The following is a 109,148-nucleotide window of genomic DNA, read 5'->3' as shown; positions in this document are numbered from 1 at the left end:
GATCTATATGCGCAACCGGCCCGAATACATGATTGCGCTGGCGGCTGCCTTCAAGGCTCGCCTGACGCACGTGAACGTCAACTACAGATACACCCCCGACGAGGTCTGGTACATCTTCGACAACTCCGACGCGCAGACCGTGGTCTATGCCTCGGAATTCCGCGACGCCGTTGCGCAGATCCGCCACAAGCTGCCCGGCGTCACGACCTGGATCGAGGTTTCCGAGGATGGCAGGACCGCCGAGTTTGCGGAGCCCTTCGAGGCCCTGACCGCGGAGGGCGACGGCGCCCCGCTCTCCATCAAGCGCGCGGGCGATGATCTGCTGTTCATATACACCGGCGGCACGACGGGGATGCCGAAAGGTGTGATGTGGCCGCATCACGACCTGCGCGAGATCACGCTGCAGGCGGCGCGGAAGCTGGGGCCGGTCCCGGAAACGCTGGAGGCGCTACGCGAGCATACCCGCAAGGCGGGGCCCGCACCCGCCGCGCTGATCGCGCCGCCCCTGATGCACGGCACCGGCCTTCTCACGGCCATGGGGGTGCACCTCGCCGGTGGCTGCATCGTTACGCTGACGGGTGAGGCGTTCGACCCGGTGGAAATGCTCGATGCGATCGAGCGCCGACGCCCGCAGTCGCTCACAATCGTCGGCGACAGCTTCGCGCGCCCCATCCTCGAAGCGTTGGACGCTCAACCCGGTCGCTGGGATGTTTCCTCGGTCGCCGCGATCGTGTCCTCCGGCGTCATGTGGAGCCTGGAGGTGAAGCGTGGACTCCTGCGTCACATGCCCCAGGCGGTGCTGAACGACGCCTTCTCGTCCTCGGAAGCCCTGGGCATGGGGACGTCAGTCATGACCCGCGCGGGCGAGGTCCAGACCGCGAAATTCGCGCTGACCGACCGTTGCCGCGTCTTCGACGAGGACGACCGCGCCGTCCTCCCGGGATCGGGCGTGCAGGGCGTGGTCGCGCTCGGCCCGCCCAACCCCATCGGCTACTACAAGGACGTGGAGAAGACCGCGCGCACGTTCAGGGTCATCGACGGCGTACGCTACTCGATGCCCGGCGACTGGTGCCTGGTCGAGGCCGATGGCAGCCTGACACTGCTCGGGCGCGGCAATGCCTGCATCAACACCGCCGGGGAGAAGGTCTTCCCCGAGGAGGTCGAAGAAGCCCTGAAAACCCATCCCTCCGTCGCCGATGCCCTGGTCGTGGGCTTGCCGGACCCGAAGTGGGGTCAAGCCGTGACCGCGGTCATCGAGCTCGCGGCCGGGCAGACGCTCGACGAGGCGGTGGTGCGGGCGCACGTCCGCACGACCCTGGCGGCCTACAAGGCCCCAAAGCGGATTTTCGTCGCCGACCGGCCGCTGCGCGTCAGCAATGGCAAGGCGGACTACCCCGCCGCCAAAGCGTGCGCCGAGACCGCTGCCCTGTCGGCCACGACGCCCCCGCACTGAGACTGAAGTCGCTCGCCGGGCGGCGGCCGACACATTCAGGAGGATCGCGATGCCAGATGATACCGAGACGGCCGGTGCGGGCGAACCGCAATGGAACATTATCCAGACCACCGCTCTGGATCCCGCCGCGCGCGACGACCCGCACAGCCGATTGAAGGCCTTGCGCCAGCGGTGCCCGGTCATGCGCGACGAGCCGGTCAAGAGCTGGTTCCTGACGCGTTACGCCGACGTCCGGCAAACCGTCAACGATGCGTCCATCTGGCGGGCCTCGAGCCACGCCGAGGACGGCGCGCTGCTCAAGCGCCCTCCCGAACAGATGCTGGGCCGTCAGGAGAGCATCCTCACCCTCGACAACCCTGACCACGCTCGGGTCAGACCGCCGCTGGCCCAGGCGTTCTACGGGCGCATCAACCGCATGAAGCTGCGCCTCGAAGAGGTCATCGACGAGGTGATCGACGCACTGCCGAGCGGCCAGCCCTTCGACCTGATGAGTGACGTGGCCATCCCCGTGCCGATCCTGGTGATCGCCCATGTGCTGGGGGTCGAGCCGGATCGGCGCAGGGAGTTCCGCGACTGGTCGGAGGCCGTGATCCTGAGCCTCAACCCGTTCCGCTCTCCTGAGCAGGCCGCTCGCGCCGAATGGGGCTCGGCGCAACTCACGGCCTATTTCACCGACCTGATGGCTATGAGGCGGGCGTCGCCCCAGGAAGACCTCATCAGCGACATGGTGAAGCTCCAAGCGGACGGGGCGGCGCTGTCCGACGATGAGGTCCGCGTGAACCTGTCCGCGCTGTTGGTCGGCGGCAACCTCACCACCACGGACCTGATCGGCAACGGCGTCTGGCTGCTGCTGACCCATCCGGAGGAATGGCGCAAGCTCACGGCCGACCCGGCGGCGCTCTCGGGTTCCGCGGTCGAGGAGATCCTCCGCTTCGAGGGGCCGGTCGCCATCACCAGCCGCGTCACCGAGGCGCCCCGCCAGGTCTGCGGGCGCGAAATCCCCGCCGGCCAGTTGCTCATCACCTCGTTGCATGGCGCGAACCGGGACCCCGAGGTGTTCGAGGAACCGGACCATTTCGACATCACCCGCAAGCGGGCGCCGCATGTGGCCTTTGGCGGCGGCGCCCATATCTGCATTGGCGCCCCCTTGGCGCGCCTCGAAGCCAAGCGCGCGCTCCAACGCCTGGCCGAGCGCTTCCCCGCCCTGCGACTGACCCAAACGGATCCGCCGAAATGGCGCACTTTGCCCTTCTTCCGCGGCATCGAATCCCTGACGGTGGTGGGCGAGCCCAGTCGGTCCGACTCCGAGGCCGGATCGCGGCTTGACGCCCCCGCGTGACCGGACGCCGCATCCGCGTCGGCGCTGCGGATGCCGGACGACAGAATGGGCGAAGGGCGCCGGCGCAGATGCCGCCTGCGGCTAGGCGATCGAGAGACCGTAGAGTTCGACGACGTTGTCGTGGCATATGCGGTCGCGGGTGGCCGTGGACAGACCTCGGGTGTGTTCTTGGAGAACCGCTTGGGAGTTGGGCCAAGTGGAGTCCGAGTGAGGGAAATCGCTGGCCCACATCCAGCCGGCGCTCGTTCATCAGCTCCGTGGTGCTGAACGCGACCCAATCGTCCTGAAACGTGATGTAGATGTGCTCCTTGAAATAGTCGCTCGGCATGTGCGCGAGCGGCGGGGCCTTCATCCAGTAGCGATGGCGCTTGTAGGCGTGATCCATGCGGTACATGTAGTGCGGCGCCCACCCGGCGTCGGCCTCCACGCAGACGATCTTCAGCTTAGGATGGCGGTCAAACACGCCGCCGAAGATCAGCGTGCCGATGATGTCCTGATTGCCGCGGATGATGGACAGGAAACTGTTGATCCGCGGTCCGCGAGGGTTCTGAGCGAGCGACCCCGATTTCGTCGTCAGGATGTGGAACGAGAGCGGCATGTCCAGTCCTCCGCCGTTCGGAAGACGGGCACCCAGATCGGGTCGTCATAGTCGGCCTCGCCCGGATCTCCGGGCATCATCACGCCCTTGAACCCCGCGACGTGCGCTTGCCGCAGTTCGTCGACGCCGACCGCTTGCGTCTTCATCGAGACCTGGGCTAGCCCATAGAGGCGCTGCGGCGCGCTTCCGCACAATACCCTGCCAGCCATCGATTGTAGGCCTCGAAGCAGGCCTTCTTGAAATCGAAGTCGGGGTGGTTGCAGAGAAGCATCCCGACGGTGGGATAGATCAGCTCGGCCGCAACCCCGTCCAGGTCCTGATCGGCCAGGCGATGTTTCGGATCCCACCCGCTTCGCCACAGCTCCGCAAACGCACGCCGGCCGTCGTTATGTCCTTCGGGTCCTTGCCGGCCGCCGCGAGGAGCCCGAGGGGAACAGGGGTCGCCATCCCCTCGATGACGAAGGCGTCGCCGATGTTCGGGAGGCTGTGGATCCGTGGCGCGCCGTCGCGATATGCCGGATCGATGTGATCGACGTACCAGTTCGGCGGTCGGTGATATGCGAGTCTGCCGAAATCGGCTTGCGGAGCATGTCCCTATCCTTCCTGAAATCCTAGCTTACCGCCTCATGACTTCACAGTCAGAACGCCGAGCGGCGGCGGCGTTGCGGGTCGCCGGAGGGGGCGGCGTCGTGCCGCCGCGCCTCAGTGAGCGTGAAGCTTCACGGGCAAGGCGGTGAAGCCCCGGATGATGTTGGAGTAGGTGCGTTGGGGCTCGCCGACGAGTTCTACCTGCCGAAACCGTTTTGCGATCTCCTCCCAGACGATCCGCAACTGGAGCTCGGCGAGGCGGTTGCCCATGCAGCGGTGAATTCCGAATCCAAACGACAGGTGATGGCGCGGGTTCGGCCGATCGATGATGAACTCGTCCGGTTGCGGAATGACCTCGTCGTCGCGATTGCCGGACAGGTACCACATCACGACCTTGTCGCCCTTTGCGATGGTCTTGCCGCCGATTTCGACGTCCTGGAGCGCCGTGCGCCGCATGTGTGTGATGGGCGTCTGCCAGCGGATGATTTCCGACACCATGCCTGGAATGCGCGCCAACGGGTCACTCATCAGCTTGCGGTACTCGTCCGGCGCCTGGTTGAGCGCCACGACGCCGCCGCTGATCGAGTTGCGGGTCGTGTCGTTGCCGCCGACGATGAGGAGCAGCAGGTTCCCCATGAACTCGACGAACGGCATATCCCGCGTCGCCGGGGCATGCGCCATCATCGAGATGAGGTCGGGTTGCGGGGGCGCTTTGGCCCGCTCGTCCCAGAGCGCCTTGAAGTACATTGCACATTCCAACAGTTCGTCGCGGCGCTGCTCGAAGGACGCGACGATGCCCGTCTCAGGTGAGGCGGTGGTGACGTCGGACCACCGGGTCAGCTTGCGCCGTTCGGCCCAAGGGAAGTCGAAGAGCGTAGCCAGGGTCATGGTCGTCAGCTCGATCGCGACGAGATCGACCCAATCGATCTCCTCGCCGACCGGAAGCGCGTCGAGGATCTCGCCGGCGCGGGCGCGGATGATCGGCTCGAGGAGCTTCAGGTTGCCCGGCGCAACTGCGGGGCTGACGGCGCGTCGCTGCTGATCGTGCTTGGGCGGATCCATCGCGATGAACATCTCGATGGGAACCGCGGCCTCGATGCTGTTGAGATCCTGGATCGCGATCCCACCCCACTTCGAGTCGGACGACAGCGCCTGATGGTTGGTGTCAGCCTGCACGATGTGGTCGAATTTGGTGAGTGACCAATAGGCCCCATTTGCGCTTTCCGCGCAGTAGTGGACGGGATCCTCACGCCGCAGGCGGGCGAAGTAGTCGCCCACCACATCGGTCTGAAAGAGGATGGGTTTGCTGACATCGATTTGTGCAAGCGGAATCTCGTGGGCGCTGGGCCGCCGGGTTGGCGCGTCCAAGGAGAATGCGGTCATCTTGCTGGGCTCCTACAGGGGGCGGTCCCCCGCTCGGTGATCGGTGTCGAGGCTCTGATCCCTGGGCCTCATCGAGACAGGTCAAATCCGTCGTAGCCGGCTGCGGCCGACGCTTCGCAGGCCTGCAGATAGAGGGGCAGGCCGCCCGGATAGTTGAGAAACTGCCGCGGCTTGCCGGGGATGTTCGCGCCGAGGTACCAGGAGTCCGCATAGGGAAAGAGCGTCATCGCTCCAGCGTCCTCGACATGCTGCGACCACGCCGCCTGGGCGGACGCTTTGGCCTCGAGGCGGTGGTAGCCGCCGGCGCGCAGATGCGCGAGCAGCCTGACGACGTGCTCGCCCTGCAGTTCGGCGCAGCTCGGCCCGTTGCAGAACCCTGAAGGACTTTGCGGACCATAGAGAAAGAGCAGATTCGGGAACCCTTTGGTTGCCATGCCCAGGTAGGTGGCGGCGCCGGCGGCCCAGGTCTCAGCAAGGCTCGCGCCGCTCGGTCCGCGGATATCGATCTGTGTCAGACCGCCGGTGACCGCATCGAAGCCTGTGGCGAGGACCAGGAGGTCGAGGTCGTGCCCGCGTTGCGCGGTCCGGACACCCGTGGCGGTCACGTCCCGTATTGGATCGGCCCTCAAGTCCACCAGCGTGACGTTCGGCTGATTGAAGACGTCGTAGTAGGTCTGTTCCAGGGACGGCCGCTTGACGCCGAACGGGTGCGGGGGTTCCGAGGGCGCGAGCGTCTCGGCGACGACCGGATCCTCGACCCGTTCGTGCACCTTCTCCCGCCAGAAATCATAGGCCGTCCGGTTTGACGCCATATTGGTCAGGATGTCGCCGAAGGTGGCGGACCAGAAAGCGAAGCCCCCCGCGGCCCAGCACGTTTCGTAGACGCGTCGCCGCTCCTCTTCCGACGCCGCCAGCGCCGACTCGCCGCCGATCCGCTTGAAATCGAAGCCGCCGAAGTTGAGCGGCCGGCTCGCGAAGCGCGCGGGATACTCCTGCTTCAGCGCCGCCTGGTCTTCCCGGCTCAGCCGTCGCTGGCGCATGGGCAAGGCGATTATGGGTGTCCGCTGAAAGACGACGACCTCGCGTGCGACGGCGGCTGCCTCCTGGACGACCTGGACCCCGCTGGCGCCCGTCCCCAGGACGCCGACCCGCTTGCCGGCCATGTCGAGGCCGTCCTGCGGCCAGAGGGCGGTGTGGTGGGCAAGACCCTCAAAGCGGTCGAGGCCGGGGAGATCGGGCGTGTACGGCTTGGCGGCGAACCCGGTGCACATCAGCAGGAAGCGCGTTTCGAGGGTTTGGCCCGTGTTGGTGCGGACCTGCCAGGTATGCCGCGTGTCGTCGAAGCGGGCGCCTTCGACGCGACAGCCGAACTGGATGTCCTTCTGCAGATCGAGTTTGCGGTCCACATACTCGAAGTACCGGCGAAGTTCCGCCCAGGCCGGGAAGCGCTCGCTCCAGCACCAGTCCCGCCACAACTCGGGGTCCGAGTACTCGTAGAGCGGCACATGGCTGTCGACCCGTGCGCCGGGATAGCAGTTCCAGTACCAGATCCCGCCCAGGTCCGGAGCGGCCTCGAGCAGGCGGACCCGGAACCCAAGCTCCCGCAACCGCCGGAGCTGATAGAGGCCGCTGAAGCCTGCGCCTACGACGATGACCTCGAACGGTTCGGCCGATGGTGATGGGGCGGCGGCGTCCGTCATTGTCCGTCCGTCCTGTCGGCTGTCGGTTCGACGAGTTCGAACCAGGGCGCCATGACGCCATCGCCGAGATCGTGGAAGGCCAGCCGCACCGGGAGCCCCAACCGCAGTTCGTCCGGCGCACAGCGCGTCAGGCGGGTTGCGAGCCGCACCCCCTCCTCCAGTTCCACGACGGCCGCGACGTAGGGGACGTCCTTAGCGAATGCCGGGTGCATCGCCTGGTGGATGACGGTCCACGTGTAGAGAACCCCACGCCCGCTCGACTCGGACCATGTGAAGTCGGGCGAGCCGCAGTGTGCGCACATGTAGCGTGGCAGGAACCGCCATGCGCCACAGCCGCCGCAGCGCTGGAACCGCAGCTCGCGCTGTCGGCAATAGGACCAGAAGGCCTCGTCGAGGGGATCCTGGGTGCGGGGCGTCGGGGTCATATGTCGTTCCGAAGGATGGCGAGGCTGCCGTCGCCGAGATCGCCCCAACCCGTGACGAGACCCATGCGAGCGCCCCGGACCTGACGCTCGCCAGCGTCGCCTCGGAGTTGGCGCACCGCCTCGACGACATGGTTCAGACCCCAGACGTGCGCCTCGCTCAGGAGCCCCCCGTGCGTGTTGAGCGGACGTCGGCCTCCGAGGCGGAGCTGGCCGTCCTTGACGACATCGTAGACACCGCCTGGCTCGCACAATCCGAGCGCCTCGAGCTGCAGCAGGACCACGTAGGTGAAGCAGTCGTACACCTGGAGGAAGTCCATCTCGTCGATCGACACGCCCGCCATCCCCAGGGCGCGCGGCGCGGCGTAGCTCAGCCCGATCTTGAACATGTCGGGGCGCGACGGGATGTCGTCGGCGGGATAGGGATGCCCTTCGGCGGCTCCCGCGATGTAGACGGGCCGATGCGGCAAGTCCTTCGCCCGCTCGGCGCTGGTCACGACCACGGCGCACGCGCCGTCGGTCTCGAGACAGCAGTCGTAGAGCCGGAAGGGCTCCGCGATCCAGCGCGCGTCGAAATAGGTCTCCACGTCCAGCGGCCGCCCATAGGTGAGGGCCCGCGGGTTGAGCTGCGCATGTTCGCGACAAGCGAGCGCGACTTCCGCCATCGCCTGGCCCGGAACGCGGTACAGCTGCTTGTGCCGCATCGCCAGCCACGCGTACATCTGCACAGGCAGGGTCACGCCGTGGGGCAGATAGAAGCCCTGGATCGTCCGCGTCAGCGTGTTCATGTTCATCGGCCGCTGCGGCGGCGCGCCCGCCTTCGGTCGTAGCGCTGAAAAGCCGTTCCAGCCGAGCACGACGAGCACGTTGTCGGCGATCCCCGCAGCGACCGCCATCGCCGCGTTCTGAAGGGCCGTGGTCGGGCTGGCGCCCCCCATGTGTACGGTTGAGGCGTAGCGCAGTACGTCGACGCCCAGGTTTGCGGCGAGTTCCTCGGACGTCGTGTAGATGGGGGGCGGAACCATGCCGTCGATGTCGCGCGGCGCAAGACCCGCATCGGCGATGGCCCGCCGGGACGCCTCCAACATCAGGTCCACGGCCGTGCGTTCGGATCCCTTGACGTAGGGCGTCTCGCCGATCCCGACGATCGCGGCCTTGTCGGCGAAATGGAATTGTTCGCGGCTCATCATCTGTCAGACCGGTGGAATGAGGCAGGAATGAATGGACTCCTCGCCCTCGACCTGGCGCGCCAGCGTCCGGATGGCCCGCTCGGCCTGCTCGAGGGGAAAATCGTGCGTGTGCATGATCTCGAGCGGCGTTGTGCGGGCGTGGATCAGATCGATCGCCTTGCGGTAGCCGGACGACGTCACGCCGATGACGCCCCTGATGGTGATTTCGTTCAGGACGATCAGATCGGACACGAAGTCATCGACGGGCTTGAAGCCCTTGACGCCCGCGAGCACGATCGTTCCGCCGGGCCGGACATAGCCCAGGGCGTCGCGCACGGGTTCGGTCGCGTAGGAGGTGACCTCCACCACCACGTCGGCGCCGCGGCCACCGGTGTAACTCTTGATCCGCTCCAGCGCCGGCTCGTTGTCGACGTCGATCGTGTGGTCGGCGCCGAGCCGCCGCGCGATCTCCAGCTTGCGAGCGTCGGCGGACCGGCCGGTCACGATGATCTTTCCGGCGCCAGCATGGCGCGCGGCGACCACGCTCGCCAGGCCTCGCTGTCCCGGGCCCAGGATCAGGACCGTGTCCCCGACCTGTGTCTGGGGCACCTCGACCGCCCACCGGAACCCGGCGCCGAGCGGATTGAACATCACCGCGAGTTCGGGCGGGAGGGCAGGATCCATCCTGTGCAGGATCGCATTCGGCGCAAGCCACATGTACTGGGCGTAGGCGCCCCAAAGCCCCGGCTCCGAGCTCAGGGGAATGTACGAGTAGATCTGCCGGTGGCTGCAGAGGTGGTAGCGCCCGCCCAGGCAGGTGTCGCAGCAGTGGCAAGCCAGCATGGTTTCGACCGCAACGCGGTCGCCGACATCGACACCCCAACGCCGCGCCGCGCGGTCGCCGATGGCCGCGATCACCCCGAGCGGCTCATGGCCCGGCACGACGGGCGTCGGGACGCGCAGGACACCCTCGAACTGCTCGTAGTCGCTCCCGCAGATACCACAGGCTTCAACCCGGAGAATGGCGCTGTCGTCGTCGATCGCCGGCATCGGCAGCTCGCGGGCCTCGAGGCGCCGCGGACCGGTCTGCACCATGGCGAGCGTGGTTTTCGGCAACATCCAAGAACCCGATCAAGGCTAGACGTCCATAACATGCTTGTGTCACACCTAACGCATATCCGTGTGATGACGCAAGAGACCCAAGATGCGCGTGGAACCCCGGGTGCCGATGCTGGATCTGCCCGATGCGCGCGACGCGGCGCGCCGGCATGGGCTGCCCGAAGCCTTCGCCGAGCTGAGCGTGTTCCGCATCCTGTTACGCCACCCGACGGTGGCGCAGCGCCTCGGCGACCTGTTGCAGACGCTCCTGTTCACCGGGAACGCGCTCGACCCGCGGCTCCGCGAGTTGCTCATCCTCCGGATCGGTTGGCGGACGGGCGCAGTCTACGAATGGACCCAGCACTGGCGGGTCGCACGCGGCCTGGATATCCCCGAAGCCGATCTCCTGGCGGTGCGGCGTTGGCGCGAGGCGGCGGAACTCAGCGAGGCTGATCGGGCCGTCCTGCAGGCGACCGACGACACCCTCGACAAAGGAGCCATCGGCGACGAGGCGTGGGCGGCCTGCTGCCGCCACCTCCGCTCGGATCAGGAGCGGATCGAGCTGGTCATCGCCTTGGGAAACTGGACCATGTTCTCGCAGCTGCTGCGAAGCCTGCAGGCGCCGCTCGAAGACGGGGTCGCGGCCTGGCCGCCGGATGGTGAAGTCCCTTTCGTCGGAGCCCAACCCTGATGCCGCGCAAACCGATCTCGGCCGATCTCGTCGGTCTCACGCTCCCTGCCGTGACGCGCACCTGGTCCCCGCGCGACGCGATCCTCTATGCGCTCGGCGTCGGCGCGAGACCCGCCGAGGATCTCGAGTACGTCTACGAAGGCCGAGGCCCCAAGGTGCTGCCGACCTTCGCCGTGATCGCGGGCGGCGGGGCCATGAGCGCCGTCATGCGAGACGTCGACATGCGTCTGGAGATGCTGCTGCACGGAGAGCAGTCCGTTGAGCTTTTCCGACCCCTTCCTCCGCAGGCCGAGGTGACGGTGACGGGGCGGATCACCGAGGTTTGGGACAAGGGCAAGGCCGCCGTCATCGGCATCGAAAGTCACGGGTTCGACAGCGACGGCGAGCTGTTCCGGACCCACGCCACCCTGTTCGTGCGGGGCGGCGGAGGCTTCGGCGGCGAGAGAGGCCCAGCCTCCGCCGACGCGGCGCCACCGGCGCGCGCGGCGGACATCACCGTGGCGTTTGAGACACGCCCGGAACAGGGCGCCATCTACCGCCTCTCCGGCGACCTGAACCCGATTCACATCGATCCGGATTTCGCGCTGAAGGGCGGCTTTCCGGCGCCCTTCATGCACGGCCTCTGCACCTATGGCGTCGTCGGCCGTGCGATCCTGCGGGAACTATGCCATGACGACCCCGCAGCGTTTCGCGCCATGCGGGGCCGCTTCGCAGATCGTGTGGGCTTTGGCGACACCATCACGACGCGCATCTGGCGGGACGGGCCCGGTCGGGCCCTCGTGCAGGCCGAGACTCAGGACGGCCGGATCGTGCTGTCCAACGCCGAGGCGAGGTTCACGGAGTAGGTTCGTCCATGCGCAGTCCCGACGCTTCCATCGTCAAGTCCGCCGCTCGGACGCTTGAGATCTTCGAGTATTTCGACGCCGTGCGGCGTCCGGCGCCCATCCACGACGTCGCGCAGGCGCTGGGCTATCCGCATTCGAGCACCGCGGCGCTGCTGCGCAGCCTAGCGGACCTCGGCTACCTCGAATACTCGATCACGGACAAGACGTTCTTTCCTTCCATCCGCGTGTCGCTGCTGGGCCACTGGGTCGGCGAGGAAATCCTCTCGCTCCGAGGCATCCAGCACCAGATGCGCGCGATCGCAGATGCGACCGGCATGACCGTTGTGCTCGGGTCGATCAGCGACGGCTACTGCCAGTACGTGCGTGTGCTCGAGGCGGAAACGCCGATCCGATATCACGTGAAGGCCGGCGACCGGCGGTGCCTGGCTCGCTCCACGCTGGGCCACGTCCTGCTTGGACAAGAGCCTGAGGAACGCCGACGCATTCTGATCCTCCGGGCCCTGGCGACGTGGGATGGACCCGAGGCCGCGCCGGCCGCGGAGGTCATCGAGAAGCAAGCCGGCCAGGCTGCCGCCCGGGGCTTCGCGTTCAACGTCGGGCTGGTGACGCCGCACGCCGCCATGCTCGCCGTCCCGCTGCGCGCGGGCTACGCCAACCGGCCGCTCGCCCTCGCGGTGGCGGCCGCCGAGCCCTTCTTCCAGGGGCGCAGGACGGAAATCCTCGACATTCTCCGAAGCGCCCTTACCGACCTCGCGCCTGCTGAACGGGCCTCGGCCTAGGTTTGCCCGCCCTCAGCGCAGGGCGCTCAGGGGCTGCGACACGTCACCGTAGCCGGCGTCGGGCGGGATCACGAGCACACGCGCTCCATCCCGCACCGTGACTTCGGGCAGCACCGTGACCAACGTCCGGGCCTGGGCGCGGTCCAGGCATTCGCGCGCAGTCTGGGCCTCCGCGAGGAGTCGCAGGTTCATAAGGGTCGGGAAGATGATGGTGCGCTCGCCCGACGCGGCCATTCGTACGGCCTCTGCGGGCGCAATCCATTCCGCGTCGACGGTTTCGCGCCCGTCGCAGGCCGCCACTTGTCCCGGCGGAGCGTGCAAGACGTAGAACCATGTATCGAAACGCTTCGGCATCATGGTGGGCGTGATCCAGCGGGCGAAGACGGCCAGATCGTCGAGCCGAAGTTTGACGCCGAGATCGCGCACCACGTCGATGAAAGCGAGCTCACCGGCGTCCACTGCGCTGCGGACCGACGCGTCGCACGGCGCCTCGAACGGCGCGCCGTCCGAAGACTGCGCGAGCAGAATGCCCGCCTCCTCGAAGGCCTCTCGGATTGCTCCAATGCGCAAGGTCCGCTGCACGGCATCCAGCTTGTCCCACCCCAACGCATGCTGTGCCCAACCTTGATCGCTGTCGCCCGCGTGGGTCTTGCCGCCCGGAAACACCAGGGCACCGGAAGCGAAATCGATCTGATGGTGACGCTTTACCATCAGGACCTGAAACTCCGGCTGATCGCGCAGCAGCAGCACCGTCGCGGCCGGCTTCGGTTCGGGCGCTTGTGGCGCGTCGGGCATCCTGGCTCTCCCTGAAAACCCGCATGGCGGGCGCTGTGTACACTGTGCCGGCGGGCGGCGACGCTAGCCCTTTGGCCGGGGGTTCTGGATCAGTACGGTTCCCTGGGCCGAGCCGCATAGCCGGCCCTCGTTCTCCATCTCGATCCGCACGACGGCCGTCTGTTTGCTCATCGAGAGAATCTCGGCGTGCGCGCGCACCGCCCCCGTGGAGACCGGCGCCAGCAGGTTGATCTTGAACTCTGTCGTCGCGGCCCACTGCCCCTTCTCCATGTGCGGGTAACACACGCATCCCAGCACATGGTCGCAAAGCGCCGAGAGGACACCCCCGTGCATGTTGCCGAAGCTCGTCAACAGTTTTGGATCGACAGTCATCTCCGCCGTGAGGCGTCCAGCCTCGATGTTGGTCACTCGGATACCGAGGAACTCGGGCAGGCCCGTCATCCGGTTGCTACTGGCGATGAAGCCGTCGACCATCTCGGGATGGAAGTCGGGCATGCGGCGCGCGATCATCGTAACCTCCCGATCAGGAATAGGTCTGCGCGCGGGCCAGTGCAGCCTCCGCGCCGGACACGAGATCGGCAAACACATCGCGGGCGGGGCGGATCGCCTTGATGAGTCCCATGCCCTGGCCGGCAAACCCCGGCACGATGTCCTTGCGCTCGGCGCGCGAAGCCGCCGACATGACCGGGCCGGCCACCATGGATTGGTAGGGCATGGGCAGCGGGTCCCGGCCAGCATCGACCCAGGCCTGGGCCCACTTGTTTCGGATCACGCGCGCCGGCTTCCCCGTCACGGACTTGGACACCATGGTGTCGCCATCACCGCCTTCCACGAGGGCTTCCTTCTGGAACGGAAGAAGCCCTGCCTCCTCGGTCGCCAGGAAGGCCGTCCCCACCCAGGCCCCCTCCGCGCCCAGCATGAAAGCCGCGGCGACGCCGCGACCGTCCGCGATGCCGCCCGCGCCGAGGACCGGCAGGCGACCGCCCACGGCGTCCACCACCTGCGGGATCAGCGCCATGGTGCCGATCGGGGAGTTGTGGCCGCCTCCATCATGGCCCTGGGCCACGACCACGTCGATGCCCGAGGAGGCGACCTGCAGTGCGTGCTTCACCGAGCCGATCACCGCCATCACCTTCGTGCCGTTCTCGCGGAAACGATCCATCCACGGCGCTGGATTGCCGAGGCCGGCGGCGTAGACCGGGACCTTCTCTTCGACCACGACTTCCATCTGCGCCTCGAAGAAGTCCTTCGAGAACATCGCCAATCCCTCGACGGCGCTTCCGTCATCCGCTGCGCGTGGCGGTCGCGACGAGGCCTCCAGGCCTTCGCGCCGCATGAAGTCGCCAGCAAACGCACGGGCCTCTTCCAGGCGGTCGACGGGCGAGAGGCCCCCTGAGGCCTCGCCAGCCGCAGGTCCGCCGCTGCGTCGCACCGACGCCGGCAGTAGGGTGTCCACGCCAAACGGCTTGTCCGTGAGCGTGCGGACTTCGCGGATCCAGGCGCGCAGCTGCTCCGGGGGGCATGCGGCCGCCCCCAAGACGCCCAGGCCCCCGGCGTTGGACACCGCGGCCGCCAGGCGCGGCACGCTCGCCCCGCCCATGCCCGCCAGAACGATCGGGTACTGGATGTTGAGGATCTCACAAATTCGGCTGTGCAGCGGCATGGCGACCTTTCTCGCTGACGTTTCCCTGGCGCCTCAGCGCCCGTAAAATACCGGTGTGCGTTTTTCCATGAAGGCGCGCGGCCCCTCGCGCGCATCCTCGCTCCGGAACACCGGAGCGGAGAACTTCGCCTCCAGGGACATCGCTTCTTCCTCCGGCCGGCCAAGGCAGGCGCGTGCGGACCGGCGGATCGCCTGGACGGCGATCGGCCCGTTGGCGGCGATGCGCTGGGCCAACTCAAGGGCCGCTTCCAGAACGTCACCCGGCGGTACGACGCGGTTCAGGAAGCCCCATGTGAGCGCCTCGTCCGCGGAGATCAGATCCCCCGTAAGCAGCAGTTCCATCGCCCGCGCATAGGGGAGTTGCCGCGGCAGGCGCACGGTCGATCCCCCGCCCGGAAAGATCGCCCACTTGACTTCCTGCACGCCGAGCTTGGCGGCGTCTGACGCCACGCGAAGGTCCGTTCCTTGCGCCAACTCCATGCCGCCGGCGATGGCGTGGCCGTTGATCGCCGCGACCACCGGCTTGACTGCATCAAACGTCCGCAGCAGCGCCGTCCCCAGAATCTCCCGGTCTTCGACGACCTGACGATCCCAGTCGTCCTCAGGCTCGCGGCTGCGGCTGATCAGCGGGATCAGACGGCCGAGGTCCGCCCCGGAACAGAACGCCTTGTCCCCGACGCCCGTCACGACGGCGGCGCGGATGTCCGGATCGTCGCGCACCGTCCGCCATGCGGCGGCGAGGCGCACGATCATCTCGGGGTTGAGGGCGTTGCGCGCCTCAGGGCGGTTGAGTGTCACGATGGCCACGTGGCCGATGCGCTCCAAGCCAACGACCTCGTGCATCTTCACCCTCGCTCATATGTGTCGTGCTATATCACGAATGTGTCGCGCATGTCCTTGGGTAAGCCAAGGCACGAATGCGCATCTTCAGCAGAGGCGCTCGGCGGCGCCCGCCCCTTCGTCCGGCCCCCCAGCGACGAGGGGTGGCGGACCATTTGCGCCGGCCCTTAGGAACCTTGGGTTCGCAAAGGCCGAAGGGACCCGAGTTGGTCCGGCCTGAGGGCGCGAAGGCGAGAGATGAGTTTCGAGCGCGCCCATCGCGTCGGCGGAGCGGCCAGAGATGGCCTGGCCCTGAGGCGCACAGAGTCGACCGCGCCCATGGAACCTGGCCAGTAACGATGAGGCGGCGGATGCCGCCGACCGCAAAATGGCGACAAGCGGCCAGTGCAAGGCAGGGTGACGGCGGCCTCGGAACTTTCGGGGAGCAATGACACTTTTTGTATCATGGCTTACAAATTTTCCAGCGTGGCGGTGATCGTTGCTCTAGCTGTGACGTGGCCTTCGGGGACCTTGGCGCAGCCCAAGGACGAGGCCTCCAGCGCGGTGCGCCTCGACGGCGCGAGAGCGGTGGTGACCCAGCCGGCTCGCGACCTCGGCGTCGTTTCGCCTAGGATTCCGGAGGTCATCTCTCACGCTGCCGCAGCGCCTTACAGCACTCGAGGCCTTGGAAGCTGCCGCGCGCTGGCCGCGTCCGTTCGCGAGCTCGACGTCGCCTTGGGACCGGATTTCGATGCGCCGCCGCTGCCGAAGGACAACCGGGCAACACGTATCGTTGAAGCCGGGGGACGGTCCCTCGTTAATTCCGTGGTGCCGTTCCGAAGTGTCGTGCGGGAACTGACGGGCGCGGCCGCCGCCAAGCGGGAAGCGGAACTCGCGTTGGACGCTGCGCTTGCCAGGCGAGGCTTTCTACGCGGCCTGCAAGCCGCTCGCAGATGCAAGGTGCTGCGTTGAGGGCCGTCGTCGTTCGCCGGCGTTCGCTCGAGCGTACGGCCCGCGATGAACAGCGGAAGGCAGGTGGACCCGGGGCGCTCAGGTCGGAGAACGCACGTTGCCGCTCACCCGCTCGAGCAGCCGCTTCATCACCTTCTTTTCTGCGGGCGTGAGGCCAGCCCAAAGCGAATGGTGCGTAAGGTCCGCAGGGGCAATCTCGGCGCATCGAAAGCGCCAACGCCGAGGCCGCGGCCCTGGTCGCGACCGTTGACGACGCGAAAGGCAGCTCACCGCGGAAGTCGCGCGCGCATACATCAGCCTCCGCGAGGCGCAGCTCCGGCTCGAGCTCGCGCGTCGGGAGCAGGATCTGCAGCAGCAGACCCTGGAGCTGACGTATCAGCGCTATTCGGCCGGCGCCCTGCCCCTCTTTCCGGTCGGCGCCGCGAATGCCGAGCTCGAGCTCTTGAGGTCGCAGATCGCCGAAGCGGAGGCCGACATTGCGGTCTTCAAGGACCGCTCTCGGTCCTCATCGGGAGTGCGCCGGGCGGCTTGGACGATCTGCTGGCGGCGCCGGCGCCTATTCCCCTGCCGCCTGCCTCCATCGCCGTAAGCGACCCGGCCGAGCTGATCGCACGTCGACCGGATATCCGCGCCGCCGAGCGCCGGCTCGCCGCCGCGAACGCGCGGGTTGGCGTGGCGGAGGCTGCACGCTTTCCGCGGTTGTCCTTCATGGGCATCCTGGGACTCGGGGGAACCGACCCCGAAGACGTCTTCGACGTGGCGAACCTCTCGACGATCGCGCTGCCGCGCCTGCAATGGAGTCTCTTGGACTTCGGGCGGACCGCAGCCGCGATCGACCAGGCCCAGGCCGCGCGTGGCGAGGCGGACGCGCGGTACCGCGATGTCGTGCTCCGCGCGCTTCAGGACGCCGAACAGTCGCTCCAAAGGTTTGGCCAGCATCGCATCAACGTCGCGGCGCTCACGCAGATCAGCCGCCAGGCGGACACGGCGGCCGAGCTCAACCAACAGCGCTTCACCGCAGGCGCGATCGGGCGGAGCGACCTCAACCTGGCACTCCGCCAGCGTGCCCAGGCCAGAGCGAACCTCAGCCGCGCGGTTGCGGCGATGACCACCAGCTGGGTGGCGATCCAGAGGTCGCTGGGATTGGGCTGGCGCGCCGGGGCGACGACCCTGCCCGAGGACTCGCCTGATCGCGGGTAGTGGATGCACAGGTCATTCGCTGCCGATCTCAACCCGCGGCGCTTCGGCCCGCTACCGCGCCGAGCGCGACCGGAGCCCGCGGAGGCGCCGGCCAGTGCGTGGCGCACCACGGAGTGGACGACCCAGATATCCGGCCCGTCGGTCGGGGTTGCCACGGATCCACGTCGAGGAAGACCCGGCCCCGACCGCCGCGCGGCTCCACGGACATCCGCGGATCTCGGATCAGTCGGGCGACTCCCTCGTGGCGGCATATTGTGGGCTGTCCACATCTGGCTGCGCTAGGATGGAAACCTTGAGCCTGGTCCGCCGCTGTGGCGCCTCGGCTCTCGCGGCGCCGCCCGAATCCCTGGGCGACGGGCGTGCCGCCGCGGGGGGGCACCAAAAAAGGCTCTGGTCCGGAAGACTCGAAGGGCGCGGCTCGCCCGCCCAGACTTGCCCCCCGATGATGCATCGACGGTGCGACCGTCCCGTCGTTCGCAGGCGTCAGAAGTCGAACAACATCTGCTGAGCGATCGCCTTCGCGTGCTGGCAACGGCGTCGCGCGGCCGCTCCCCGCCGGGTCGCGGCGCGAACCCGCTCCACGCTGGCGACCACCTGCGGCGCCTTCGCCTCGCAGTTGTCGGCGCCTTCGGCCATCGGCTCGTCCAACCGGGGCCCTTGCGACGCTAAGCGGTCACGTGAGGTCGCGCACCTATCCGGGCCGCCAGGGGTCGCCGAGCCTCTCGCGCTCGCCCGCCCGACGCTGTGGCCCCGCGAGACGCGCCACGCCTCGATTTCAGCCTCGCGATAGCCGACGCGGCCGGGGGAGATGGCATATGGAGACGGGAAGTCACCGCGCTTCTGGAGGCGCCACGCCGTCGTTCGGCTGAGCCCCGTGGACACCGCCACTTCCCGCCAGGGAAGGAAACGGCCGCCCGAGGTTTCCGCGTCGAGGAAGGTGCGCCAGTTGGCCAACGCTTCAGCTCCAGACGCGTGGATCGAGCTTCTGCTCGCGCCGGTTCCGGCGCAGGCCTGTGCGTTGCGCCCGCGCCCATTCGCGCAGTGCGCCGCGAGGGTACCAGGGCTTTCCACGAATGTGCTCGCAGGGGGGGCCATCGCCCCCCACCGACCAAATCCTCGCGAGCGTCGCCGGCTTGAGTCGAACGTTGAACCGGACGAGATAGGCCGACGCCTCTGTCCGCGTCAGCAGGTCCTGGTCGCTTTCGTCGCCGGGAGGATCCGGGCGCGCGGTCGAAGTGGTCATGGCGCCCTCCGGCAGTCGCTGGCCGAGCGGATAGACCGCCTGGCCGAGACCGCCAGGTAGCACTCGACCACGGTGGCGACATAGGCCTCGGTCTCGGGGATCCTCGGAACCCGCCCGAGACGGGCGACCCGCTCCGGTCCGGCGTTGTACGCCGCTAGGGCCAGGCGCAGGTCGGCGAAGCGCAGCAGCTGGCGGGCGAGGTAGTCGGCGCCGCCGGCCAGGCTGTCGTGCGGGTCGCGACGGTCGCGCACGCCGAGTTCGCGGGCCGTCGCCGGCATGAGCTGCGTGAGGCCGACCGCGCCCGCCGGCGAGACGGCGGTCGGGCGGTAGGCGCTCTCGGCGACCACGAGCGCGTGCAGCAACTTGGGGTCGAGGCCGTGCCGACTGGCGGCCGCGGCAACCGCAGCGTCGAACGGCTGGACCGGCGGCGTAAGGCGAACGGCCGCTGCAGACCCGAGATCGCGCGGGCGCTCGGCCGGCGCCGGCAGGGCGGGAAAGAGGCCCCCGCCGGCCGCGCTCCAGTCGGCCTGGGCCCCGGCCGGGCTTGCGGTGGCGGCCAGGAGCGCCCCGGCCAGGATTCCGCGTATCACCATGTCAGCACCTCCGCGTAGACCGCATCGATCTCGGTGTCGGGCACCGGCCCGAAGTAGCGGCTGTCGAAGCTGGCGGGCGTGTCGCCCAGCAGGAGCAGTTCACCGGGCGCGAGCCTGCGGCACCCGCGCCAGCGCGGCAGCGGGCGGCCCTGCCGGTCGCGGAGCAGGATCCGGACGGCGCCCTGCGGCCAGGTCAGCCGCCGGTCCGAGACGCAGACGGCCGTTCCGCCCGTGGCCGCAACCCGCTTCAGCAGCCGCGCCCGCGGGGTCGCACCGAGGCGGGCGAGGTAGGCCTGCGACGCGGCGGGCGCAGGGAGCGCCACGATGCGGCCGGGGGCGGGCGGGTCGGAGGCGCGCAGATAGATCCCTCTCGGCAGGCTGGACGTCTCGTTGACCAGGAGTCGCGGCGGCTCGGCGCGGCCCACGGCGGCGAGGCTCGCCAGGCCCGCCAGGCCCAGGACGAGGTGAAGGACGAAGCGGCTCATGGTCCGTAGGGCTCCAGAAGGAGGTCGTGGGTCACCAGCACCCGGACGCGCTCGCCCGGCCGCAGTCGTATCGAGGGCCGGACGGTCAGTTCGCGGTCGATGAGCCGGCCGCCCACGCGCGCCGCCTCCAGGGCGGCGGCGTCGCCGGCGTCGCCCCAGAAACTGCCGGCGCGGTCGTCGCGATCACGCGCGGCCTGGCCCAGGGTGGTGATGGCGCCCGCGAAAACTGTGGCGATCGCCAGGTCGCCGAGCCGGCGGTCGACCTTGCCTGGCACGCCGACCGCCCCTTGCGCGTCCACGCCGGGCGGCGCCTCCAGGCGCAGGCTCTTGCCGTTGGGCAGGATCAGCCGGCTCCAGGCGATGAACACGCGATCGTCGCCGTAGCGGCTCTCGCCCTCGTGGCGGCCGATCAGCCGCGCGCCTTGCGGGATCAGCAGATGGCGGCCGGCGACGGTGTCGAAGACGTTCTCGCTGACGCTCGCCACGACAGGGCCGGTCCGGGCGGTGTCGATGGCGGTGAGCAGCACCGCGGGGATCACCGCGCCCGCCTTCACCTCGAAGGGGCTGAGCGGCGCAGTGAGCGCGTGGGAATTGTAGGCGTCCCGGTCCGCCGGGCCGCTGGCGTCTCGGGCTGCGGGCGGGGCCGACGCGCTTCGCACCGCCGCAAAGAAGAGCTCCGAGGCGCGGGCCTGGTCGCGGAGCTGGCGGCGAGGATCGGGAGCCGCTCCGGAAGGACGGGCGGTCGGGGGAGGGATTCTCGGCGCGGGCTCGGGCGCGTCGGCCTCGGCCGGCGTCGCGCCGAGCCGCCGCGGCGGCGGCAGGCGGTCGAGCTCGCCGTAGTGGGCGGGGCCGTCCGTGACGATCTCGCTCGGGCGCACCGGGCCCACGGCGGCCGACGGAGCTTCGCCGGCGCGGGCCGCGAAGGCGCGGGCCCGCAGCTCCGGCTGCGCCACGAAGGCCCAGGCCAACGCACCGGCCACCAGCGCCGCCGCCGCCAGCACCGCGGCGGTCACCACGCTGCGGCGCAGTCGCGCCACCCGCGGCCGCGGCGCCCGGGTGTCGAGCGGCGGCAGCGTCGTCTTGGGCTGGGACCCAGCGTCCGGGGCGTCGAGACGGGTCACGGCGCGCCCTCCCCTTGCCGGCGGATCCGCACCACCTGGCCCTTGCGCCCGCCGAGCCGCAGCTCCGCCCGCTCGAGCACCCGATCCACCACAAGCAGGCCGTTCCGCTGGCGGTAGTTGACCATCTGGGCGTGGCCGGCCGGGTCCACCGCGAACAGCGCCGGGCTCTCGCGGGCGGCGGCGCCGGGAGGCAGCGCGAGATACGTGCGCACGCCGTCGGTCATCACCGCCGTGGGCGTCCAGGGCGGCGACCGCCGTCCCCGTGGCGACACAGCATAGCGGGCGTCGAGCGGCCCCTCCGACGCGGCGACGGGCTGGGCGGGCGAGAGCCCGGCCGCCTCCGGCCCCGGCAGGGGACGCGGCAGGGCGGCCGAGACGTCCCAGGCCACGGCGGCGTTGAAGGCCTGCGGCCCGCCGCTACGCAGCTGGACGAGATAGACGCCGCGGCTGGTGGTGAGCACCAGGTTGGTCTCGAGTCCCGTCTCCAGCGGCTTGACCAGAACATGCGCCCGGCGGTCCGCGCCGTCGCCGGACTGGGTTTCGCCAATCTGCCAGCGCACCGTGTCGCCGGCCGCGACGGCGGTGACGCCCTCGCCAGACGGCAGGGTCAGCACCGTCACCCGCAGCGGTGCGGTCCAGACCTCGTAGATGCGGGACGGGTCGTAGGCGAACACCTGCACCCCGCCCAGGAAGCCGTCGGCCTGCGAGTGCGTCCGGGCGCGGCGGTTGGCGGCGGCGATCGCCTCGGGACCGGCGTCCGGCGGCGATACGGACTGGTCCGGTCGTACCCCAGGCCTCGCCTGGTTCCCGAGATCTGGGGGATTGGGGATCGGCGCCATGACCGCGAAGGTTCGCCGGGTGGTGGGCGTCTCTCCGCGTGGGTCCTCCGCGAGCTCCGGAGCCTCCGCAAGGACGGCCGGCTGTGTCGCCGTGGCCGCGGGCGTCTCGGGGGCCCGCCGATCCAGGCTCAGGCTCGGCGGAAGATGGCCGCAGCCGCCGGCGCCCATGAGGGCGAGGGCCAGCGGAAGCAGCGTGCGGATCAGGCGGCGTCGGGGGTCCATGACACGTCCTCGATGCGGATGCCGAGCGGGTTCTTCATCAGCTCGGCCTCGGTGCGGGGCGGCTGCAGCTTGATCGTGATCAGGGCGCGCCAGCGGCCCTGGCCGGCCCGCTGGCCATTGACGAACCGGGTCTCGCGCCACTGCAGGTCGTAGGTCCGGGGGCTGCGGCGCACGACGTTCAGCACCTCGACGCTGACGGCCTCGCGGCCGGCCTCGGCGAACGGGTCGTGAGCCTGGGCCCAGGCGTTGAGGAAGGCCGCGGCCTTGGGCGTGGTGAGGTCGTAGGCGGAGATCCAATTCTGGCGGATCACCACCGGGTCCGTGGGCTTGCCGCGCACCGCGCGGATCCAGCCGGCGAGCGCGTGGCCCACCTGGGCTTCGCTCGGCTCGTAGCGCCCCCCCAGGGCCGTGATGCGCTGGGTCTCGCCCCAGTCGCTCACCTCCACGACGAAGGGCTTCACCTGCGCCTGGCGGCTCTCCGCGAACCAGCCGCCGCCCAGGCCGGCGGCGAGGACGAGGTTGGCGAAGGCCATGCGCCGCCAGTTTCGGGCATGCGTCAGGGTGAGCCCCATGCGCTCGTCCCAGACCTGGCCGGCCCGCTGGTAGGGGGTCGAGGCCGGGGCGGAGGCCAGGGCGCGCTTGGGTCGGAAGAAGGGGTGCATGGCCTCAAGCCTCCTCATCCTTCAGGGGTGGGGTGAGCGCGCCGCTCGCCTCATGCCCGGGCAGCAGGCTGCGGCCGGCGTTGGCGACGAAGAAGGCCTGCAGGGCCGAGTTGCGGCGGGACCGGTCCATGGACCGGGACGAAGCGGGGTCGGCGCCTGCGGCGCGGTGAAAGTCCCGCCGCGCGGCCTCGGTCTCGCGGGCGAGCCGCTCCGTGTCCGCCGAGGGCGCCGGCGCGTCCGCGCCAGGTGGCGCCGCGGGTGCGGCGGGCGCCGGGCCCGCCGGCCGGGCCGCGCCCTGGGGCCCCGGTCCGCCGCTGCCGGGCGCTGCGGGACCGGCCATGCCGCTCCCGGGCGCGCGGGGGGGGTTGTCGTTGTTGGGCCGCGGCGGCGCGGCGCCCGGCCGCGAGACGGATCGGCCCTGCGCGGCCCCGGCGGCGGCGCGCACTGGCGTCAGCAAGGGCGCGGCCACGGCCGCGCCGACCGCCGCGACCCCGCCCACCGCCAGCGCGCCCGCGGCGGCCGAGCCGGCGCCGAGCGCCGGGCCGCCGGTCACCAGGGCGGACGCAAGGTTTGGGATGAACAGGGCGAGCATCGCCAGCAGCAGCGAGGCGGCCAGGATCGCCAGGGCCTCGTAGAGGTCGGGGGCGGCGGAGGGCTGCAGCTCGTCGAACACCGAGCGCGCGCCCGAGACCACGATGGCGAGGGCCAGGACCTTGAGGCCGGAGGAGACCACGAAGCCCAGCGGCCGCTCGGCCAGGAAGGCGGACTTCGACCAGATCCCGAACGGCAGCAGCACGAAGCCGCCCAGGGTGACGATCTTGAACTCCAGCAGGGTGACGATGATCTGCAGCGCCAGCACCGCGAAGGCCAGCATGATGCCGATCATGGCGAGGCCGAGGATCAGCGCGTCGGTGAGGTTGCCGAGCACGTCGATGGGATTGTCGACCGGGGCGGGCGTCTCGCCCAGCGCCTTCACGATCTCCCACCCCTGCTGGAGGATCGCGCCGGGGTTCAGGAAGTCGGCCCGGGAGAGGCCGCCGCCGCCGGCGGTGAGGCCGAGGTCGATGAAGCCAACCTGGATCGTTTGAGAAAGGGCCTGCCAGTCGTTGATGAGGTAGGCGAACGCGCCGATCAGCAGGACCTTCGCGAAGCCCGATGCGAGAACCTCGCGGTTCGACGACAGCGCCCATTGGATTCCGGTGAGCGCCACCACGAGGGCGATCATCAGCCCGAAGACACCGTTGACCGCACCGCTGAGCGCATCGAAGCCAGCCGACACGGTGTTAGAAAACACCGTCATCAGGTCATTCGCGGTTTGGGGACTGGCAGCCATAGTCGACGCCTCGGCCTAGTTCCGCGCGTGCGGGAATGGATTGAAATCCGGATTGGGGATCGTGCGGCTCTCGCGCCCCCAGAACTGCCGTCGCGCCTCGGCGCTCGCCGCGCGTTCCGCCGCGCGCCGGGCGCTTTCCGCCGCCAGCAGCCGCGACTGCGCCATCAGCAGCGTGCGCATCGAGCCCAGGTCCTCGGCCAGCACGGCCAGCACCTGGGTGGAGGACTGTATGGCCGCGGTCTGGCCCTCGGCCCCTCGGCTGGCGTTGAGCGCCCCCTCCAGACGTCCGGTGCGCCCGCGGCTTAGACGCTCCAGCTCGGCGGCGGTCCGCGCCAGGTCCAGGGCGGTCTCGCGCGCCTGGGTGTTGCGGGCGCGGCCCTGTTCCAGGGCCTTGCGCGGATCGAGCCCCTCCACGGCGGTCGGGTAGAGCCGCTCGAAGTCCTGCTGCAGACCCTGCAGATCCGAGGCCACGCCCTTCACCGAACGGGCGAGCTCGCCGATGTCCCGGAGGGTCTGGGTGGTCTCGCCGAGGTGGCTGTAGGGCGAGGCGGCGAGCGCGCGGGCTTGGTTGGCGAGGGCGCGGGCTTCGTTGGCGAGGCTCTCGAGCTGGCGGGCCGCCTGCAGGGCGTTCTCCAGGTGGTTCTTCGGGTCGAAGACCACCATCTGGGCCTGCGCCGGCTTCGGGTCCGAGCAGGCGGCGAGGAACAGGAGCGGCGCCAGCGCGCCGAGAAGCCTATTCCGCCGCGAGCGCGGCGGGTTGGGCGGCGTCGAAGACGGCATCCACATGGGCGAATCCCTTGGCTGCGAGGAAGGCGCGGGCGAAGCCGTCCGGGCCGGAGCGGGCGAGGACCTGGTCGATCAGGGCCTGGTCCTCGGGCGCGGCGGCGCCGCAGAGCGCCAGGGCCACGCCGGAGAGCTTGAGATCGAAGAGGCGGCGGCCCTCCGGCTGGCGCCAGTAATAGGCGCGCTTCGGCGTCGCGAAGGCGATGAGCTCCAGCTGGCGGCGGTTGAGGCCGAAGGCGCGATAGAGGTCGGCCGAGGCCGGCTCCAGCGCGCGGGGATTGGGTAGGAAGATCTGGGTCGGGCAGGATTCGATCAGGCTGGCGGCGATCGAGGAGGCCGCGACGTCGTCGAGCGACTGGGTGGCGAAGACCACGGCGACGCGCTTCTTGCGCAGCGTCTTCAGCCATTCGCGGACCTTCGCCGCGAAGCGGCTGTCGTCGAGGAAGAGCCAGGCCTCGTCGAGCACCAGCAGGGTGGGCCGGCCGTCGAAGCCGCGCTCGAGTTCGCGGAACAGCGCGCCCAGGACCGGGGCCAGGGCGCTGCGCGTGGCCATCAGGGTCTCGAGCTCGAAGGTGTCGAACCGCGTCGGCGCGAAGTCGGCGTGCGTCCCGTCGAGCAGGCTCCCGAAGGGCCCCTTCAGGGTCAGCGGCTCGAGCGCGGCGGCGACGGCCGGGTCCTGCACCAGGGCGCAGAACACGGTGAGCGAGCGCTGGGCGACGGGGGCGTCGGCCAGGGCGCCCAGCGCCGACCAGACCTCCTCGCGCAGGCGCGGGCCCACCTCGACGCCGGCGGCGCGGACGGCGTCCTCGATCCAGTCGGCGGCCCAGGCGCGGTCGGCGGGCGCGTCCACCCGCGCCAGCGGCTGCAGGGCGAAGGCCGCGCCCGGCTCCAGAGCGCGCCAGGCGCCGCCGGCGGCGAGTGTCGCAGCCCGCACGCTGCGGCCCTTGTCCAGGAAGACCACGCGCGCGCCCGGATAGCGGAACCACTGCAGGGCCAGGAAGGCCAGCAAGGCGCTCTTGCCCGATCCGGTCGGCCCCACGACCATGGCGTGGCCCACGTCGCCGACGTGCAGCGCCAGGCGGAACGGGGTCGAGCCCGTGGTGCGCGCCACGGCGAGCGGCGGCCCGTCCAGGGCGCCGTCGCGCTCCGGCCCCGCCCAGACCGCCGAGACCGGCATCAGGTCGGCGAGGTTGAGGGTGCTCACGAGCGGGCGGCGGACGTCGGCATAGGCCTCGCCGGGCAGGGTCCCAAGCCAGGCCTCGACGGCGTTGAGGTCCTCGGCCCGTCCGACCAGGCCCTGGGCGTTGAGCGCGACCTCGACGGCCCGGGCCTTGCCGGCGGCGGCCTCGGGGTCGGGGTCGAGGATCACGACGGCGAGGGTGAGATAGCCGAAGGCGCAGGCGTCAGCGCCGAGCGCCGCGAGCGCCGTGTCGCATTCCTCGGTCTTGCCCGCGGCGTCAGTGTCGAGGAGCGGGACCTCCTCCTTGGTGATCGCCTCGCGCAGCAGGACGCCGACACCCTTGCGCTTGGCGAACCAGCGCTTGCGCAGTCGCAGCACCTCGCGCTCGGCGTCGGCCTTGTCGAGACCGATCCAGCGGGCACTCCAGCGGTAGGCGAAGGGCAGCGACGAGAGGGCGTCGAGGAGGCCCGGCCGGGTGGCGGCCGGGAGCGCGCGGACCGACACGACCTTCAGCCAGTGCCCGCCGAGACGTGGGGCCAACCCGCCGGTCAGGGCCGCGTCGGCGAGTCCAGCGTCCAGGAACGGCGCGAGATGATCGGGGTCCACCGGATGGGCCGCGGGCGAGACGCAGCCGTGCAGCCAGGTGACGAGCTCGCCGTCGCCCAGGCGGCGCGCCTCTGGCAGGGTGTCGGCCAGCAGGTCGAAGACGGCGTCCGCCTCGCGCTGGAAGAGCGCCAGCGCGCCCCGCCAGTCGCGACCGCTGCGCGCCAGCCCGTCGAACATCACCCGCTCGATCCGGCGGGTCTCGTCGGCCGGCGGCATCCACGTCAGGCTGAGGCGGTAGTCGGTCTCGAAGGCCGGCTCGGCCCCCTCGAAGGCCGCCCGCCGCTCGGCGTCCACCAGCCAGGCGACGGGGACGTCGATGTCGCTGTCCGGATAGACCGAGGCCGGGCGGCGACGGGCGTCGACGTGGACGCACCACCCCGTCCCCAGCCGGCGCAGGGCGTTGTTGAGCCGGGCGCGGACGGCCATCAACTCGTCCTCGGTGGACGATTCCAGGTCGGGGCCGCGGAAGCGCAGGCCGGCGAGGAACGAGCCGTCCTTGTTGAGGACGACGCCGGGGGCGACCCGCACCGCCCAGGGCAGGTGGTCGGCGAGGGTGGCGGGGCGGCGGCGGAACTCGTCGAGGAAGCGCATCGGTCGCCTCACGCATCCAGGTGGCCGGGGCGAGCCAGGTGGCGGCGCAGCACCGCGAAGAAGCGCTTGTCGGCGCGCGCGGCGTAGAGGCCGATGGCGTGGGCGATCGCCCACCAGAGCAGGCCGAGCCACCAGATCCGGAGCGCCAGGCCCAGCACGAGCGCCACCGTGCCCATGAGGATCGCGTATTCGCGCGGCATGCCGGCGAGCAGGACGGGTTCGGCGAGACCCTGGGCCACGGGCAGGTCCCAGCCTTCGCGATGCGGGGAATCGCCCATCAGCCCACCTCCATCCCCCCGGCGAAGCCGAAGAAGTCCAGGAAGAAGGTCGAGGCGGCGAAGGCGATGGAGAGCCCGAACAGGATGCCCAGGCCCCGCCGCATGCCGGAGCCGCTCTCGCTCATGGCGATGCCGGCGCCGAAGATCACCACGGCGATCACCGCGGCGGCCTGGACGACCGGTCCGGTTACGGACTCCACGATCTGCTGCAGCGGCCCTTCCCAGGGCATGCCCGCGCCGCCGGCCAGGGCCGGGGTGGCGGCGACCAGGCCGCAGATCGCCGTCGCAGCCGGAAGGCCGCGTGAAATCAGCTTGCGCATCTCTGCAATCCTCAGCGCGATATCGCGCTATGGTTGTAATGCAAGCGCGCCGAGTTTGGACTTGTCAACACGCTTCTGTGGATATTTTCACATGGGTTTTCCACGACTTGTGCGCGCGTTGCAGGCACGTCGCCGGCGCGTCTTCGACAACTTGTGACTGTGCGAGGGCGGGACCTCGCCTGCGCCTGCCGCGCCCGCCCGTCGTCTTCGCGCCGTTCGCCCAGACGGCATTGGACAGGCGCCCCCCGAGCCCGCTGTTTGATCAGCGGCGCCTTAGCGCCGTCGCCGCGAAGCCGGGTTCTTCCGGCTTCGCTCGCCGGCCGGGATCCTGGATGAGGCCGGACGGGTGGCGGCCCGGATCGTCGCCCAGCGCGGCCATCCCGACGCTGCGGCGCAGGCGCGCCGGACCCGTCGCGTCGGATGCGACGCGCTATGGCCTCGCCGCGCGCCCAAACGACGTCCGGGCGGAGTCGAAGGTTGGCGTCAGGCTCGCGCGAGCCAGTCCTCGCACCGGAGCCCGTCGACCCGGCCGAACTCGACCAGGTTCCCGGTCACGACGGTGAGTCCACGGCTCCTGGCATGGCCGGCGATCAGCAGATCGTAGCCGCCGATGGGCTGACCCTTGCGCTCGAGGGTCGCGCGGATGTCCGCCGCGTGGTCGGCGGCGATGTCGTCGAAAGGCAGCACCTCAAGGCGCGCCGCAAAGCGCTCGACCTCGGCCCTGTGGTGCTCTGGCCGGTTCGATTTCGCCGCGCCATGCAGCAGCTCTGTCAGAACCACGGCCGAGATACAGAGGCTGTCGGCCTCCAGATTGAACCGTTCCCGCGCCTCCGGCGGACGGTCCCGCAGGACCCGGATGCAGACGTTGGTGTCCAGGAGATACCGCAGCATCAGAACGGGTCGCGCGCCTGCGCCTCGGGTTGATGGCGCTCGCCCAGGTCCACGCCGGGCGCGTCGAAGAAATCGTCCCAGACGGCGTCGGCCGGTACGATCACCCGCCGCTTGCCCTCGCGCAGGATCCTGACCGCCCGCACCCCCTCGGGGAAGGCGACCTCCTTCGGGAGGCGGACAGCTTGCGAACGGTTCGACTGGAAGAGCGTGGTGCGGGTCATCTCGGCCTCGGGATATCCCATATGTATATCCCCGCAGACGCATCTTTCAACCGGGCTGGGACCGGCCGCGGTTGGTGGGCGCGCCATCCCCTTCAATCCTCACCGGGCGCCGTCGCGATCCGCCCTCCGCGTCCGACCGCCGGCCCCTCGCGGATCTCGACCCGCCGGCCGGCCTCGGTGCGCCGGATATGGGCGACCACATCGACCGCCTGGTCCAGGAAGCGGCCCGGGATGCGGGGCAGGACCTCGGCCAGGAGATCTTCGAGGCGCGCCCGCACGTCGGACGCCGAATTGGCGTGCAGGGTGGAGAGGCCGCCCGGATGGCCCGTGTTCCAGGCCTTCAGGGTCTCGAGCGCGGTGGCGCCGTCGCGCATCTCCCCCACCACGATGCGGTCCGGCCGCATCCGCAGCGCGTCGCGCACCAGGTCCGCCACGCCGATGGGCTTGGGATGGCGGCGCGTCAGGACCGCCACCAGGTCCCAGGCCGAGCATTGCAGCTCGGGCGTGTCCTCGATCAGGAAGACCCGATCTCCCGCGAAGGCCGGCTCGGCCAGGAGGGCGTTGGCCAGGGTCGTCTTCCCCGATCCCGCCCCGCCCGAGATCAGCAGGTTGCGGCGCTGGCGGACGGCATCGCGCAGGGTGTCGGCCTGGTCGGGCGAGAGGACCCCCTGGGCGACATAGTCGGCGAGCGTCCAGACCACCGCCGGGCGCTTGCGGATGCTGAACGCCGGCTGGGCGCAGACCGGCGGCATGAAGGCCTGGAACCGCTCGCCCGTGGGCAGGACGCCGGAGAGCCGCGGGTCCTCGCGGGTGACCGGTTCGCCCACATAGTCGGCGACCAGGCGGATGACCCGCTCGCGGCCGGCGGCGGCCATCCGCCAGCCGGTGTCGCTGCGTCCCGCGCCCAGGCGGTCGAGCACGATGCGGCCGTCGGGATTGGCCAGCACCTCGACCACCTCGGGCGCGGCCAGGGCGCCCAGGATGTCGCAGCCCAGCGCATGGTCCAGGGCGGCCCGGCGGCGAAGCGCCGACTCGGCCTCCGGGGTCATCCGCCCATTCCGTTGAAGGATCGCGGCTCGGGTGCCGCGCGCTCGGCCTCGTCCCCCCGCCGCGGTCCGCGCGAGACGATGTTGGCGGCCGCCGCATCGAGCAGGCGCTCGATCCGCGCCTCGACGGCGGCGCGCAGGACGGGGTCGTCGTCCGCCTCGGTGTCAGGCAGCCGCGCGAAGAAGGCGCGGGCGAACTCCACCAGGATCTCCTGGACGATGGCCATGTCGCGCGCGGCGCTGCGCATGTGGTCGCGGAGCGCGGTCTCCATCGCCAGCAGCCGGTCCTCGGGATCCGCCGTCGGCCGGCGGTGGAGACCGCGCGCGATGGCCGTCTCAGCGGCGCGGCTGAGCGTGAGCTTGCCCGCGCGGGCCTCGCGGCGCAGCGCCAGCTCGATCTTCGGGTTCTCGAAATAGACCTGGACCCGGGGGGTCGGCCGCGCGTCACGACTTGCCACGTCCTCGCTCCTGCAGATGATCCAGCGCCGCCTCCTGGGCCGCCATCTCCTCGGCGACGCGATGGTAGATGCCGGCCGCCCGGGCGGCGGCCTTCTTGTCGTCGATGGCCGCGGCCGCCTCCTTGAAGAGCGGCAGGCTGGCGTTGCGGTCCTCGCCGAGCGCCTTGCGGCCCGTCCAGGGGTGCGGACGCCGCGGCGGCGCATCCAGGGGCGCCGCGGGTGGGGCCAGGAGGCGCGCCCGGCTTCGGAACGGCTCGCGCCGGTCGTACTGCACCTTGCGGGTGCGGAAGGGGCGCTGGCCGGCCACGAAGACCAGTTGCTCGTCGTCCGGCAGGGCCCGGATCTCGCCGGGCTCCAGGAGCGGACGCTCCACCTCCGAACGTGACACCGAACTGCGGCCGGCGCCGAGGCCGGCCGGTCCGCTGCGGCTGGTCCGAAGCTCGGCCACCGTGCCGGTGAGCTTGGAGACCTTGTCCTGGGTCAGCGGGTCCAGGGCGGCGAAGGCGGTGTAGACGTGGCAGTTGTCGAGGATGGTGTTGTTGGGTCCGTAGGTCTCGACGATGTCGTTCAAGCTCTGCGCCACGAACATGGTCTTCAGCCCGTAGCCGCTCATCAGCCGCAGGCTCTTCTCGAAGAACTCCACCCGGCCCAGCAGCGGGAACTCGTCCATGGCCATGAGCAGCCTGTGGCGCTTCGGCCGGCCGTGGGCGTCGCTCGTCTCATGGGCGGTGAGCGCCTGCGCGGCGGCGTAGAAGAGGAGTCGCACGAGCGGACGCAGCGCGGCCGCATCGGCCGGCGCCACCTGCACATAGAGGCTGACCGGCGCCTCCGCGCACATGAGGTCGCCCACCGCGAAGTCCGACGTCGAGAGCGCGCGCTCAATGTCCTCGCCTGCCAACCACTTCAGGTACGACCTTGCAGTCCCCTGCACGCTCGTGCGGAAGCGGTCGTGCATGGCCGCGTACCCCTTCACGGCCGTCCGGATAAAGGGATGGGTCTCGCCCTCGCCGTCAGCGCCGTGCCGGTGCAGGGTGCGCAGCATCACCTCCGCCGCCTCGTCCAGGTCCGCCAGCAGCTCGCGCACCTTGAGCAGGGTCTTGTCGGGATCGGGCGCGGCGTAGAGGACGTGGAGGATCACCGCCTCCAGGATCTCCGACGCCGACTTGTCCCAGATCGCCTCTTCGTCGCGGACGCCGCCCGGGTCGGACAGGATCGCGACCAGGCGCTGCACCTGGGCGAGCTCGCCCGGTCCCGGCTGGATCTCCGCCAGGGGGTTCCATCGGGCGGATGCGGGAGATCGGGGGTTGAAGCGGAAGGCGTGGGAGAACCGGCCGCGCCAGCCCGCGGTGACCTGCCAGAGCTCGCCCTTCGGGTCGTGGACCATGGCGCTCTCCGGCCAGCTGAGCAGGCTAGGGACGACATGGCCCCTGCCCTTGCCGCTGCGCGTGCCGCCTGTGACCAGCGTAGGTCGGAGATCGGCGGTGATCAGCGTCCGGCCATGGAACGCGCCCAGCACGCAGCCGGCATCGGCCGCCAACCCGGCCCGTCGGGCGTCCGCCGGCGCGCCCCATCCCCGCCTCCGCCGCGGGCTCCGACCCGCGCCGTCGGCGACCACGCCCAGGCCCAAACCACCCGCGACGCCGAGCAGAAGAAGCGCGGTCGAGGCGCTGAAGACCCTCGGCGCCTCGCTCCGATGTTCCCGCTGCCAGAGGAGGACCCGCCAGGGCGGATAGAGCACGAGATCTGGCGAAGCGCGTAATCCCGGTCCCAGGACCGGATGCCAGGCGAAGCTCCAGCCCACGAACTGCGTGGCGGCCTGCAGGCCGATCAAGAGACCGCTTGCAGCTCCGGCGATGCGAACACCCAACCCCAACCTGAAATCCCCACTCAGGAACCATGCTCTGGAAATAGAATGGGAGCAGAAAGACTGCCAGAAATCTCGCAAAATCGTCGACAACTACTCACTCGGAATACACGCTTCCGGAAACGGCGGTAATTCTGCCGGTTCTATATTGGAATCCCGAATCACTCGACCTGTGGCACGGCGACGAACCGCTCGTCACCGGATCATCAATTGATCGGGCGGCAGCCATCCTGCCGCGGCGCGGCAACATTTCCGGTGAGCGAGCGGCCTGGGCGCGACATCGCTTGATCGCAAGCGGCGACCCGCCTACTCCACGCTAAGTCGCGTTCGTGGCGGGATTGCTTCTATGGTTGCGAAGAACCCGGATCGCTTCGGGCTCGCCGAGCTCGCGCCGTTGATCCTCAAGCCGCTCCGCAAGATGCGCAACGTCTCCACGCTGGAGATGGCGACGCGCATGGGGCTGTCGGAACGCGGCTACCGCGACCTTGAGAACGGGACCACGAACCTGCTGCTGGAGCGCATCTTCGAGATCGCAGAAATCCTGCGACTGGATGCGCCCTCGATCGTCACGGCGTTCCTCCTGCGCCGTCCGGAGATCGCCCAAGACTTCGCTCAGAACAAGCTCATGCTGGCGCAAACCAGCGCCGTCGACGAACTCGACGACGCAACCAGATCGGCCGTGGCGGCCGTCGACACGCTGACGGCGCTGGATGCGCATATTCAGTTCTACAAGCAGCTCGCGGAGTACGGCCGCGCGCAGCTGCGGGCGGCGGAGGGTCGGCGCAATGGCGGTTCGTGACTCATTGCCAACCTTCGGAAGGTCGGCTTCGTTGTCATACGCTTCGGGCTCACCTTCGGCGCTTGGACCTGCCCGGCCACGGGAGTTCGCCGTCCAGCTCGCGTAGCCCGTAAGTCTCTTCTTCCCACTGCTTCCGCTCAGGCCGCGGAGGCGGAAGATCTTCGTCCTCGAACCAGAGCAACGTTAACGTCTGATCCCATGCGCCTAGGTGACGGGCGTCCTCGAAAAGCGATCCGTCACGCTCCCAATCCTCAAACCATTGATCGGGCTCAGCCGGCTCTGGTCCGGAGGGGATTGCGCCGCTTCGCACGCGGGCACTCAGGGAATCGGGTGGCAAGTCCATGCCGGGTCGCACCCAGGCCTTAGCGCTACGCATGGATGCGGATCGCGCTGTGTAGCGAACCCTGCCGCCCTCAGAGAGCACGAAGGCGCACAGTTCTCGCGAGAAGGTGGCAAAGCGTGAGCCGGTCGACATCAATGAGGCGTCGAACTCATCAGCAAGATCACCGATGGCGGCGAAACCCATATCGGCGGCATCGACACGCGGCTTGAACAGCTTGTAGGGCAGCAGAAGCTCGGCGGCGAACACGTCGCAGGCGATCTCCCCGGGTGGCCTCCGGGAGAAGCTCCAACTCGGCGCCGAATGGTCTGCAGCAATACCAAGAACTTCGTGTGCCACTTCGTGGCAGACGCTGAAGCGCTGGCGACGCCCGTTATGGGTGCAGTTGACGCAGATGCGGTACTTGCCAGTCGGCGTACGAAATGACCAAGCGTCTTCGTGCTCTTGAAGGACCTCCCGCTTCACCACCCCGCCGACCTGAGCCGCATAGGCGTCAACTGACACCGGAAGCGCCAAGGGCCCACATTTCCCGATAAACTCGCGGGCCTTCATCGCGACGGCGAGTTCATCCATCATCCTCCTCCGCCATGATGCGCCTGATGCGGGCCAGGGAGGTTGCGTAGTCCGGCCGCGCGCCCCGGTTCACCACCGTCGTCAGCATGTGGAACTCGGGGAATGAAATCCTACGGTCGGACCAGGCGAACTCGGCGAGATCGGGATCGATGTTCGGGTGGCTCGCCAAGAACCGCAAGATCGCCTGCTCCCGCTCCGCTGGCGCGAGGGCATTCACCAGCTTGTTCACGACCTCCCCCGAAGGCGATTCTTTCGCGCCGGTTTCCAGGCGGTAGATGTACGCGTGATCGACTTCGCTGCGCTGCGCCAACTCCCGCAAGCTTAGATCGCCTCTCAGCGCCTTGAGCCAAACCCCTAACGCAGAGGTCGGCATCCGCTCACCTTGACACTAGCCATGAAACCCCCAATATTGTTGTCTAGCCAGACAACACGCCCTGATCTGCTGACCGGCTGAGCAGGGCGTTTTTTGAAGCCCTGGTGTTGTCTGGCCGGACAGCAAGGTGCCATTCGGCAGGGCGGAACGCAAGCGCCGCGACAGCGGAGAAGAGAGAACTGTTCATGGACTGGCGCCCGCCGACCAACGATCCCTTCGCTGATCCGCTCGACGCGATGCTGGCCGAGATCGCGATCAACATCCAGCTGCCGCCCGGCCTACACGCCAAGGCCGTTGGCCGTTATGAAGCGGTCCGCACCTACATCGAACGGCCTGGCAGCCCGCTGCACGGACGCGTGGCCTGCTTCTACCCGCAGGGCTCGATGCGCATCGATGCGACCATCTCTACGCGTGGCACAGACGACGAATACGACATCGACATCGTAGCCGAGATCACCGGCCCCGATGACGGGCCAGAGGCGCTGCTCGACGACCTCGAGGCGGCACTCGCCGGCTATCCCGTCAGCAAGATCGTGCGTCAGACCCGTTGCGTCACCCTCTACTATGCGGACGGCATGCACCTCGACGTGACACCGGCGCGTCGTACCGGGCTCAAGGAAAAGGAAGGCGTGATCGCCCACGCTAAGAAAGAGGCTGGTGCCCCGCCGGGGCGCTATGTCCCGATGAACGCTTACGCGTTCGGCGACTGGTACACGGCTCGCACCCCGACCGAAGAGCGTTTTGCCAAGGCGCTGAATGAGCGCCTCTATGCCCAGGCCGGCATCGCCTTCGCGGACGCTGATGTCCACGAGGTTCCCGACCAGACGCCGCTCATCATCAAGAGTGTGACGACGGTGGCCCTGCAGCTGCTCAAGCGCCATCGGAACATCGCTTATGCCGACGAGACCGGCCGCGTCCCGCCCTCGATCCTGCTGTCCTGCCACGCGGGCCATGCGGCCCAGCCGGGCATGGGCCTCGCGGACATGGTCATCCGTCAGGCACGCTGGACGGCGCGGGCGATCGACGAGGCGGCGCGGCAGGGCCGCTTGCTGTCGGTGCCGAACCCCGAGTTTTCCGCCGAGCTGTTCACCGACCGCTGGCCCGAAAACCAAACCCAGCAACAGGGCTATGCGCGGCACCTGCACACCCTCGCTAACGGGCTGGAGGCCGCCCAGCGGGGGAATGTGCAACTGGAAGACCTTCAGGCGTGGCTGCGGGTCCAGTTCGGCGAGCGGGTCGTGACCCGATCGGTCAAGGCGTTCAACGACCGGCTGGGGCGCCAGGTAAAGGCCGGCCAGCACGGCTATACCCCCAAGGGCGGCTTGTTCACCCCGGCGGCGCCGGCGATCATCGGCTCGCTGTCGAGCCTGGCGCCGGTTGCGGCCCGGGCGCACACCAACATGGGCGAGCGCCGCTTCTCGTGAGTCTCTCGATCGACACCCAGATCGAGGCGATGTCGGCGTTGTGGCCTGCATTCAAGCTTGTCCGCCGCGAAGGACCGGCGGCGCTGTGGCAGGGGACGGTCCGGCCGCTTCTGCAGACCTATTGGGTCAGCGTCTTCTATCGCGCGCCCCTTATGGTTGAGCGGTACAGCGTTCGGGTCGTGCAGCCCCAAGTCGAGATCCTACGGCCGGCCTTGCGGCCGCGCCGCGGCGATGCCGAAGGCATGCTCCCCCACGTTTACTACGGGCCAGACGGCGAGGTGACGCTGTGCATGCTCGATCCGGACTCGAATGAATGGTCTCCGTCCGACCTCCTCGCCGAGACGACCGTGCCTTGGATCACCGACTGGCTGGTCGCCTACGAGGGCTGGCGCGCCACGGGTGAATGGACCGGCACCGGCCGGCATGTGGAGCGCGCCTGATGGCCAAGACGAGCATCCCGCAGAAAACCCAGTCAGCGCTGTGGGCGCGGGCCGGCGGGCGCTGCCAGTACCGAGGGTGCAACGAGGACCTAGTTGGCGACCTGATCTCCGGTTGCGAAGACGCGACCTTCGGCTTCATCGCCCACATCGTCGGCGACAGCGTCGAGGGCCCGCGGGGCGACGCTGTGCGCTCGCCGCAGCTGGCCCGGTCGCTCGAGAACCTCATGCTGATGTGCGCCACCCACCACAAGCTCATCGACGTGGTGGATGTGGATGGTCATCCCGAGCCCGTGCTCCTGGCGATGAAGGCCGAGCAGGAGAGCCGGATTCGCGTTGTGACGGCGATCGACGAGGACCGCGCCTCGCACGTCATCCGCTTCGGGGCCAACATCGGCGAGAACGAAGCCCTGGTCTCGACCAAGGCCATCTTCGCGGCTATGCCGCCCCACCACCACCCCGCCAGCGGTCAGACAATCGATCTGGAGCTCGTCGGGTGCACCTACAAGGACGACGAGCCAGCCTATTGGATCTTCCAGCGCGACAACCTTCGCCGGCAGTTCGAAGCCAAGGTCCGCGGGAGGGTCGAGCGGCAGGAGGTGCGCCATCTCAGCGTTTTCGCGCTAGCGCCGCAGCCCCTGTTGATCGAACTCGGCCGTCTGCTCTGCGACATTGTGCCGGCCACGGTGCGCCAGCGCCACCGGGAGCCAGCGACCTGGGCCTGGCAGGCCGATCAGCCTTCCATCAATTTCAGCGTATCGGAACCGACGTCGGGATGTGGCCGCCCTGTAGCTCTGAAGCTAGGCATCAGCGCGACGGTCACGGACGAGCGCCTCACCAAGATCCTAGGTGCCGACGCCGCCATCTGGTCGGTGACTGTGGATGAACCCCACAATGACATTCTGCGTCGGCCGGAAGACCAAACGGCGTTTCGAACACTGATGCGGTCGCTATTCGACCGCATCAAGGCTGACCATGGCGAAGAAGCCATTCTCCACGTCTTTCCCGCCATGCCCGCTTCGCTGGCGGTGGAGCTTGGCCGCGTTTGGATGCCTAAGGCGGATCTGCCGATGATTATTTACGACAACGGACGGGCCGGGTTTGTGCAGACAATCACGATCGGAGCAGAGTGAGCGTCTTGTTTCCGCAAGGATCTCAGGCACCGCCACTCGGACGTCGGTAGCATGCCATTTTCAGAAGAGTTGAGGAGACGATCATGGCCGACAAAAAGCCGCCGCCCCTACCTCGCTTCACCTTGGAAAAGAACACCAAGGGCGGAGGCTGGGACCTCAAACGTGAGGGCGCTGATCGAGCAACTAAGCATTTCGAGAAGAAGTCGGAGGCTACCGCGGGCGGGGCATTATCCAGAGCATTGCCCGGCGGCGTCGGTACGGTTCGCATCCGCAAGGAGGACGGGAAGGTTCAGGAGGAACGCACGTTTCCCAGGAGCCGAGATCCGGACGACACGCCCGGCTGAACTTCCACGTTCAGGCGAATGTCGCCTTTCCGGACGAACACCAAGGTCCGCTAGTGGCGCGCAGCGGCCATAGCGAACTTCCTCGTGGCAAGGTCGCCTACCCGACGAGCCCCAGCGCCCATTGCAGTGCTACCGCCGCGCCGGCCAGGCCGGCGATGGCGCAGCCGAAACACGCGGCGCTTTCCGCCAGCGTCTTGGGTTTCGACGTAACAAGCCAATGGACTGACATCAGATCGATCCTCCCACGGGGCCGCTCTCGAGGGCGGCCGCTCGCGGGAGGCAGGATGCCTCGCCCGGATGCGGTTGACCAGTAGGCCGGCGTTAGGTCGGCGGCTGCGTCAGCAGATGCTGCAGCACCGAACGCAGGACCTCGCCAACGGCCTTCCGGTCCGTCCCAGGATTGTTGACGCCGCGCACCGCGAGGCCCTCGAACAGCATGCTGATGACCTCGCCTCGCGCCGTCCGCTCACGCTCGTCGAGTGCGTCCGGGAACGCATCGCGGAGCAGGTCCTGCTGCAACTTGCGCTCTTCGGTATCGGCCTTCCGCAGGATGCAGGCCACGGCCGGATTGCGTGCGGCTTCGGCGACGACCTCAAGGGTGAGGGCGGCGCGCTCGGGTTCGTAGAGGTCGTCGACCGCCTGGACGCACTTCGTGAGGATCGCGTCGAGCACCGACGTCCCGCCGTCCCGCAACTCGGAGTATTTGTCGCGCATCTCGGCCATGTCGCGCTCGACGATGGCGGCGATGATCGCCTCCTTGCTGTCAAAGTAACGGTAGATCTGCCCCACGCTCAGGCCGGCCTGCTGGGCGATCTCGGCCATGCTTGAGCCGTGGAAGCCTGAGCGGCGCGCGCACACCGAGGCGGCATCGACGATCTGCTGCCGGCGCGCCTCTACATCGGTCCGTTTCGCGGAGGCCTCGGTCACGGCCACCCCTTTCGCACTGCGACAAAAACATTCCTAGCGGATTGACTTGGCGGAAAGGCGCCCTTAATTCCCACGCTGAGAATGAACGTTCATTCTCAATATGAATCTGATTGGGCCTCGTCAAGTGCACGGCCCGGACAACTCGCCCGCCAGGTGCTGAAGATGCGCAGTCCATTCCTCACCGGCGCCGCCCTGGCGCTGGCCGCTTTTCTGTCTGCGTGCGGCGCGAAGGCGCCGGAGGCGCCTGACCCCAATGCGCCGACGCCCGTGGGCGTGGTGGTGACCCGGGCCGAACCGGTGCGGCTGACCACGGAGCTGAGCGGCCGGACGTCGGCCAGCCTAGTGTCCGAGGTGCGCCCGCAGGTGAACGGGGTGATCAAGGCGCGGCTGTTCCAGGAGGGCGCGATGGTGCGCGCCGGCCAGCCGCTCTATCAGATCGATCCCGCGCCCTACCGCGCTGCGCTCGACAGCGCCAAAGCAGCGCTGGCCCAGGCGCAGGCGACGGCGATGGCGGCGAAGCTGAAGGCCGATCGCTACCGCGAGCTCGCGGGCATCAATGCCGTCAGCAAGCAGGACAATGACGACGCTCAGGCCGTGGACCAGGCCGCCGCAGCCAATGTCCAGGCCCAGCGCGCGGCGGTGCAGGCCGCCCGCATCAACCTCGACTACACGCGCGTCGTGGCGCCGGTCTCGGGCCGCATCGGCAAGTCGACCGTCACCCCGGGCGCCCTGGTCACCGCCAACCAGGCCGCACCCCTGGCCACTGTCCAGAACCTCGACACCATCTACGTCGACGTGACCCAGTCGGCGTCCGAGCTCCTCAAGCTGCGGCGGGCGATGGCCGCGGGCACGCTGGGCGCGCCGCAGTCGGCGCGTGTGCAGCTGATCCTGGAGGACGGTTCGACCTATCCGACGCCCGGCGCGCTGCAGTTCTCCGACATCACCGTCGATCCCGGCACCGGCTCCGTGGGCCTGAGGGCGGTCTTCCCCAACCCGACCGGCGCGCTGCTCCCCGGCCTCTACGTCCGGGCGCGGCTGGAGCAGGGGGTGGCGACCCAGGGCATCCTGACGCCACAGGCGGCGGTGAGCCGCGATCCCAAGGGCGGCGCCACCGTTTATGTGGTCGACGACAAGGACAGGGCGCAGCTGCGCACGATCACGGCCGACCGCACCGTCGGCGACAAGTGGCTGGTGACCGCCGGCCTGCGGCCCGGCGAGCAGGTCATCGTGGAGGGGCTGCAGAAGGTGCGGCCCGGGGCGCTCGTGGCCCCTTCCGTCATCGGCGCCGCCCGCTAGGACCCGTCGGCCATGCTGTCCCGCTTCTTCATCGACCGGCCCATCTTCGCGTGGGTGATCGCGATCATCATCATGCTGGCGGGCGCGCTTGCGATCCGCACGCTGCCGGTGGCCCAATATCCCGACATCGCGCTGCCGCAGGTGGCTATCCAGGCCGTATATCCCGGCGCGTCGGCCAAGACCGTCGAGGATAGCGTCACCCAGGTCATCGAACAGAAGATGAAGGGGCTGGACGGCCTGCTCTACATGTCGTCGTCCAGCGACAGCAGCGGCGCGGCCACGGTCACCCTAACCTTCAAGGGCGGGACCGACATCGACATCGCCCAGGTGCAGGTCCAGAATAAGTTGCAGACCGCCACCGCGCTCCTGCCGCAGGAGGTGCAGCAGCAGGGTCTCAGTGTGGTGAAGTCCACGCGCAACTTCCTGATGGTGGTCGGCCTCTACGCCACCGACGGCAAGGCGTCGAACGCTGACCTCGCCGACTATCTCGCCGCCAACCTGCAAGACCCGATCAGTCGCGTGGACGGCGTGGGCGACGTGCAGCTGTTCGGCGCGCAGTACGCGATACGGGTCTGGCTGGACCCGGACAAGCTGGCGTCGCGCGGGCTGACGCCCGCCGACGTGATCGCCGCCATTCGCGCTCAGAACGCCCAGGTCTCCGCTGGCCAACTCGGCGGCACGCCGGCCGTGCCCGGCACGGTGCTGAACGCCACCATCTCGGCTCAGGCGCGGCTGCAGACGCCCGCGCAGTTCGAGCAGATCATCCTCAGGGACACCGGCGGCGGCGCGCACGTCTACCTGCGGGATGTGGCCCGCGTGGAACTGGGCGCCGAGAACTACAACTCGCTCGCCAAGTACAACGGCAAGTCGGCCGCCGGCCTCGCGATCAAGCTCGCGCCGGGCGGCAACGCGCTGGAGACCGCGAAGGCGGTCAAGGCGCGGGTCGCGGAGCTCTCCAAGGATTTCCCCCCCGGCATCAGCTATGTGATCCCGGTCGATTCCACGCCGTTCGTCGAGCAGTCGATCCACGAGGTGGTGAAGACGCTGGCCGAGGCCGTGGTCCTGGTCTTCCTGGTGATGTTCCTGTTCCTCCAGAACTGGCGCGCCACCCTCATCCCGACCATCGCCGTGCCGGTGGTGCTGCTGGGCACGTTCGGCGTGCTGGCCGCGCTCGGCTATTCCATCAACACGCTCACGATGTTCGGCCTCGTACTGGCGATCGGCCTGCTGGTCGACGACGCGATCGTCGTGGTCGAGAACGTCGAACGCCTGATGAGCGAGGAAGGGCTGTCGCCCAGGGAAGCCGCTCGCCGCTCGATGAGCGAGATCACGGGCGCGCTGATCGGCGTGGCGCTCGTGTTGGCGGCGGTGTTCGTGCCGATGGCCTTCTTCGGCGGCTCGCAGGGCGTGATCTACCGCCAGTTCTCGGTCACCCTCGTCTCGGCCATGGCCCTTTCCGTGGTGGTGGCGCTGGTGCTGACGCCAGCCCTCTGCGCCACTCTGCTGAAGCCGGTTGCGCCCGGCCACGGTCTTTCCAAGCGCGGCTTCTTCGGCTGGTTCAACCGCAACTTCGACAACGCGTCCCACCGCTACCAGGGTCAGGTCCGCCGCATCCTGAGTCGCGGCGGCCGGTGGATGGCGGTCTACGGCGCCATCGTGCTGGTCATGGCGCTGCTGTTCGTGCGCCTGCCCACGGCGTTCCTGCCGCCAGAGGACCAAGGCACCATCTACACCATCGTCCAGCTGCCGCCCGGCGCTACCGAGGAGCGGACCCAGGCTGTCCTGAAGCAGGTCGCCGACCACTATCTCAAGGACGAGGCGGACTCGGTGGAGTCGGTGTTCACCGTCTCGGGCTTCAGCTTTGCGGGCGCCGGCCAGAACGCGGGCCTCGCCTTCGTGCGGATGAAGGACTTCGATGAGCGCAAGGCCAAGACCCGCAAGGTCGACGCCGTCGCCGAGCGCGCGATGCAGGCGTTCTCGAAGATCCGCGACGCCCAGGTGTTCGCCATCGTGCCGCCGGCCGTGCCGGAGCTTGGGAACTCGTCCGGCTTCGATTTCCAGCTCCAGGACGTGGGCGGCGTGGGCCATGAGGCCCTGATGAACGCCCGCAACCAGTTGCTCGACCTCGCAGCCAAGGACCCGGCGCTGAGCGGCGTGCGGCCGAACGGCCAGGACGACACTCCGCAGTTCGCCATCGACGTTGACCAGGCCAAGGCCGGGGCGATGGGCCTGACCACCGCCGACATCAACGCCACGCTCTCGACTGCCCTCGGCGGCGCGTACGTCAACGACTTCGTCGACCGTGGCCGGGTGAAGAAGGTGTTCGTGCAGGCCGATGCACCCTTCCGCATGAAGCCCGAAGACCTCGAGCGCTGGTACGTCCGCAACGCCGCCGGTCAGATGGCGCCGTTCTCGTCGTTCGCCACCACCCACTGGACGATCGGCTCTCCGCGACTGGAACGCTATCAGGGCGTCTCGTCGCTGAACGTGCAAGGCTCGCCGGCCCAGGGGCGCAGCTCGGGCGAGGCCATGGCCGCCATGGAGCGCCTGGCGGGCAACCTGCCGGCCGGCGTCGGCTATGAGTGGACGGGGCTGTCACTGCAGGAGCGCGAGTCGGGCGCGCAGGCGCCGGCGCTCTACGCCATCTCGACCATCGTCGTCTTCCTGCTGCTGGCGGCGCTCTACGAGAGCTGGACGATCCCGATCGCTGTGATCCTCGTGATCCCGCTCGGCGTGTTGGGTGCGGTCCTGGCGACGACCCTGCGCGGCCTCTCCAACGACATCTACTTCCAGGTGGGCCTGCTCACGACCATGGGTCTGGCAGCCAAGAACGCCATCCTCATTGTCGAGTTCGCCAAGGACCGCTTCGAGCACGGCAAGACCCTGGTCGAGGCGACGCTGGAGGCGGTGCGCATCCGCCTGCGACCGATCATCATGACCTCGCTCGCCTTCATGTTCGGGGTGCTGCCGCTGGCGATCTCCAACGGACCGGGCTCGGGCAGCCAGCACGCGATCGGCACCGGCGTGATCGGCGGCATGCTCTCGGCAGTCGCGCTGGCGATCTTCTTCGTGCCCCTGTTCTTCGTGCTGGTGCAGCGTCACCTGGGCCGCAAGGCGGACCCGCAGGGCGCCGGCCAAGTCTCCCAAGAGGCTGCCTGATGGCTTTCAAGACCCTCGTCGCGGCCCTGATGGCCGCGACCGCGCTGGGCGGCTGCGCGACGATGGCGCCGCGTTACGAACGGCCGGCACTCCCGGTCGCGCAGAACTGGCCCACGTCAACGCAAGACGCGACCGGCGCTTCCGGCGCGGACGTCGCCTGGCGTGACGTCTTTCAGGACGCACGCCTGCAGGGCGTGATCGCGCTCGCCCTGCAGCAGAACCGCGACCTCCGCGTCGCGGTGGCCGACATTGAGCGGGCGCGGGCGGCCTATGGCGTCCAGCGCGCCGATTTGCTGCCGTCCATCGAAGCCACCGCGCTGGGCGGGCGCGGGCGCACACCCGCATCCCTGTCCCAGACCGGGCAGGCGGAGACGAGCGCGCAATACCGCGTGACCGCCGGCTTCACGGCCTACGAGCTCGACCTGTTCGGCCGCATCCGCAGTCTCAACGAGGCGGCCCGCCAGTCCTACCTCGCCACCGAGGAGGACCGCCGCGCGGTCCAGGTCAGCCTGATCGGCGAGGTGGCCAACGCCTGGCTGACCCTGGCCGCCGACCAGGAGTTGCTGGCCATCACCGACGATACCCTGGCCACCCGCGACGCGGCCCTCCAGCTGACCGACAGGCGGTTCCAGGCTGGCGCCGCTTCCGAGCTGGACCTGCGGCAGGCGCAGACGTTGGCCGAGCAGGCGCGCAGCGACGCCGCTGTTGCCAAGGCGCGGGTGGACCAGGACCGCAACGCGCTGCGGCTCCTCGCCGGAGCCGAGATCCCGTCCCATCTCCTGCCTCCGCACCGCCTCGCCGAAGCCGGAGCGCTGGCCAATGTGCCGGCCGGCCTGCCGTCGGATGTGCTGACGCGGCGGCCGGACGTCGCCGCGGCCGAGCGCCGGCTGCAGGCCCAGAATGCCAACATCGGGGCCGCGCGCGCCGCCTTCTTCCCGCACATCAGCCTGACGGCCGCCGTGGGGACGCTGAGTCCGGCGCTGAGCGGCCTCTTCGGCGCCGGCTCCGGCACATGGAGCTTCGCGCCGCAGGTTGGCCTGCCGATCTTCGCGGGCGGCGCCAATGTCGCGAACCTGCGCGGCGCGCAGGCTTCGCGCGACGCCTCCGTCGCCCAGTATGAGAAGGCAGTGCAGATCGCTTTCCGAGAGGTGGCAGACGCATTGGCGGTCCGTGCGACCGCAGAGGACCGCGTTGCGGCGCAGACACGGCTCGTGGAGGCGGCGAGCGCAGCCCAGAGGCTGACCCAGGCGCGCTACGACCGCGGCGTGGACAGCTATCTTGAACTGCTCGACGCTCAACGCACGCTCTATGCGGCCCGGCAAAGCCTGGTGGCTGCGCAGCTGGCCCTGGTCGCCAACCGCGTGGAGCTCTACCGCGCGTTGGGCGGCGGGGGTCGGAGCTGACAGCGGAGCTGCGCCGCACGGGGCCGTCAAGCCAGGGCTTGAAGGCCCGCGAGGAAGGTGAATCCGGGCCCCTCCACCCGGACCTACGGAGGTTGGCCTTCCGGGCTGACGCCAACGTCCGCGCCTCGTGCCGTGGACGGCTCTCTATCCCGCGCCAGCTCGGTCCCGAACCTCGCTTGTGCTGGAGCACAACCGCTTGCCGTCCATCTGCGCGCGGCTGGAAGTGCTTCAAGCCCTGAGCATATTCGCCGCCTGCGTGTAATTGTACGCCTCGTACAGCGTCCACATACCGCCCGCGATGAACACGACGCCGACAAGGATAAATAGGGTCATCAAGCCGAGCGCGATGAGTGTCGCGCCCATCAGATAGCCAACCGTTGTCGGGATGCTGTAGACGGCGCGTGTCTTGTCGTTGCGCAAGGCTAGCGCCTTGAACACGCCGTTCTTCTCGCGTCCGGCCAGCGTCACCTCATCGCCGTCGCGGAGATCCGGAACATCGGCCAGCTTGATTTGCGCCGAGCGTTCGCCCACGCGAAAGGCGATGACCTGTCCGGTCTTCACGGACCCGCCATTACGGCCGAACGTGCCGCGTGTTTCCGTCGAATGACGAATACCGCTGACGGCGCCGCTCAGTGTTGTCAGTCCCATATCAATCCCCTTTGCGGCTGGAAATAGCTGTGCCCTCGCGGCCTAGAGTCTCGGCGCTTGCGCCTGTGCGTCCGCCTTGCGTTTGGCTTCGGCCCTGATGCCGTTGACCCATGCGGTGGTGCGCGTGTCCGCCGCCCAAATCGCGCCCACGTCGAGCTGCGAAGCGCGGGCGACGATGACAGGGCCGTAGGTGCAGTGAACGTAGGACAAGACCTGCCCGCAGGTGGCGATATCCGCGGGCAGCGACCAGGATCAGCCCGTCACGTCGCTGATATCGTTGGCGCGCCAATCAGGCGGCATGCTCGATTGGACGCAGTAGCGCGCGCTGCGGTCCCAGCCGTGCTCGCTCTTGGCGGTGAAGGCCGTATCCCCCTTGAGGGTGTAGATGGATGTGCTGGTTTCCGACGGGGCGCTGCCCTGCAAATCCCCGCAGGCTTCGGTGACACGGTAAGTGTTCGGTCCCGTTTGCTCGATTTTCTTGAATTCGCAGAAGTCGCGCGCGCCACCAATGCCTTCACGACGCAGGAGCGTCGTGGTGGCGTTGGAGGCTTGGCCGCACGGGGTATCGCTATCGACGTAATAGCCGTGCTTGAGCGGCAGCCCCGCGACGGTGGCCACTTGCGCCTTGGCCGGAACGGCTTCCGGCGTGGCGGTCGCGGCAGCTTGGATTGCGGTGACGGTATTGGCTTTGACCTCAGTAATTTCAGCGGTGTTGCCGGTCTCCACGGCCACCACGGCCCCCGTGGCGGCGGTATTCTCCGCCGTCGCAGCTTTCTGGCCGCAGGCGGCAAGCCCCGCCGCGAGCAGCAACAGCACGATGAGAGGGCGGGTTTTGCTCATGACATCTCCGCGCGCAAAAGTCCTTTCGGTATGGTTAGGGCGCCACTGGCTGGCTTTCGTCCCCTAAAAAGGGGAGGAATCAGGCAGGGTAGGACGGCTGAGCGCCATCCCGCCGTACTGCTCAGGCAGGGCCAATTTCAGCTGGTGTAAGTTAAGTTTAGCTATCGGATGAATGAAGGGGCGTTTCACTGCCATGGCGCCACAAGAATTCTATGAGTTTTCACGAACATCGGGATTGATTGCCCATCTTTACGATGCGGCCATAGATGACGCCTTGTGGCCCGGCACCGCGAACCGCATCGCGGAAACCCTCGGCTCGACCAGCACCGTTCTCAAACTCCACGGCGAGGGCGCCCGCGTGAACCTACTGGAATGCACCGACAACCTGATGGTGTCCGAGCGGGAGCAGGCATGGGCCGACGACTGGCACCGCAAGGATCTATGGGTGGAGCGCAGCGTCGCCTACGGCATGGAACGAATAATAACCGACGAGGACTTGGTCACGCGCGAGGAACAGGCGCGCAGCGGCTTTTATCAGGAATGGCTCCGGCATCTGGATATTCATCACATGCTCGGGGCGGTGTTCCCCGCAGCTGATGGCGCTATCGGGGTGCTCGGCGTCCATCGTCCGTGTGAGGCCGGACCCTATAGCGTAGCGGAGCGGCAGCAGGTGGCGCTGGTTCTGCCGCACTTGCAGCAGGCGCTGCGTCTCGGGCAGCGCTTCGCAGCGGTATCCCAAGCCCATGCCGCGAGCTTGCAGGCGCTCGACAAACTGGACACCGGCGTTCTGATGGTGGACGGCACGGGCCGCGTCATTCAGGCGAGCAGCATGGCGGAGCGCCTGTTGCGCGAGAACGCGGAGATGGCCGTTGTTGGCGGACGGCTGGCGCTACGGACGCCCGCGCAGCACAACAAGCTGCTGTCTCTGGTACGCGGCGCGGTGGATACTGCCCGGGGCAGGATTGCCGAACCCGGCGTGACGCTCTCCATTCCGCGTCCGCACCGCATGCCGCTGGCGCTTGAGGTCGCCCCCTTGCGCGAAGCTGTATCGACCTTTGGAGCGCAGCGGCCTGCCGTTCTGGTCTTCATCCGCGACCCCGAAGCACCGATCTCCGTCGCGCGGCTTCGTGAACTCTTTGGTTTAACCCGCACCGAAGGCGTCGTTGCCGCCGCACTCGGGCAGGGAGCCTCGCTGGAGGAAATCGCGGCAACCATTGGCATCGGCCTTGCCACCGTGCGCAGCCATCTCAAACGCATCCTCGCCAAGACCAGTACCCATAGACAAGCGGAAGCGACGGCATTGCTGGCGCGCAGCGTTTCGACTGTTTCAGATCAATGAGCCTTTGGGCGCGTCCGGCCTTGCCGGGTTCCGACGTTGCGATGCTCGCGCGAAGCTGACGCGCCGCGATCCTCAACGAATATCTCGTTCCCGGTGCACAGCCGAGGACCGCTTGTGGCGCGTTGCCGACCCTTAGGTCGCCCCTATTCCTTCCTTGGAAGTGGAGTGATCAGTTCAGCCGGCGTGACGCCGAGGGCCTGAGCTATCTCGAACAAGGTGACGACCGTCGGGTTACGCCGCCCTTGCTCAAGACCACTGATGTACTGCTGGGTCAGCCCCGAGAGCTCCGACAACCGCTCCTGCGTCAGGCCACGAGCCTGACGGAAATGCAGCGCATTCCGCCCGACGAGCCGACGCATATCCATCCGGCGAACGTGGCCGGATACACACTTTGGTGTTTATCCACTATAGTATGTATTCGTCGTTGGCGGCCCTCGCCGACAGCCCGAGAGCATGTAGTTCGCATGACCGCGTATGATGCGTCTGCGTCGAGCGATACCCCCTCCTCCACGGAGCGTGCGTATCACCGCCACCGTAAATGGCTGCTGGATTTCCTGCGCAGGCGGTTTGGCAACCTCGTGAGCGAGGACGCGGCCCAGGAGGCGTTCGTGCGGACGCTGGCGAGCGGGGCCGTCGTGCGCAACCCGCGGGCCTTCCTGGCGAAGGTGGCGATCCGGGCGGCGCTGGAGGAGGTCCGGCGGCGGCCGGAGCCGGGGTTCGTGTATGAGCCGCCGGTGTCGGTGGAGGCGGACGCCGAGACCGCCGTGCTCCTGGAGCAGGTGCTCGTGGCCCTGCCAGAGCCGATCCGCGACGTGTTTGTCTTGAGCCGGTTCGGCGGTCTCTCTAATGTGGAGATCGCCCAACGCTGCAACCTGTCCGTGAAGCGGGTGGAAGCCCGGCTGACGGAGGCGCGGCGGAGGTGTGCGGCCCTGATGCAGGACTGAGGCGGCAGGCGTGGCCATGAGCGAGTCAACGGATCGCGCGACCGAGGCCTCCCAGTGGTTCACCGTCATGACCCGGGGCGACATCGATCCGGCGGACCTTGAGCGGTTCCGGGCCTGGCGGCGCGTGCCCGAGAACGCCGCCGCGTTCGATAAGGTCAAGCGCGGCTGGGAGGCGGCCGGCGGGTTGGCCGAGCGGCCCGCGATCGTGTCGATGACCGAGGCGGCGCTGGCCCGGTATCCCGCCAAGCCGACGGGGACCCGGCCAATGGGGCCGTCGCGGCGGTTCGTCCTGGCGCCGCTGGCGATCGGGGCGGCCAGCGTGGCGGTCGCGGGCGGCGCGCTTCTGGCCTGGCAGGCGCGCGAGCCGGTCTTCGCGACGGACGTCGGCGGCCAGCAGTTGCAGGTGCTGCCGGACGGCTCGCGGGTGCGTCTCAACACCGACACCATGGTGCGGATCGCCTTCCGGGGCGGCGAGCGCCGGGTCGTGCTGGAGCGCGGCCAGGCCTTCTTCGACGTGGCGCACGATGTGTCCCGGCCCTTCGTGGTCGAGGCCGACGGCGCGCGGGTGCGGGCGCTGGGCACCAAGTTCGACGTCCGCCACGACACCGCCGTGGTCAAGGTGACCCTCGTGCAGGGGCGCGTCGAGGTCCGCGCTGGGGATGGTCAGGAGGCCGTGCTGTCGCCCGGCGAGGCGATCGTCGCGGATCGGCGCGGGCTGTCGCGTGTGGCCGCCGTCGACGCGGGCGAGGTGGCGAGCTGGACCACCGGCCGGCTGACCTTCTCGGGCGTGCCGCTGCGCGACGCGGTGGCCGAGGTGAACCGCTATTCCGAACGCAAGGTGGTGCTGGACGCCCCTGAGTCCGTGGCCGGCGAGCTGGTGAGCGGCCAGTTCGTGGCCGGCGACGTCGAGAACTTCGTGGCCGGCGCGCGCTCGCTCTACGGGCTGAAGGTGACCGCCGAGACCCCTCGGGAGATCCGACTATCGCCCGGGTGACGAAATTTTTCTGACGGACCCGCGAGGGTTTTGCGGGTCAGAGCCCCTCTAGACCTGCAGACGAACCCCCGGGCGCCGAAGCAAGACCATCCTGGTCGCGCCAGACCCGCGGTCGTCGCGGGGGAAGCATGTTCGAAGCTTACGCGTACCAAGTCGCCCGTCGGTGGGCCTGGCTGGCCTCGGCGGCCTGCCTGATCGCGGGCGCCGCCCAGGCGCAGACCTACGCCGTGTCGCTGAAGGCCAAGGGGCTGGAGCCGGCGCTGATCGGCCTGGCGACCCAGACCCGGCAGCAGATCATGTTCTCCAAGAGCGTGGTCGCCGGGCGGCGCGCCCCGGCCGTGCAGGGCCAGATGACGGCGGAACAGGCCCTGGAGCGCCTCCTCGCCGGCACCGACCTGCGCGCCCGCCGCGTCAATGCCAGCCTAGTGGTGGTCGAGCGCGCGCCGCCGGAACAAGGGGACGCCGCGGGCGCGCGCCCTTTCGACGTCGCTGAGGGGCCGGTCGGGGATAATGGGGCCGGCGCGCCCGCCGAGCCGTCACCGGTCGGCCTTGTGTCCGCCCCCCCTGCGCCCGTCCCGTCGGAACCCACCCTGCTCGACGAGGTGCGGGTCACCGGCTCGCACATCCGCGGGACACGGAGCGCCTCGCCGCTGATGGTGATGGATCGGGACGACCTGGAGCGCTCAGGACACGCGACGGTGGCCGGGGCGCTGGCCGCCCTGCCGCAGGCCTTCGCGACGGGCGCCTCGGAGGGCACCCTCACCACGGGCTCGGACCGCATCGTGCGCAACGTGAACTATGGCGCGAGCGTCAACCTGCGGGGCCTCGGACCCGACGCCACCCTGATCCTGGTGAACGGCCGCCGCCTCTCCGGCTCCGGCTCCTTCGGGGACTTCGCCGACATCTCGTCCATTCCGTCGGCGGCGGTCGAGCGGGTGGAGCTGCTTCTGGACGGCGCCTCGGCGCTCTATGGCGCCGATGCCGTGGGCGGGGTCGTCAACACCATCCTGCGCAAGGACGTGGAGGGCGCCGAGACCCGCGCCTACGCCGGCGTGGGCACGGCCGGCGAGCCGGCCCAGGTGCAGCTGTCGCAGACCTTCGGGCGGCAGTGGACGGGCGGCGGCGTCTTCGTGGCGCTGGAGTACCAGAAGCGCAACGCGTTGCGCGCCGAGGACCGCGACTACACGGCCAGCGCCGACCTGCGCCCGCTCGGCGGCAGCGACTGGCGGGCGACCAACAGCTTTCCTGGCAATATCCTGGGGCCCGACCCCGTCACCGGCGCGCTGGTCCCGCGCTGGGCGATCCCGGCGGGCCAGGACGGCGTGGGTCTCAGCCCGTCCGACTTCATCGACGGCAGGTCGAACCTGCAGAACCAGCGGGCCGGCATCGACACCCTGCCCCGCCAGGTGCTGCAGTCGGTGTTCCTGACCGCCCACCAGGAGCTGGGTGGGATCGAGTTCACCGGGGACGTGCGCTACGCCTTCCGCAAGTACGCGGTGCGCACGGCGGGCAACGTCACGCGGCTGACCGTCAACCGCGCCAATCCGTTCTTCGTCTCGCCCGACGGCTCGGCGTCGCATTCGATCGCCTATTCGCTGCAGCCCGAGCTCGGCAACCCGCTCAACATCGGCTCGGCCGAGACCTGGGCCGCGTCGCTGGGGGCCAAGGCGCCGCTCTTCGGCGACTGGCTGGCGGACGGCTATCTCGGCTTCGGGCAGGAGATCAGCGAGTCCGACACCACCGGCGTGCTGCAAACCCTCTATCTGAGCGAGGCGCTGGGGACGACGCCCGACCGGCCGGAGACCGCCTTCAACGTCGCCCGCGACGGCTACTTCAACCCCTTCTCAGGGAGGCCCGGGGCCAACAGCGCCGCCGTCCTCGACTTCATCGGCTCGGGCTTCTCGAGCAGCCGCATCCGCATCCGCTCCTGGGTGGCGAGCGGCCAGGCCGACGGGACGCTCCTGCGCCTGCCCGGCGGCGCGGTGAAGCTGGCGCTGGGCGCCCAGGCCCGGCGCGAGACCCTGGTGCGCTCGGGCAGCAACTTCGCCTTCACCGCCGCGCCTTCGCCCCAGATCTCGGCCGATGTCGCCCGCGAGACCCTCTCGGCGTTCGGGGAGCTGCGCGTCCCGCTGGTCGGCGACGCCAACCGACGGCCGGGCGTGGAGGCGCTGGAGCTGTCGCTCGCCGGCCGCGTCGAGCGCTATGACGACGTGGGGACCACCGCCAACCCCAAGGTGGGCGTGCTGTGGCGTCCCACCGAGGACCTCACCGTGCGCGGGACCTACGGGCGCTCGTTCCGTGCGCCGGCGCTGCGCGAGGTGCACGATCCGAGCTCGGCCTCGTCGCTCCAGCTCAGCCAGGCCGACGGGGCACGCGTCCGGGTGCTGGTGCTCGGCGGCGGCAACGAGGACCTGGAGCCCGAGACCGCCAACGCCTGGACCTTCGGGGCGGACTATCGCCCGAGCGCGGTCCCGGGCCTGGCGCTCGGGTTCACGGCCTTCGACATCGCGTTCAGGAACCGTATCGACCGGCCGGTGCAGCAGAACGCCGCCGCCGCCCTGATCGACCCGACACTGTCGCCGTTCGTGCAGAACATTTCCCCGGCCACCAATGCGGCCGACCGCGCCCTGATCGTCGAACTGCTGGCGCGACCCGGGACGCTCGCCTCGGCCGCCGCCTTCCCGCCGGAGGCCTTCGCCGCGATCGTCGACAACCGATATGTGAACACCACAACCCTGCGGGTCCGCGGGGTCGACGTGACGGCCGGCTACCGGTTCTCGGTGGGCGGCGACGAGGTCGCGCTCGGCCTGAACGGCACCTACATGGTCGACTACAAGCAGCAGGTCACGCCCACCTCGGCGCCGCGCGAGCGGGTCGGCGTCGCCGGCTCCCCGGTCAAGCTGCGGGCCCGGGCGACGGTGGACTGGACCCATGACCGGCTGACCCTGGGCGCGGCCTTCAACTACGTCGACCGCTACCGCGACGTCGCAGGGACGCGGATCTCGGCCCAGCCGACCGTCGACCTGCAGGCGCGGCTGGCGGCGCCGGACCGCGGCTTCGCCCGCGGGGTGTCGGTCAGCCTCACCGTCCGCAACCTCTTCGACGAGGGCCCGCCCTTCTACGACAACCCGGTCGGCATCGGCTACGACCCCACCAACGCCGAACCGGTGGGGCGCTTCGCCGCCATCCAGATCACGCGCGCTTGGTGAGGTCGGGCCATGAAGCGTGCGTTGGGGCGCGCCCTCGCGGCGCTCGCCCTGCTGGCCGGCGCGCCCCACGCGCCGGCCAGCGCCCGGCCCTTCACCGTCGGGGACCTGCTGCAGCAGGAATCGTTCGGCGCCGTCGTCATCGACCCCGCGGGCCGCTGGGTGGTGTTCGAGCGCCGCGGTCCCTATGCGTCCGCGGCGCGGTTCGACGACGACCAGGGCAACCCGATCGGGACGAGCCGGCTCTTCATCGCCGAGCGCGGCGGCGCCGGACCCGCCCGGCCGCTGCTGCCCGAGGCCGCGGCGGGCCAGCTGATCGGGGCCCTGTCGCCCTCGGCCGCCCGGCTGGCGGTGTTCCAGATCCACGACGGCGACTGGCGCGTGGGCGTGGTGGAGCTGGCGACCCGAAGCGTCCGCTGGCTGGACCTGGCCGTCCCCAAGCCGCACCGCGGCCGCCTGCTGCAGTGGCGCTCGGACGAGGAGCTGCTGCTGGTCGACCGGGGCGGCGGACCGCTGACCACCAGCGACCGGATCGGCCGCGTCTCGGCGGAGCTCCTGCCGCGCCTGTGGGCGCAATCCGCCGCCGGGCGCGGTGCCCACACGGTCGTCGGCAGCGGCGCCTACCGCGACGTGCGGCCGCGCCCGGCGCCCGGACGCCTGCTCCGGATCGACGTCGAGACGGGGCGCGCCGTCGAGGTGGCGCGCGGCGAGATCGTCGACCTCGAACTCGCCCCCGGCGGCCGGCATGTGGCGTTCCGCACCCTGGGCGCGGACATCCAGTCCCGGCCCGGCCGGCAGATCCAGGGCGACTGGGGGGTCAGCCCGCAGGTGGAGCGCCTGCAGGTCGCCAACCTCGAGACCGGCCAGGTCGCCACCCCGTGCGCGGCGTGCGACGTGCTGCCCAGCCTGATGGCCTGGTCGCCGCGCGGGACCGGCCTGCTCTTCTTCGCGCGGGAGGGCGACACGCCCTGGAGCGCCGGACGCCTGCGGCGCTACGACGTGCGCCCGGGGCGGATGAGCGTCCTGGACGACGCCGGCGCGACGCCGACCGTGCTGGGTCGCCCGGAGATCGTGCGCGCCGACTGGATGGGGGAGGTCCCGATCTTCCTGGGCCGGGCGAGCACGCCCGGCGCCGGCCGCGCGGACTGGTACAGCTGGGACGGCGCGCGGGCCGTGAAGCTGACGGGGGCCCTGCCGGCGGCGGCGGCCACCTTGGTCACCCTCGGTCCGCAGGGCTTCAGCATCGTGGTCGACGGCCAGCTCTGGTCCGTCACGGCGACCGGACGGGCGCGGCGCCTCGGGGCGGCGAGGTCGGCCGTGGCGGCGCCGCCGCCGAAGACCCGGGACCGGCGGCCGCTGGCGACGGCGCGGGCGCTCGGCTCGGTCGTCGCCGCCGACGATCCGGGGCGCCGGCTCGTGCGGATCGGGCCGGACGGGCGCCGCGCGGGCCTGGCGTTGCCGGCCGACGGCGTCGTCGAGGCGGTGGGGCCGGACGCCCTGGGCGCCGTCGTCCGCTTCGACCGGCAGGGCCACGAGGCGCGGCTCGAGTGGCGCGGGGGAGAGGGCGCCGGCCGGGTCCTGGCCGAGATCAACGGCCGGCTCGCCGACACCGATCCGCTGGACGTGCGGGCGATCCGCCACACGGGCCCGGACGGCCAGCCGCTCACGAGCTGGCTCTACCTACCGCCGCGGCGCGACGGCCCGCCGCCGCCCCTCGTGGTGAAGGTCTACTCCGGCGACACCTACCGGGTCCCGCCGCCGTTCAAGCCGCCGGTGCTGGGCCTGCAGGGCGACACCCGCGTGCTCGTGGGCCAGGGCTATGCCGTGCTGGCGCCCAGCCTGCCCCGGCCACGGCCGGCGCCGGGCGCGGGCGAGGAGCCTGCCCTCGGCCTGGCCGACCGCATCCTGGCGATCGTCGACCAGGCGGCGGCCGATCCGGCCCTGGCCGGCGCCTTCGACCCCGAGCGCCTGGCGCTCTGGGGCCACAGCTATGGCGGCTACACGGTAATGGCGACCCTCACCCAGACCGACAGGTTCCGCGCCGCGGTGGCGGTCGGCGGCTACGCCGACCTGGTCGCCAAATGGTCCTCGTTGCCGGTCCCGCACCGGCCGCGGCCGGACGAGGGGGTGCGCAGCAACTATGTCACCGGCGGCATGGAGTCCGGCCAGGGCCGCATGGGCGTCCCGCCCTGGGCGGACCCCGCCCGCTACGCCCGCAACAGTCCGCTCCTGCAGGCGGACGCCATCACCACCCCGCTGCTCCTGGCGCACGGCGACCAGGACGGCGCGGTTCCGCTCACCCAGTCCGAGGCCATGTTCTCGGCCCTCTACCGGCAAAACAAGGACGCCCTGCTGGTGACCTACTGGGGCGAGGGCCACTACATCTCCAGCCCCGGCAACGTGCGCGATCTCTATGCGCGGGTGCGCGAGTTCCTCGACGCGCACCTGGCGCTTCCGACTACCGCCGCCGAGGGGCCCGCGGAGAGTCCGGCGCCCGGCCCTGCCAGTAGCGCACCCACGCCTCCACCGGGGCGGCGTTGAGGACGTCGTTGGGCCGCCCGCCGTGGATCAGGTGGGCCGGATCGAACGCCCGCTCGAGCGCGGCGCGGTCGAGGAGCCCGGCGTCGGCCAGGCAGCCGTCGCGCAGGTAGGGGAGCAGGGTCTCGCGGCTCGCGGCGACCAGGCGCGAGAAGTAGGCGGTGAGGCTGCCCTTCGACCGGCGCCGGCGCACGACGTCCGGCAGGCGGGCCGCCAGCGCCGCGCGGGCGAAGGGGCGGTCCTGGACCCCCGCCGCCAGGGTCGCTACGGGAATCGAGAGGCAGAGCTCCAGGATCGGCTGGGCCGCAAGTGGGAAGACCAGCGCCCCCCGGCGGCGGCGGCGGCAGTCGCCGCGCACGACGTGGGTGTTGGCGAGGGCGCAGATCTGCAGCTGTCGCGCGAGCGGCAGGTCCCGGGCCGCCGCTTCCCAGGGGTGGACGGCGTGGGCGGCGAGGTCGCGCAGCGCGGGCGGCATGAGCGAGGCGGCCGTCTTCGGCAGGCCCGCCCCGCGCCGAAGTCCGGCCCGCGCCTCGCGGTAGACGGACCACACCGGTTTGTGCAGCCGGCGCGCGGTGTCGACGAGGACCCGCGATCCCAGGGCCGCGGGCTCCCGGCGGCGGACCTCTTCGCTGGCCACCCAGGCGGTCGGCATCTGGTAGAAGACCGCGTCCCCGCCCTGGCCCGACACGATCGCCCCGGCCTGGCAGGCGTCGAGACGACGGGCCATGTCGCGGTCGCGCGCGGCGTCGGCGCCGTTGAGGCCCGGCCAGAAGCTGGGGACCAGTTCGGCGAAGTCCTCGGGCGTCAGGGGCGCCGGCGGTTTGCGCACGACGGTGAGCGCGGCGCCCAGGCGGTCAGTGACGGCGCGCGCATAGGCCCGCTCGTCGCCCTCCGGCCGGTCGTCCACCCGATGGACCCACTGCGCGACCCGCCCCGCCGCGCCGCCCGCGGCCAGGGCCCCGGCCACGATCGAGGAATCCAGCCCGCCGGAGAGATCGACGAGGAGCCGTGCGTACGGGGCGACGGCCGCGGCGACGCAGGCGTCGATCCGGGCCAGCAGCTCGCCCGCCGCGGCCGCGTCGTTCAGGGCCGCCGGCGCGCAGAAGCGGGCAGGATCCCACGCGAGGCGGCCGCGATCCTCGCCGTGCACGGGGGAGAGGCCGCCCGGCGGGACGATCCGCACATCGTCGAGCAGCGAGACGGCGGTCGCGCCCGCGGGCGCGACTAGGGTGAGGGCGATCGCATCCCAATCGAGGGCCAGGCGGGGCGGCCGCAGCCACCCGGGCGCCGCCGTCAGGTCCGAGGCCACCACCCCCACGCCTTCGCGGGTGGTCCATCGGCAGCACTCCAGTTCGCCGGAGGGATCGCGCAGCACCCACGGCGGCGTCGCCTCCTCCCCCAGGATCGCCACGTACCGGCCCCAGTGCGCCCGCAGGAGCGCCTGAGCCGCGGCGTCCGGGTCCCGCGCGGCGGTGTCACCGCCCGCCAGGGGCGACAGGCCGGACGGCGCGCCCGGCATCGGATGCAGGTGGCCGAGGACGACGCCCGCCTCGCCCGGCAGGGGCGTGACGTCCAGGCCTTCGCCGCGCGTCCAGATGGCCAGCCGGGCCGACGCCATGCGCTGGCGCCAGCCAGGCTCGTGCGCCAGCCCCGCCGTCGCCTCGGCGAAGGGCCCGGCGCCGTCTTCGCCGGGTCCGCGGACGAGGACGATGTAATGCGCCGGGGCCGGCATCAGATCACCAGGATGGGGGTGAGCGGGACGAGCGTCTCGAGGTCGTCGTCCAGCACCACCTCGCCGCGCTGCAGCCAGCAGTGGGCGCGGAACGGCCAGGTGCGCACGCCGAAGACCCAGCGGGCGTCGTGGCCGTGACGGCGCAGCAGCCGCAGCAGCATGAACGAACGCAGCAGGCACTTGCCCGGCGCGGGCGCGAAGGGCGCCCACCGGTGAAAGCTTTCGACGGTCTCCAGCAAGGCGGGGCCCGGCGGCGTGTCGGCCGCCGCCGTGGCCCCGTCGCGCGCCGTGGCGACGAGCTGCGCCAGAGGCCGCCGCCAGTAGGCCTGCGCCAGGTCGGCCATCGCTCGCGCCCCCGCCAGCCCGTCACGCCAGCGAGGCGGCGCAAACGGGCCGCACATGGCGCTCGTCGTGGCCGTCGTTAGGGACGGCGGAGGCGGCCGGTCGGGAGATCCGTCGGCGGCGAGGCCGGCGCGGCGGAGCTCTTCGGCGAATCCCGGATCCGCCACGCCGACCACGCGCCGGGCGGCGTCCAGGCGCAGGAGAGCGGCCGCCTGCGGCACGCAGACGTAGCGGTCGCGGGCGACGTCGAGGAACACCGCGTCCTCGTCGATGGCCACGCCGTGGACGTGCGGGGCAAGGCGGCAGGGTGGATGAGAGGGGCGCATGGCGAGGGCCGGCGCCGGGGGATCCCGGCGCCGGCGTCGGCTCAGCTGTAGAGGATGAAGGGATCGTCCTCGAGCTCGTCCTCGCCCACGGGGGCGTTGGTGAGGGCGCGCGCGCTGCCGAAGCAGATCAGGCGCGAGGTCGGCAGATGAAGCTTGGACATCGCAGTCCCCTTTCGAGTGAACGGTCGCCGGGATTGGCGATCGCGACCACGACACGCCTCTGGGACTCTATACTCAAACTATATCGGGATATATTTAGATATATTCTCAGATGCCGCTGGCGCGCGTCGGCCGGACGAGGTCCGCCAGGCGTTCGACGAGGGCGGCGCGGCGCCGGTGGAAGGCCTGGATCGCCGTCGGCCGGGCCCGGTGACGGGCGGGGTCGGCGAGGCGCAGCAGGCCCTCCGCTTCCTGCGCGAGATCGTCGATGAGGTCGACCTCGCGCCGACGCACCGGCGCCAGGCGCACCGCCACCGTGCGGTAGGCCTCGATCGTCACGCGGCTGCCGGATTCGACAGCCCAGGCCAGGAACAGGCGCTCCACACAGCGGATCGGATCGTCGTCCGTCATAAGCTCCGAAAGGCGCAGGTCGCGGTGCGATGAGCGCGTCGCCCCCTGTGACATCAGCAGGAGTTGCTCGCTCAGTCGGTAGAGCGCCGCGATGTCGGCGGCCGAGAGTTCCGGGACGAAGAAGCCGTCGCCGCGGCGTTCCTCGAGCACGCCCTCACCCGCCAGCCGCGAGAGCGCCTCGCGCACGGGCGTCGGGCTCAACCGCAGGGCCTCGGCGATCTCCTTGGCGGTGATTCGGGTCCCGGGCGCGAGGTCGCCCTCGCGCAGGCGACGCCTCAGGTCGACCAGCGCCTGCCGGAAGGGCTCCCGTCGCTCCGCCATCGGACTGCTCCGCACCCGCCTGCGAGACCGGCCAGTCAACGCCCTGCCACCCAGGCTGGCAAGGGCGATATATTCATCACAGACAGTTGTTTCGAGACAAAATTCGGCAAGAACGTCCGGACGGCGACCAGATCGCCGCATCGCGGAAGTATTTCTGCCGACGAAGACCGATGTGGACTGGCGGCGCGCTTAGTGCCGGTTCAGGGCCGGCTTCGGGCCCCATCGGCGCAGGAGGTCCGCCCGCAAGTCCTCCACCTCGGCGTCCAGGGCGGCCAGGGTCGCGGCGTCGGCGGTCCGGGCCTCGCAGATCAGGCGCAGGCAGCGGTCGACGATGGCGCAGGCTTCGGGATTGCCTCGGACCCGCAGGCGGAGGTCGACGAAATAGAGCAGCGCCTGGTCGAGCGATGTCGTCATGGCCCTCTGTGGAACGGCGTTGGAGGGGCTGCAAGCGGCGGCGGGTGCGGAGGAAGGGCCGGCCAGGGGCGAAGAGACCCTGGAGGAGGCTGCCATGACCTCGAAGATCCGATCGGGCGGCACGCTCGCCGCCCTCGTCTGCGCGTACGGCGGCGACCTCTACGCCGGCGGGCGACGCGCGCTGGTGCCCGCGCCGGGACATAGCCCGCAGGATCGCTCCGTGTCGCTGCTGCTGCAGGACGGCCGGGTGATCGCCCACGGTTTCGGCGGCGCGGACTGGCGCGAGGTGCTCGACGACCTGCGCGACCGCGGCTGGATCGATGGCGAGAACCGCCTCCTGGAGGGCGGGGTGCCCCTGCCCGAGGGGGGCTTCCGCGCAGCGGCTCCGACCCGCGCCGAGCGCACCCCCGCGGCTGTGCGGCTCTGGCGCGAGGGCGGGCCGATCCGGGCCGGATCGCCGGCCGCGCTCTATGCGGCGGCCCGTGGCGTGGACCTGGCGCTCGCCGATGGCGACGCCCTGCGGGCGCACGCCGCGGCGCCGGCCTTCGCCTATGCGGACCGCGGTCCGCGCCGACCGGCCCTGCTGGCGGCGGTGTGCGATCCCACGGGCGCGCTCACCGCGGTGGAGATCACCTACCTCGACGGGCTCGGGCGGCGCCGCGCCGCGGGGCGGCTGTCGCGCAAGACCATCGGCGCCGTGCCGGCGGGGAGCGCCGTGCGGCTGGCCGGCCCGGGCCCGGCGATGCTGGTGGGCGAAGGCGTGTTCACGACGCTCTCGGCCATGCGGCGGTTCGCGGTCCCCGGCTGGGCGCTGCTCTCGACCGGGAACCTGCGGCGCTGGCGACCGCCGCCCGGGGTGCGTCACGTGCTGATCGCCGGCGACCGCGGAGCGGATGGGGAGCGCTCTGCGGCCGTCCTGCAGGCGGCGCTCTCGGAGACTGGGGTGTTCGCCGAGGTCGCGCTGCCGCCGGCGGGCTACGGCGACTGGAACGACCTCGACCAGGAGAAGGCGGAGGAAGGGCGGACAGGGGCGCCCGGATCCTGAGGGAATGGTCCTTCTGGGCCGGGTGGGAACCGACCCATGTCCAAGTTCAATCGTTCCAAGATGCGGCTCGTGGCCCCGAGCGTGGAGCCGGCCACGCCGGACCGCACGCCGGTCGCCTATGCGCTGCGCGATCTCGCCGTGGCGCCGGAGAACCTCCGCTTCGCCGAGCCGGCGGACGACGGGATCGGCGAGCTCGCCGAGACCATCTTCGCCGCCGGCGTCCTGCAGCCCCTAACGGTGCGCCCGGGTCGCGGCGAGGAACGCGCCGGCATGGTGCTCGACGGCCGCCGCCGGCTGCTGGCGCTGGGCGTGCTCTGCGAGGCCGGCCGGATCGCCGACGACTATCCGGTGAGCTGCTTCGTCGAGACCGACGTCGCCCGCCAGGCGGCGGCCGTGGTGCTCACCAACACGGCTGTACCCGTGCATCTGGCGGACGTGATCGTGGCCATCGGCAAGATGCTGAAGGCCAGGCTCACCATCCCGGCCATCTCCGGCGCGCTGGGCTACGGCGAGATCGAGGTCCGCCGCCTCGCGGCCCTCTCGGAACTGCATCCGAAGGCGCTCGAGGCCCTGAAGGCGGGCCGCTGCTCGCTGCGGCAGGCCAAGCTGCTCGCCCGGCTCCCGGACCGGGACGCGCAGGGCGAGATCGCCGAGGCCGCCCTGAACGGCTTCGGCTTCCAGGAGTGGCGGGTCGCCGAGCGGCTGGACGCGGGCCAGGTGACCATCCACGACCGGCGCTTCGCCTTCGTGGGGCCCGAGCGCTACGCCGCCGCGGGCGGCCGGCTCGAGAGCGACCTCTTCGGTGAGCGGGCGGACGTCGTGCTGGATCCCGACCGCCTGCAGGCGGCCTGGACCGCACGCGCCGAGGCGATCGCCCGGGGGCTGGCCGACGGCCGCGGCTGGCAGGTCCATGTCACCGTCGATGAGTTCGACGTCGAGGACGAGGGGCTCGAGCCCTTCGGCGACGGCTACGGCATGGAGCTGGAGGGCGAGGAGCGGGAGGCTTGGCGGACGGCGGCCGCGGCGGCCCGGGCGGCGCGCGATGCGCTCGCCGCGCGCGACCTCGTCGAGGCGGACTGCGACGCCGACATCGCCGCCTACCTCGCCGCCCGGCTGGCGGAGGACCAGGCCGAGGCGCCCACGCGAGAGGTGCGCCTCGTGGCGGTCTTCGCCGATGCGACCACCGGGCTCGACGTCCGCGCCTGGGGCCCGCCCGCCCCCGTCGTGGAGACGGACGAGGAACAGCCCGCGCCGACGGACGATGATGAGGATGCGGACGGTCCGCCCCGGCCCGCGCCGCGCCTGTTCGCGGTCACGGCCGCGCCGGTCGCGGTGGCGCCGGTCGTCGAGGTGGAGGGCGTGAACCACGGCCTGCACGAGCTGCGCACGGACGTCGCCACCCGCGCCCTCATCCGGGCGCTGGCGGACGACCCCGTCGCCTCCCTGGTGGCGGTCGTGGCGCGGCTGTTCTGCGTCCTGGTGCTGCACCAGGGCGTCGGCCGGGGCGGCGCAGGCGCGCTCAGCCTCGCGGCCGAAGCCTACAGCCGCGCGCGGACGCCGGCGATCCCGGAGCTGGACGGGGAGGTGCGCCGCAGGCTGGCCGACCGGCGGGAAGCGTGGGTCGCCTCGGGCCTCTCGCCCATCGCCTGGGTGGCGGCCCTGGACGCCGAGACGCGGATGGCGCTGCTCGCGGAACTCGCGGCCCTGAGCCTCGACCTTCGGGAAGAGCGGACGACCAGCGTGCGCCGCGGGGCGCGGGCCGAGGCGGTGGAGATCGCCGCCCTCTGCCACGCCGACGTGACGCGGCACTGGACGCCGGACGCGATGTTCCTGGCCGCCCATCCGAAGGCCAAGCTGCTCGCCATGCTGGCCGAGATGGGCGCCGAGGCGCCGCTGGCCGCCGGCGCGCGCAAGGACGAGCTCGTGGCCCTGGTGGCCGAGCGGGCCGCCGAACGCCGCTGGGCTCCGGCCTACCTCAGCTGGGCCGCCGAACCGCCGCAGGCCGGCGACGATGACGAGCCGCCGCCGGACGCGCCGGACGGATCGCCTGACGCCGAGGCGGCGGGCCAGCCCGAGGTCGAGCCTTCGGCTTCGGACGACGCCGCGCCGCGCGCGGCCTGAGCGCGCGCCGGGGCCGGACGCCCTTCGCGAGCATCGAGGGTTCCGCGCCTGTGACGCGGGCGCGCCTCGGTGCGGGCACGTCTGGAGCACGTCCCGCCGCCATCGGCGGCGGCTCCCACCGCGGTCCGGCCTTCGGCCGACGGCGTCGTTGCGGTCGCTCCGGGACGGCGCCGTCCCCCTGGGGTTCAGCCGAGGTCCGGCAGATCGGCGTCGGGGGCGACGGCGGCGACGATGTCGGCGTGTTCGGCCTCGCGGGCGGCGCGGGCCACGTTGAGCCGCACGAACAGGCGGGCGCCGCGGTTCTCGCGCAGCACGGCCTCCACCTCCGGCCGCGCCCGGTGAAGGCTGCGGGCGGCCGCACAGAGCAGGAAGCGGCGCCGCGGCGGCGCGCCCACCACGGCGACGAGATTTCCGGCGGTGACCGGCAGCTCCTCGAGGCTGGCGCGGCGGTAACGGTACTGGGCGCCCGAGGCGCCGGGAATGTCGATGAAGTCCATGGAGGCCCCAGCCTAGCGTCCGCGCCGCGGGCGCGCCACGGCGGCAGGCGGCCAAGCGCTGAATTGGCGCAAGGGGCGGGAGGCGAAGGAAGGGCGGGTGGCGGGCGAGCCGAACGGGCTCGTCGAAGGAGCATCGCCATGCCGCGCAGCACCTCATGGACCGACGACCGCATCGAGATTCTGACCCAACTCTGGCGGGACGGGCGCAGCGCCTCGGCCATCGCCCGCGAACTGGGCGGCGTCACCCGCAACGCCGTCATCGGCAAGGTCCACCGCCTGGGCCTCAGCGGGCGGGCCACGCCCGCGCGGCCGGGAACCCGCCGCCCACGCGCGCCGAAGGCCGAGCGTCCCGCCGCCAGATCGCGCCGCATGCCGGTTGCGAAGCCCTGGCCGGTCGTGGTCGAGCCTGTCCCGCTGGCGGGGACGTCCGACGTCGCCTCGATCGGGCCGCACATGTGCCGCTGGCCGATCGGGGACCCCAGGGCCGACAGCTTCGCCCTGTGCGGCCGCGCGGCCGTCCGCGGCGCCTACTGCGCGCCGCATGGGGCGATCGCCTATCGGCCCACCGCCCCCGACCACCTGCTGCGGCTCGCCGGGCTCCGCTGAGCCCATTCCCCCACCGTCATTCGAAGGAGGCCGCCATGCCTCGCGATTGCACGCGACCCGACCTCTACGCGCGCGTCACCCAGGCCATCGTCGCCGACCTGGAGGCGGGCGTCCGGCCCTGGACCAAGCCATGGACCTCGCCCGCCGCCGGCGGCCAGGTGTGCCGGCCGCTGCGCGCCTGCGGCCAACCCTACAGCGGCGTCAATGTCCTGCTGCTCTGGTCCGAGGCCCTGGCGCGCGGCTTCTCGGCCGCGACGTGGATGACCTTCCGCCAGGCGCTGGCGCTGGGCGGCCAGGTCCGCCGGGGCGAACACGGCGCGACCGTGGTCTACGCCAATCGCATCCGCCGCACCGAACGGCGCTCCGACGGCGGCGAGGTGGAGCGGTCGGTCCCGTTCCTGAAGGCCTACACGGTCTTCAACGTGGAGCAGATCGACGGCCTGCCGCCGGAGTACCGGCCAAAGCCCGCGGCGCCCGTGGCGCCGGAGCGGCGCATCGCGCACGCCCATCGCTTCTTCGAGGCGACCGGCGCGTGCATCCGCTACGGAGGCGACGAGGCCTACTATGCGCCCGGCCGGGACCACATCCAGATGCCGGCGGACTCGAGCTTCCCCGACATCGTCGACTTCTACGCCACCCTGGGCCACGAGTGCGTCCACTGGACCCGCCATCCGACGCGGCTCGCGCGGGACTTCGGGCGCAAGCGCTGGGGCGACGCCGGCTATGCGTGCGAGGAGCTCGTCGCCGAACTCGGCGCGGCTTTCCTCTGCGCGGACCTCGGCCTGGACCTGCGACCTCGCCGCGACCACGCCGACTACATCGCCGACTGGCTGGCGGTGCTGAAGAACGACAAGCGGCTGATCTTCTCGGCCGCCGCCCACGCGCAGAAGGCCTGCGACTTCCTGCACGGCCTGCAGCCCGCCGCGGGGGCGGACGAGGGCGGATGAGGCTTGCCCTCTGCCGACTGGCGATCACATTGAAAGGCCGCGCCGCATCCTGCGGCGCGGCCTTCGTCCTCGCGCATTCCATGGCCGAGAACCCCGAGCTGCAGGCCGTCCTGGATCGGCTGCGCCGCGTCGTCGATGATGGCGAGGCGGCGGTCGCAGGGTTCGCCGGCGTGATCCTGCAGGCCTACGCCGATCGGATCAGACCCGAGCAGGCGTTGTTGCTGGAGCGCTGGATGACCTGCGTCGCCGCTGCAGCCGAAGAGCTGGGCCAGGACGCCGATCAGCAAGCGATCCTGAGGCGCGCACGTGAGATCGAGGCGCAGCTGAGCTGAGGGGCGTGCCCCCGCCAAGGCCGGGCCGGGCTCTTCTCACCTGCGGCTCCCGGAGCCCCGTTCCGGGTCTCCGCCCATTCGGGTGCCGATCCCGCACGCGGACCGTGGCGCCTCTGAGAAATGGCGGGGCGGCTGAAGCTCAGCACCCGGCGCGACGCGCGCCGGACGGCGCGCCCGCCTCTGCGGGCGGGCGCAGCACCCCCACACAACGACCTCTCACCCTGTCACGTCACCCCGGGCGTCAACGGCCTCCGGCCGTTCCCCTCCGCTTCGCGAGAGGCGCTCCGCTCCGGTGACCCCCAGGGACCCCGACGTGGCCAGGGCGGAGGTCGTTGCGCGTGGGCGCACCGGCGTTTCCCTCATCACGGAGTCGTCCGATGACCTTCTCCCTTCACGCCTTCTCCTCTTCCGACACCGCTTTCGACGTCCAGGCCGCGGCCCTGGAAGATCCCCGTCCGCATCCGACGGAAGAGGCCCTCGTCCAGCTGGGCCACGCCATCATGACCGAGCTCGTCGACCTCGTCGGCGGCACCGCCCTGGAGGACGTCCAGGCGATCCTCTGCGAAGGCCTGATCGGCGCCTTCCATTCGGTGGCCGGACGGATCGAGCGGGAGGCCGAGCGCGGTCGCGACCGCATGCGCTGGCTCGAGCGTGACTTCGACGGGTCGGAGGTGGCCGACACCGAGCTGCAGGAAGCCACCCGGGCGACGCGATCGTTGGACGTGGCGCAGGCGGCGGCCGAGCTGGTCCGGGACGCAGCGTCCGAGGCCTACACGACCATGACCGGCGAGGTCTGGACCGCGTGGCGCGGCAGCCGGCGCGGCACGTTCCTCACTGCGGCCCAGCTGGAGGCCAAGACGGCGATCCGCGCGCTTGAGCGGCGCAAGTCCGGCGAGGCGGAAATCACCGGTCCCGTGGTGGCCTTCCGCGCGGCCCCGATGGCAGACACCGCCGAGGATGCACAGCGGATCTTCGATGCGCTGAACTGGGCTCAGAGCCAATGGCCGGACATGGTGCTCGCCACTACCGGAGCCAAGGGCGCGGAGAAGGTCGCCATCCGCTGGGCGCAGCAGAAGAAGGTGACGCTGGTGCTCGCCCGCGCCGACTTCGATCGGTTCCAGAAGGCGGCGCCGTTCCGCGCCAATGACGACCTGCTCGCGCTGGAGCCCGCCTGCTGCCTGACGCTGGCGCAGTCGCTCGACGAAGGCCGACGGGCCCAGTCGCATCCGTTCGGGCCGGCGGTCAACCTGGCGCAGCAGGCCGGAGCCCGCGGGCTCCGGCACATGGCGATCCGGGCCAGGACGGCCTGATCGTCTGATCCAGACCCACCTCCACCCGCTCGGCTCCGGCCGGGCGGGTTTCTTGTTTCGGCCGCGCGCCGTGTCCGACTCGGATTAGATCTCTGGAAGGTCTCGAATCTGCCTAATTTGCTCACGTTTTCTGACGTTTGATTTCACTGAGCTTGACCATGAATTTTGAGGCTTAGGGCAAGATAAAAGAGGTGTGTTCGCCTCGCTTTTGCTTCATCATTTCGGACAGTTGGCCGTCGGCTAGAGCGCCTTGGTAAGTTGCGACGACGCAGGCCCGCGGAATGACACCCCTATCTGTCAGGACACCTAAAATGTCAGTCCGTGAGGCCGTCGGCGCCCGTTTGAACATCGCCGGAAGCCCTGAGGATGTGGATCGCATCGTACGGCTTCCCTACACGCTGAAACGGGACAGCGGCGGCGTCCGTCTCGGCATGATGCAGCGTCTGTCGGCGTCCCGACTCTTCGCCTACGGTGATCGCGCCGGCGTGCTTCGATCCGCCCAGAAGCGTTCGGGCCGAGCCTTCCGGCTGGACGTCCGCCAGCGGGTGATCGTGAAGGCCCTAGTGTCACGGCACATGGGCCGTGGCGTCGCGCGCGGGGCAGCGCTCGCGGCGCACATAGCCTACCTCGGCCGCTCCGGTGCGGGTCTGGAAGGAGCCCGTCCCGACTTCTTCGACGCCCGATCCGATGCGGCGGATCCCACAACCGCGACGGTGGGATGGGAGGCGGACCGACACCACTTCCGTTTCATCATCTCGCCGGAGCACGGGGACCGATTGGCCGATCTTCGCAACTACACGCGCGATGTCATGACCCGTGTGGCTGGCGACCTCGGACAGCCCGGCCTCCAATGGGTCGCGACCTGCCACTACGACACCGACCAGCCGCATGCCCACGTCCTGGTGAGAGGTCGAAAGCCGAACGGCAAGGACCTTGTCATTCCGCGCCACTACATCTCGGTCGGTTTCCGCATGCGAGCACAGGAGGTCGCCCAAGAGCGGCTCGGCGATCTCTCACGAGCCGATGCGGAACGGCGGATCTGGCGGGAGACCCAAGCCGACCGATTCACGGGGTTCGACCGGCGGCTGCTGCAGGCTGCTGACGCCAATCTGGAGGTCGATGACGGAGTGGGCGTGACGGGTGCCTGGGCCGCCCTCAGCCGCGGCCGGCTGCGTCACCTGGAAACCCTCGGGCTTGTCGTCAGGCATGGGCGCCGCTACCGGATCGACCCGTCGTTGGAAAACAAGCTTCGGACGCTGCAGCTACGGCGTGACGTCATCCGTACGCTGCATCTGCGGCGCCTCCAGTCTGGTCGTGAACTGCGCGAAATGGGCGATGCGCCTCTCAAGGGCCAGGTCGTGAAGGCGGGACAGCACGACGAGCTCGGTGCGTCGAGATGGTTGATCGTCCGCAGCGCAGACGACGTCGAACACTTCGCGCGACTGAAGCTTGGTCAGACTGCAGCGGCCGTCGGTCGGCAAGTTGAGCTGAGCCCCACGCCAAAGGGTGCGCAGATCGACAGCCTCGGTCGCGGAAGCGATCTCAGTCGCGGGTGAGACACACGTCCGCCGCGACGTCACGATCAGCAGCGGGCGACGACGCAAAAAACGCGTCAATCGCCCTGTTTGGGATGGTCGCGAACCTCTGCGTGATCTGCCATCTGGCGCCAACGCGGGTCGATTATGCCGTAGAGGTGGCACATCTGCGAAGCCTAGCAGGCGTGCGCGAACGCGCCATGCTGCTGCGCGATTGTCCAAGGGAAGAAGAGGCAGCGATGCGTTCTCGTCTAAGCGCGGCAGGACTGCGCGACCTTGAGGTGCTCGCCAAGGTGCTGGTCGAGACCTGCGTGCGGAACTCCGAACTCGAGAACCTCCATGCCGGGACCTTCCCGTCATCGCAGGCTGGCGACTTTAGCGACGTGAAGGTGGTCACGCCATATGGGGAGATTCCTTGGGCTCGCCTCTCGCGCATCTCCGACGCGGAGATGAAGGTGCTGATGGTCGACGTCGTCGACAGGGTCTTCACCTACTTCCGCTACCCCGAGGAATTCGGCCGGATAGGCGGCGCCGCTCGATGGGATCGTCCCAAGCTTCATCCGGATTTGATGCGTGCGATCCGCCGACGGCGAGCCCGGGCGCGACGTGACGACTGAGCCCACGCTTGCCGACCCTTAGACGGCTTGGACATTGCCGAGCAGGTCGAGCAGGGCTCGGTTCATGTAGTAGCTCTCCCGGCCGAGCTTGTGCTTCCGCATCAGCCCAATGCGGGTGAGTTCGTCGAGATATCGCGTCGCGGTGATGCGGCTGACCCCGAGGTCGCGCTCCACGAAGGCGATCTTGCTGTAGGGGTGGCTGAACATGTTGTTCAGCAGGTCCTGGCTGTAGATCCGGGGCAGTTCGCGGCGCATCCGCACCTTGTGATCGAGCATGAGATCCCGGATGCGGTGGACGAGCCGAGTGGTTTGCCCGGCCGTCTGCTCGACGCCGTCGAGCATGTAGATCAACCACTCTTCCCAGACGCCGTCCGTCCGAACCGCCTGAAGGAGCCGATAGTAGTCGGCCTTGTTCTGGTTGATGTAGCGAGAGAGGTAGAGGACGGGCGTGCCGAGGAGCCCCTCCTTCACCAGATAGAGGATGTTGAGGATGCGGCCGGTCCGGCCGTTCCCATCGTAGAAGGGATGGATCGTTTCGAACTGGTGATGGATCACCGCCATCTTCACCAGGGGATCGAGATCGACATCGAGCCCACCGTTCAGAAACGCCTCCAGGTTCGCCATCAGCGATGCGATTTCCTCGTAGCTCTGAGGCGGCGTGAAGACGACTTCGCCCGTCTTGTCGTTCTTGAGCGCGGTCCCGGGGAGGCGGCGAAAGCCCGCCTGATTCTGCTCCAGGGTCGCCTGCATCGCGAGGATGTCGTTGATTGTGATCAGCCCCGTTTCGCGGATCTTCTGGAAGCCCTCGCGCAAGGCGCGGGCGTAGGCGTAGACCTCCTTGGCGGCGACGCTCGCAAATCGGTTTGCAACGTCATCGCTTCGGTAGAGATCGTCATGGGTGGTGACGATGTTCTCGATCGCGGAGCTGTCCTTCGCCTCCTGCAGCGAAAGCGTGTTGATCAGGATCGCTTCATTGGGGACCAGGCCTGCGGCGCCCTTCAACTCGGCCAAGGCGCGGTGCGCGCTCGCGAGTTTCTTCAGAACACGCTTCGTTTCCAAGTCGACCGAAAGCGGCAGCACCGGTGGGACGTGGCTAGCGACCAAACCCATATGAAGCTCACATGTATAGGAATCGGCCATTTTCTATACATGATTTGCCGACGTGTATAGACCTAGCACACGGTCCGCACATGCTGAGCGGATGCATAAAGAAAATCGCCCCTTCCTATGCACGTCGCCGGCATGCGTCGGAAGTCTCCCCAAAACCTATGCATATGGACCGGGCGCGCCGGGAGACGTCACCGGCTGTGGGCACCGTGAACCGCGGTGCATATGATCGAACTCTCGTGGAGAGACATCAAATCTTGTGACCCCAGTGTGACCCCAGAGATGAAACAAGGCCGACCCGGGCAAGGGGAAGATTATTAAGTTACTGGTTTTCTTGGAGAAAATGGCGCGCCCGGAACGATTCGAACGTCCGACCCTCAGATTCGTAGTCTGATGCTCTATCCAGCTGAGCTACGGGCGCGCAGGTCCCTAACGGGGCGTGCTCTCTAGCGTCGTGCGGCGCGGGTTTCAACTCCAATTCCACATTTGCGGCGCGATCGCCGCATCCGCCGCAGGCCGAGGGGCGGGCCGTGCCCCTTGCCATCCCGGCTGCGGCGGTTAGGCAGGGGCTATTGCGGGGGCCGGATGTCTTCTCTGCCGAACGACACCTTTTTCTATCTGCTCGATCACCCCCACGACCGCAGGTACGAGCTCCTCGGCCGCAATATCCCGTACCGAACGCCGCGCTTCTCACGCGACGTCTACGAGGAGAGCCGCGGCCGCTCGTTCGCCAGCCTGGACGAGGCCTATCTCGATTGGGTCGAGCACGGACGGGCCGCAGGGCTGGCCTACGCGCCGGGCCGCGACACCACGCTGAAGATCGTCCTCAAGGTGAAGGACGAGCCGGACCTCCTGGAGCGCTGGATCACCTACCACGCCGCCATGGTCGGCCTTGAGAACCTCGTGGTCGTGGACTGCGGGTCCGTCGATCCGGCCCACTGGGCGATCCTCGATCGATACCAGCACGACATGCTGGTGCTGCGGTACCCCGACTACTACGACCTCCTGCACGCCGTCGGGCGCAACAAGCCCCTCTATTACTGGCTCGCGAGGAACGCGAAGTTCGTCACCGTCATGGACGCCGACGAATTCCTGTTCGGCTATGACGGCAAGACGATCTCGCCTCATCACGTCGTACCGGTGCTGCGCACGGGCGGCGAGGCCGTGCATGCGCCCACCTGGATCTCCAACGCCGCCGCGCCCGAGATGTCTGGGGGCCGCATCGACTGGGACCGGCCGATCGCCTTCGCCCTGGACGCGGAGTCGCTTTGGTCAGGGACGGTGGCGGGCAAGTCGATCGTGCGCACTGACGCCCTGTTCGAGGCCGCCTACGTGGGACACAACCTGCACGTCGGCCGCGTGGTCTCGCGCATGACCGAGGGCTCGTTCGGGAAATTCTTCCAGTTCCACCTGTCGGCCCTGAGTCCCGAGATCAGCCGTCGGCGCATCGCCAAGCATCTGCGCGCCAAGGGGTTTCTGCCCGCGAAGGTCGAGGGCGAAGCGGCCGTGAGCGAGTTCCTGCTCCAGCTGCTGCGCGCCGATGGAGCCGACCCCACGGCCGCGTACTACGCGGAGAGATACCTCGAGCCGCCCACCGGTTCACCTGGCGGTGAGCCGCAGTTCTCAAGCCGGCTACTGGCCGGCGTGGATCACGAAGCTTCGCAGGCGTTCACGTCCGCGATCGACGCGTTCGACTTCCGCCGCGTGTGGACCGAGACGAAGCCGCGGATCTGAGAATCGCGGACGCGCAGTGCGCGCCCGCGATCACGCCAGGATCAGCGCGGGAACGGCAGGGCGCCGCCGAGGATGCCCTTGCGCAGGATGTCCGCCGCGCTCGGCGGCTTGGCCGGCTGCTGCGGCTGTTGAGCGGGCGCCTGACCGGTTCGCGGCGCGCGGCCGCGGCCACCGCCCATGCCGGGCATCTCCTGGCCCAACAGCCCGCCGGTCGCGGACCGGTAGCGGACCTTTACCGTCCACTGCTGGTTCCACGTCACCTTCGGATCCTGCGGGCGCGGCGGATAGACGAAGTTCGCCTCGCCGCCATAGGCCACGAGCTGGGCGATCGCCGACGGGGCGGCGTCCACGACCTCCTTGGGCACCGCGCAGGTCTTCTGGCCGGGGCCCATCAGGGTCTTGTTGGCCACCAGGCGGTTGATGTCGGACTGGCTGAGGAAGTCGGGGTTCGTGAAGGCCGAAGCCTGCACCTCGGACGAAGACCACATCACCACGGTGTCGCCGTCGCCGCCCATGGCGGTGGCGTAATAGGCCTGGGCGTTGGGCACGAGGTTCCAGCCGAGGTTCACCCAGCCGCCCGGCGCCTTGCTGTTGGTCGTCAGGTTCAGGGGCGCCAGGAAATCCTGGTCTTCCTCAAGCGTGAAGTTGATCTCGGGGCTGTAGTTCCCCTTGATCGTATGGGCGCCCACCAGCGAACCGTTCGACGGCACGAGGTCGCGGGTCTTCTCGTTCGGCCATTCCCCATAGGTGCGATTGCGCGTCACGGAGGGCGGCTGCATCGGCCGATAGTCGATGCCGCGGAACAGGTTGGCCGGGTTCTGGCGGCCCTCGGCCATCTTGGCGAAGTCGATCACATAGGGCTGACCCGGACGCGCACGCTCGCCGCAGCCCCAGAAGATGAGCATCTTGCCCTTGGGCTTCTGGTATTCCTCAGGCACGTAGTCGTGGCGTTCCTCGCGTGTCGACTGGGTCGGCTTGGGCGTCAGCAGCGGCAGGCGGGGGCCGGCGTTCAGCCCCGCGGGCGGCAGGTGATCGGCCGCCGGAGCCGGGTTGGTCTGGCTGGAGCCGAGATCGAGCTTCAGGGTCTTGGAAGCCCCGTCACCGCCGCCCATCATCATGCGCATCATGGCGCCGGCGTCCGGACCGCCGCCGCCCGCGCCCATGGAGGGCATGCCGAAGCCGGTCTGCGTCTGGGCGCTCATCCAATAGACGGCGATCGGCCCCGTCACCTTCTGCCCGGCGGGTTGCGCGACGGCGGCGTTCGCCAATGCGGCGGCGCCCGCGACGAGCGCGAGCTTGCGTCCCAGACCCATGGGAAATCTCTCCTGAACTAACCTTGTGACGCGAAACTACCAGCCGGCCCGTCAGGCCGAAAGGTCCCGCCAGCAGGGGACATACGCGCCCGGCCACGGCTTGGCTTCAAAGACTCCGCGGGCGACCGCACGCGCCAGGGTGTCGGCCGCCAGCGCGCCCAGCCGCGCCAGGGTGTAGGCGCTGGGTTCAGCGAGCGGCCTGGCGCCCGTGGACAGTGCGAAGACCACGTCGCCGTCGAAGGGCGCATGCACTGGCCGGATTGCGCGAGCGAAGCCGTCCTGCGCCATCACCGCCAGGCGCTTGGCCTGCGCCGGTGTCAGCGCCGCGTCGGTGGCGACGCAGGCGATCGTGGTGTTGCGCGTCTCGGCCGGACGCTTCGCGGAGCCCCACTGGTCCGGCCCGGCCACGAGGCCCGCCGCGCCCAGCCCCCCGAACTCCCCATCGAGCTCGAACGGGGCCGCCCAGAATGTGCGCCCGCCCGGCGCGACCACCGAACCCCAGCTGTTCACGGCGACGATGGCCCCCACGGTGTAGCCGTCCTCGCTGACTACCGACGCGGAGCCCGTGCCCCCCTTCAGGCCCCCGGCCATCGCGCCGCATCCAGCGCCTGCGGATCCGAGCATCACGTCCAGGCCGGCCGCCTCGATCGCCCGCCGCCCGAGCTCGCGGTACGGCGGGGTCTCGCCCCAGACCTTGTCTCCGCCGTTGGCGACGTCGAACAGGATAGCGGCCGGAACGACCGGCGACTTCGGAATGCCGTCCACCAAACCGAACCCCCGGCCGCGTGCGCCCAGCCAGCTCACCACGCCGTCGGCGGCGGCCAGGCCGTAGACCGAGCCTCCTGACAGGACGACGGCGTCCACGGCGTCGACCAGGTTCTCGGGCGCCAGGGCGTCGGTTTCGCGGGTGCCCGGAGCTCCGCCACGGACGTCACAGGCGCAAACCGCGCGCTCGTCCGGCAGGATCACCGTGACCCCGGTGCGCACGGCCATATCCTCGGCCTGCCCGACTTTCAGGCCGGGAACGTCCGTGATCAGGTTTCGCCGCCCTGGACCTGGTCGATTTGCGCCCATAGGTGGGACCTCGCACGACCCGGCGTTTGTTGTCCACGCGGACCGGCCGCTATGGTCAAGCCGATCCCAGTTGGAGCCGCCGGTCCCGTGAAGCTGAAGTCCACGCTCGTCGCCCTTGCCTCAGCCGCCCTCGCTTCGGCGTGCGCCACGCCGCATGCGGCCAGCTCTTCGCCGCCGCCGCAGGCGCCCCCCCAGAGTCAGGGCATGGTGTCGGCGGCCAACCCGTTGGCGGTGGAAGCCGGCCTGAAGGTCCTGCGGGCGGGCGGCACGGCGGTGGACGCCGCGGTGGCCGTGCAGGCGGTGCTGGGACTGGTCGAGCCGCAGAGTTCAGGCCTCGGCGGCGGCGCGTTCCTCACCTACTACGACGCCAGGACCAAGGCGGTGACGGCCTACAATGGCCGCGAGACCGCTCCGATGGCGGCCACGCCGCAGCTCTTCTTCGGCGACGACGGCAAGCCCCTCAGCCGAACGGCCGCCGTCCTAAGCGGTCGCTCGACCGGCGTGCCCGGCGCCGTGGCGATGCTGCACCTGGCCCAGAAGGACCACGGCAAGCTGGCCTGGAAGGACCTGTTCGGCGAAGCGGAACGCCTGGCGGATCAGGGCTTCCCGGCGCCAAACCGCATGGCCGCCGCCGCCTCCAGCCGCTCGCCCCAGGCGTCCGCTCCGGACGCCATCGCCTACTTCACCAAGCCCGACGGCACGAAGATCCAGCCCGGCGACCTCGTGAAGAACCCGGCCTATGCGGCGACGGTTCGCAAGATCGCCGCCGAGGGCCCCAAGGCGATCCTGGAGGGCGAGATCGCTCAGGCCATCGTGAACCGGGTCCGCGAGGGCGATAACCCGGGTGCGATGACGCTGGAGGACCTCAAGGCCTATCGACCCCAGTCGGGGCCCGCCCTCTGCCGCCCCTATCGCGTCTATATCGTCTGCACCCCAGGCGCCCCGTCGGGCGGCCCCGCGGTGCTGGAAGGGCTCGGCCTGCTGGAACGGACGGACGTCGCCAACCATCCCAACACCGCCGAGGGCTGGTACCTGTTCAGCCAGGCCAGCCGGCTCATGTATGCCGACCGCGACCGCTACATCGCCGACCCTGACTTCGTGAAGGTGCCGGTCGATGGCCTCCTCGACCGGTCCTACCTCGACCAGCGGGCCAAGCTGATCGGGCCCATGGCCGCCGCCAGCGTCACCTTCGGGATGCCCAAGGGCGCGCCGAACCACGGCGCGGATCGGACCAGCGAGGTCTCCGGCACCACCCACTTCGTCGTGGTCGACCGTTGGGGGAACGTGGCCTCGATGACCACCACCGTGGAAAGCATCTTCGGCTCAGGCCGGATGGTTCACGGCTTCTTCCTGAACAACCAGCTCACCGACTTCTCGTTCTCGCCGACGGATCGCGATGGCGCGCCGGCGGCCAATGCGGTCGGCCCTGGCAAGCGGCCGCGCTCCTCCATGGCGCCCGCCATCGTACTGGACCGAAACAAGCGCTTCGTGGCCGCCGTCGGCTCGCCAGGCGGACCTTCGATCCTCGCCTACAACCTCAAGGCCCTGGTCGGGATGCTCGACTGGAAGATGCCGGTGCAGGACGCCATCGCCCTGCCCAACCTGATCGCCGGCAGCAGCTTCTATGCGGCCGAGGTCGACAAGTTCTCGCCCGAGCTCAGGGCCGGTCTGGAAGCCAAGGGCGTGAAGCTGACCGCCGGGTTCGGGGCGGAGGGCAGCGGCCTGCACGGGGTGGAGGTGACACCACAAGGCCTGCGCGGCGGCGCGGATCCGCGCCGGGAGGGCGTGGCGCGGGCGCCCTGAGCCTGCTCAGGCCGCGTCGGTGTCCAGGACGTCCCGCATGGCGGCGAACAGGCGCGCGACCTCCACCGGCTTGGGCACCGTCGCGTCCATGCCGCAGTCCCGATAGGCATCCACCTGATGGGCCATGGCGTTGGCCGTCAGGGCGATGATCGGCGTGCGCTGGCGTCCCTGGGCGGCCTCGGCGGCCCGAATTGCGCTGGCGGCTTCGACGCCGTCCATTTCGGGCATCTGGGCGTCCATCAGGATAAGATCCCATTCGCCGCCGGCCCAGGCGTCGACGGCCTCTCGGCCGTTCTCGACGATCTTCAACTTCACGCCGACCTGCTCCAGGAGGGTCCGCAGGACCATCTGGTTGACCGGGTTGTCCTCGGCCGCCAGCACGCGCAGCGCGCCCAGCCCGTCCTCAGCGCTGTGCTCCGGCTGCGCCGCCTCGACCCCGCCCGCTTCCTGGCGAACGAATGGCAGCGGCAGGCGCACGGTGAAGGTCGAACCCATTCCGGGCGCGCTGGTCACAGTTATGATCCCGTCCATGAGCATCGCCAGCTCGCGGCAGATCGACAGCCCGAGCCCGCTGCCCCCGTAGCGGCGCGTCGTCGAGGCGTCAGCCTGAACGAAGGGCTGGAACAGCGCCTTCTGACGCTCGATGGGAATGCCGACGCCGGTGTCGCTGACCTCCAGCGTCAGCACGGCGTCCGAACGGCTCAGCCGGACACGCACCTCGCCGGCCTCGGTGAACTTCAAGGCGTTGGAGATCAGGTTGTAGAGGATCTGCCGGACACGGACGGGATCGCCGCGGTAGACGCCACGCGCGCAGGCCCCGACCTCCAGGTCGAACGCTAGTCCCTTTTCGGCGGCCACCGGGGCAAAGGTGGCGTGGGCGCTGGTGATCGCCGCCGCCAGGTCGAACTCGACGTCCTCGAGCTCCAGCTTCCCGGCGCCGATCTTCGACAGGTCGAGCACATCGTTGACCACGGCGAGAAGGGTCTCTCCGGATTGTCGGATGACGTCCAGCCGCTCGCGCTGGACGTCGGGTAGCTCGTCGCGGTGCATCGCCTGGGCCATGCCGAGGATGCCGTTCAGGGGCGTGCGGATCTCGTGGCTGATCGTGGCCAGGAACGCGCTCTTTGACGCGTTGGCCGCTTCGGCCGCGTTGCGCGCCTCGATCAGCTCGGCCTCGCGCCGCTTCTCTTCCTCGATGTCCCGGGCCGCGCCGACGGCTCCGCAGACGCGCCCGTCGGCGTCACGCACCGCCTCGACCGCCGCCTCGATCCACTGAAATCCGTTGGGACCCATCCGGCGATGTACGCGGTGGAAGGGGAGACCGTGATCCAGATGCGCCTGCCACATCGCGCGGGCGCCGGCGCGGTCGTCCGGGTGGAGGAACTCCCATATGGCGTCGATCTTTTCGGCATAGTCATCGCCAAGCTGCATGGTGGAGCCGTTCTCGAACGCCTGCTGCAGGTCGTTGTTCAGCTCCCAGACCCGCAGGCCCGCCAGTCGCGTGGCGACCTCCAGGCGCTTCTCCGACCGCTTGCTTTCGGCCAGCGCGCCCTGAAGCTCCGCCGTCGCGCGCTGGAGCTTGCGGTTGGTCGATTCCGCCTCGAACGCCTCGCCGATGAGGGTCGCGAGGTCTTCGAACCGCGCCAGCATCGCCTCGTCCCTCGCCCGCGGCGCATCGCCGATGGCGCCCAACGCACCGAGGACGAGGTCACCGCTGGTGATCGGCACGGCGAGGAAGCACCGCACTTCCGGCCGCCCCCGGATCAGGCCGAATTCCCGCACGAGGGGATTGTCGTCGAAATCCTCGATCCAGATCGGCTCACCGGTATCGATCACCCGGCGGCTGGGAAGGCGGGCGTTCCCGTCGCCGTCGAAGGGTACGAGGCGGGAATGCCTGTCGGACTCGCGCCAGACCACGTCCGCATAGAGGCCGCCGAACAGAGCATGGCCGATGGCGGCCACCCGCCGCGCCGTCGGCCCGATCTGGGCAAGCGTCACCTGTACGTCTGGCATTCAAATCCCGCGAAGCTCTGCTGGCGCTAGCAAGCTGCGCATTAACGCTTTGTGCCAGGGGCCCCTCTGCCCATCCTGAGGCGTCAGGATGTCGCAGGCGGCGTGTCGTCTGCCGTGGCGGCGCGGCGGGCGCGGGGCTTGGGGGCCCCCGGAAGGCGCAGCTCGAACACCGTGCCGTCCGGGCCGGTCACGGAGAGAGTCAGGTCGCCGCCATGCCCCTGGGCCAGCTCGCGCGCGATGGCCAGGCCCAGCCCAGAGGAGTCGGGCCGTCCGGAGCCGGCGAAGGGCTGGAAGAGCCGCTCGCGCAGCCGCTCGGATACTCCGGGACCATTGTCGGAGACCCGGATCAGGCTGGCCCCGCCAGCCGTCTCCAGCGAGACTTCCACGCGGCCAGGCGTGGTCCGTCCTTCCTGGTGTTCAATGGCCTGACGAGCGTTGCGCAGCAGGTTGGCCAGGATCCGGTGGAGTTGGTCCGGGTCGGCCAGCACCTGATCGCCGGCCGCGACCTTGGACACCAGCCTCACCCCGGAGTCCGGCAGGCGCGCCTCGGCGGCGGCCTCCTTGAGCGCGGCCGCCAGGCGGACGGGCTGCTTCTCGGGCGCGGCTTCCTCGGTCTTGCCGTAGACCAGCACGTCGGCGGCCAGCTTCACCGCCCGGTCCAGCGCGCGCTCCAGGCGCGGGAGGGCCTGGCTGACCGTCGGGTCCCGCGAGGCGGCCAGCCGCTCCGAGGCGAGCTGGGCGCTGGTGAGCATGTTCTTGAGGTCGTGATTGATCTTGGCGACCGCCTCGCCCAGGGCCGCGAGGCGCGCGCGGGACTGGAGCGCGGCGCGCAGATCGGCCTGCATCCGGTCGAGCTCGGCCTCGGCCCGTCCGATCTCGTCGCGGCGGCCCGAGAGCTGGATCTGCGCGTCGGGGTCCTCCGGATCCGCCCGGAACCGCTCCATCGAGAAGGTGATCCGCTGCATGGGGCGCACCAGGAACAGGTTCAGCGCGAAATAGACGATCACGCCGGCGAGGGCCGCCACCCCCGCCACGATGGCCACCAGCCGCCAGAGATAGCCCGCCAGCGCGCGCTTCAGCTCGGTGTCGTTGGCCACGAACTCGATGAAGTCCGCCTCCTTGCGGAACCGCGGCTCGGCCACCACCCGCACGCGGCCCCCGTCGCCAAGCAGGGTCTGGAAAGGCGCAAAGAGGGCCAGGCCAGCGCGCTGAGGCCGCAGGTCGACCACATAGGGCGCGCGCGCCGGTCGGTTGGCGGCGAATACAAGCGACCGCACGCCATCGATCGACACGGCCACGATCTCGACGCCAGCGCCCTCGAGAAGCTGGGCCTTGAGCTGTTCCGAGACGACCCGGTCGGGCGCCACCTCCGGCGCGAGCGAGGCAAGTTCCGCAGCGCGCACCCGATCCAGCAGCCACTGGCGCTCGTAGGCCGCCATGGCGGGGGGAATCGTCATCGCGCCGCCGAGGGCCGCGAACACCACGGTCAGCACCAGCAGGCGCGCAGAGAGGCCACCGGGCCAGAAGAGGCGGCGCCGGTTCCGCTCGGGAGCTTCGGTCGGTGCGTCCGCCATCGTCCTCCCGGATTAGTGCACGCAGGCGGCCCCGGCAACGCGAGGCGACTGAAAGGCTTAGGCTATCCTGCTCCGACCGCCTCCGCCACGGAGCGGAAGCCATCGGCGCGCAATCGCTGGGCAAGTTCGCGCTTGATCCGGACGATCAGGCCCGGGCCGTCGTAGGCCAGCGCGGAATAGAGCTGCACCGCCGAGGCGCCCGCCCGCAGCTTGGCGTAGGCGTCGGCGCCCGAGGCGATTCCGCCGGCGCCGATAAGCAGGAAACGACCGGCCGCGGCCTGGTGGAACCGCCGCAGCATCTGCGTCGACAGGTCGAAGAGCGGCGCGCCCGAAAGGCCTCCGGCCTCGTCGCGATGGCGCGACCTGAGCGGCGGTCGGGTGACCGTGGTGTTGGAGACGATCACACCCGCCAGACCATGCTTGGCGACCGTGTCGCAGATCGCCTCCGCCTCGCCGTCCTCCAGATCGGGCGCGACCTTCAGGAACATCGGGACCGCAACGCCCTGGGGCAGCGAATCGGCCGTCGCGACGAGCCGTCCCAGCAGCTCGTCCAGGGCCGCCTGTGTCTGCAGCGCCCTCAGCCCGGGCGTATTTGGCGAGGAGATGTTGATCGTGAAATACGAGGCCATGCCCCAGAGCCGGCGCAGCCCGGCCGTGTAGTCCGCGAGCCGGTCGTCGGAATCCTTGTTGGCGCCGAGGTTCGCGCCCACGACGCCATGTCCCCGGTGCGCGGCCAGTCGCGCGGCGAAGGCCTCAAGACCCTCGTTGTTGAAGCCCATGCGGTTGATCACCGCCCGGTCCTGCCACAGGCGGAACAGGCGCGGACGCGGGTTGCCGACCTGGGGCAGCGGCGTGACCGTCCCGCATTCGACGAAGCCGCAACCGGCCCGCAGCATGGGCCCGAACACCTCGGCGTTCTTGTCGAAGCCAGGCGCGAGGCCGACCGGATTTGGCAGCTTCAGGCCCGCGAGGTCGGTCGCCAGGATCGGGTCGTCGGGCGGCGCGAGCGGGCCGAGGCCCATCTTCAGGGCCTTGATGGCGATCCCATGGGCGTCCTCGGGATCGAGGCCGCGCAAGGCCAGGGTGGCGAGGCCGTGCAGGTCCATCAGGCCCACTCCAGGCGGGGCGCACCATCGGCGCCAAGCGGGGCCTCGTGCACGGCGCGCACATGCGCCACGTCGAGCGGGGCGTAGAGATGCGGGAAGAGATCACCGCCGCGCGACGGCTCCCACCTCAGCGCCTCGCCCAGGTCATCGCCCTCGACCTCCAGCACCACGAGGTCGGGGAGGCCGGCAAAGTAGCGTCGCGCCGTCTCGGCGGCCTGGGCGGCGGTGGAGAAATGGATGTAGCCGTCCTGGTGGTCGATCGCCGAGCCGTCGAAGCGGCCCGCGGCCTGGGCGGCGGACCATTCGGCGCGCGGCAGGATCTTGTAGATCCTCAATGGTGCCGTCCCGGGATGAACAGGCCATCGTAGTGGGGGCGGCCGTTCCCGTCGAAGAGGAAGACCGCCGAGGCCGCCGGCGGAAAGTTGCGTTGCGCCTGCGCGATCAGGGTCGCTGGCGCGCCGCCCTCTTGAAGGAGCTGAACGACCAGTTCCTGCAGGCCGGGATTGTGCCCGACGACCATGACGGAGCGGCAGTTCCGTCCGGCCTCCTCGGCGGCAGCCCGGATCGTGCCCGAACTGGCGAGGTAGAGGAACGGCTCGAAGCGCGCTTCAGCGCCCGGGAAAGCGGACTTGGCCGCCTCCCAGGTCTCCCGCGTCCGCACCGAGGTGGAGACCAGGGCCACGTCGGGTGAGAAGCCCATGTCGGCCAGATGCGCGGCCATATCGGCGGTTTCGCGCAGCCCGCGCGGCGCCAGCCGCCGGTCGATATCGTCGCCGCTGGCGGAATCCGCCTCGGCCTTGCCGTGCCGGATGAGGATCAGCCGATCCATGGACGCTCCCTAAGCCCAGGGGTTCATAGCCGACAGGCCGGCGGCTGCAAGCCATTGACACCTGCCAGACGAGACGGTCCAACGCGACCATGACGGCGCAGGCCCCCATCCAGGCCGAAAGCGAGACTGGCGGCGGGACCTGGCGGTTCCCGGCGAACAGACCGTTGCGCCTCGATTCGGGCGCGACGCTCGCCCCGCTCGAGATCGCCTACAAGACCTATGGCCGGCTGAACGACGAACGTACGAACGCCATTCTCGTCTGCCACGCCCTGACCGGCGACCAGCACCTGGCTTCCACTCACCCCGTCACCGGCAAGCCCGGCTGGTGGGACAGGTTCGTGGGGCCCGGCAAGCCCCTGGATCCGGACCGCCACTTCATCATCTGCTCGAACGTGATCGGCGGCTGCATGGGCTCGACCGGGCCAGCATCCATCGATCCTGCGACGGGGGAGCCCTACGGCCTGAAGTTCCCCGTGATCACCATCGCCGACATGGTCCGCGCCCAGGCGATGCTGATCGAGGCCATGGGTATCGAGACGCTGTTCGCGGCCATCGGCGGCAGCATGGGCGGCATGCAGGTGCAGCAGTGGGCGGCCGACTATCCCGAGAAGCTGTTCAGCGCGGTGATCATCGCCGCCGCCGCCCGCCACTCGGCCCAGAACATCGCCTTCCACGAGGTGGGGCGCCAGGCGATCATGGCCGACCCCAATTGGATGAGCGGCGCCTATCTCACCGCCGGCGTCCGGCCCGAGAAGGGCCTGGCCGTCGCCCGCATGGCCGCGCACATCACATATCTCTCCGAGGCCGCGCTGCAGCGGAAGTTCGGACGCGAGCTCCAGCGCGATGGCCTGTCGTGGGGTTTCGACGCCGACTTCCAGGTCGAGAGCTACCTGCGCCACCAGGGCGCCAGCTTCGTCGACCGGTTCGACGCCAACAGCTACCTCTACATCACCCGGGCGCTCGACTACTTCGACCTCGCGGCCAGACACGGCGGCGTGCTGGCCGAGGCGTTCATGAAGGCGCGGCACGTGCGGTTCTGCGTGCTCTCGTTCTCGTCCGACTGGCTCTATCCCACCGCCGAGAGCCGCGACATCGTGCGGGCGCTGAACGGGGCAGGCTGCCGGACCAGCTTCGCAGAGATCGCCACCGACAAGGGCCACGACGCCTTCTTCCTCGACGAGCCGCTGCTGGATCAGACCCTGCGCGGGTTCCTCGGCGCGCAGGCGCAGGCGCGGGGCCTCGCGTGACCCGCATCCGCGAGGACTTCGCCGAGATCCTGAAGCTCGTGCGGCCGAGCGCCCGCGTGCTGGACGTCGGCTGCGGCGAAGGCGAACTGCTGGAGCTGCTGACCCGCGAGAAGCAGGTGGACGGCCAGGGTCTCGAGCTCGGTCCCGAGAACGTCGCCGCCTGCGTGGCCCGCGGCCTGTCCGTCGTGCAGGGCGATGGCGATCGCGACCTGGACCACTTTCCGACCCGGGCTTTCGACTACGCGATCCTGTCCAAGACCCTGCAGCAGATGCGCGAGCCGCGCCATGTGCTGAACGAGCTGCTGCGGATCGCCGACCAGGCGGTGGTGTCGGTGCCGAACTTCGGCCATTGGAGGGTCCGCTGGGCCCTGCTCTCGCAGGGGCGGATGCCCGAGACGGGCGCCCTGCCCGAGCCGTGGTGGTCGACGCCGAACATCCACCTCTGCACCCTGCGCGACTTCGTGGACCTGTGCGACCAGCTCGGCCTGCGCATCGACGGATGCGCCGCCCTCTCCGACGGACGCCCCGCCCGCGAGATCGACCCACGAGCGCCGATCGAGAACTGGCGCGCCGAGACCGCGCTCTTTCTCCTCAGCCGGAAGGCCGAGCCAGCGCCCCCCGCCGCCATGCCGCAGCAGAACCTGTTCGGTGAGGTCGAACTTCCGAAGCCGGAGGCGCCCGTGCCGAAGCGGCGCGGCACGCGTAAGGCCTAACGCACCGAGATCACCCGCGTCTGTCCGTGGCGCAGGATGAGGCGTCGGAGCTTGGCGGCGACCGGCCCCTTGGCTGCGGGCGTGACCACGTATTGTCGGGCCCTGCCGCCCGTGTAGCTCATGGCATCGGCGGACAGCAGCGCGATACGCAGCACCTCGCCGGTGTCCTGGCGCAGAGCGAACGCCTCGGGATAGTCGACGTCGAAGTCGGCGATGATCATGCGCACCTGGCCGCCGGCGGGCCGCCGACCCCAGGTCCGGACGGCGTTGGTCAGGCTGGCCATCAGCACAGCGCGCATCTCGGCCTTCAGCGGGCTGTCCGGCTGGAACCGCGGTTCGCAGGTCGTCGGCAGGTTGACTGCGAGCCGCTGACCGCCGGGCGCATAGACCCGTCGCCGCTCCCGCTCGTAGGCCGGCTCGCCCCGCAGCAGGTCGACATTGTATCCCGAGCGCTGGGTGACCACCGGGCCGCCCTGGCGCTGCACCACCACATAGCTGTCAGCCCAGCGTTTCACGCGCGGCACCGCGCGCATGTCCTCGCTCCAGAGGTAGGCCACATGACCGTCGGCCCGCACGTCGACGGTCACCGGCTGGCCGAGGCGGACATAGGGATCGCCCCACCAGGTCGTGCTGAAACAGACGTGGCGCTTCACGGCTTCCGCCGCCTGCGCGGGTGTGAGATCCGCTGCCGCGGCCGGACCGGCGGACAGGAGGGCGGCGATCAGGCCAGCGCCGAGGCCACGCATCGCCACACTCCCTACGTGAGGCGTCTCAGCCGGCGATGGCCGCGGCGTCCTGCTCGCCCGTGCGGATGCGCAGAGCCCGCTCCAGGTCGAGGACGAAGACCTTGCCGTCGCCGATCTTGTTGGTGTTGGCCGTCGCCTGGATCGCCTCGACCACCTTGTCGGCGATATCGGTCGGCACGGCGATCTCCAGCTTCACCTTCGGCAGGAGCTTCACCTCATATTCGGCGCCGCGATAGACCTCGGTCTTGCCGCGCTGGCGCCCATAGCCACGCACCTCGGTGACGGTCAGGCCGGAGGCTCCGGCCTCGGTGACCGCATCCAGCACGGCGTCCAGCCGGCTGGGCTTGATGACCGCGATGATCAGTTTCATGCGGGCGAGGCCTCCGATTCGTGACGCGGGTCCAACATAGGGCGACAGCTAAGACCTTCGCCGCGGCGGCGCCAAGCGCCGTCGCAAGCCCTCGCCGACGGGAGCCTGCGAAACAGGCGCCGGGCTGGGAGCCGGCAGCAGGACGGGCCGCACCACCCGGCGCCGCGCCCGCGTTCCCTGAGGCTTCACGGCGAAGGTCTGCTTCACGGCCTCCATAAGCAACAGGCCCGCGAAGCGCGGCCAGAGCCGCGATCCCGCCTGCTCGAAGCCCTCGGCCCAGCGGGCCATCCAGCCGATGGGCGGCACGTAGAGGGCTCGCGTCCAGCCGGATGGCTCAAGGTCGGCTTCGCGCAGGAGTTCGGCGAGCTGGCTGCGGCTGTAGGGGCGACCGTGGCCGAAGGGCGTGCTCTCGCTGCCGGCCCAAAGTCCGTCGCGCGACGCTACGGCGATGATCGCCTTGCCCGATGGCGACAGCACCCGCCAGACCTCGCGCAGATAGCCCACCGGGTCCGGACTCTCCTCGAGCCCGTGCACGACGAGAACCCGGTCGAACAATGCGTTCTGGAACGGCAGACTGTCCTCGGGCGTCAAGGTCGCGAGATTTCCCTCGGGCGTGGGCCAGACTTCGACCCCCTGCTGAGCGGGCATGCCGGCCACCACACGCCGGGCGCGGTCGCGCAGGTTGCCGACGAACGGGGTAGCGTAGCCCAGCGCCAGGATGTCCTGTCCATGCGCGTCGCCCCACGCCTCCAGCAGCTTGCGCTCGACCATGGTCCGCGCCGCCCGTCCAAGGTCGGAGGCGTAGAACTGACGAAGTTCGAGCACATCACGGCGCATCGTTGCTTGGCTAAGCTCGACGTGGGCGGTTCGCCAGCCTAAATCGTCCGGCAGCCGTCCGGGAGATCGCCATGCCGCTGACCGTCCACCAGTTCGCCTGTCTGTCGGACAACTATGGCTTCCTCATCCGCGACGAGGCCACGGGAAAGACCGCCTGCATCGACACGCCGGACGCCGCCGCGGTCCTCGCCGAGCTTAAGTCGCTGGGTTGGGGGCTGGACCTCATTCTCAACACCCACTGGCACCCCGACCACGCCGGCGGCAACGAAGAGATCAAGGCGGCCACGGGCTGCACGATCGTGGGCCCCAAGGAGGTCACCCGGATCGCGCCGCTCGACCGCGAGGTCGCGGGCGGTGACACCGTGGCGCTGGGCGAGACCACGTTCCAGGTCCTGGCCAGTGGCGGCCACACCCTCGAGCACATCGCCTACTACGACCCGGCCAGCCGCACCGCTTTCGTGGGCGACACCCTGTTCGCCCTGGGCTGCGGGCGCATGTTCGAAGGCACGCCGGAACAGATGTGGGAAAGCCTGCAGCGCTTGGCGGCTCTGCCCGACGACACCACCGTCTATTGCGCGCACGAATATACGGCTTCTAACGCCCGCTTCGCTCTGTCAGTCGACGACAGCCCCGCCCTCAAGAGCCGCACCGAGGCGGTGTTCGCGGCGCGCGAGCGGGGCGAATGGACGGTGCCGACGACCATCGGCGCAGAGAAGGCCACCAATCCGTTCCTCCGCGCGCCCCAGCTGGCGGGCAAGGTCGGCGCCGCGGGCCAGCCGGACCACCTGGCGTTCGCGGCCGTGCGGGCGGCCAAGGACGGCTTCAAGGGCTGACCGCCCGCGCGGTCAGCGTTCGGTGGCGATCCTGATGATCCGTTTCGACGACGGCCGGCCGGCGAGGCCATAGGCCGGGGCGACTACGATCCTGAGCACCCTGTCGTTCAGGCTTACGGACGGCGTCTTGCCTTCCTCGAACCGGACGGTGCTGAACTGGCTCAGGGCCGTCCGCCCGTCCCGGCGCTCGGCCATCTGGGCGAACGCCACGCTGGTCACCAGGGCGGCGTCGCCGATCAGCGCCGATCCGGCGGGCGTCACGTTCCGCGCCTCGAACACGATCGTCCGGCGGGCGACCCGCCCGGTCCGATAACTGGCCTGCAGCAGCCGCTCGCCCAGCGCCTGCGGACTGATCGGCGTCAGTCTCAGCGGCGCGCCGCCGCCCGCCAGCGACACCGCCTCTCCATTTGGCCGGCTGTTGGTGAAGAGGGTCAGCCCGCCGAGTCGCGTCGCGCGCAGGACCGGCTCGCCCAGTTCATCGCGATAGATCACGTCGCCCCGCGGGGCCGGACTGGGCGCCAGGGCCCAGACCTCGGGACTGTCCTCGAACTTGAGCATCGGGATCGGCTGGGTGCGGTCCAGGATGAAGACCCGCCCCTCCTCGGAAACGAAGCGGGCGACCGGCGGGCCGGCTACCTTGTCGCCGGGCTTGCGGAACAGGCTGTCGCGCAACCGGTCGGCAGGCCCGGCGTGCGAAGGCGCCGCGGCGCCCATGGCCACGACGGCCAACAGCGCCGCACACGCTGCTCTCTTCGACGCCGTCAGCTTGCCCGTCATTCCATGGAGTCAGATGCCGCGCGATCGGGGCGTTTTTTCGACCCTGGGAAGGTCTTCACCCGACCATGTACTGGCCGCCGTTAAGCGAAAGTGTCGCGCCGGTCACGTAGCCGGCCCGCTCGCCCGCCAGGAAGGCCACCATGTCGGCGATCTCCTCGCCCTTGCCGAGCCGGCCCACCGGGATCTGGGCGATGATCCCCTCGAGCACCTTCTCAGGCACCGCGGCCACCATGTCGGTGTCGATGTAGCCCGGCGCGATGCAGTTCACGGTCACGCCCTTGCGGGCGTTCTCCAGCGCGAGGGCCTTGGTGAAGCCGATCATCCCGGCCTTGGCGGCCGAGTAGTTGGTCTGGCCCATCTGGCCCTTCTGGCCGTTGATCGAGCTGATGTTGACCACCCGGCCCCAGCCCCGGTCGCGCATGCCTTCGATCACCTGACGGGTCATGTTGAACAGGCTGTCCATGTTCACCCGGATGACCTCGCTCCACTGGTCCGAGGTCATCTTGTGGAACACGCCGTCGCGGGTGATGCCGGCGTTGTTCACCAGGACGTCGATCGGGCCCAGCGCCTTCTCCACCTGTTCGGCGGCGTGCTTGCAGTCCATGAAGTTCCCGACGTTGCCCTTCACCACCATGATGCCGAGCTCCTTGGCGCAATTGGCGGCGGCCTCGTCGTTGCCGGAGTACCCGGCCGCCACCTGCATCCCGTCGGCCTTCAGCCGCTCGACGATCGCCCGTCCGATGCCACGGGTTCCACCCGTGACCAGCGCCACCCTGGCCATGCCTTACGTCTCCCTATGAACCACGACGCCCGTTGGCCGGGCGCTTCAGATCTTTTCCACGCACATTGCGACACCCATACCGCCGCCGACGCAAAGCGTGGCCAAACCCTTGGTTGCGTCCGAGCGCTTCATCTCGTGCACAAGGGTGGTCAGGATCCGGGCGCCCGAGGCGCCGATCGGATGGCCGATGGCGATGGCGCCGCCGTTGACGTTCACCTTCTCGGGATCCAGCCCCAGTTCGCGCACCACGCACAGCGATTGCGCGGCGAACGCCTCGTTCGATTCCACCAGGTCCAGGTCCGAGACCTTCCAGCCCGCCCTCTCCAGCGCCTTGCGGCTGGCGGGGATCGGGCCGGTGCCCATGATCTCGGGCTCGACGCCGGCATGAGCCCAGGAGGCGATGCGGGCCAGCGGCTTCAGGCCACGCTTCTGCGCCTCGTCGGCGCTCATCAGCACCAGCGCCGCGGCGCCGTCGTTGAGGCCAGAGGCGTTGGCCGCGGTGACCGAGCCGTCCTTCGCGAACGCCGGGCGCAGACCCGCCATCGCCTCGATCGTGGCGCCGTGGCGGATGTATTCGTCCTGCTCGACCACCGTGTCGCCCTTGCGGCCCTTCACGGTGACGGGGGCGATCTCGTCCTTGAACTTGCCCGCCTTCTGGGCCGTCTCGGCGCGGTTCTGGGAGACGACCGCGAACTTGTCCTGGTCCTCGCGGGTGATCTGCCAGCGGGCGGCGATGTTCTCGGCGGTCTGGCCCATGTGATAGCCGTGGAACGCGTCCCAGAGGCCGTCCTTGATCATGGTGTCCACCAGAGCGAGGTCGCCCATCTTCTGGCCGCCGCGGAGCTGCTGGGCGTGGGGTGACTGGCTCATGCTCTCCTGGCCGCCGGCGATGACGATCTTCGCCGAGCCGTCCTGGATCTGCTGTGCGGCCAGGGCGACGGCGCGCAGGCCGGACCCGCAGAGCTGGTTCAGGCTCCAGGCGGGGCTTTCCACCGGGATGCCGGCGTTGACGGCCGCCTGCCGGGCGGGGCCCTGGCCCGCGCCGGCCTGCAGGACCTGGCCAAGGATCACCTCCTCGACATCGCTCGCCGCGATGCCCGCCCGCTCGACCGCGGCCTGGATCGCCACCCTGCCGAGCTCATGCGCCGGCAGACTGGACAGCGCGCCGTTGAACGAGCCCACCGGCGTGCGGACGGCGGAGACGATGACGATATCGGTCATGGGAGATCCCTGAGTTTTTCCGGTCGGCCCGGCCTCTTCTATCGGCTGGCGCCGGCGGCAGGGCAAGCCAGAGGTTACCAATTGGTTGATGGCATTTGCTTATGCGCTCGCATCCGCGATACTGCGTTGCAGAATGGTCGGCGGGGAATCGCCGCCGCGTACAAGGATTAGGGATGGCCGACACCCAGGAGAGCGGCGCGGGCGCCCGTGGCGCCGCCGGCGAGCGCGTCGTCATCAAGAAGTATGCGAACCGGCGGCTCTACAACACCGCCTCCTCCAGCTACGTGACGCTGGAGCATCTGGCCGACATGGTGAAACAGGGCGTCGACTTCGTCGTCTATGACGCCAAGACCAATGAAGACATCACTCGGACAGTCCTGACTCAGATTATCTTCGAAGAAGAAGAGAAGAGCCAGGGTCAGAGCCTTCTGCCGATCCAGTTCCTGCGGCAACTGATCAGCTTCTACGGCAATTCGATGCAGGCGTTCCTGCCCAGCTATCTGGAATTGTCTCTGGCCAGCTTCACGCAGCAGCAGGAACGGCTGCGCAACCAGCTTGCAGGCTTCGGTCAGGCGGGGGGCATCGCGGCCTATGAAGACCAGATCCGGCAGAACCTTCAGCTGTTCGACCGGGCCATGAAGATGTTCTCGCCCTTCGCCTACGCGCCACCTGCGCGGACGGAGGAGCAGCCCCCCGCGTCGCCCCGGGCCGAGGCGGGGAACGACGAAGCTCTGACGGCCTTACGTAAGCAGATGGCTGAGATGCAGGCTCAGCTGGACAAGCTGGCGAAAGGCTGAGGTTGTGGCCCACGCATTGCAGGTTGTGCGACATGATGTCCCGCATTGATCGCGTCCGCAGGGTGACCCACTCGCGCCGCACGGCGCGGACGGAGTCCGATCGCGCCGAAGAGCCGGCGACCGACGTCGTGAACCTGCCCGTCCCAGTGGGAGCGCCCGGTCCGTACCAGCGTCCGCCGCGCCGCGAGTTCCGCCAGGGTGAGTGCGAAGTCGCCGCGCAGCTCATGGCCCAGAGCGGAGAGCGGCGGGGCCTGAGGGCTGGCCCGCCCCTGCTGGACACCGCCCGCGTCGCCTACAACCGCGTCGAATGGTCAGGCAGCTTCGACCGCCGGGCGCGGAGCGGCCGCCGCACGCGCACCGACATCTAGATCAGAACTCGGTCCAATCGCTGGAGCCGCCGCCTGCGAAGGCGGCGATCTTCTCGCGCGCCGCATGAACCGGATTGGCCGGCGCTGGACGACGCGCGGCCGGAACCGGGGCCACGACTTGAGGTCGGCCCGCCGGCTGGCTCGTCTTGAACCGGCCGACCAGGCCAGCCAGCTCGCGGGCCTCACCGTTCAGCGCATGGGTGGCGGCGGTCGTCTGCTCCACCATGGCGGCGTTCTGCTGGACGACCTGATCCATCTGGTTGACCGCGGTGTTGACCTCCTGGAGGCCGGTGGCCTGCTCCTGGGCGGACGCCGAGATCTGGGCCACGAGCGCATCGACGGCGGTCACCTGCGAGGCGATCCGCTGCAGCACTTCCCCCGTCCGGCCCACCATGCCCACACCGACCTCCACCTGCTCGGTCGAGGCGGCGATCAGGGCCTTGATCTCCTTGGCGGCCTCGGCCGAGCGCTGGGCCAGGGCCCGGACTTCGGAGGCCACGACCGCAAAGCCCTTGCCCGCGTCGCCCGCGCGAGCGGCCTCAACCCCGGCGTTCAGCGCCAGCAGGTTGGTCTGGAAGGCGATCTCGTCGATCACGCCGATGATCTTGGTGATCTCGTGCGAGGAGGTCTCGATCTGGCTCATGGCCTCGACCGCGCTGCGGACGACCTCGCTCGACGTCTGGGCCTCGCCGCGCACCTGGTCCATGGCCGCGGTGGCCTGACGGGCGCTGCCGGCCGTGCTCTTCACAGCAGAGGTGATCTCCTCGACCGCCGCCGCCGTCTCGACCAGACTCGCAGCCTGCTGCTCGGTGCGTCGGGCGAGTTCGTCCGCCGCCTGGGCCATCTGGCCCGCGCCCGAGCCGATGCCGCCGGCGGCCGCCGACAGGGTCACCACGACGCCCTCCAACGCCTCCACGGCGCGATTGAAATCGGACTTGAGCTCCTCGTACTCGCTCGCCACGGTCTCGTTCAGCCGTGCGCTGAGGTCGCCGGCGGCCAGGCGCGACAGCTCACGCGCCATCGCCTGCACGACCCGCTTCTGTTCGCGGCCCGCCGCCTCGAAGGCCGCCTCGGTCTCCTTGAGTTGCCGTTCCACCTGCAGGTGCATCTCGGACGCTTCGGCCTGGAGACGGGCGCGCTCTCGACCGTTTTCACGGAACACCAGCACGCTGCGGACCATGTCGCCGATCTCGTCGCGCCGATCTGCGCCAGCGACCTCGGCCTGGTAGTCTCCGTCCGCGAGCCGTCGCATGGACACCGACAGGCGCTCGATCGCATGGACGATCAGGCGCTCGAAGAACGCGACGCCGAAAATAGCGCCCACGACCATCGCCGCACCGGCCCCCGCGCTGATCCACATCGCCAGCCTGAGGCCGTCGCGCAGGGCCGGCTCTGTGGCCGCTTCCTGGCCAAGCCAGAGCAGCACGACGTTCAATCCGACCAGACCCAGGACCGCAAGAATGCCGGCGGCCCAGGAGAGGCGCATGCGGGCTTTGATCGTCGTGGGCATCGGGTCCTCAGGCGCTCGCGCGAATCAACCGCGCAGGATGTCGACGGGGACCTTGCGTCTCGCGGGTGAAGGACCCCCTAAGCCAGCCTCGGAACGGGTGCGGCGGGCGGTCGCATGCGGGCCCGCGCGCGATCAGGCCAGCCGCGCGAGCCGTTCTTCCAGCGCCGCGACACGACGTTCCAGCTCCGCCACCCTGGCGTCGATGGCGTTGGCGGCCCGAGGCGCTGGCGTCGAGACACCGGCGCGATCCGCGACCTCGCCCGCCGGCACGCCCAGCAACTCGGCAAAGGCCGCCACCTGCCCGGCGGAAAGTTCCCTCTGGTCCTTGAAGACCAGGGCCAGTTCGTCCTCGCCGAGTCCGGCCACCGCCGCCATCACACTGCGGGAAAGGCCGCGTTCCGCGAGCTTTTCGTCGAACCAGGGGGCGTCGAAGAAGAGGGCCATGCCGGGCGGCTCCTGTGGCGCCGGACTTGCTTAACCGTGTTCGGACCTCACCGCCACGGACCCGCAGATGCTCATCTTCCTGTCTCGCTTCGTCGACGTCGCGGTCGTGACGCTGCTCCTCTCGGCCCTCACCTAGAGCTCGTCGGCGCCGCCGGGATCGCGGGCCCGCGACTGCAGCCACATCACGCCGACCAGATCGGAGAGCGACGCCGTAAGCCTGCCGAGGTTGGTGTACTTCGAGCGTCCCGTCTGGCGGTGACGGTGGTTCACGGGGCGAAAGTCGACCCTGTACCCTTCACGGAGCATCAGGGCCGGCAGGTACCGGTGGATGTGGTCGAAGTACGGAAGCCGCAGGAATGCTTCGCGCCGGAAGGCCTTCAGGCCACAGCCGGTGTCGTTGGCCGCGTCCTTCAGCAGGCGTTTGCGGACCCCGTTGCCGATCCGCGAGGCCAGCTTCTTCGCCTGGCTGTCCTGCCGCTTGACCCTCTCCCCGCCGACCAGGGCCAGTTCGGGCGGCCCGGCGAGCAGGGAGTCCACCAGCGCCGGACCGTCGGCGGGGTCGTTCTGGCCATCGCCGTCCAGAGTGACCACGATCGGCGCGCGGGCCGCCAGGACCCCCGTCCGGATGGCGCGGCTCTGGCCCGCGTTCCGGCGATGACCGACGACCCGGAGCTGGGGGATCTCGGCCGCAACCGCCTTCAGCGCGGCGCGGGTGCCATCGCGGCTGGCGTCATCGACGAAGATGATCTCGGCGTTCCGGCCCGTGAACGCCGCCGCGATCTCCCGCGCCAGGGTCGGCGCCGCGCCCTCTTCGTCGAAGACGGGCACGACGACGGAAATCTCGGGTGGGATGTCGGGCGAGGAAGCCATTGTCCGCCTCCATAGCGGAAAAGGCGGCGCGCGACAGGATCATGGTATGCAGCGGGCCATGACGCTGGACAGCGCCCTGTCGAAATGGAGCGGCGGCTGGCGGGGGCCCGCCCTCGCCGCCTTCATCGCCTTTGTCGCCGGCCTCCCCGGCCTCCTGGCCATGCCGCCGCTCGATCGGGACGAATCGCGGTTCGCCCAGGCCACGGCCCAGATGCTGGAGAGTGGAGACTTCGTGGTCATCCGCTTCCAGGACGGGCCGCGCTTCAAGAAGCCCGTGGGGATCCACTGGCTCCAGGCGGCAAGCGTCTCCACCTTCTCCAGTCCCGAAGCGCGGCAGATCTGGGCCTATCGCATCCCCTCGCTTGTGGGCGTCATGCTGGCCGCCGCGGCCTGCGCCTGGGGCGCGGCGGGACTCTTCGACCGGCGTACCGCCCTGATCGCCGGCGCCCTGCTGGGCGCGAGCTTCCTCGTTTCCACCGAAGCGTTCATCGCCAAGACCGACGCGGCCCTGCTCGGTGCGACGACGCTGGCCATGGCCTGCCTCGCCCGCATCTATGCCGCCTCCCGCGGAGGCGTCGCCCCGTCGCGGCGGGTGATCTGGACCTTCTGGGGCGCGCTGGCGGCCACCGTGCTGATCAAGGGACCCGTCGGGCCCATGGTCGTGGGCCTGGCGATGCTGACGCTGGCGCTTTGGGATCGGCGCGCCGGCTGGCTGGCCGGCCTGAAGTGGTGGTGGGGCCTGATCATCGTCCTGGCGATGGTCGGACCCTGGGCCGGGGCCGTGACGGTCGCCACCGACGGAGGGTTCTGGACCGAAGCCATTGGCGCCGATCTCGCGCCGAAGCTGGCCGGCGGTCAGGAGAGTCATGGCGCGCCGCCCGGCTACCACCTGCTGCTGACGCCCATCCTCTCGTTCCCCATGGCCCTGCTGCTGCCGGCTGCGGCCGTCGCGGCCTGGCGCCATCGCGCCGAGCCGGGCGTGCGCTTCGCCCTGGCCTGGCTGGTTCCGACCTTCCTGGTGTTCGAGTTGCTGCCTACCAAGCTGCCGCACTACACCATGCCCGCCTACGGCGCCCTGGCCTGGCTCTCGGCGCGCGCGCTGGCGGAACCGATCGGTAGAGTGGCGCGATGGTTGGGCGCGGGGCTCTGCGCCGTCGTCGGGCTGGCTCTGGCCGGGGGCGTCTTCTACCTGCTCTCCCTATATGCCGACGCCTCGGACGCCTGGGCCGCCACCCTGGCTGGCGGGTTGATCGCCGCGGCCGGGATCGTCGGGGGCTATCTGATGCTTCGGGACGCGCCGCGAGCGGCCACGGCGGTCGCCCTGGCGCTAGGCGTTCTGGGGCATGCGGCCCTCGCCGCCGGCCTCGCGCCGCGGCTGGAGCCCCTGTGGCTCTCCACTCGCCTCGAAGCCGCCCTCGACAAGGCGCGACTGCTGCCACGGCAGGGTCTGGCGGAGGCGCCCGTCGCCGTCGCCGGATTCGCCGAACCCAGCCTGGTCTTCGCCCTCGGGACGGCGACTGAGCTCGAGGGCGCGGCGGAAGCGGCCCAGGCGGTGGTCGAGCATCGGCCGGCCATCGTCGAGCAGCGCGAGGAGGCGGCTTTCCGTGCGGCGCTTGCCGTCCGTGGCGGCAAGGCGCGAGAAGTCGCCGTGATCCGCGGGATCAACTACTCCAAGGGTGATGAACTGACGCTCCGGGTCTATGTGGCTCCCGACGTCGATGTGAGTGAGGCAGGGCCATGAGCCGGCGTATCGAGATCGTGGAAGTCGGCCCCCGCGATGGGCTGCAGAACGAGAAAACCCTGCTGGAAGTCGGCGACAAGCTGGAGATGATCCGGCGCCTCGAGGCCGCGGGCGCGCGGCGCATGGAAGTGGTCTCGTTCGTGAATCCCAAGCGCGTGCCCCAGATGGCCGGCGCGGAAGAGATCATGGCCGCGCTGCCGCATAAGGAGGGCCGGTCCCGGATCGGCCTGGTGCTGAACCTGCGAGGCTGGGAGCGGTGCGTCGAGGCCGGCTGCGACGAGGCCAATGTGGTGGTCTGCGCCAGCGACGGCTTCGGAATCCGCAACCAGGGCGCCTCGGTCGAGGAGCAGGTCGCGACCCTGGCTCACATCATGGGCGTCCGCCGCAAGGAGGAGCCGCCGGTCACCCTGACCGTCTCGGTGGCCTTCGGCTGCCCGTTCGACGGCGAGGTCCCCGAAGATCGCGTCATCGAGATCGTGAAGGCCGCCGCCGACATGCGCGTCGCCGAGATCGCCCTGGCCGACACCATCGGCGTCGCCGATCCCTGGACCGTCCGGCGGCGCGTCGAGGCGGCGAAGAAGGCCGCCGGCCACATCCCGCTGCGCCTGCACTTCCACGACACCCGCAACACCGGTCTCGCCAACGCGTTCGCGGGCGTCGAGGCGGGGGTCGACATCCTGGACGCCAGCGTCGGCGGCCTGGGCGGCTGTCCGTTCGCCCCCAACGCCACCGGCAACATCGGCACCGAGGATCTCGTCTACATGCTGGAGCGAGCCGGTTTCGAGACCGGCTATGACCTGTCCCAGCTCATCGACATCGCCCATTGGGCGTCCGAGAAGCTGGGGAAACCGCCGGCCTCGTCTCTGGCGCGCGCCGGGACTTTTCCGATCGCGCGCCCGGCCGCCGGACCTTAAGAAGACTTAACTGTCGGTTGCAGGACCGCGGCGGTAAAGGCGCACCCATGCATACGGTCAGCCCCCTGCTCGCCCGCGTCACCGCCACGGCGGCGGTCACCGCTCCGCGCGCCCTGCAACATGTCGCGGTTCTGGTCGTCGCGCCCGGCGAAGCTGAAGCGGCGGCGGCTCCCTTCGCCCCGGACGTCGTCGCCACGACGCTCGAGGACGTCGGGCTTGCCCGTCAGCTTGCCGATCGGTTGGGCGCCCGGCACGTCTGCCTCGAGGCATGCGCCAACGATCGCCTCGGCTGCACGCGCCCCCAGCTTGCGTCGTGCTGGCCGGCGTCAGAGCGCCTGCTGCACAATCCGGCGCGACGCGCCCGTGACGAAGCCTTCTATCGGACGATGGTGGAGGGCCAGGGCGCCGTCCCCTGCGCCGATGCCCTGACGGCCGGCTACCGTCGAAACTTCGCCCTCTGCGCCAGCCTCGCCCGTCGGGTCACCCCCGGGCAACGGGTCCTGCTCATCGCGGGGTCGAACGAGGGGCTTCTGCGCCAATGCATCGCCGAAACGCCAGGGTTGCGGCTGGTTGAACCCGCGCCGCGGGACTAACCCCTGGGGTTCGCCCGCCTCAGGAGCGGCCGCGCCACCGCAGCCGCGATGACCAGGGGCGATAGCGCCCATGCCGCGACGCGTTGGCGGGCGTTTCCGGCGCGCTTGCGGAAGTAGCGCGCAAGGCCCACGCCCTTGTGGAACTCCACCTTCAATGGGCTCGTCTGGCTGGTGCCGCCGATGTGGATCACCTCGGCCTTCGGGTGGAACAGCACCTGGCCGCCCTCGCGTCGCACGCGCCAGCACAGGTCGACGTCCTCCACGTGCAGGAAGTAGTCCTCGTCGAACCCGCCAACGCGGTCGAAATCCTCGCGGCGCATGCAGAAACACGCCCCCGAGATAGTCGGCACCTCTAGCGCCTCGTCAGGCAAGGCTTCGCCTTCCCAGTGCACTTCGTAGCGTCCCAGCGACGATCCGCGCGCTAGGCCGCTCATGGAGAGCAGGGCGCTCATCGGCGTGATCTCGCCTCGGCGCGCCCCGCGCTGTTCGGTGCGGTCGGCGTTCAGGACCCGCCCTCCCACCAGGCTGGGAACCGGCCGCCCCTCGATCTCACGCGCTAGGGCGGCGATGCACCCTGGCTGCAGGAAGGCGTCGGGGTTGAGGAAGACGATCAGGTCGCCGCGCGCCGCGCGGGCGCCGAGGTTGGCCCCCCGCGCGAACCCCACATTGCCCTGCCCTTCGACGAGCGTGACGCGGTCATCGCGCCCCGCCAGGTCGCGCAGATGAGCCGCCTCCACGGGGGTGGAGCCGTTGTCGACGACGACGAGCTCATCCACCAGCGGGTCGGCCAGCACGCAGGCGAGGCTCTGCTTCAGCGCCTCGCCCGTCATGTAGACGACCATGACGACCGAAACGCTGCGACGGGGCCGCAGCGCGCCGGAAGTCAATGCCGGTTCGGCAGCCACCAGCGGTGCGGCGATGCCGTTCATCCAGGCTCCCCAACGGCGGCTGTCCCCGCAGCCGCGGGCACGTCCCGTCGCTGGCGGGCAATGTCCGGCGGAGTCGCCTCGGTGGCAAGCACGTTCACGGCCTCACCCAGCGTCAGGATCTCCTGCCGGTCCGAACCCAGGCGACGCAGGGCGACCTTGCCCTCCTCCGCCTCGCGGCGGCCGACCACGGCGATGACCGGGACCTTGGCCAGGCTGTGCTCGCGGATCTTGTAGTTGATCTTCTCGTTCCGCAGGTCGATCTCGACCCGAAGGCCCTGGGCTTTCAGCGCCTCGACGGCTTTCCGCGCATAGTCGTCGGCGTCCGAGGTGATCGTCGTCACCACCACCTGCGTCGGCGCCAGCCAGAGCGGGAACGCCCCGGCGAAGTTCTCGATCAGAACCCCGATGAAGCGCTCCAGCGAGCCGCAGATCGCCCGGTGCAGCATGACCGGCCGCTGCTTCGACCCGTCCTCGGCCACGTACTCGGCGCCGAGGCGCTCGGGCAGCACGTAGTCATTCTGGATCGTCCCGCACGTCCACGTCCGGCCGATGGCGTCCTTAAGCTGGAAGTCGAGCTTCGGCGCATAGAACGCACCATCGCCCGCGGCGACGACCGGCTCAACGCCCGCCATGCGAGCGGCGTTCAGCAGCTGGGCCTCGGCCATATCCCAGAATTCGTCGGTGCCGGCCCGCGGCGACGGACGCGTACCGAGCGTGATGTGGTCGCGCGTCAGCCCGAAATCCTCGTGGATCGAGGAAGCCAGCTTGATGAACTCCGCCACCTCCTCGACGATCTGGTCCTCGCGGCAGAAGATGTGGGCGTCGTCCTGCGTGAAGGCGCGCACACGCATCAGGCCGTGCAGGGCGCCCGACGGCTCGTAGCGGTGGCAGGCGCCGAACTCGGCCATGCGCAGGGGCAGGTCGCGGTAGGATTTCTGGCCGAACTTGAAGATCTGCACATGGCCCGGGCAGTTCATCGGCTTGAGGGAGAGTTCCTCGCCCTCCTCCGTCTCGCAGACGAACATGTTGGGGCGGTAGTTCTCCCAGTGTCCGGACTTCTCCCAGAAGACCCGGTCCAGGACCTGCGGCGTCCGCACCTCGACGTAACCCGCAGCCTCCAGGCGGCGGCGCATATAGGCCTCGACCGTTCGCCAGAGCGTCAGGCCCTTCTCGTGCCAAAAGACCATGCCCTTGCCCTCTTCCTGCATATGGAAAAGGTCCATGGTCCGGCCGATCTTGCGGTGGTCGCGCTTCTCCGCCTCCTCGACGCGCTTCAGGTACGCCTCGAGGTCCGCATCGCTCGCCCAGGCCGTGCCGTAGATGCGCTGGAGCATCGGGTTGCGGTGGTCGCCGCGCCAGTAGGCGCCGGCCAGCTTGGTCAGCTTGAACGCCTTGCCCGCCGCCTTCGTCGACGGCAGGTGCGGGCCGCGGCAGAGGTCTTTCCACTGTCCCTGGCGATAGACGCTGACCGCCTCGCCGGCCGGAATGGCGCCGATGATCTCGGCCTTGTAGTGCTCCCCGATCGACTTGAAGTGGGCGATCGCTTCGTCGCGGTCCCACTCCTCGCGCACGATCGGCTCGTCACGGTCGACGATCTCCTTCATGCGCTGTTCGATCTTGGCGAGGTCGTCCAGGCTGAACGGCTCGTCGCGCGCGAAGTCGTAGTAGAAGCCATCCTCGATCGCCGGGCCGATGGTCACCTGCGTGCCGGGGAACAGCTCCTGCACCGCCTCGGCCAGGATGTGGCTGACGTCATGCCGGATCGTCTCGAGCGCCTCTGGGCTCTCGCGGGAGAGGATCTCGAACTGGCCGCCCTTCGCGAGGGGGCGATCCACGTCCAGCAGCTCGCCGTCCAGCTTGATGAGCACGGCGCGCTTGGCCAGCGAGGGGGCGATCGACGCCGCCACCTGCTTGCCCGTCGTCCCGGGCTCGTACTCGCGTTTGGAGCCATCGGGGAAAATCAGGTCGATCATGTCTCTTCACACTTCCAGTCGCGCGCCCGGGCCTTGCCCATATGGCGCGGAGGCGGCGGCGGGTCCCAGCCCGAACCACCCCAGGGATGACAGCGACACAGCCGCTTCACGGTAAGCCAGCTTCCGCGCAAGGGACCGTGTCCGATCAGGGCTTCCGCCGCGTACTCCGAACAGGTCGGGGCAAATCGGCAGTTCCGCCCGATCAACGGGGAAAGCGTCAGCTTGTAGGCCTTGAGGCCCCCTCTGACGCATCTCTCGTAAAAGCTCATGCCGGCCGCGGCTTGCGATTGCAGGTCCCGCGGGGACCCCGAGAGGTTCAAGCCGCGCCGGCGGTAGTAGTTCGCGTGCCAGCCGTCCCCGACGGCGTGAGCGTCCGGGCCCGGAAAGCGGCAATGTTCGTCAGGCGAAACATGGCGGACCAAGCGAGGCTGAGGCGCGCCCTTTACCACGCGACGCCCGGGAACGGAACCGGCCCGCCGCCGCGGAAGCTAGCTGGTGAGCGGCAATTCTCGAATTTCCACGGTGCCGCCGGCCTCGAACACCGGGTTGCCGGCCAGCAGGGCGCGGGCGTGGTCGAAGTCCCGCGCCGCAACCCGCACGAAGCCCGAAATGTGCGCCGTCGGCTCGGGCGCGCCGCCCGACTTCTTCACGCAAGCGCCTCGGCCGATCGCGCTGCCGCCCTGATAGACGCCCGTCTCCCGCAACCGCGTCAGATAGGGGTCCCAGTCCAGGCCGCCGTCGCCGGGCGCGTCGTCATGCATCAGGAAGATGAAGTCCGGCATCAGGTCCTCCGCGCCACGGCGTTACGCACCGCCTCCGCCGCCGCCTCGAACGCAAGCAGGGTCGAAGTGTGACGGGCCGGATAGTCCTTCACCGGCGCGAGCAAAGCCAGATCCGAGAAACGCCCTTCCGGCGCAGGTCCGCCCGCCTTCAGCATGGCCTTGAAGCGATCCCGGGCGTCTTCAAGTTCCGCGAGACTGGCGCCCACCACGTGCGCGCCCAGCACCGAGGCGGCCGCCTGACCGAGCGCGCAGGCCTTAACGTCCTGGGCGAAGTCCGTCACGCGGTCCCCGTCGACCTTCACGTCCACGACGACCCGGCTGCCGCACAGCTTCGAGACCTTCTCCGACGTGGCGTCAGGATCGGCCAGCCGCCCGATGCGCGGAGTCTCGGCCGCGAGCCGCAGCAGCTTCGCCGAATAGAGGTCGTCGATCATGCCCCCTAGGTCGTCACGGACGGCGACCTTGTCAAACCCCGCGTCAGACGATGACCGGGAGGCGCTCCATCCCTCGGAAGAACGGCAGCGTGCGCCAGGCCGGCGTCGCGTCGGGATCGGCCAGCTTCAGATCGGGGAACCGTGCGAAAAGGCGCGTCAGCGCAACCTGCGCCTCCAGCCGGGCGAGCGGGGCGCCGATGCAGATGTGAGAACCGCCGCCGAACGCCACGTGCGGCTTGTGCTTGCGGCTGACGTCGAAACGGTGCGGATCGTCGAACATCTCAGGATCGCGGTTGGCGCTGCGCAACGAGACGGTGATCGCCTGGCCCGCCCGCATCGGACAGCCGCCGACCTCCAGATCGCCCGATACGATGCGCCCGGTGATATCGACGGGCGGCTCGTAGCGCAGGGTCTCCTCCACCACCGCATTGATGATGCCCGGATCGGCCTTGAGCTTGGCCAGCTCGGCTGGATTCAGCAGCAGGAGCCGAACCGCGTTGCCGATCAGGTCCGTGGTGGTCAGGTTGCCGCCCACCAGCAGGGCGGTGAGATTGATGCGCAGCTCGTCGTCCGAGAGCGGCGCGCCTGCCGCCTGAAGCTGCACCATGTCCGAGATGAGGTCGTCGCGCGGCCTGGCCCGGCGATCCTCCATCGCCTCGGTGAAGTAGGCGCTGAGCGCCTCGCTGGCGGCCTCCATCTGGGCCGTCTGCTCGGGCGTCCGCAGGGGATTGAGCCCCTGGATCACGCCCTCGGACCACTCGCGGAATTCGGCCAGGCGGTCATGGTCGACGCCCAGGATCGAGGCGATGACGTCGATCGGGATCGGGACGCAGAAGGCCGCCATCAGGTCGACCTCACCCTTCGCGGGGAAGCGATCCAGCGCCTCGTCGACGATCCGCTCCACCTCCGGTTTGAACTTCGCCACCCGGGCGTACAGCGCCTGGGACAACGGCTGGCGCACGCGGGCGTGGTCGGGGTCGTCCAGCATCAGGATACTGGTAGTGCTGGTGCGCGGCTTGCTGAGGTCGGTCTCGGCGATCAGGCGGCGCTGCAGCACCGCGCCTTCCTCTGCGCGGACCGGATCGCGCCAGAGCTCGCGATTGTTCACCACCGCTCGGACGTCGGCGTAGCGGGTCAGCACCAGGCTGCCCGACACCGGATCGGCATGGGCGGGACAGCGGCTGCGCAGGTCATCCAGCAGCCCGTGCGGATCGACGCGGAAGGCCTCGTTCAGCGGCGTGAGTTCGAACAGGGTCGGCAGGGGGCGATCGTTCACGGCCGGCTTCCTCCATCAGGGCGGTTCGTCCGCCTCTTGAAAATGACACCGGCGTCAGCTTCGACCAGGAAAGCGCGTGAGGCAAGCGCGGCCGCTACTGTCGGGCCATCTCCGCCTCGCCCACCGCCTCGCCGTCCAGTTCCTGGTCGTCGTCCATGCTCACCGTGACCTTGCGCAGGTCGCCGGTGAAGGCGAACGGCGCCGGATAGTCCGCGACCGGGCTCCCGCGGTCGAGGCCGATGTCCAGGCCCGACCAGGAAATCAGGATGACGAACCCGGTCGTCGCCAGCCCCTCGCCTGCCGGCTCCCCGTCGATGGTCAGGGTGAATGTACGGTTCAGCCCCTCGCCAGTCGCCTGCGAGACCATGCCCAGCCGCGTGGCCGTCGCCGGGACGGGCCGGTCCGAACTCACCGTGGTCTTCTGACCGCCGATGTTCAGGGTGTGATGCAGCCGGCCGTCCTTGAGATAGAGGCTGTAGCCGCTTGTGGCGTCGCCGTGCGCCAGCAGCACGCCCTGTTCTCCGCCCTTCAGCCGCACCTCGGCCTCGATGCGATAGGTCCGGGCCCGCACGTCGGGGGCGACATCGGTGGGCAGGTGCCCCATGCCCTTGTGGAAGACGAACCTGCGCCGCGCGCCGTGGAACCGCGCCGAGTTCTCGGCGAAGCGCGGGCCGAAGCGGTCGTCCAGCGGCAGCACCTGGCTGGCCTCGGCCACGCGCCACCACTCGTCGACCAGCGCCTTCAACCGTTCGGGGTGCTTGGCCGCCAGGTCGTCGGTCTCGGAGAAATCCGCGTCCAGGTGGAACAACTCCCATTGGTCGGCGTCGAACGGCGCGCCCGGCGGGTGGAACGCCACAGCCTTCCAGCCGTCCTTCCAGAGGCCCCGGTGGCCGAACATCTCGAAATACTGCGCCTTGCCGCGGGGCGGGGCGGCGAGGTCCTTCAGGCTCGCCGCGAAGCTCACGCCCTCCAGCGGCATTTGCGGCACGCCGTTGACCTGCGCGGGCGGGGTGACGCCGATGAGGTCCAGCAGCGTCGGCACGAGATCGCTGGCATGGGCGAAGTGGGGCCGCACCTCGCCACAAGCCGGGATTCCCTTCGGCCAGGAAATCACCAGCGGGTCGCGGATGCCGCCCCCGTGGGTGTTCTGCTTGTAGCGGCGCAACGGCGTGTTGGACGCCATCGCCCAGCCGTGCGGGAAGTTCGAGTGGGTGTCCGGCCCGCCGATGTCGTCGAGCCGGGCCAGCTTCTCCGCCATGGGCTCGCCGCGGAAGTTGAACGGCCCCATGGCGTTCACGAAGCCCAGCGGCCCGCCCTCCTGCGACGCGCCGTTGTCGCTCATCACGATGATCAGCGTGTCGTCTCGCACGCCCGCCCTTTCCAGGAAGTCGACCAGCCGGCCGATGTGCTGATCAGTGTGGTCCAACATCCCGGCGAAGGCGCTCTGCAGCCGGGTGAAGACGCGGCGCTCGTCCTCCGAGTAGCTGTCCCAGGGCCGCACGCCCTCGTTGCGCTCGGGCAGCCGGGTGTCGGGTGGCACGAGGCCCATGGCCTTCTGGCGCGCCAGGCGCTGCTCGCGCTCCACGTCCCAGCCGTGGGCGAAGACCTCGTCATAGCTCTTGATCAGGTCGGCCGGCGCCTGGTGCGGCGCATGGCAGGCGCCGGGGGCCAGCCAAAGCAGCCACGGCGTCTGCGGCGCGTCCGCGATGTGGTCGGCGATGTAGCGGATCGACTGATCCACCAGGTCTTCGGTCAGGTGGTAGCCGGTCTCGAAGGTTCCTGGCGGCGTGATCGGCGTGTTGTCCCGGACCAGCTCGGGCGAATACTGGTCCGTCTCGGCGTCCATGAAGCCGTAGTAGCGGTCGAAGCCGCGCCCCAGCGGCCAGCCGTCGAAGGGCCCCGATGGCCCCGTCTCGGTCAGCGGGGTCACATGCCACTTGCCGACCATGTAGTTCCGGTAGCCGTGCGGCCGCAGCATCTCGGGCAGCGTGCCGGCCTCCTTGGCGATCTTGCCTCGATAGCCCGGATAGCCGCTGTCGAAGTTGGCCAGGCAGCCGACGCCCACCGAGTGGTGGTTGCGCCCGGTTAGCAGCGCCGCGCGCGTGGTCGAGCACATGGCCGTGGTGTGAAAGCCGGCGTACCGCAGGCCCTCGGCCGCCAGCCGGTCGATGTTGGGCGTACGGATCGGAGAGCCGTAGCAGCCGAAGTCCGAGAACCCTACGTCGTCGAACAGGATCACCAGGATGTTCGGCGCGCCCTTCGGCGGCCGGGGCGGATCCGGCCACTCGGGCGTCGATTCCGCCACCGTACGACCGATCCGCGCCGCCATCGCTCCCCCCTGATTTCTGACACTTGGAGCGCCACAATGACCGAGCGTCCCTCGGACGCCAAGGGTGATGGACCGAGGTGATTGCGGCTCTGCAGCGCCCGCGCCCCGCCCCTGGAAGTCACCTTCCAGTCTCAATCACACGATCGTTAGATCGACGCGTTTGAGCTTGGCGACAAATCCCACTAGATAATCAATATGCTCAGGATTTTGGACCATATCGACTCGCAGTATAAATCCGCAAATGTCTTGGTTGCATGCACATGCCCAGATATGGCGAACACGATACTTTCCCACCTGCATAGTCGCGGACACAATCCCATTGTTGTTGCTGATCGCGCATCCGTCGCCCTCGCGATGGCGGCGCAGATTCCCGCCGATATTGCGATCGTGAACGAGGACCTGGGGGGCGTGCGCAGCGGACGTGAACTGGCTGACGAACTTCGCGACACCTGGGGCGTACCGTCGCTGGTGGTCGCGGGCGGCTGAACGTGCCCCGCCTGGTCGTGGTCTCGAACCGCGTTAGCGCACCGGTCGACGAGAACGTCGCCAGTGTGGGCGGGCTCGCCATGGCGCTCTCCGCGGCCCTGCGCGAATACAGCGGCATCTGGTTTGGCTGGAGCGGAGAGACGGCCGAGACCTTCACCGGGCAGATCCGGATGTCACACACCGCTGGCGTGACGGTGGCGACCGTCGACCTCGAGGACCAGGACATCCAAGAATACTACAACGGCTACGCCAACCGGACGCTGTGGCCGCTGTTCCACTATCGCACGGACCTGACCGCCTACGAACGGTCGTTCGACGTGGGCTATGTCCGCGTCAATGCCCGGTTCGCGGAGACGCTCCTGCCGCTGCTGCATCCGGACGACATCGTCTGGGTGCACGACTACCACCTGATCCCGCTCGCCAGCGAATTGCGGCGGCGCGGCTGCATGAACCGCATCGGCTTCTTTCTGCACATCCCGTGGCCGGCGCGGCGCATCTTTGAATCGCTTCCGAACCATCGGGAGCTGGCGGCGTCGCTATTCGACTATGATCTGGTCGGCTTTCAGACGCGGGATTCGCTCACCGCCTTCCAGGACTACGTGGTTCAGACCGCGGGCGGAGAACTCGCCCCGGACGGGACAGCGAGGGTGCTCGGCCGAAGCGTCAAGCTGGACGCCTTTCCGATCGGACTCGACGCCAGCGCCTTCGCCGATGCCGCGAAAGGCAAGACTGCAGCGACCTGGTCCGAGCGCATGACTGTCAGCCAGGCCGGCCGGCGCATGATCATCGGCGTGGATCGCCTCGACTATTCGAAGGGACTCGAAGAGCGGTTCCTGGCCTACGAGCAATTTCTTGCGACGCATGCCGATGCGCACGAGCAGGTGTTCATGCTGCAGATCGCAACGCCCAGCCGCGACGAGGTCGACGCCTACCAGGACATCCGCGCGCGGCTGGACGCGGTGGCGGGGCGCATAAACGGCGCCTACGCGACTGTCGACTGGGTGCCGCTTCGCTACGTGAACCGGGCCTATCGTCGTGATGAGCTGGCGGGGTTCTACCGATCGGCAGCCCTGGGCCTGGTCACGCCGCTGCGCGACGGGATGAACCTCGTGGCCAAGGAATATGTGATGGCTCAGGATCCGACGGATCCGGGCGTCCTCGTGCTTTCAAAGTTCGCCGGGGCCGCCGAACAGCTTGCGGACGCGCTTCTCGTGAACCCGCACAGTCGGGAGGAAGTCTCGGACGCCATCTCCCGCGGGCTGGCGATGCCGCGCGCCGAGCGGATTCGCCGATGGGAAACGCTGATGCAGAACGTGATCACCCAAGACGTGACGCACTGGCGGGACTCGTTCGTTCACGCTCTGGAAGCGTCGCCGAACGCGAGCTCAACGCCCGCCCTTGTCGCGACCTAGGCTCAGCGGCGACGGTCAGCCCAGAACGCTTCCGCCCGCGCCTTGAGCGCCTCGTTCATCGCCTGGAATCCCTGGCGAACCGAACGCCCCATCCGCTTGCCGAGGGACGGCCCCATCAGCCCGCCGAAGATCTCGCCGTTGTCGACGATACAGCCCGCGTCCGACAGCGGCGTGATCTCGATGTAGCGAACGGTCCTGATCATCCCGCCCATCAGCTTGAGCTGCCAGTGGAGCTGTTCGTTCGGCACCCACTCCAGCACGCGCGGCCGGATCTCCTGCACCGGCTGGCCGGGAAGGGCCAGGTCCAGTGACAGCGGCTCGCCGATCCGGATCACCCCCGCGGCGCGGGTGTAGGTCGGGTTCCACTCCTCCCACAGGTGGAGGTCGTGGACGATCTCCCAGATCAGTTCGGCCGGCGCCTGGACGCCGATCCGGTCCTCGATCCGGACGCCGCCCATGGGCTTCGGGGGCGGGGGCTTGCCCTCGGTCTTCAGCGACATGGTCCGGGGGCCCATGGCCCCCTTGCGGCCGAACGGGCCGGCCATCAGGTCTGGCCCCTGCTTCATCGGCATCACGCCTGCTCCTTGATCCGCCAGGTCGCCCCGGCGGGTCCGTCCATCACCTCGACATTGAGCGCCGCCAGCTCCCCGCGGATGCGGTCGGCTTCCGGCCAGTTCTTCGCCGCACGCGCGGCCTGCCGGTCGGCGAGCAGCGCCTCGACCTTCGACTTCAGGGCATCGTCGGCCCCGCTCTGAAACCAGGACTGCGGATCGGCGGCGAGGAAGCCCATCAGGGCGCCGGCCTCGACCAGCAGGCCCCGGCCGCTGGCGACCGCCCGCGCATCCTTGGCCATCACCGCGGCGCGCACCTTGTCGGCCAACTGGAACAGGGCCGCGAACGCGCTGGGCGTATTGAGGTCGTCGTGCAGCGCATGTCGGACCGCCGCATGCTCGGCGGCGGCCGCCGCGTCCTGCCACCCGTCGGCGGCCGGCTCTCCGGCCAGGAAGCGGCCCGCGTCGTCCAGCACCCGATAGAGCCGGTCCAGGGCGCTCTTGGCCTGTTCGATCAGGCTGTCGTTCCACTCTAGTGGCTGGCGGTAGTGGCCGCTGAGCAGCGCCCAGCGGATCGCCTCGCCCGGGTAGAGCTTCAGAAGGTCGTGTGCGAGGGCGACGTTGCCGACGCTCTTGCTCATCTTCTCCTCGCCCATGTTCAGGAAGCCGTTGTGCATCCAGACCTTGGCGTATTCACGGCCGCCGTGGCCGGAGCAGACGCCCTGGGCCAGCTCGTTCTCGTGGTGCGGGAAGACCAGGTCGATGCCGCCGCCGTGGATGTCGATCGGCAGGCCCAGCGCCTGTTCGATCATGGCTGTGCACTCGATGTGCCAGCCCGGCCGGCCCGGCCCCCAGGGGCTCGGCCACTCGGGCTCGTTCTCCTTCGACGGCTTCCACAGGACGAAATCGGCCGGATGGCGCTTGTAGGGGGCGACGTCGACCCGGGCGCCGGCGATCATCTCGTCCATCGGCCGGCCCGAGAGTTTGCCGTAGTCGCCGAACGCCTGGGTGTCGAACAGCACATGGCCTTCGGCGGCGTAGGCCGCCTTCTGCTCCACCAGGTCGCCGATCATCGCGATGATGGCGTCCATGGTTTCGGTCACGCGCGGCTGGAACGTGGGCCGCAGGGCGCCCAGCGAAGCCGCGTCGGCGTTGTAGGCGTCGAGGTAGCGGTCGGTGATGACGCTGATCGGCACGCCTTCCTCGGCGGCCTTGCGGTTGATCTTGTCGTCGACGTCCGTGACGTTGGCCGCATAGAGCACGGCCTCTTCGCCATAGATGTCGCGCAGCACCCGGAACAGCAGGTCGAAGACCACCACCGGCCGGAAGTTGCCGATGTGGGCGAAGTTGTAGACCGTCGGCCCACAGACATACATCGTCACCCGCTTGGGGTCGGCGGGGGCGAAATCCCGCTTGGCGCGGGTCATGGTGTCGTAAAGCTTCAGGCTCATGGTCTAGCTAACGCTGCGGAACGGTTGCCCGGGTCGGGCCTCGCCCCATATACAGATCGCCCGGACCGGAGGCCACGCCGCCCGACGTCCGAATAGGGGGTGGCACGCGTCATTTCCGGAACCCTCGTTCCGGCGCTACTCGGCCCCTTGGAAAGAAACGCTCTCTCATGGACGCTCCTGCCCGCGACCGAACCCTGATCGGCTCCGAAGACGGATCCCTGGAACCCATCACGCGCCCGACCCGCGAGGAGGCCATGGAGGCCGTCCGCACGCTGATCGCCTGGGCCGGCGATGACCCGCGCCGCGAAGGCGTGATCGACACGCCGAAGCGCGTGGTCGACGCCTATGCCGAATGGTTCGAGGGCTATCGCCTCGACCCGGCCAAGGAGCTGTCGCGCACCTTCGAGGATGTCCAGGGCTACGACGACATCGTGATGCTCCGCGACATCGAGGTCGAGAGCCACTGCGAGCACCACATGGCCCCGTTCCTGGGGAAGGCCTACGTGGCCTACATGCCGACCAATCGCGTGGTGGGCATCTCCAAGCTGGCCAAGGTGGTCGAGATCTTCGCCCGCCGTCTCCAGACCCAGGAGACCATGACCCAGCAGATCGCCGACGCCATCACCGACAGCCTGCGCCCGGCCGGCGTCGCGGTGCTCATCGACGCGGCGCACCAGTGCATGACCACCCGCGGCGTGCACCACCGCCACGTCTCGACGATCACCACCCAGTTCACGGGCGTCTTCAAGACCGACCCGACCCTGCGCCAGCGCTTCCTGGACTTCGTGAACCGGAAGTAGGTTAGCCTGCTACGCGGCCGGGGCGCGCCTCGGCCGCCCCAGGCCAAGCACGCCAGCCACAGCCAGCGGCCCGACGATACCGACGATCTGCATCCACAGCGGATGCGGCAGCATGGCCATGTTCGCCATGCCGCTCACCGCGATCAGCACGCCGACCACCAGCGCCGGCCAGGGCCGTCCGGCGATGCCGTTGCCGGCGAGGCCGCCGACGGCCGTCCCGATGATCCAGGCCGCGATGATCATCGCCTGGCCGGCCTGCGGCAGCTCCAGGACGTAGTTGCGGAGCTGCTCGGGCGAGGCTCCGGCCGGATAGGGGTACTGGGTGTGGACGACCAGCTCGATGCCGGTGATCAGCCCCATGGCCAGGGCGCAGCCCGCCACCACACCCAGGATCAGCCTCAGCATCACGGTCCTCCGATTCCGGCCGGACGATGGTACAGGGGCGATGAGCCAGCAAGGACTGTCGCCCATGAGCTTCCCGACCGCGCCCGACAAGACCGCCCTTGAGCAGGGCGAGGCCCTCGCTCCGCGCTTCGACGCCAAAGGCCTGATCGCGGCGATCGCGACCCATGCCGGCACGGGCGAGGTGCTGATGCTGGCCTGGATGAACGACGAGGCGCTGTCGAAGACCCTGGAAACGGGCGAGGCCCACTACTGGAGCCGGTCGCGCGGCGAGCTCTGGCACAAGGGCGCCACCAGCGGCCAGGTGCAGGTGGTCGAGGAACTGCGCATCGACTGCGACCAGGATGCGGTCTGGCTGAAGGTCCGGCCGCAGGGCGACGGCGGGGCGTGCCACACCGGCGCCGTCTCCTGCTTCTACCGCGTCGTCGGCAAGGACGGCCGGCTGGTGCGCCAATGACCGTGCTTCAGGCTCTCCTCGCGTTCAGCGTCGCCGCCGCGCTGCTGACGATCACCCCCGGCCTCGACACGGCTCTCGTCCTGCGCACCGCGGCGGTGGAGGGCGGACGGCGCGCGGCGCTGGCCGGGCTGGGCATCGTGACCGGCTGCCTCGCCTGGGGCGCGGCGGTGGCGCTCGGGCTCGGCGCCCTGCTGGAAGCCTCGGCCCTCGCATTCAACATCCTGAAATGGGCCGGCGCGGCCTATCTGGTCTGGCTCGGCGTCGGGCTGATCCTGAAGCCGCGCGAGCGGTTCGACCTGACGGCGCCCGCGGGCCCGCAGGGCTCGGACTTCGCCTGGATGCGGCGGGGGTTCCTGACGAACCTGCTGAACCCGAAGGTCGGCGTGTTCTACGTCTCGTTCCTGCCGCAGTTCCTGCCCGCGGGCGCGCCGGCTGGGCCCTTCATCTTCCTGCTCGCGGCGCTGCACGCGGTCATGGGCCTGATCTGGTTCGCCGCGCTGATCGGCGCGACGCGGCCCATCGCCGGCGCGCTGCAGAAGGCCGCCGTCGTCCGCTGGCTCGACCGGCTGACGGGAGGTGTCTTCCTGGCCTTCGGCGTCCGGCTGGCCCTGGAACGCCGCTAGTAGACCGCCAGCAGGAACACCGAGAGGCCCGCGAAGGCGACGCTGAGCGCCAGCAGGGCCATGGCCCAGATCGCGGGCCGGTCCATCGGGGGAGGATCTGCGGGGGCCATGGGAAACTCCGAAGCAACCGTTGACGACCGAAGCGATCCTCGCGGCCGCTACCTGAACGCTGGCTGAAAGGGACGTTTGCGACTCGTCAGGCTTCGGTCAGCGCCGACACGCCGGCCCCATCCGGCGCGGCGACGA

At 69.7% G+C, this 109,148-nt stretch carries 111 protein-coding genes, 1 tRNA gene and 1 pseudogene (2 of these 113 cut by a window edge); 43 read left to right on the top strand and 70 right to left on the bottom strand.

Annotation, left to right across the window (positions count from 1 at the left end; translation table 11 throughout):
- Positions 1–1,453, top strand: the 3' portion of a protein-coding gene (locus DJ019_RS08105) for an acyl-CoA synthetase (protein WP_111275451.1). 173 nt of this gene lie to the left of the window's left edge; the window shows 1,453 of its 1,626 coding nt (coding positions 174–1,626); the start codon falls outside the window, past its left edge; it ends in the stop codon at positions 1,451–1,453.
- 49 nt (positions 1,454–1,502) lie between these two features.
- On the top strand, positions 1,503–2,792 hold the full coding sequence (locus DJ019_RS08100) for a cytochrome P450 (protein ID WP_165843930.1): 1,290 nt from the start codon (positions 1,503–1,505) through the stop codon (positions 2,790–2,792).
- Between the two features lie 81 nt (positions 2,793–2,873).
- On the opposite strand, the gene DJ019_RS21665 is transcribed toward DJ019_RS08100, so the two are convergent.
- The 7 genes from DJ019_RS21665 to DJ019_RS08070 all read right to left on the bottom strand — a co-directional run bounded on the left by DJ019_RS21665 (position 2,874) and on the right by DJ019_RS08070 (position 9,771).
- Entirely contained in the window at positions 2,874–3,023 is a 150-nt protein-coding gene (locus tag DJ019_RS21665) for an amidohydrolase family protein (protein ID WP_205854106.1), read from the bottom strand.
- A gap of 342 nt (positions 3,024–3,365) precedes the next feature.
- On the bottom strand, positions 3,366–3,536 hold the full coding sequence (locus DJ019_RS21175) for a hypothetical protein (protein WP_205854105.1): 171 nt from the start codon (positions 3,534–3,536) through the stop codon (positions 3,366–3,368).
- A 556-nt stretch (positions 3,537–4,092) separates the two neighbouring features.
- On the bottom strand, positions 4,093–5,361 hold the full coding sequence (locus DJ019_RS08090) for a cytochrome P450 (protein ID WP_111275449.1): 1,269 nt from the start codon (positions 5,359–5,361) through the stop codon (positions 4,093–4,095).
- Positions 5,362–5,429: 68 nt separating this feature from the next.
- The gene (locus DJ019_RS08085; RefSeq protein WP_111275448.1) at positions 5,430–7,061 is read right to left on the bottom strand and encodes a flavin-containing monooxygenase; all 1,632 of its coding nucleotides are present in this window, start codon (positions 7,059–7,061) and stop codon (positions 5,430–5,432) included.
- Positions 7,058–7,486: a Zn-ribbon domain-containing OB-fold protein gene (locus DJ019_RS08080; protein ID WP_111275447.1), complete on the bottom strand. Its 429-nt coding sequence runs from the start codon at positions 7,484–7,486 to the stop codon at positions 7,058–7,060. The genes DJ019_RS08085 and DJ019_RS08080 overlap by 4 nt, the downstream gene beginning before the upstream one ends.
- Positions 7,483–8,670 carry a thiolase C-terminal domain-containing protein gene (locus tag DJ019_RS08075; protein ID WP_111275532.1) on the bottom strand — a complete coding sequence of 396 codons (1,188 nt, stop codon included), beginning with the start codon at positions 8,668–8,670 and terminating at the stop codon, positions 7,483–7,485. Before DJ019_RS08075 ends, DJ019_RS08080 begins: the two co-directional genes overlap by 4 nt.
- A 6-nt stretch (positions 8,671–8,676) precedes the next feature.
- A complete protein-coding gene (locus DJ019_RS08070; protein WP_111275446.1) occupies positions 8,677–9,771 on the bottom strand; it encodes a zinc-dependent alcohol dehydrogenase in 1,095 nt (364 codons plus the stop codon).
- 85 nt (positions 9,772–9,856) lie between these two features.
- On the opposite strand from DJ019_RS08070, the gene DJ019_RS08065 reads away from it, so the two are divergent.
- The 3 genes from DJ019_RS08065 to DJ019_RS08055 are packed head-to-tail and all read left to right on the top strand — an operon-like array spanning position 9,857 to position 12,065.
- Positions 9,857–10,441, top strand: a complete 585-nt coding sequence (locus DJ019_RS08065; RefSeq protein ID WP_111275445.1) for a carboxymuconolactone decarboxylase family protein — start codon at positions 9,857–9,859, stop codon at positions 10,439–10,441.
- Positions 10,441–11,286 carry a MaoC/PaaZ C-terminal domain-containing protein gene (locus DJ019_RS08060; RefSeq protein WP_111275444.1) on the top strand — a complete coding sequence of 282 codons (846 nt, stop codon included), beginning with the start codon at positions 10,441–10,443 and terminating at the stop codon, positions 11,284–11,286. Before DJ019_RS08065 ends, DJ019_RS08060 begins: the two co-directional genes overlap by 1 nt.
- A gap of 8 nt (positions 11,287–11,294) precedes the next feature.
- Positions 11,295–12,065, top strand: a complete 771-nt coding sequence (locus DJ019_RS08055) for an IclR family transcriptional regulator (RefSeq protein WP_111275443.1) — start codon at positions 11,295–11,297, stop codon at positions 12,063–12,065.
- A 12-nt stretch (positions 12,066–12,077) separates the two neighbouring features.
- On the opposite strand, the gene DJ019_RS08050 is transcribed toward DJ019_RS08055, so the two are convergent.
- From DJ019_RS08050 to DJ019_RS08035, 4 genes are all read right to left on the bottom strand, one after another.
- Positions 12,078–12,860 (bottom strand): NUDIX hydrolase, encoded by a 783-nt coding sequence (locus DJ019_RS08050; RefSeq protein WP_111275442.1) that lies wholly within the window; start codon positions 12,858–12,860, stop codon positions 12,078–12,080.
- Between the two features lie 63 nt (positions 12,861–12,923).
- Positions 12,924–13,370, bottom strand: a complete 447-nt coding sequence (locus tag DJ019_RS08045; RefSeq protein ID WP_111275441.1) for a PaaI family thioesterase — start codon at positions 13,368–13,370, stop codon at positions 12,924–12,926.
- Positions 13,371–13,383: 13 nt separating this feature from the next.
- A complete protein-coding gene (locus DJ019_RS08040; RefSeq protein ID WP_111275440.1) occupies positions 13,384–14,523 on the bottom strand; it encodes an NAD(P)H-dependent flavin oxidoreductase in 1,140 nt (379 codons plus the stop codon).
- Between the two features lie 33 nt (positions 14,524–14,556).
- A complete protein-coding gene (locus DJ019_RS08035) occupies positions 14,557–15,366 on the bottom strand; it encodes an enoyl-CoA hydratase-related protein (protein ID WP_111275531.1) in 810 nt (269 codons plus the stop codon).
- Positions 15,367–15,807: 441 nt separating this feature from the next.
- Here DJ019_RS08035 and DJ019_RS20765 point away from each other — a divergent pair, with 441 nt between their 5' ends.
- Both DJ019_RS20765 and DJ019_RS08030 read left to right on the top strand, forming a co-directional pair.
- On the top strand, positions 15,808–16,314 hold the full coding sequence (locus tag DJ019_RS20765; protein ID WP_133255263.1) for a hypothetical protein: 507 nt from the start codon (positions 15,808–15,810) through the stop codon (positions 16,312–16,314).
- 528 nt (positions 16,315–16,842) lie between these two features.
- Positions 16,843–17,514 carry a TolC family protein gene (locus DJ019_RS08030; RefSeq protein WP_205854104.1) on the top strand — a complete coding sequence of 224 codons (672 nt, stop codon included), beginning with the start codon at positions 16,843–16,845 and terminating at the stop codon, positions 17,512–17,514.
- 483 nt (positions 17,515–17,997) lie between these two features.
- Here the strand turns inward: DJ019_RS08030 and DJ019_RS21345 are convergent, their stop codons facing one another.
- From DJ019_RS21345 to DJ019_RS07945, 18 genes and pseudogenes are all read right to left on the bottom strand, one after another.
- Entirely contained in the window at positions 17,998–18,150 is a 153-nt protein-coding gene (locus DJ019_RS21345; RefSeq protein WP_240606402.1) for a hypothetical protein, read from the bottom strand.
- Positions 18,151–18,288: 138 nt separating this feature from the next.
- Positions 18,289–18,585 (bottom strand): annotated as a pseudogene (locus DJ019_RS21655) (helix-turn-helix transcriptional regulator); the annotation flags it as partial.
- Positions 18,473–18,757 (bottom strand): hypothetical protein, encoded by a 285-nt coding sequence (locus tag DJ019_RS08020; RefSeq protein WP_111275438.1) that lies wholly within the window; start codon positions 18,755–18,757, stop codon positions 18,473–18,475. The pseudogene DJ019_RS21655 and the gene DJ019_RS08020, both read right to left, overlap by 113 nt.
- Entirely contained in the window at positions 18,754–19,350 is a 597-nt protein-coding gene (locus tag DJ019_RS08015; protein WP_111275437.1) for a lytic transglycosylase domain-containing protein, read from the bottom strand. Before DJ019_RS08015 ends, DJ019_RS08020 begins: the two co-directional genes overlap by 4 nt.
- Positions 19,344–19,835: a S26 family signal peptidase gene (locus tag DJ019_RS08010; RefSeq protein WP_111275436.1), complete on the bottom strand. Its 492-nt coding sequence runs from the start codon at positions 19,833–19,835 to the stop codon at positions 19,344–19,346. Before DJ019_RS08010 ends, DJ019_RS08015 begins: the two co-directional genes overlap by 7 nt.
- Complete coding sequence (locus DJ019_RS08005; protein ID WP_111275435.1) at positions 19,832–20,956, bottom strand: TraB/TrbI/VirB10 family type IV secretion system protein; 1,125 nt, start codon at positions 20,954–20,956, stop codon at positions 19,832–19,834. The genes DJ019_RS08010 and DJ019_RS08005 overlap by 4 nt, the downstream gene beginning before the upstream one ends.
- On the bottom strand, positions 20,953–22,017 hold the full coding sequence (locus DJ019_RS08000; RefSeq protein ID WP_111275434.1) for a TrbG/VirB9 family P-type conjugative transfer protein: 1,065 nt from the start codon (positions 22,015–22,017) through the stop codon (positions 20,953–20,955). Before DJ019_RS08000 ends, DJ019_RS08005 begins: the two co-directional genes overlap by 4 nt.
- Complete coding sequence (gene trbF, locus DJ019_RS07995) at positions 21,996–22,679, bottom strand: conjugal transfer protein TrbF (protein WP_111275433.1); 684 nt, start codon at positions 22,677–22,679, stop codon at positions 21,996–21,998. The genes DJ019_RS08000 and trbF overlap by 22 nt, the downstream gene beginning before the upstream one ends.
- A 4-nt stretch (positions 22,680–22,683) precedes the next feature.
- A complete protein-coding gene (trbL, locus tag DJ019_RS07990; protein WP_240606401.1) occupies positions 22,684–23,979 on the bottom strand; it encodes a P-type conjugative transfer protein TrbL in 1,296 nt (431 codons plus the stop codon).
- Between the two features lie 48 nt (positions 23,980–24,027).
- Positions 24,028–24,798: a TrbJ/VirB5 family protein gene (locus DJ019_RS07985; protein ID WP_165843928.1), complete on the bottom strand. Its 771-nt coding sequence runs from the start codon at positions 24,796–24,798 to the stop codon at positions 24,028–24,030.
- The gene (gene trbE / locus DJ019_RS07980; RefSeq protein WP_111275431.1) at positions 24,746–27,172 is read right to left on the bottom strand and encodes a conjugal transfer protein TrbE; all 2,427 of its coding nucleotides are present in this window, start codon (positions 27,170–27,172) and stop codon (positions 24,746–24,748) included. Before trbE ends, DJ019_RS07985 begins: the two co-directional genes overlap by 53 nt.
- An 8-nt stretch (positions 27,173–27,180) precedes the next feature.
- Positions 27,181–27,450: a VirB3 family type IV secretion system protein gene (locus tag DJ019_RS07975; protein WP_111275430.1), complete on the bottom strand. Its 270-nt coding sequence runs from the start codon at positions 27,448–27,450 to the stop codon at positions 27,181–27,183.
- On the bottom strand, positions 27,450–27,770 hold the full coding sequence (locus tag DJ019_RS07970) for a TrbC/VirB2 family type IV secretion system protein (protein ID WP_111275429.1): 321 nt from the start codon (positions 27,768–27,770) through the stop codon (positions 27,450–27,452). Before DJ019_RS07970 ends, DJ019_RS07975 begins: the two co-directional genes overlap by 1 nt.
- A gap of 483 nt (positions 27,771–28,253) precedes the next feature.
- Positions 28,254–28,661 carry a type II toxin-antitoxin system tRNA(fMet)-specific endonuclease VapC gene (gene vapC / locus DJ019_RS07965; protein ID WP_111275428.1) on the bottom strand — a complete coding sequence of 136 codons (408 nt, stop codon included), beginning with the start codon at positions 28,659–28,661 and terminating at the stop codon, positions 28,254–28,256.
- Complete coding sequence (vapB, locus tag DJ019_RS07960) at positions 28,661–28,903, bottom strand: type II toxin-antitoxin system VapB family antitoxin (protein ID WP_276309987.1); 243 nt, start codon at positions 28,901–28,903, stop codon at positions 28,661–28,663. Before vapB ends, vapC begins: the two co-directional genes overlap by 1 nt.
- A 71-nt stretch (positions 28,904–28,974) precedes the next feature.
- On the bottom strand, positions 28,975–29,931 hold the full coding sequence (gene trbB, locus DJ019_RS07955) for a P-type conjugative transfer ATPase TrbB (protein WP_111275427.1): 957 nt from the start codon (positions 29,929–29,931) through the stop codon (positions 28,975–28,977).
- Positions 29,928–30,386 (bottom strand): hypothetical protein, encoded by a 459-nt coding sequence (locus DJ019_RS07950; protein ID WP_205854103.1) that lies wholly within the window; start codon positions 30,384–30,386, stop codon positions 29,928–29,930. The genes trbB and DJ019_RS07950 overlap by 4 nt, the downstream gene beginning before the upstream one ends.
- A complete protein-coding gene (locus DJ019_RS07945; RefSeq protein ID WP_240606400.1) occupies positions 30,373–32,217 on the bottom strand; it encodes a type IV secretory system conjugative DNA transfer family protein in 1,845 nt (614 codons plus the stop codon). Before DJ019_RS07945 ends, DJ019_RS07950 begins: the two co-directional genes overlap by 14 nt.
- Positions 32,218–32,596: 379 nt before the next feature.
- Between DJ019_RS07945 and DJ019_RS07940 the strand changes: the two genes are divergently transcribed.
- The gene (locus tag DJ019_RS07940) at positions 32,597–33,049 is read left to right on the top strand and encodes a helix-turn-helix domain-containing protein (protein WP_111275426.1); all 453 of its coding nucleotides are present in this window, start codon (positions 32,597–32,599) and stop codon (positions 33,047–33,049) included.
- 49 nt (positions 33,050–33,098) lie between these two features.
- Here DJ019_RS07940 and DJ019_RS07935 read toward each other — a convergent pair whose 3' ends face one another.
- Together DJ019_RS07935 and DJ019_RS07930 are read right to left on the bottom strand one after the other, a co-directional pair.
- The gene (locus tag DJ019_RS07935; protein WP_111275425.1) at positions 33,099–33,965 is read right to left on the bottom strand and encodes an ImmA/IrrE family metallo-endopeptidase; all 867 of its coding nucleotides are present in this window, start codon (positions 33,963–33,965) and stop codon (positions 33,099–33,101) included.
- Entirely contained in the window at positions 33,955–34,335 is a 381-nt protein-coding gene (locus DJ019_RS07930; RefSeq protein WP_111275424.1) for a helix-turn-helix domain-containing protein, read from the bottom strand. The genes DJ019_RS07935 and DJ019_RS07930 overlap by 11 nt, the downstream gene beginning before the upstream one ends.
- 185 nt (positions 34,336–34,520) lie before the next feature.
- On the opposite strand from DJ019_RS07930, the gene DJ019_RS07925 reads away from it, so the two are divergent.
- The 4 genes from DJ019_RS07925 (at position 34,521) to DJ019_RS07910 (ending at position 37,673) form a co-directional block, all read left to right on the top strand.
- A complete protein-coding gene (locus tag DJ019_RS07925; RefSeq protein WP_111275423.1) occupies positions 34,521–35,759 on the top strand; it encodes a nucleotidyltransferase domain-containing protein in 1,239 nt (412 codons plus the stop codon).
- On the top strand, positions 35,756–36,199 hold the full coding sequence (locus DJ019_RS07920) for a type II CBASS E2 protein (RefSeq protein WP_111275422.1): 444 nt from the start codon (positions 35,756–35,758) through the stop codon (positions 36,197–36,199). The genes DJ019_RS07925 and DJ019_RS07920 overlap by 4 nt, the downstream gene beginning before the upstream one ends.
- Positions 36,199–37,329 carry an SAVED domain-containing protein gene (locus tag DJ019_RS07915; protein WP_111275421.1) on the top strand — a complete coding sequence of 377 codons (1,131 nt, stop codon included), beginning with the start codon at positions 36,199–36,201 and terminating at the stop codon, positions 37,327–37,329. Before DJ019_RS07920 ends, DJ019_RS07915 begins: the two co-directional genes overlap by 1 nt.
- A gap of 83 nt (positions 37,330–37,412) precedes the next feature.
- Entirely contained in the window at positions 37,413–37,673 is a 261-nt protein-coding gene (locus DJ019_RS07910; RefSeq protein ID WP_111275420.1) for a DUF2188 domain-containing protein, read from the top strand.
- Positions 37,674–37,770: 97 nt separating this feature from the next.
- Here the strand turns inward: DJ019_RS07910 and DJ019_RS21530 are convergent, their stop codons facing one another.
- Both DJ019_RS21530 and DJ019_RS07905 read right to left on the bottom strand, forming a co-directional pair.
- Complete coding sequence (locus DJ019_RS21530) at positions 37,771–37,902, bottom strand: hypothetical protein (protein WP_276309986.1); 132 nt, start codon at positions 37,900–37,902, stop codon at positions 37,771–37,773.
- 92 nt (positions 37,903–37,994) lie between these two features.
- The gene (locus tag DJ019_RS07905; protein WP_240606399.1) at positions 37,995–38,606 is read right to left on the bottom strand and encodes a TetR/AcrR family transcriptional regulator; all 612 of its coding nucleotides are present in this window, start codon (positions 38,604–38,606) and stop codon (positions 37,995–37,997) included.
- Positions 38,607–38,762: 156 nt separating this feature from the next.
- Here DJ019_RS07905 and DJ019_RS07900 point away from each other — a divergent pair, with 156 nt between their 5' ends.
- The 3 genes from DJ019_RS07900 to DJ019_RS07890 are packed head-to-tail and all read left to right on the top strand — an operon-like array spanning position 38,763 to position 44,458.
- Positions 38,763–39,896 carry an efflux RND transporter periplasmic adaptor subunit gene (locus DJ019_RS07900; RefSeq protein ID WP_111275527.1) on the top strand — a complete coding sequence of 378 codons (1,134 nt, stop codon included), beginning with the start codon at positions 38,763–38,765 and terminating at the stop codon, positions 39,894–39,896.
- Between the two features lie 12 nt (positions 39,897–39,908).
- A complete protein-coding gene (locus DJ019_RS07895; RefSeq protein ID WP_111275419.1) occupies positions 39,909–43,055 on the top strand; it encodes an efflux RND transporter permease subunit in 3,147 nt (1,048 codons plus the stop codon).
- On the top strand, positions 43,055–44,458 hold the full coding sequence (locus DJ019_RS07890) for an efflux transporter outer membrane subunit (RefSeq protein ID WP_111275418.1): 1,404 nt from the start codon (positions 43,055–43,057) through the stop codon (positions 44,456–44,458). Before DJ019_RS07895 ends, DJ019_RS07890 begins: the two co-directional genes overlap by 1 nt.
- 228 nt (positions 44,459–44,686) lie before the next feature.
- On the opposite strand, the gene DJ019_RS07885 is transcribed toward DJ019_RS07890, so the two are convergent.
- Complete coding sequence (locus DJ019_RS07885) at positions 44,687–45,106, bottom strand: hypothetical protein (protein WP_111275417.1); 420 nt, start codon at positions 45,104–45,106, stop codon at positions 44,687–44,689.
- Positions 45,107–45,358: 252 nt separating this feature from the next.
- A complete protein-coding gene (locus DJ019_RS07880; RefSeq protein ID WP_111275416.1) occupies positions 45,359–45,946 on the bottom strand; it encodes a hypothetical protein in 588 nt (195 codons plus the stop codon).
- 193 nt (positions 45,947–46,139) lie between these two features.
- Here DJ019_RS07880 and DJ019_RS07875 point away from each other — a divergent pair, with 193 nt between their 5' ends.
- Complete coding sequence (locus DJ019_RS07875; RefSeq protein WP_111275526.1) at positions 46,140–47,285, top strand: helix-turn-helix transcriptional regulator; 1,146 nt, start codon at positions 46,140–46,142, stop codon at positions 47,283–47,285.
- Positions 47,286–47,428: 143 nt separating this feature from the next.
- Here the strand turns inward: DJ019_RS07875 and DJ019_RS07870 are convergent, their stop codons facing one another.
- A complete protein-coding gene (locus tag DJ019_RS07870; protein WP_240606398.1) occupies positions 47,429–47,644 on the bottom strand; it encodes a helix-turn-helix domain-containing protein in 216 nt (71 codons plus the stop codon).
- On the opposite strand from DJ019_RS07870, the gene DJ019_RS07865 reads away from it, so the two are divergent.
- The 4 genes from DJ019_RS07865 (at position 47,612) to DJ019_RS07850 (ending at position 54,970) form a co-directional block, all read left to right on the top strand.
- Positions 47,612–48,229, top strand: coding sequence for an RNA polymerase sigma factor (locus DJ019_RS07865; protein WP_111275414.1), 618 nt, complete (start codon positions 47,612–47,614; stop codon positions 48,227–48,229). The genes DJ019_RS07870 and DJ019_RS07865 overlap by 33 nt on opposite strands.
- 16 nt (positions 48,230–48,245) lie before the next feature.
- Complete coding sequence (locus DJ019_RS07860; protein ID WP_111275413.1) at positions 48,246–49,223, top strand: FecR family protein; 978 nt, start codon at positions 48,246–48,248, stop codon at positions 49,221–49,223.
- 128 nt (positions 49,224–49,351) lie between these two features.
- On the top strand, positions 49,352–52,432 hold the full coding sequence (locus DJ019_RS07855; RefSeq protein WP_111275412.1) for a TonB-dependent receptor: 3,081 nt from the start codon (positions 49,352–49,354) through the stop codon (positions 52,430–52,432).
- Between the two features lie 9 nt (positions 52,433–52,441).
- Entirely contained in the window at positions 52,442–54,970 is a 2,529-nt protein-coding gene (locus tag DJ019_RS07850) for an alpha/beta hydrolase family protein (protein WP_111275411.1), read from the top strand.
- On the opposite strand, the gene DJ019_RS07845 is transcribed toward DJ019_RS07850, so the two are convergent.
- From DJ019_RS07845 to DJ019_RS07830, 4 genes are all read right to left on the bottom strand, one after another.
- Positions 54,888–56,699 (bottom strand): asparagine synthase-related protein, encoded by a 1,812-nt coding sequence (locus DJ019_RS07845; RefSeq protein WP_111275410.1) that lies wholly within the window; start codon positions 56,697–56,699, stop codon positions 54,888–54,890. The genes DJ019_RS07850 and DJ019_RS07845 overlap by 83 nt on opposite strands.
- Entirely contained in the window at positions 56,699–57,367 is a 669-nt protein-coding gene (locus DJ019_RS07840; protein WP_111275409.1) for a lasso peptide biosynthesis B2 protein, read from the bottom strand. The genes DJ019_RS07845 and DJ019_RS07840 overlap by 1 nt, the downstream gene beginning before the upstream one ends.
- Before the next feature lie 267 nt (positions 57,368–57,634).
- Entirely contained in the window at positions 57,635–58,258 is a 624-nt protein-coding gene (locus DJ019_RS07835) for a GntR family transcriptional regulator (protein WP_165843926.1), read from the bottom strand.
- A gap of 189 nt (positions 58,259–58,447) precedes the next feature.
- On the bottom strand, positions 58,448–58,672 hold the full coding sequence (locus DJ019_RS07830; RefSeq protein WP_111275407.1) for a hypothetical protein: 225 nt from the start codon (positions 58,670–58,672) through the stop codon (positions 58,448–58,450).
- Between the two features lie 94 nt (positions 58,673–58,766).
- On the opposite strand from DJ019_RS07830, the gene DJ019_RS07825 reads away from it, so the two are divergent.
- Positions 58,767–59,717, top strand: a complete 951-nt coding sequence (locus tag DJ019_RS07825) for a DUF7146 domain-containing protein (RefSeq protein WP_111275525.1) — start codon at positions 58,767–58,769, stop codon at positions 59,715–59,717.
- 36 nt (positions 59,718–59,753) lie between these two features.
- Positions 59,754–61,838: a ParB/RepB/Spo0J family partition protein gene (locus DJ019_RS21525; RefSeq protein WP_111275406.1), complete on the top strand. Its 2,085-nt coding sequence runs from the start codon at positions 59,754–59,756 to the stop codon at positions 61,836–61,838.
- A 185-nt stretch (positions 61,839–62,023) separates the two neighbouring features.
- Here DJ019_RS21525 and DJ019_RS07815 read toward each other — a convergent pair whose 3' ends face one another.
- On the bottom strand, positions 62,024–62,335 hold the full coding sequence (locus tag DJ019_RS07815; protein WP_111275405.1) for a hypothetical protein: 312 nt from the start codon (positions 62,333–62,335) through the stop codon (positions 62,024–62,026).
- A 138-nt stretch (positions 62,336–62,473) separates the two neighbouring features.
- On the opposite strand from DJ019_RS07815, the gene DJ019_RS07810 reads away from it, so the two are divergent.
- From DJ019_RS07810 to DJ019_RS07785, 6 genes are all read left to right on the top strand, one after another.
- Complete coding sequence (locus DJ019_RS07810; RefSeq protein WP_111275404.1) at positions 62,474–62,941, top strand: GcrA family cell cycle regulator; 468 nt, start codon at positions 62,474–62,476, stop codon at positions 62,939–62,941.
- Positions 62,942–62,976: 35 nt separating this feature from the next.
- Positions 62,977–63,888: an ArdC family protein gene (locus DJ019_RS07805; protein WP_111275403.1), complete on the top strand. Its 912-nt coding sequence runs from the start codon at positions 62,977–62,979 to the stop codon at positions 63,886–63,888.
- Entirely contained in the window at positions 63,885–64,220 is a 336-nt protein-coding gene (locus DJ019_RS07800; RefSeq protein WP_133255262.1) for a hypothetical protein, read from the top strand. The genes DJ019_RS07805 and DJ019_RS07800 overlap by 4 nt, the downstream gene beginning before the upstream one ends.
- Positions 64,221–64,597: 377 nt before the next feature.
- Positions 64,598–65,530, top strand: coding sequence for a DUF2493 domain-containing protein (locus DJ019_RS07795; RefSeq protein WP_111275401.1), 933 nt, complete (start codon positions 64,598–64,600; stop codon positions 65,528–65,530).
- Positions 65,531–65,841: 311 nt separating this feature from the next.
- Entirely contained in the window at positions 65,842–67,086 is a 1,245-nt protein-coding gene (locus DJ019_RS07790; protein ID WP_111275400.1) for a DUF3363 domain-containing protein, read from the top strand.
- Between the two features lie 218 nt (positions 67,087–67,304).
- Positions 67,305–67,682 carry a hypothetical protein gene (locus DJ019_RS07785; protein WP_111275399.1) on the top strand — a complete coding sequence of 126 codons (378 nt, stop codon included), beginning with the start codon at positions 67,305–67,307 and terminating at the stop codon, positions 67,680–67,682.
- A gap of 18 nt (positions 67,683–67,700) precedes the next feature.
- On the opposite strand, the gene DJ019_RS07780 is transcribed toward DJ019_RS07785, so the two are convergent.
- Positions 67,701–68,792, bottom strand: a complete 1,092-nt coding sequence (locus tag DJ019_RS07780; protein WP_111275398.1) for a Fic family protein — start codon at positions 68,790–68,792, stop codon at positions 67,701–67,703.
- A 341-nt stretch (positions 68,793–69,133) separates the two neighbouring features.
- Positions 69,134–69,210, bottom strand: a tRNA-Arg gene (locus tag DJ019_RS07775).
- Between the two features lie 164 nt (positions 69,211–69,374).
- Here DJ019_RS07775 and DJ019_RS07770 point away from each other — a divergent pair.
- Complete coding sequence (locus DJ019_RS07770) at positions 69,375–70,523, top strand: glycosyltransferase family 2 protein (protein ID WP_111275397.1); 1,149 nt, start codon at positions 69,375–69,377, stop codon at positions 70,521–70,523.
- A gap of 41 nt (positions 70,524–70,564) precedes the next feature.
- On the opposite strand, the gene DJ019_RS07765 is transcribed toward DJ019_RS07770, so the two are convergent.
- The gene (locus DJ019_RS07765) at positions 70,565–71,836 is read right to left on the bottom strand and encodes a hypothetical protein (RefSeq protein WP_111275396.1); all 1,272 of its coding nucleotides are present in this window, start codon (positions 71,834–71,836) and stop codon (positions 70,565–70,567) included.
- Between the two features lie 51 nt (positions 71,837–71,887).
- On the bottom strand, positions 71,888–72,910 hold the full coding sequence (locus DJ019_RS07760) for a P1 family peptidase (RefSeq protein WP_111275395.1): 1,023 nt from the start codon (positions 72,908–72,910) through the stop codon (positions 71,888–71,890).
- A gap of 51 nt (positions 72,911–72,961) precedes the next feature.
- Between DJ019_RS07760 and ggt the strand changes: the two genes are divergently transcribed.
- Entirely contained in the window at positions 72,962–74,713 is a 1,752-nt protein-coding gene (gene ggt / locus DJ019_RS07755; protein ID WP_111275394.1) for a gamma-glutamyltransferase, read from the top strand.
- A gap of 6 nt (positions 74,714–74,719) precedes the next feature.
- On the opposite strand, the gene DJ019_RS07750 is transcribed toward ggt, so the two are convergent.
- The 5 genes from DJ019_RS07750 to DJ019_RS07730 form a co-directional block, all read right to left on the bottom strand.
- The gene (locus tag DJ019_RS07750; RefSeq protein ID WP_111275393.1) at positions 74,720–76,726 is read right to left on the bottom strand and encodes a hybrid sensor histidine kinase/response regulator; all 2,007 of its coding nucleotides are present in this window, start codon (positions 76,724–76,726) and stop codon (positions 74,720–74,722) included.
- 83 nt (positions 76,727–76,809) lie between these two features.
- The gene (locus tag DJ019_RS07745; protein ID WP_111275392.1) at positions 76,810–78,300 is read right to left on the bottom strand and encodes a sensor histidine kinase; all 1,491 of its coding nucleotides are present in this window, start codon (positions 78,298–78,300) and stop codon (positions 76,810–76,812) included.
- A 62-nt stretch (positions 78,301–78,362) separates the two neighbouring features.
- Entirely contained in the window at positions 78,363–79,406 is a 1,044-nt protein-coding gene (locus DJ019_RS07740) for a quinone-dependent dihydroorotate dehydrogenase (protein WP_111275391.1), read from the bottom strand.
- A complete protein-coding gene (locus DJ019_RS07735; RefSeq protein ID WP_111275390.1) occupies positions 79,406–79,741 on the bottom strand; it encodes a DUF952 domain-containing protein in 336 nt (111 codons plus the stop codon). Before DJ019_RS07735 ends, DJ019_RS07740 begins: the two co-directional genes overlap by 1 nt.
- Positions 79,738–80,235 (bottom strand): SixA phosphatase family protein, encoded by a 498-nt coding sequence (locus tag DJ019_RS07730; RefSeq protein ID WP_111275389.1) that lies wholly within the window; start codon positions 80,233–80,235, stop codon positions 79,738–79,740. The genes DJ019_RS07735 and DJ019_RS07730 overlap by 4 nt, the downstream gene beginning before the upstream one ends.
- An 89-nt stretch (positions 80,236–80,324) precedes the next feature.
- Between DJ019_RS07730 and metX the strand changes: the two genes are divergently transcribed.
- A complete protein-coding gene (gene metX, locus DJ019_RS07725; protein WP_111275388.1) occupies positions 80,325–81,482 on the top strand; it encodes a homoserine O-acetyltransferase MetX in 1,158 nt (385 codons plus the stop codon).
- On the top strand, positions 81,479–82,195 hold the full coding sequence (metW, locus tag DJ019_RS07720) for a methionine biosynthesis protein MetW (RefSeq protein WP_111275387.1): 717 nt from the start codon (positions 81,479–81,481) through the stop codon (positions 82,193–82,195). The genes metX and metW overlap by 4 nt, the downstream gene beginning before the upstream one ends.
- Here the strand turns inward: metW and DJ019_RS07715 are convergent.
- Genes DJ019_RS07715 through DJ019_RS07705 form a run of 3 tightly spaced genes read right to left on the bottom strand, consistent with a single transcriptional unit; the run spans position 82,192 to position 84,148 of the window.
- On the bottom strand, positions 82,192–82,941 hold the full coding sequence (locus DJ019_RS07715) for a hypothetical protein (protein ID WP_111275386.1): 750 nt from the start codon (positions 82,939–82,941) through the stop codon (positions 82,192–82,194). The two genes, metW and DJ019_RS07715, sit on opposite strands and share 4 nt — an antisense overlap.
- Positions 82,942–82,966: 25 nt before the next feature.
- The gene (locus DJ019_RS07710) at positions 82,967–83,311 is read right to left on the bottom strand and encodes a P-II family nitrogen regulator (RefSeq protein WP_111275385.1); all 345 of its coding nucleotides are present in this window, start codon (positions 83,309–83,311) and stop codon (positions 82,967–82,969) included.
- Positions 83,312–83,359: 48 nt separating this feature from the next.
- Positions 83,360–84,148 carry a class I SAM-dependent methyltransferase gene (locus DJ019_RS07705; RefSeq protein WP_111275384.1) on the bottom strand — a complete coding sequence of 263 codons (789 nt, stop codon included), beginning with the start codon at positions 84,146–84,148 and terminating at the stop codon, positions 83,360–83,362.
- Between the two features lie 71 nt (positions 84,149–84,219).
- On the opposite strand from DJ019_RS07705, the gene gloB reads away from it, so the two are divergent.
- Positions 84,220–84,981, top strand: a complete 762-nt coding sequence (gene gloB / locus DJ019_RS07700) for a hydroxyacylglutathione hydrolase (protein ID WP_111275383.1) — start codon at positions 84,220–84,222, stop codon at positions 84,979–84,981.
- 12 nt (positions 84,982–84,993) lie between these two features.
- On the opposite strand, the gene DJ019_RS07695 is transcribed toward gloB, so the two are convergent.
- Genes DJ019_RS07695 through DJ019_RS07685 form a run of 3 tightly spaced genes read right to left on the bottom strand, consistent with a single transcriptional unit; the run spans position 84,994 to position 87,760 of the window.
- Entirely contained in the window at positions 84,994–85,758 is a 765-nt protein-coding gene (locus DJ019_RS07695; RefSeq protein WP_111275382.1) for a DUF4908 domain-containing protein, read from the bottom strand.
- Between the two features lie 55 nt (positions 85,759–85,813).
- Entirely contained in the window at positions 85,814–86,539 is a 726-nt protein-coding gene (phbB, locus tag DJ019_RS07690; RefSeq protein ID WP_111275381.1) for a beta-ketoacyl-ACP reductase, read from the bottom strand.
- 45 nt (positions 86,540–86,584) lie between these two features.
- Positions 86,585–87,760, bottom strand: coding sequence for an acetyl-CoA C-acetyltransferase (locus DJ019_RS07685; protein WP_111275380.1), 1,176 nt, complete (start codon positions 87,758–87,760; stop codon positions 86,585–86,587).
- A gap of 173 nt (positions 87,761–87,933) precedes the next feature.
- Here DJ019_RS07685 and phaR point away from each other — a divergent pair, with 173 nt between their 5' ends.
- Positions 87,934–88,557 carry a polyhydroxyalkanoate synthesis repressor PhaR gene (gene phaR, locus DJ019_RS07680; RefSeq protein WP_111275379.1) on the top strand — a complete coding sequence of 208 codons (624 nt, stop codon included), beginning with the start codon at positions 87,934–87,936 and terminating at the stop codon, positions 88,555–88,557.
- A gap of 32 nt (positions 88,558–88,589) precedes the next feature.
- Positions 88,590–88,925 (top strand): hypothetical protein, encoded by a 336-nt coding sequence (locus DJ019_RS07675; RefSeq protein ID WP_111275378.1) that lies wholly within the window; start codon positions 88,590–88,592, stop codon positions 88,923–88,925.
- Between the two features lies 1 nt (position 88,926).
- On the opposite strand, the gene DJ019_RS07670 is transcribed toward DJ019_RS07675, so the two are convergent.
- The 3 genes from DJ019_RS07670 to DJ019_RS07660 all read right to left on the bottom strand — a co-directional run bounded on the left by DJ019_RS07670 (position 88,927) and on the right by DJ019_RS07660 (position 91,749).
- On the bottom strand, positions 88,927–90,435 hold the full coding sequence (locus DJ019_RS07670) for a methyl-accepting chemotaxis protein (RefSeq protein WP_111275377.1): 1,509 nt from the start codon (positions 90,433–90,435) through the stop codon (positions 88,927–88,929).
- A 132-nt stretch (positions 90,436–90,567) separates the two neighbouring features.
- Positions 90,568–90,879, bottom strand: a complete 312-nt coding sequence (locus DJ019_RS07665; RefSeq protein WP_111275376.1) for a DNA-binding protein — start codon at positions 90,877–90,879, stop codon at positions 90,568–90,570.
- 132 nt (positions 90,880–91,011) lie between these two features.
- The gene (locus DJ019_RS07660) at positions 91,012–91,749 is read right to left on the bottom strand and encodes a glycosyltransferase family 2 protein (RefSeq protein ID WP_111275375.1); all 738 of its coding nucleotides are present in this window, start codon (positions 91,747–91,749) and stop codon (positions 91,012–91,014) included.
- A 58-nt stretch (positions 91,750–91,807) separates the two neighbouring features.
- On the opposite strand from DJ019_RS07660, the gene DJ019_RS07655 reads away from it, so the two are divergent.
- Genes DJ019_RS07655 through DJ019_RS07645 form a run of 3 tightly spaced genes read left to right on the top strand, consistent with a single transcriptional unit; the run spans position 91,808 to position 94,997 of the window.
- Positions 91,808–93,490 (top strand): ArnT family glycosyltransferase, encoded by a 1,683-nt coding sequence (locus DJ019_RS07655; RefSeq protein ID WP_111275524.1) that lies wholly within the window; start codon positions 91,808–91,810, stop codon positions 93,488–93,490.
- On the top strand, positions 93,487–94,404 hold the full coding sequence (locus DJ019_RS07650; protein ID WP_111275374.1) for a hydroxymethylglutaryl-CoA lyase: 918 nt from the start codon (positions 93,487–93,489) through the stop codon (positions 94,402–94,404). The genes DJ019_RS07655 and DJ019_RS07650 overlap by 4 nt, the downstream gene beginning before the upstream one ends.
- Before the next feature lie 47 nt (positions 94,405–94,451).
- On the top strand, positions 94,452–94,997 hold the full coding sequence (locus tag DJ019_RS07645) for a hypothetical protein (protein WP_111275373.1): 546 nt from the start codon (positions 94,452–94,454) through the stop codon (positions 94,995–94,997).
- Here DJ019_RS07645 and DJ019_RS07640 read toward each other — a convergent pair.
- The 7 genes from DJ019_RS07640 to DJ019_RS07610 form a co-directional block, all read right to left on the bottom strand.
- Complete coding sequence (locus DJ019_RS07640) at positions 94,994–95,926, bottom strand: glycosyltransferase family 2 protein (RefSeq protein WP_111275372.1); 933 nt, start codon at positions 95,924–95,926, stop codon at positions 94,994–94,996. The genes DJ019_RS07645 and DJ019_RS07640 overlap by 4 nt on opposite strands.
- Positions 95,923–97,899: a threonine--tRNA ligase gene (gene thrS / locus DJ019_RS07635; RefSeq protein WP_111275371.1), complete on the bottom strand. Its 1,977-nt coding sequence runs from the start codon at positions 97,897–97,899 to the stop codon at positions 95,923–95,925. Before thrS ends, DJ019_RS07640 begins: the two co-directional genes overlap by 4 nt.
- Positions 97,896–98,168 (bottom strand): membrane protein insertion efficiency factor YidD, encoded by a 273-nt coding sequence (gene yidD, locus DJ019_RS07630; protein WP_111275523.1) that lies wholly within the window; start codon positions 98,166–98,168, stop codon positions 97,896–97,898. Before yidD ends, thrS begins: the two co-directional genes overlap by 4 nt.
- Before the next feature lie 219 nt (positions 98,169–98,387).
- Positions 98,388–98,681 (bottom strand): YciI family protein, encoded by a 294-nt coding sequence (locus DJ019_RS07625; protein ID WP_111275370.1) that lies wholly within the window; start codon positions 98,679–98,681, stop codon positions 98,388–98,390.
- Positions 98,681–99,115: an iron-sulfur cluster assembly scaffold protein gene (locus DJ019_RS07620; RefSeq protein ID WP_111275369.1), complete on the bottom strand. Its 435-nt coding sequence runs from the start codon at positions 99,113–99,115 to the stop codon at positions 98,681–98,683. The genes DJ019_RS07625 and DJ019_RS07620 overlap by 1 nt, the downstream gene beginning before the upstream one ends.
- Positions 99,116–99,158: 43 nt before the next feature.
- A complete protein-coding gene (locus tag DJ019_RS07615) occupies positions 99,159–100,391 on the bottom strand; it encodes a cytochrome P450 (RefSeq protein ID WP_111275368.1) in 1,233 nt (410 codons plus the stop codon).
- Between the two features lie 94 nt (positions 100,392–100,485).
- Positions 100,486–102,720, bottom strand: coding sequence for an arylsulfatase (locus tag DJ019_RS07610; RefSeq protein ID WP_111275367.1), 2,235 nt, complete (start codon positions 102,718–102,720; stop codon positions 100,486–100,488).
- Positions 102,721–102,927: 207 nt separating this feature from the next.
- On the opposite strand from DJ019_RS07610, the gene DJ019_RS20760 reads away from it, so the two are divergent.
- Positions 102,928–103,206, top strand: a complete 279-nt coding sequence (locus tag DJ019_RS20760) for a response regulator (RefSeq protein ID WP_205854102.1) — start codon at positions 102,928–102,930, stop codon at positions 103,204–103,206.
- 2 nt (positions 103,207–103,208) lie between these two features.
- Complete coding sequence (gene otsA, locus DJ019_RS07605) at positions 103,209–104,618, top strand: alpha,alpha-trehalose-phosphate synthase (UDP-forming) (protein ID WP_111275366.1); 1,410 nt, start codon at positions 103,209–103,211, stop codon at positions 104,616–104,618.
- 2 nt (positions 104,619–104,620) lie between these two features.
- Here otsA and DJ019_RS07600 read toward each other — a convergent pair whose 3' ends face one another.
- Together DJ019_RS07600 and cysS are read right to left on the bottom strand one after the other, a co-directional pair.
- Positions 104,621–105,190 carry an SRPBCC domain-containing protein gene (locus tag DJ019_RS07600; RefSeq protein ID WP_240606396.1) on the bottom strand — a complete coding sequence of 190 codons (570 nt, stop codon included), beginning with the start codon at positions 105,188–105,190 and terminating at the stop codon, positions 104,621–104,623.
- Complete coding sequence (gene cysS / locus DJ019_RS07595; protein WP_111275365.1) at positions 105,190–106,620, bottom strand: cysteine--tRNA ligase; 1,431 nt, start codon at positions 106,618–106,620, stop codon at positions 105,190–105,192. The genes DJ019_RS07600 and cysS overlap by 1 nt, the downstream gene beginning before the upstream one ends.
- A gap of 167 nt (positions 106,621–106,787) precedes the next feature.
- Between cysS and folE the strand changes: the two genes are divergently transcribed.
- A complete protein-coding gene (folE, locus tag DJ019_RS07590; RefSeq protein WP_111275364.1) occupies positions 106,788–107,420 on the top strand; it encodes a GTP cyclohydrolase I FolE in 633 nt (210 codons plus the stop codon).
- Positions 107,421–107,429: 9 nt separating this feature from the next.
- Here folE and DJ019_RS07585 read toward each other — a convergent pair whose 3' ends face one another.
- Complete coding sequence (locus tag DJ019_RS07585; RefSeq protein WP_111275363.1) at positions 107,430–107,825, bottom strand: hypothetical protein; 396 nt, start codon at positions 107,823–107,825, stop codon at positions 107,430–107,432.
- A 55-nt stretch (positions 107,826–107,880) separates the two neighbouring features.
- Here DJ019_RS07585 and hisI point away from each other — a divergent pair, with 55 nt between their 5' ends.
- Both hisI and DJ019_RS07575 read left to right on the top strand, forming a co-directional pair.
- Positions 107,881–108,279, top strand: a complete 399-nt coding sequence (gene hisI, locus DJ019_RS07580; protein WP_420849849.1) for a phosphoribosyl-AMP cyclohydrolase — start codon at positions 107,881–107,883, stop codon at positions 108,277–108,279.
- Positions 108,276–108,902: a LysE family translocator gene (locus DJ019_RS07575; protein ID WP_111275361.1), complete on the top strand. Its 627-nt coding sequence runs from the start codon at positions 108,276–108,278 to the stop codon at positions 108,900–108,902. Before hisI ends, DJ019_RS07575 begins: the two co-directional genes overlap by 4 nt.
- 196 nt (positions 108,903–109,098) lie before the next feature.
- On the opposite strand, the gene DJ019_RS07570 is transcribed toward DJ019_RS07575, so the two are convergent.
- Positions 109,099–109,148, bottom strand: partial view of an alkaline phosphatase D family protein gene (locus DJ019_RS07570; RefSeq protein WP_111275521.1) — the 3' end only. It continues 1,600 nt past the right edge of the window; only the last 50 of its 1,650 coding nucleotides appear in the window; its start codon lies beyond the right edge, outside the window; its stop codon occupies positions 109,099–109,101.

Source organism: Phenylobacterium kunshanense (assembly GCF_003254525.1).
Classification (GTDB): Bacteria; Pseudomonadota; Alphaproteobacteria; order Caulobacterales; family Caulobacteraceae; genus Phenylobacterium; species Phenylobacterium kunshanense.
Note: the sequence above shows the minus strand (reverse complement) of the source record. Positions and strands in the feature narration are given on the sequence as shown.

Excerpts from the sequence above, each read along its gene's own strand:
- DJ019_RS08100 (WP_165843930.1), top strand. The coding sequence starts at position 1,503 with ATGCCAGATGATACCGAGACGGCCGGTGCGGGCGAACCGCAATGGAAC.
- DJ019_RS21665 (WP_205854106.1), bottom strand. The coding sequence starts at position 3,023 with ATGTGGGCCAGCGATTTCCCTCACTCGGACTCCACTTGGCCCAACTCC.
- DJ019_RS21175 (WP_205854105.1), bottom strand. The coding sequence starts at position 3,536 with ATGAAGACGCAAGCGGTCGGCGTCGACGAACTGCGGCAAGCGCACGTC.
- DJ019_RS08090 (WP_111275449.1), bottom strand. The coding sequence starts at position 5,361 with ATGACCGCATTCTCCTTGGACGCGCCAACCCGGCGGCCCAGCGCCCAC.
- DJ019_RS08085 (WP_111275448.1), bottom strand. The coding sequence starts at position 7,061 with ATGACGGACGCCGCCGCCCCATCACCATCGGCCGAACCGTTCGAGGTC.
- DJ019_RS08080 (WP_111275447.1), bottom strand. The coding sequence starts at position 7,486 with ATGACCCCGACGCCCCGCACCCAGGATCCCCTCGACGAGGCCTTCTGG.
- DJ019_RS08075 (WP_111275532.1), bottom strand. The coding sequence starts at position 8,670 with ATGAGCCGCGAACAATTCCATTTCGCCGACAAGGCCGCGATCGTCGGG.
- DJ019_RS08070 (WP_111275446.1), bottom strand. The coding sequence starts at position 9,771 with ATGTTGCCGAAAACCACGCTCGCCATGGTGCAGACCGGTCCGCGGCGC.
- DJ019_RS08065 (WP_111275445.1), top strand. The coding sequence starts at position 9,857 with ATGCGCGTGGAACCCCGGGTGCCGATGCTGGATCTGCCCGATGCGCGC.
- DJ019_RS08060 (WP_111275444.1), top strand. The coding sequence starts at position 10,441 with ATGCCGCGCAAACCGATCTCGGCCGATCTCGTCGGTCTCACGCTCCCT.
- DJ019_RS08055 (WP_111275443.1), top strand. The coding sequence starts at position 11,295 with ATGCGCAGTCCCGACGCTTCCATCGTCAAGTCCGCCGCTCGGACGCTT.
- DJ019_RS08050 (WP_111275442.1), bottom strand. The coding sequence starts at position 12,860 with ATGCCCGACGCGCCACAAGCGCCCGAACCGAAGCCGGCCGCGACGGTG.
- DJ019_RS08045 (WP_111275441.1), bottom strand. The coding sequence starts at position 13,370 with ATGATCGCGCGCCGCATGCCCGACTTCCATCCCGAGATGGTCGACGGC.
- DJ019_RS08040 (WP_111275440.1), bottom strand. The coding sequence starts at position 14,523 with ATGCCGCTGCACAGCCGAATTTGTGAGATCCTCAACATCCAGTACCCG.
- DJ019_RS08035 (WP_111275531.1), bottom strand. The coding sequence starts at position 15,366 with ATGCACGAGGTCGTTGGCTTGGAGCGCATCGGCCACGTGGCCATCGTG.
- DJ019_RS20765 (WP_133255263.1), top strand. The coding sequence starts at position 15,808 with ATGGCTTACAAATTTTCCAGCGTGGCGGTGATCGTTGCTCTAGCTGTG.
- DJ019_RS21345 (WP_240606402.1), bottom strand. The coding sequence starts at position 18,150 with ATGGCCGAAGGCGCCGACAACTGCGAGGCGAAGGCGCCGCAGGTGGTC.
- DJ019_RS08020 (WP_111275438.1), bottom strand. The coding sequence starts at position 18,757 with ATGACCACTTCGACCGCGCGCCCGGATCCTCCCGGCGACGAAAGCGAC.
- DJ019_RS08015 (WP_111275437.1), bottom strand. The coding sequence starts at position 19,350 with ATGGTGATACGCGGAATCCTGGCCGGGGCGCTCCTGGCCGCCACCGCA.
- DJ019_RS08010 (WP_111275436.1), bottom strand. The coding sequence starts at position 19,835 with ATGAGCCGCTTCGTCCTTCACCTCGTCCTGGGCCTGGCGGGCCTGGCG.
- DJ019_RS08000 (WP_111275434.1), bottom strand. The coding sequence starts at position 22,017 with ATGGACCCCCGACGCCGCCTGATCCGCACGCTGCTTCCGCTGGCCCTC.
- trbF (WP_111275433.1), bottom strand. The coding sequence starts at position 22,679 with ATGCACCCCTTCTTCCGACCCAAGCGCGCCCTGGCCTCCGCCCCGGCC.
- trbL (WP_240606401.1), bottom strand. The coding sequence starts at position 23,979 with ATGACGGTGTTTTCTAACACCGTGTCGGCTGGCTTCGATGCGCTCAGC.
- DJ019_RS07985 (WP_165843928.1), bottom strand. The coding sequence starts at position 24,798 with ATGTGGATGCCGTCTTCGACGCCGCCCAACCCGCCGCGCTCGCGGCGG.
- trbE (WP_111275431.1), bottom strand. The coding sequence starts at position 27,172 with ATGCGCTTCCTCGACGAGTTCCGCCGCCGCCCCGCCACCCTCGCCGAC.
- DJ019_RS07975 (WP_111275430.1), bottom strand. The coding sequence starts at position 27,450 with ATGGGCGATTCCCCGCATCGCGAAGGCTGGGACCTGCCCGTGGCCCAG.
- DJ019_RS07970 (WP_111275429.1), bottom strand. The coding sequence starts at position 27,770 with ATGCGCAAGCTGATTTCACGCGGCCTTCCGGCTGCGACGGCGATCTGC.
- vapC (WP_111275428.1), bottom strand. The coding sequence starts at position 28,661 with ATGCTGCGGTATCTCCTGGACACCAACGTCTGCATCCGGGTCCTGCGG.
- vapB (WP_276309987.1), bottom strand. The coding sequence starts at position 28,903 with ATGGGATATCCCGAGGCCGAGATGACCCGCACCACGCTCTTCCAGTCG.
- trbB (WP_111275427.1), bottom strand. The coding sequence starts at position 29,931 with ATGACCCCGGAGGCCGAGTCGGCGCTTCGCCGCCGGGCCGCCCTGGAC.
- DJ019_RS07940 (WP_111275426.1), top strand. The coding sequence starts at position 32,597 with ATGGTTGCGAAGAACCCGGATCGCTTCGGGCTCGCCGAGCTCGCGCCG.
- DJ019_RS07935 (WP_111275425.1), bottom strand. The coding sequence starts at position 33,965 with ATGATGGATGAACTCGCCGTCGCGATGAAGGCCCGCGAGTTTATCGGG.
- DJ019_RS07930 (WP_111275424.1), bottom strand. The coding sequence starts at position 34,335 with ATGCCGACCTCTGCGTTAGGGGTTTGGCTCAAGGCGCTGAGAGGCGAT.
- DJ019_RS07925 (WP_111275423.1), top strand. The coding sequence starts at position 34,521 with ATGGACTGGCGCCCGCCGACCAACGATCCCTTCGCTGATCCGCTCGAC.
- DJ019_RS07915 (WP_111275421.1), top strand. The coding sequence starts at position 36,199 with ATGGCCAAGACGAGCATCCCGCAGAAAACCCAGTCAGCGCTGTGGGCG.
- DJ019_RS07910 (WP_111275420.1), top strand. The coding sequence starts at position 37,413 with ATGGCCGACAAAAAGCCGCCGCCCCTACCTCGCTTCACCTTGGAAAAG.
- DJ019_RS21530 (WP_276309986.1), bottom strand. The coding sequence starts at position 37,902 with ATGTCAGTCCATTGGCTTGTTACGTCGAAACCCAAGACGCTGGCGGAA.
- DJ019_RS07900 (WP_111275527.1), top strand. The coding sequence starts at position 38,763 with ATGCGCAGTCCATTCCTCACCGGCGCCGCCCTGGCGCTGGCCGCTTTT.
- DJ019_RS07895 (WP_111275419.1), top strand. The coding sequence starts at position 39,909 with ATGCTGTCCCGCTTCTTCATCGACCGGCCCATCTTCGCGTGGGTGATC.
- DJ019_RS07890 (WP_111275418.1), top strand. The coding sequence starts at position 43,055 with ATGGCTTTCAAGACCCTCGTCGCGGCCCTGATGGCCGCGACCGCGCTG.
- DJ019_RS07885 (WP_111275417.1), bottom strand. The coding sequence starts at position 45,106 with ATGGGACTGACAACACTGAGCGGCGCCGTCAGCGGTATTCGTCATTCG.
- DJ019_RS07880 (WP_111275416.1), bottom strand. The coding sequence starts at position 45,946 with ATGAGCAAAACCCGCCCTCTCATCGTGCTGTTGCTGCTCGCGGCGGGG.
- DJ019_RS07875 (WP_111275526.1), top strand. The coding sequence starts at position 46,140 with ATGGCGCCACAAGAATTCTATGAGTTTTCACGAACATCGGGATTGATT.
- DJ019_RS07865 (WP_111275414.1), top strand. The coding sequence starts at position 47,612 with ATGCAGCGCATTCCGCCCGACGAGCCGACGCATATCCATCCGGCGAAC.
- DJ019_RS07870 (WP_240606398.1), bottom strand. The coding sequence starts at position 47,644 with ATGCGTCGGCTCGTCGGGCGGAATGCGCTGCATTTCCGTCAGGCTCGT.
- DJ019_RS07860 (WP_111275413.1), top strand. The coding sequence starts at position 48,246 with ATGAGCGAGTCAACGGATCGCGCGACCGAGGCCTCCCAGTGGTTCACC.
- DJ019_RS07855 (WP_111275412.1), top strand. The coding sequence starts at position 49,352 with ATGTTCGAAGCTTACGCGTACCAAGTCGCCCGTCGGTGGGCCTGGCTG.
- DJ019_RS07850 (WP_111275411.1), top strand. The coding sequence starts at position 52,442 with ATGAAGCGTGCGTTGGGGCGCGCCCTCGCGGCGCTCGCCCTGCTGGCC.
- DJ019_RS07845 (WP_111275410.1), bottom strand. The coding sequence starts at position 56,699 with ATGCCGGCCCCGGCGCATTACATCGTCCTCGTCCGCGGACCCGGCGAA.
- DJ019_RS07840 (WP_111275409.1), bottom strand. The coding sequence starts at position 57,367 with ATGCGCCCCTCTCATCCACCCTGCCGCCTTGCCCCGCACGTCCACGGC.
- DJ019_RS07835 (WP_165843926.1), bottom strand. The coding sequence starts at position 58,258 with ATGGCGGAGCGACGGGAGCCCTTCCGGCAGGCGCTGGTCGACCTGAGG.
- DJ019_RS07830 (WP_111275407.1), bottom strand. The coding sequence starts at position 58,672 with ATGACGACATCGCTCGACCAGGCGCTGCTCTATTTCGTCGACCTCCGC.
- DJ019_RS07825 (WP_111275525.1), top strand. The coding sequence starts at position 58,767 with ATGACCTCGAAGATCCGATCGGGCGGCACGCTCGCCGCCCTCGTCTGC.
- DJ019_RS21525 (WP_111275406.1), top strand. The coding sequence starts at position 59,754 with ATGTCCAAGTTCAATCGTTCCAAGATGCGGCTCGTGGCCCCGAGCGTG.
- DJ019_RS07815 (WP_111275405.1), bottom strand. The coding sequence starts at position 62,335 with ATGGACTTCATCGACATTCCCGGCGCCTCGGGCGCCCAGTACCGTTAC.
- DJ019_RS07810 (WP_111275404.1), top strand. The coding sequence starts at position 62,474 with ATGCCGCGCAGCACCTCATGGACCGACGACCGCATCGAGATTCTGACC.
- DJ019_RS07805 (WP_111275403.1), top strand. The coding sequence starts at position 62,977 with ATGCCTCGCGATTGCACGCGACCCGACCTCTACGCGCGCGTCACCCAG.
- DJ019_RS07800 (WP_133255262.1), top strand. The coding sequence starts at position 63,885 with ATGAGGCTTGCCCTCTGCCGACTGGCGATCACATTGAAAGGCCGCGCC.
- DJ019_RS07795 (WP_111275401.1), top strand. The coding sequence starts at position 64,598 with ATGACCTTCTCCCTTCACGCCTTCTCCTCTTCCGACACCGCTTTCGAC.
- DJ019_RS07790 (WP_111275400.1), top strand. The coding sequence starts at position 65,842 with ATGTCAGTCCGTGAGGCCGTCGGCGCCCGTTTGAACATCGCCGGAAGC.
- DJ019_RS07785 (WP_111275399.1), top strand. The coding sequence starts at position 67,305 with ATGCGTTCTCGTCTAAGCGCGGCAGGACTGCGCGACCTTGAGGTGCTC.
- DJ019_RS07780 (WP_111275398.1), bottom strand. The coding sequence starts at position 68,792 with ATGGGTTTGGTCGCTAGCCACGTCCCACCGGTGCTGCCGCTTTCGGTC.
- DJ019_RS07770 (WP_111275397.1), top strand. The coding sequence starts at position 69,375 with ATGTCTTCTCTGCCGAACGACACCTTTTTCTATCTGCTCGATCACCCC.
- DJ019_RS07765 (WP_111275396.1), bottom strand. The coding sequence starts at position 71,836 with ATGGGTCTGGGACGCAAGCTCGCGCTCGTCGCGGGCGCCGCCGCATTG.
- DJ019_RS07760 (WP_111275395.1), bottom strand. The coding sequence starts at position 72,910 with ATGGGCGCAAATCGACCAGGTCCAGGGCGGCGAAACCTGATCACGGAC.
- ggt (WP_111275394.1), top strand. The coding sequence starts at position 72,962 with ATGGTCAAGCCGATCCCAGTTGGAGCCGCCGGTCCCGTGAAGCTGAAG.
- DJ019_RS07750 (WP_111275393.1), bottom strand. The coding sequence starts at position 76,726 with ATGCCAGACGTACAGGTGACGCTTGCCCAGATCGGGCCGACGGCGCGG.
- DJ019_RS07745 (WP_111275392.1), bottom strand. The coding sequence starts at position 78,300 with ATGGCGGACGCACCGACCGAAGCTCCCGAGCGGAACCGGCGCCGCCTC.
- DJ019_RS07740 (WP_111275391.1), bottom strand. The coding sequence starts at position 79,406 with ATGGACCTGCACGGCCTCGCCACCCTGGCCTTGCGCGGCCTCGATCCC.
- DJ019_RS07730 (WP_111275389.1), bottom strand. The coding sequence starts at position 80,235 with ATGGATCGGCTGATCCTCATCCGGCACGGCAAGGCCGAGGCGGATTCC.
- metX (WP_111275388.1), top strand. The coding sequence starts at position 80,325 with ATGACGGCGCAGGCCCCCATCCAGGCCGAAAGCGAGACTGGCGGCGGG.
- DJ019_RS07715 (WP_111275386.1), bottom strand. The coding sequence starts at position 82,941 with ATGCGTGGCCTCGGCGCTGGCCTGATCGCCGCCCTCCTGTCCGCCGGT.
- DJ019_RS07710 (WP_111275385.1), bottom strand. The coding sequence starts at position 83,311 with ATGAAACTGATCATCGCGGTCATCAAGCCCAGCCGGCTGGACGCCGTG.
- DJ019_RS07705 (WP_111275384.1), bottom strand. The coding sequence starts at position 84,148 with ATGCGCCGTGATGTGCTCGAACTTCGTCAGTTCTACGCCTCCGACCTT.
- gloB (WP_111275383.1), top strand. The coding sequence starts at position 84,220 with ATGCCGCTGACCGTCCACCAGTTCGCCTGTCTGTCGGACAACTATGGC.
- DJ019_RS07695 (WP_111275382.1), bottom strand. The coding sequence starts at position 85,758 with ATGACGGGCAAGCTGACGGCGTCGAAGAGAGCAGCGTGTGCGGCGCTG.
- phbB (WP_111275381.1), bottom strand. The coding sequence starts at position 86,539 with ATGGCCAGGGTGGCGCTGGTCACGGGTGGAACCCGTGGCATCGGACGG.
- DJ019_RS07685 (WP_111275380.1), bottom strand. The coding sequence starts at position 87,760 with ATGACCGATATCGTCATCGTCTCCGCCGTCCGCACGCCGGTGGGCTCG.
- phaR (WP_111275379.1), top strand. The coding sequence starts at position 87,934 with ATGGCCGACACCCAGGAGAGCGGCGCGGGCGCCCGTGGCGCCGCCGGC.
- DJ019_RS07675 (WP_111275378.1), top strand. The coding sequence starts at position 88,590 with ATGATGTCCCGCATTGATCGCGTCCGCAGGGTGACCCACTCGCGCCGC.
- DJ019_RS07670 (WP_111275377.1), bottom strand. The coding sequence starts at position 90,435 with ATGCCCACGACGATCAAAGCCCGCATGCGCCTCTCCTGGGCCGCCGGC.
- DJ019_RS07665 (WP_111275376.1), bottom strand. The coding sequence starts at position 90,879 with ATGGCCCTCTTCTTCGACGCCCCCTGGTTCGACGAAAAGCTCGCGGAA.
- DJ019_RS07660 (WP_111275375.1), bottom strand. The coding sequence starts at position 91,749 with ATGGCTTCCTCGCCCGACATCCCACCCGAGATTTCCGTCGTCGTGCCC.
- DJ019_RS07655 (WP_111275524.1), top strand. The coding sequence starts at position 91,808 with ATGACGCTGGACAGCGCCCTGTCGAAATGGAGCGGCGGCTGGCGGGGG.
- DJ019_RS07650 (WP_111275374.1), top strand. The coding sequence starts at position 93,487 with ATGAGCCGGCGTATCGAGATCGTGGAAGTCGGCCCCCGCGATGGGCTG.
- DJ019_RS07645 (WP_111275373.1), top strand. The coding sequence starts at position 94,452 with ATGCATACGGTCAGCCCCCTGCTCGCCCGCGTCACCGCCACGGCGGCG.
- DJ019_RS07640 (WP_111275372.1), bottom strand. The coding sequence starts at position 95,926 with ATGAACGGCATCGCCGCACCGCTGGTGGCTGCCGAACCGGCATTGACT.
- thrS (WP_111275371.1), bottom strand. The coding sequence starts at position 97,899 with ATGATCGACCTGATTTTCCCCGATGGCTCCAAACGCGAGTACGAGCCC.
- yidD (WP_111275523.1), bottom strand. The coding sequence starts at position 98,168 with ATGAGCTTTTACGAGAGATGCGTCAGAGGGGGCCTCAAGGCCTACAAG.
- DJ019_RS07625 (WP_111275370.1), bottom strand. The coding sequence starts at position 98,681 with ATGCCGGACTTCATCTTCCTGATGCATGACGACGCGCCCGGCGACGGC.
- DJ019_RS07620 (WP_111275369.1), bottom strand. The coding sequence starts at position 99,115 with ATGATCGACGACCTCTATTCGGCGAAGCTGCTGCGGCTCGCGGCCGAG.
- DJ019_RS07610 (WP_111275367.1), bottom strand. The coding sequence starts at position 102,720 with ATGGCGGCGCGGATCGGTCGTACGGTGGCGGAATCGACGCCCGAGTGG.
- DJ019_RS07600 (WP_240606396.1), bottom strand. The coding sequence starts at position 105,190 with ATGCCGATGAAGCAGGGGCCAGACCTGATGGCCGGCCCGTTCGGCCGC.
- cysS (WP_111275365.1), bottom strand. The coding sequence starts at position 106,620 with ATGAGCCTGAAGCTTTACGACACCATGACCCGCGCCAAGCGGGATTTC.
- folE (WP_111275364.1), top strand. The coding sequence starts at position 106,788 with ATGGACGCTCCTGCCCGCGACCGAACCCTGATCGGCTCCGAAGACGGA.
- DJ019_RS07585 (WP_111275363.1), bottom strand. The coding sequence starts at position 107,825 with ATGCTGAGGCTGATCCTGGGTGTGGTGGCGGGCTGCGCCCTGGCCATG.
- DJ019_RS07575 (WP_111275361.1), top strand. The coding sequence starts at position 108,276 with ATGACCGTGCTTCAGGCTCTCCTCGCGTTCAGCGTCGCCGCCGCGCTG.